A 115,343-nucleotide genomic window follows, 5' to 3' on the forward strand; every position below is an offset into this window, starting at 1 on the left:
GATGATGCATCCCGGCCCGATCCTCGCGTGCGCGCGGTTCGGCGGGTCGAGCTCGCTCAGGTTCTGGGCTACTGGGCGATCGCCCGCTGCGTGAACCTCGCGTTCCTGCTCTTCTGGTACCTGGTCTCGACGGCCGCAGGGTGGGGCTTCGGCGCGCAGGACCGGCCTGTCGTCACGTTCGCTGCCTTCCTGACGGGGTGGGACGCGGACAGGTACGGCCGTATCTCGCTGATCGGGTACCCGCCCGTCATCCCCATCGGTCCCAACGGCAACGTGCTCGAGAACGACTGGGCCTTCCTGCCGATCTACCCGTGGCTGGAACGCCTGGTGGGAGACCTCGTCGGCTCCGACTGGCGCGCGGCCGGCATCGGACTCAGCATCTTCTTCAGCGCCACGGCGACCGTGCTGCTGTTCCTGCTGCTGCGCGCGGTCACCTCGCCGCGTCAGGCGAAGTGGGCGGTGATCTTCTTCTCTTTCGCCCCGCTCTCGTTCGTATTCGTCATCGCCTACGCGGAATCGCTTGTGCTCACCCTGACCTTCGCCGCGCTGCTGCTGGCCGTGAAGCGCAAGTATGCGTGGATCACTCCGATCGCGCTGGTCGCGGCGTTCACGCGGCCCGGCGCGCTCGCGCTCGCTCTGGCGCTGGGCATCGTCTTCCTCGTGCGCTGGTGGCGCCGGAGAGTCGACCCGTTCCCGCGCCGCGAAGTGGTGGGGTTGCTTGTGGCCGGCGGTGTCACGGCGCTGGCCGGTCTCGCCTGGTCGTGGATCGCGGACGCCTGGACCGGAACCCCCCACGCCTACCTCCTCACGGAGACGGCCTGGTGGCGCCCGTTCGTCGGCAACGGTGAGTTCATGCCCCTCACCCCCTGGTTCCGTTTCATGGGCGAGTACCTGAGCGTGTTCGGGTGGCTGCTCGTGGTCGCGCTCATGGTGGGCTTCGCCATGCTGATCTGGTCGCGGCCGGTGCGCACGCTCGGCATCGTCGTCGCGGCATACGGGCTCAGCTACGGTCTCTACATCTTCGGTGTCTTCCTGCCGCAGGCCAGCACGTTCCGCCTGTTGATGCCGATGTCTCCGCTTCTCGCGCACGAGAGGCTCTCTGCCTCCACGCGCGCACGCAACGGCATCCTGATCGTGCTCGTCGTGCTGCAGTTCTTCGCCGTCTACGGGCTCTGGACCCGCGGCTACCCCTGACCCCTCGTCACGGGGGCGAAGCGGGCGGTGATAGTCTCGATCGGTACGCCTCCGTAGCTCAGGGGATAGAGCGCCGGTTTCCGGTACCGTAGGTCGGGGGTTCGAATCCCTCCGGGGGCACGGCGTACAAGAGGCCTCGATCCTTCCGCGGATCGGGGCCTTCTTCATGCCCGACGATGAACGGTGCGACCTGCGGTGATCTCTCAGCGGCGGCGGAGGATCCGCCGCGCGACCCAGACGGCGGCGAGACCACCGGCGAGCCAGGGGCCGGTGACCAGCAGGGGATCGATCCACGCGTGCCGCGTGTCCACGCGGCCCCTGCGCGACGCGAGCGGCGCGTGCCGAAGCTCTGCGGCGATGCCGGTCTCGGTGAGGGGGTTGTCGGGGCGCACGGTGACCACGGAGCGCAGATGGGCTCCGGCGGCCTCCACGCGGTCGGCGCCGATCAGGAGCAGCCAGTGCGCGGCGCGCGCCTCGCTGAAGCGGCCGTAGGCGTGACGCCGGATGGCTCCGGAGAGACCGTGCAGCGGCTGCGCCGTGCCGAAGACGGCGGGAAGGCGTTCGTGTTCGATCGAGCGCTCCCGCGGCATGTTCTCCTTCTGTCGTTCCGGCTCGTCCCACCAGGCTCCGCTCTCGGCGAGGGCATCGATCTCCTGCGGGACGGACGGGCGATCGGCGTGGTCGAGGTCGGCTCCCCACCCCGGGATGCGGTCGCGAAGCTCGTCGGAAGAGGGCACGGGAGGATGAGCGGCGCTATAAGGCATGGGTCGTCCTTTCACGATGCGGTCGGCAGGATGACGGCCTTGATGAGACCGTCGAGCTTCGCGGAAACCATGTGGTAGCCCTCGGCGATGTGCTCGAGGGGGATGCGGTGCGTGATCATGTCGCGCGGCGAGATCCGTCCCGCCTGGATGTGCTCGATCAGACGCGGCCACTGACGCCTCACGGGTGCCTGGTTCGTGCGGATGGTCACGCCCTTGTTCATCGCGTCGCCGAACTTCACCGCGCTGAACATCGGACCATAAGCCCCCATGACGGAGATCCGGCCCCCCTTTCGGACGCTGTCGATAGCCCAGTTCAATGCGATGGGGGAGCCCCCTTGCAGCTTCAGCTTGGCCGAGGTCACGTGCTGCACGAGATGCCCGTCCGCCTCGGCGCCGACGGCGTCGATGACCACGTCGGCGCCGAGGCCGTCGGTGAGCTTCTTCAGGGCGACGACGACATCCCTGTGCTCGCGGAAGTCCACGGTCTCGGCGAAGGCGAACTCCTTCGCCTTCTCGAGTCGGAAGGGAAGGTGGTCGACCACGATCACCCGACCCGCGCCCATGAGCCAGGACGAACGCGCCGCTGCGAGCCCGATGGGACCCGCGCCGAAGACCACGACGACGTCACCCTCGGAGATGTCGCCGAGTTGGGCGCCGAAGTAGCCGGTGGCGAACGCATCCGTGAGCAGGAGCGCGTCCTCGTCGTGCAGCCCGTCGGGGATCACCGCGGGGCCGACGTCGGCGAAGGGCACGCGGACGAGCTCCGCCTGGCCCCCGTCGAAGCCTCCCGCGGTGTGCGAGTAGCCGTAGATCCCGCCGACTGCCGTCGCGTTCGGATTCACGTTGTGACAGTTGGAGAAGAGGCCGCGTGCGCAGAAGAAACAGGTGCCGCAGAAGATGTTGAACGGCACCATGACCCGGTCTCCGACCGAGATGTTGCGTACCGACGGGCCCACCTCTTCGACACGTCCGATGAACTCGTGTCCGAACGTGTGCCCGATACGTGTGTCGGGGAGCATGCCGTGGAACAGATGCAGGTCCGACCCGCAGATCGCGGCGCGTTCCACCCGGACGATCGCATCATTGGGGTGTTCGATCTGCGGATCGGGCTTCTCTTCGACGCGCACCTTGTAGGGGCCTCGGTAGGTCATCGCTCGCATGCGCCCACCCTGCGACCGGGCGTGCCCGAGGCCGACGGGGTTGTCGCCCGGCGCGGGTGCTGGTACACCCGGGCGCGAGTCGAGCGTGCACGGCGCCGTCAAGGCCCCTCCGCGGTTCGCGGCGACTGCCTACGGTCGGGGGATGCCTCTCCCCGAGTTCGCCCTGCGTCGCCGGCTGTCCGAACTCGTGGATCCGCCGCGTCTGCTCCTCGCGGCGAAGGTGGCGGGCGCGGCCACCATCGCCTGGACGCTGGCTCCCTTCGTGCCGTTCACCGACAGCGAGTACTCCTACTACGCCCCGTTGGGCGTGCTCATCAGCATGTACTCCACGCTGGCGGGCTCCGTGCGCGCGGGTCTTGAGACGCTGGCGGGACTCGCCGTGGGAATCGCGTGGGGCTTCGTCGGCATCGCTCTGCTGATCGCCGGAGCGCCGAGCCTCGTGGCGGTCGCACTCGTGACCGGTGTGGGAACGATCTGCGCCGGGCTGAGCGTGCTCGGCAACGGCCGGGACTGGATCCCGATCGCCGCACTGTTCGTCCTGCTCGTGGGAAACGCCGACGTCCAGAGCTACTCGTCGTCGTACCTCATCACCACGGCCTTCGGTGTCGTCGTCGGTCTCGTGGTCAATCTCGTGGTCGTGCCGCCGCTCTACATCGGGCGAGCCACGGCACGCCTGAACGCGTTGCGCGACGAGATCGGTGAGGTGCTCCGAGACGCGGCGAACGCGTTGGGCGAGCGTACGGTCGACGCCGAGCGACTGCGGCGTCGGATCGTCGAGCTGACGGCGACGGCCGATGCCGTGGCCGCCGAGGTCGCGGAGGCCGTGAGATCGCAACGCGGTAACCCCCGGGCGCGGCATGCCCGCGAGGATGTGGAGACGGGCCGACGGCGCCTCGACGCGTTGCGCGCCGTCGCCGCGGCGACAGGCGAGTTGGCGGAGAGTCTCGCCCGGCTCACCCTGGACGCCGAACTCGGGCGTGTGCAACGCCGCGCGCTCGCCGAGGCCGTCGCGGCGTGCGCAGAGCACGCGGCGACACCCATCGAGGACGCGGCGTTCGCCGAACGCCTGCGCGCGGCGGATGCGGCGCTCGCCGCCTATCGCCGCCGCATCCGTCGTTCGTCGGGAGTGCCTGCGCTCGATCGGTGGGAGGCGGCGGTGTCGCTGCGGCGCATCATCGATGCCTCGCGACCGTTCGCGCGGGCCGACTGACCGCTCGTGAGGTGCCGGGTCCGGGCGACGGGATCACCGCACGAGCGCGAGCAGGGCGCGCTCGCCACCGGCGATGCGGCCGCTGAGCGCACGTCGTGTCTCGGCCGAGGCAGGCCCGCATCGGTCTGAGCCTCGATCGTGGAGGGGCGGTGGGACCACGTCGGAATGCGGCGTTCCTGCGCCCTCAGGGCTTCTCTCCGTTTCCGGGCCCGTTGCCGTTGCCGTTGTTGTTGCCGGGGCCGCGATTCGATCCGTTGTCGGATGCCGGCCCCGGTTGCGGATCGGTGACCGGCGCAGGGTCGGTGTCGGCGGGTTGCACGTTCTGGTCCTCGGACTCGACCGTCTCCGGGGCCGTCTGATCCGATCCGTCGTCTGCCGGGACGGTGTTCAGCTGGACGGGAACGACGGAATCTTCGGTCACCGGCGCCGGTACGAGAACGGCCGTGATGCCCACCGCGACGGCGACGACGATGAGAGCACCGGCGGCCGCGGTGACGGCGATCGCCCCGCGGCGGCGTCGGCGGGGCAGCGGAACCGGAAGCGGGTCGAGGACCGGCTCGGCGATGTGCGGGGGAGCATCGGAGACCGCGATCGGTGACGTCGCGACCAGCAGCGGGTCATCGAGGGGGACGGTCGCGACCGTCGCCGTGGAGGAGGCAAGCGCGCGGAACCGCTCGAGGACCTCGCTCGCGCTCGGGCGGGAAGCGGGATCGTGCACCGTCATCGCGGTGAGCAGGGAACGCCACGCGTAGCCGATGCCCGCGGGAACGTCGGGCTGACGGGTGAGTCGGGCCAGCAGCATGCTGGCCGCCGGCGCACCCGCGAAGGGATGTCGGCCCGTGATGGCCTCGATCATGAGGAGCCCGAGCGAGTAGACGTCGGATGCGGGAACCGGCGCGTGGCCGCGAACCTGCTCCGGTGCGAGGTATGCGGCCGTGCCGATGACATCGCCGGGAGCCGTGAGCCTCGTGGAGTCCACGAGATGCGCGACGCCGAAATCGGCGAGCACGGCCTGATAGCCGTTGCGGCCGGCTCTCAGTCCGCGGGGGCGGAGCATGACGTTGGAGGGCTTCACGTCGCGGTGCACGATCCCCGCCGCGTGCACGGCCTCCAGCGCCGCGGCGAGATCGCTCGCCATGGCGGCGGCCTCCGCGAGCTCGAGCGGGCCCTCCACGAGACGCTGACGCAGGGTCGGCCCGGCGATGTACTCCATGACCAGGTAGCTCGGAGCCTCGCCCCCGATGCACGCGTCGAACAGGGTGACCAGGCACGGATGCGACAGGGAGGCGAGCATCGTCGCCTCGCCGACGTTCCGGCGGTCCTCGACGCCGTCCGCCTGCTCGGAGTGGAAGAGCTTGACCGCGACATCACGGCCGAGCAGTTCGTCCCGAGCGCGGTAGACCGTGCCCATGCCGCCGCTGCCGACGCGTTCGATCAGGCGGTAGCGACCGGCGAGAAGTGAGCCGGTTCCGGCGGGAACGGCGTCGAGGATGTCGGACACGTATTCAGGCGAGGGGCTCGCCGTTGTCCGTGCTGCGACGTGTCGTGACCCGCTCGCCGCTGGCGGGGTCGACGGCTGTGCGCGAGGTGGACACGCTCGAACGACGACGCATCACGAGGATGAGACTGATCAGGAAGACCAGGACCCCCGCGCCCATCAGGATGTAACCGATGAGACTCAGGTTGACGTAACCGCCGAGGTCGACGTTGACGGCGAACGCCAAGATCGCACCGATCACGAAAAGCGCGATTCCGCTTCCAATACCCATGTTCACGACTCCTGCCCCGGGACCAGCCCGATAGGTGGGTTCCCGGACGGCGACGGTGGGGCCGGCGCTCGGGCACGGGCGCGGCGGGTCGCCGTGCCCCCGGCGTTCACGTTAGCCAGCGGACGGGCATGCGGGGTTCCGGTGGTCCTGCCCCGCGAAAGGGTGCATAATGCCCGCCGGCACCGGACGTTCAGTCGGCCCGGAGACTCTCGAGCGCTGCGGTGAGTCGTTCTGCGAGGTACGCGTGGCCCTCGGTGGTGGGGTGATTGCGCCCGACCGGTCCGCTGTCGATGACCCACGGGTAGTTCCCCGGGGTGATCCACTGCTCGCCGATGGGAGAGATGTACGGCCAGCCGCGCGTCGCCGCCGCCCGACTCAGCCGTTCGTCGATCTCGGCGGTCGCCGCCTCCACGGGGAGGATCTGGGGCGCTGGCCCGAGGATCACGATCTGCGCGTCGGGGTACAGCGCGCTGAGCGCGTCCCAGGCGCCGCGCACGGCCTCGTCGTAGTCGTCGAGGGAGACTTTCCGATCGTTGATCGAGCCCTGAACGACGATGAGGTCGGGCTGGTCGGACGCATCCAACCGGGCGATGCGGTCGGAGAAGGTTCCGCCGTCGATGCCGGGAACGAGGTAGCCGCTGCCTCGTGAACCGTTCACGCTCGTCTCGCCGCCCATGAGCGCGCCGAGGAGATAGGCGTAGCCCAGGGTGGGTGTGGCGGCCGCGGAACCGTAGGTCCAGGAGTCGCCGAGTACGAGGATCCGGGGGTGCTCGGGCAGCGAGATGGCCGCCACCGGAGCGGGCGCGGCGCCACCCGCATCCGCTCGACTGACCGGCAGCGCTCCGGCTGCCCAGGGGCGTGTCAACGCGAGGGCGCAGATGCACGCGATCGCCGCCGCCAGCGCCGCCAGCACGGCGATCGTGCGGCGCGGCGAAAGCCGGGCGGAACGGGTCATGCCACGAGCGTACGGCGCGATGGCACCGAGCGGGTGCGCGAGAGGGATGCGGCGGGCCTCCGCGCCCCATCCGCGTGCGAGGATGGGCCGGTGCAGCGCCAAGTGAGAGCCGAACTCGACCTCGAATTGGGCTCCTCCGTCGACCTCATCCTGCAGATCGCGGTGGCGCGATCTGCGGGGGTCGTGAGCGAGCGGCTGAGGCTGGTGCAGGACGGGCGCGAGCTCCTGGCGAAGGAGCTCGTGGATGCGGCCGGCAACCGCCTGCACCGTCTGACGGGTGAGGCGGGGCTCCTTCAGGTGCGCTATGAGGCGGTCGTGGGCCCGGGCACCGGGCCTGAGACGACGGAGATCGACACGATCGCGTCCCTCCGTCCGAGCCGCTACGCCCAGTCCGACGAGGTCTTCGCCACCGCGCGGCGCCTCTTCCGGGGGTTGAGCGGTCGCGCGCTCGCGGAGGCTGTCTCCGAGTTCGTGGCCACGAGCGTCACCTACACGCCGGGCATGAGCCTCGGAACCGATAGCGCGGTCACGACTCTCGCCAGCGGACAAGGCGTCTGCCGCGACTACGCGCATCTCGTCATCGCGCTGCTGCGCGCGATGGATATGCCCGCGCGGTATGTCGCGTGCTACGCGCCCCAGCTCGAACCGATGGACTTCCACGCCGTGGCCGAGGTGCTCGTCGACGGCGAATGGAATGTCATCGACGCCACCCGGCTCGCCCCGCGTTCCTCGCTCGTGCGGATCGGAACGGGGAGGGATGCGGCGGACTGCGCATTCCTGAGCTATCACGGCGGATACGTGGGACTGGAACGGCTCGAGGTGGACGCGACAGTGCAGGGTGCGCCCGGACCCGTCGACGACCACGCGGCGCTCGTGCCGATGGCCTGAGCGGCGTGCCCCGCGCGGGCCGGGGCGTCACGGCGGACGAACGTAGAATGGGACGCCTATGGATCCCGAACAGCTCTCCGCCGCCCTGCACGCCGTCGTCGCACCGATCGTCGAGGCGCGACGCCCCGGTGTCGAGGTCGCGGTGTCGGACATCGTCCTCGAGCGTCCGAAGAATCGTGACCACGGCGACTGGGCATCGAACATCGCCCTGAAGCTCGCCAAGCAGGTGGGGGCGAGCCCGCGGGAGCTCGCCGCGGAGATCGCGGGCCCTCTCGGCGAGATCCCCGGCGTCGCCTCCGTCGAGATCGCCGGTCCCGGGTTCATCAACATCCGTCTGGATGCGGCGGCCGCCGGTGCCCTCGCGCGCGTGATCGTCGAGGCGGGGGCGGCGTTCGGCTCCAACACCAGCCAGCGCGGCAACTCGATCAATCTGGAGTTCGTCAGCGCGAACCCGACCGGACCGCTCCACATCGGCCACACCCGCTGGGCGGCTCTCGGCGATGCCATCGCTCGCCTGCTTCTGGCCAGCGGGGCCACACTCGTGCGCGAGTTCTACATCAATGACGCGGGCGCCCAGATGGAGCGCTTCGGCCGCTCCGTGCTCGCCGCGGTGAAGGGCGAGCCGGCCCCGGAGGACGGCTACGTCGGCGCCTACATCCAGGACCTGGCCGAGCGCGTGCGCGCGGCGGACTTCCACGGAGAGCCCGGCGGCGTGCTGCTCGCCTCGGCCGAGGAGCAGCTGGCGTTCACCACCGAGCTCGCGTACGCGCTGCAGCTGGGCGAGATCCAGGCCTCTCTCGAACAGTTCAACGTGCACTTCGACGTCTGGTACTCCGAGCGCGTCCTGCACGCGGGATCCCCGAGTCTCGTCGACGAGGCCGTCGAACGCCTGCGGGAGCAGGGCCATGTCTTCGAGCAGGACGACGCCGTCTGGGTGCGCACGACCGACTTCGGCGACGACAAGGACCGCGTCATCCGTCGCTCGAACGGCGAGTACACCTACTTCGCGGCGGATGCGGCCTACTACCTGAACAAGGGGGATCGCGGTTTCGCGCACAAGATCTACCTGCTCGGCGCCGACCACCACGGCTACGTCCACCGGCTCAAGGCGCTCGCCGGCGCGGCGGGCGACGATCCCGACAAGGACATCGAGGTGCTGATCGGCCAGCTCGTCTCGATCAACGGCGCCCGCCTCTCCAAGCGCGCGGGGAACATCATCGAGCTCGACGACCTGCGCGCCTGGCTCGGCACCGACGCCCTGCGGTACTCGCTGGCGCGGTACCCCGCCGACTCGCCGCTCACGCTCGACCCCGAGATCCTGCAGAAGCGCACGAACGACAACCCCGTCTTCTACGTGCAGTACGCCCACGCCCGCACCCACAACGTGGCGCGCAACGCCGCCGCATCCGGGGTGGAGCGCACGGCATTCTCCCCGGAGCTGCTCACCCACGAGACCGAGTCGGCGCTGCTCGGTGCGCTGCAGGAGTTCCCGCGCCTGGTCGCCTTCGCCGCCGACCTGCGCGAGCCGCATCGCATCGCCCGATACCTGGAGGAGCTCGCGGGGCTCTATCACCGCTGGTACGACAACTGCCGCGTGATCCCACTCGGCGACGACGAGGTGACCGACCTGCACCGCACGCGGCTGTGGCTCAACGACGCGACCGGCCAGGTCCTGCGCAACGGGCTGGACCTGTTGGGCGTCAGCGCACCCGAGCGGATGTGACATGAGCGAGGTGATGGGGCTGTTCGACGACCAGGACGACGCGCCCCGCACCGTGCGCCGGCGCCGCCGGTGGCCGTGGCTCGTCGCGGTGCTGGTGGTGCTTCTCCTCATCGTCGCCGCGTTCTTCGCGGGGGAATGGGTGGCGCGAGACCTCGTGACGAAGGCCGTCAAGCAGCAGCTCGTTTCGCGGCTCGATCTCGCCGCCGACCAGCAGATCGATGTGGACATCGCCGATCCCTCGCTGCTGCTGGATCTGGCACGGGGCGAGGTGGGCGAAGTGCGCATCTCGGCGGACGACGTGACGATCGGGGACTTCACGGGCAATGTCTCGGTCACCCTGCGTGACCTGGGCATCCGGGCTCCGTTCACTCTCGGCTCCGGCGAGGCGACGGTGTCGCTGAATGCCGAGCAGCTCCGCCCGCTGCTGGCCGAAGCCGCACCGGTGTCCGTCGACGGTCTGACGATCGCTCAACCCGACGTCAGTGCGTCGACACAGCTGTCTGTGTTCGGCCTCGCGGTGCCGGTCGACGTCGCGCTCACCCCATCCTCGGAGCAGGGGCAGCTCGTGCTCACTCCGGTGTCGTTGAGCGTCGCCGGCGCCGAGGTGACCGCGGACGGCCTGCGCGCGCAGTTCGGCTCCGTCGCCGACCCTCTGCTCGCCGGATATCGGGTGTGCGTCGCGCAGTACCTGCCTCGCGGCCTGACCCTCAGCCAGGTCGCGGTGCACGGCGATCGGCTCGCGGCCGACTTCGACATCGCGGGCGAGCTGCTCACGGATGCCGCTGCGCGGGAGAAGGGCACCTGCGCCTGACGCATGGCGGGAGCGGCATAGGCGGTGCCCTAGACTTCAAGGGACTCGCGTCGGGGTGTCGTGACGGCTCCGCCGCCGCTGAGAATCCCGCCGCCCTTCACCACCGATTGGGTCTCGTAGTGTCCTCCTCGCACGACCTCGCTGCCGCCGAAGAGTGGCTCCTCGTGCCGGACGACGCGAACGATCTCGCGCCTGTCGTGTGGCCCGGATCCGCCTCGCGGCGCGACGGCCGTCTGCAGATCGGCGGCGTGGATGCGGGACAGCTCGCCGCACGCTTCGGCACTCCGCTCTACATCCTCGACGAAGACGAGGTGCGAGGTCGCGCCCGTCGAATCCTCGCCGCCTTCCAGCGCGCCGCTGCCCGGCACAGTGCCGAAGCGCGCGTCTATTACGCGGGCAAGGCGTTCCTCTCCGCGGCCGTGGCGGGGTGGGTTCTCGAAGAGGGGCTGCGCATCGACGTCGCGAGCCCGGGTGAACTGGCGGTGGCGTTGGCCGCGGGCGCTGATCCGTCGCTGCTGGGCCTGCACGGCAACAACAAGTCCACGAGCCAGCTGGCGCGGGCCGTCGAGATCGGGATCGGGACGATCATCGTGGACAGCGTCGACGAGATCGTGCGCCTCGCATCCGTGACCGACGGCGCTTCTCGCCGCCAGCCCGTGATGATCCGCGTGAACACCGGGATCCACGCCGAGACCCACGACTTCCTCGCGACAGCGCACGAGGACCAGAAGTTCGGCCTCTCCCTCGACGGTGCACGGGAGGCGGCGGCGCTGCTGCGCGCCATCCCCGGCGTCGAGCTCATCGGCCTGCACTGCCACATCGGCTCCCAGATCTTCGGGTCGGACGGCTTCGCCGCATCCGCCGAGCGGCTCGTGGCCCTCCACGCGGAGCTGGGCGGTCTCGACGTGCTCAACCTCGGCGGCGGCTTCGGCATCGCCTACACGCGCGACCAGCAGCCTGCGGTGATCGAGGAACTCGCGGATGCCATCGTGGATGCCGTCGCCGCCACCTGCGCGCGCCTCGACGTGCCGGTGCCCACGCTGGCGTTCGAGCCGGGGCGCGCCATCGTCGGAACCGCCGGGGTGACGCTGTACGAGGTCGGCACGGTCAAACCCGTCTCGCTCGGCGACGGGCTCGTGCGCACCTACGTCAGCGTCGACGGCGGGATGAGCGACAACGCCCGCCCGGCGCTCTACGGCGCCGACTATTCGGCCCGCATCGCCTCCCGCGTCAGTGACGCGGCTCCCACCCTCGTGCGCGTGGTCGGCTCGCACTGCGAGTCGGGCGACATCGTCGTCAACGCCGAGTACCTCCCCGCCGACGTCGCCCCCGGCGACCTGCTCGCGGTGCCGGCGACCGGCGCCTACTGCTTCTCGCTGTCGAGCAACTACAACTACGTACCGCGGCCCCCGGTGGTCGCGGTGCGTGACGCCGAGGCCCGTGTCATCGTGCACGGCGAGACGGTCGACGACCTCCTCGCCCGCGATGCGGTCCTCACGCAGAAAGGTGATTCATGATCGACCACCGCCACCTCCGCGTCGCTCTGCTGGGAGCCGGCGCCGTCGGGTCGCAGGTCGCAGCTCTCCTGCTCAAACACGGCGATGAGCTCGCGGACCGCGCGGGAGCGAGCCTCCAGCTCGCCGGTATCGCCGTGCGCGACGTCGACGCCCCGCGCGACGTCGACCTTCCGCAGGAGCTCTTCACGACCGACGCCGAGTCGCTCATCGTCGGGGCCGACATCGTGATCGAGCTCATCGGTGGCATCGAGCCGGCGAGGACCCACCTGCTGCAGGCGATCAACTCCGGCGCCGACGTCGTGACGGCCAACAAGGCACTGCTGGCGACGCACGGCTCCGAGATCTTCGACGCCGCCGACCAGGTCGGCGCGCAGGTGTACTACGAGGCGGCCGCGGCCGGCGCCATCCCGATCATCCGCCCGTTGCGCGACTCCCTCGCCGGTGACCGCGTTCAGCGCATCATGGGCATCGTCAACGGGACGACGAACTACATCCTCGACCGGATGGACACCGAAGGTGCGGAGTTCTCCGACGTCCTGGCGCAGGCGCAGGCCCTCGGATATGCCGAGGCCGACCCGACCGCAGACGTGGAAGGCTACGACGCGGCGCAGAAGGCGGCCATCCTCGCCTCGCTCGCCTTCCACACGGCCGTGCCGCTCGAGTCCGTCCACCGCGAGGGCATCACCACGATCACGACGCAGATGATGGATGCGGCTCGTCACGCGGGCTACGTCATCAAGCTGCTCGCCGTCTGCGAACGGTTGACCGGTCAGGACTCGCCGACCGGCGAGGCCATCTCGGTGCGGGTCTATCCGGCGCTGGTTCCACGCTCGCATCCGCTCGCCAGCGTCCACGGCGCCAACAACGCGGTCTTCGTCGAGGCGGAGGCGGCGGGTTCGCTCATGTTCTACGGTGCCGGGGCCGGCGGCGTGCAGACCGCGTCCGCCGTGCTGGGCGACGTCGTCTCCGCGGCCCGCCGGCACATCGCGGGCGGCGTGGGCGTGGGGGAGTCCACGCGCGCGAACCTGCCGGTCCTGCCGATCGGGCACGCGCAGACGCGGTACCAGATCACGCTCGAGGTCAGCGACCAGGCGGGCGTGCTCGCCCACATCGCCGGCACCCTGAGCGAGGGGCACGTCTCGATCGCGACGGTCGAACAGACGGTCATCGCCGAGGACGGCGCAGACTCGGGCCGGGCACGCCTGGTCATCGGAACGCACAAAGCACGCGAGCAGGATCTCAGCGACACGGTCGATCGACTCGCGGACAGCGACGTCGTCGAGCGGGTCGTCTCGGTCCTGCGGGTAGAAGGAGACTGACATGGCACACCTCTGGCGCGGAGTCCTCCGCGAGTACGCCGACCGCCTCGGCGTGACCGACGCCTCCACGGTGGTCACCCTCGGCGAGGGCGGCACCCCCCTCATCCCGGCACCGGCCCTGTCGCACCGCACCGGTGCCGAGGTCTGGGTCAAGTTCGAGGGCATGAACCCGACCGGCTCGTTCAAGGACCGCGGCATGACGGTGGCGCTCTCGCGCGCCGTCGAGCACGGGGCCAAGGCCGTCATCTGCGCCTCCACGGGCAACACCTCGGCGTCGGCCGCCGCCTACGCCGCGCACGCCGGCATCACCGCGGCCGTGCTCGTGCCCGAGGGCAAGATCGCGATGGGCAAGCTGAGCCAGGCCGTGGCGCACGGCGGCAGGCTCATCCAGATCCGCGGCAACTTCGACGACTGCCTGGAGATCGCGCGCGAACTCGCCGCGAACTACCCGGTGCACCTCGTGAACTCGGTCAACCCCGACCGCATCGACGGTCAGAAGACGGCCGCGTACGAAGTCGTCTCCCAGCTGGGCGACGCCCCCGACTTCCACATCGTGCCCGTCGGCAACGCGGGCAACTACACGGCCTACACGCGCGGCTACACCGAAGAGGCCGAACGCGGCGCCTCCACCAAGGTGCCCCGGATGTTCGGACTCCAGGCCGCCGGCTCTGCACCGCTCGTGCGCGGTGAGGTCGTCAAGAACCCCGAGACGGTGGCCAGCGCCATCCGCATCGGCAACCCCGCATCCTGGCAGTTCGCACTCCAGGCGCGCGACGCCACGGACGGCTGGTTCGGCGCCATCGAGGATGACCGCATCCTCGCCGCGCAGAAGCTGCTGAGCGAGACGGTCGGTGTCTTCGTCGAGCCCGCCTCCGCGATCTCCGTCGCGGGTCTGCTCGACCGCGCCGAGGCCGGAGTGATCCCCGCGGGCGCCCGCGTGGTACTCACCGTCACCGGCCACGGTCTCAAGGACCCGCAGTGGGCCCTGCGCGACGCAGCCGGCGGCGAGGTCGCCCCCACCGTCGTCGACAACTCCGTCTCGGAGGTCGCCTCGGTGCTGGAGCTCGCCCCGCAGGGCTCTCAATGACGGTCGCCGTGGGCCGCGCGGTGACAGTGCGCGTGCCCGCCACGAGCGCCAACCTCGGGCCCGGCTTCGACACGCTCGGCCTGGCACTCAGCGTCTACGACGAGCTCGAGGTCGAAGTCCTCGAACCGGGCCTGCTCGAGATCGAGGTCGACGGCGCCGGCGCCGACCAGGTCCCGCGTGATGCCTCGCACCTCGTCGTGCGCGCCATCGCCTACGCCTTCGCGGATGCGGGTCTGCCCATGCCGGGCCTACGCCTGCGCGCGCGCAACGTCATTCCGCACGGGAGGGGCATGGGCTCCTCCGGTGCGGCCGTCGTGTCGGGGCTCCTGGCTGCAAAGGGACTGCTCGAGGATGAGGTGGATCTCGACGCCGACACACTGCTGAGGCTTGCCACGGAGCTCGAGGGCCATCCCGACAACGTCGCGCCCGCCCTCTTCGGCGGTCTCACGATCGCCTGGGTCGACGAGAACGGTCCGCAGCACAAGAAGCTCCTCGTGCACCGTGGTGTGTCTCCCATCGTCTTCGTGCCCGAGTTCACGATGTCGACCTCGGTCGCGCGCGGCCTGCAGCCCGACCAGTTCTCGCGTGCGGACGCTGTCTTCAACGTGTCGCGCTCGGCCTTGCTGATCGCGGCGCTGACGCAGAGCCCCGAACTGCTCATGGCCGCCACCGAAGACAAACTGCATCAGAGCTATCGCGCAGCGGCCATGCCCGAGACGGATCGCCTCGTGCAGGCGCTGCGGCGGGAGGGGTTCGCGGCTGTCGTCTCGGGGGCGGGGCCGTCGGTCCTCGTACTCGCCGACGGTCCCGGACGCCGCCTGGAAGCCGCTCAGCTTGTCGCCTCGCACGCGGACACTCCGTGGGAGGCGCTCATGCTCGCGGTCGACTTCAAGGGTGGTACAGTGAGGGACAACGCGGAGGGTGCCACGTCACTGACGTGAATCTGGCCTCCGTCGCAATCTGCGAACCGGCCGCGTGACCCCTGCACTCATACTCGCGACACATCCCCGCGATGTCGTCGCGCGTATCCCGAGCATGCGCTGGGTGTGGACGAATGCCTGTCTGTTGGGCCTTCTGTGCGGTCACGCGCTGACACACGTTTCATCAAGGGAGTACTCGTGGAGTCCATCTCCGAGATCCAGTCCACCGACGCCAACGTCGACGACACCGTCGCCGAGGCCGTCCCCGCCGCCGAGGCGCCCGCATCCGAGGCGGCCGCCGCGGATGCCGCCGTCGCCGAAGCCCCGGTGAAGGCACCGCGCAAGCGCGCGCCCCGCCGCGCGAAGAGCGCCGAGGCCCCCGCCGCGGAGGCCGCTGCTGCTGTCGAGGTCGCCGAGGAGGCGCCCGCCGCTGCCGAAGCTCCGGCCATCGAGGCACCTGCCGCCGCCCCCGCCACGGACGACGCAGCAGCCGAAGAGGCGCCCGCGGCCAAGGCTCCGGCCAAGAAGGCCCCGCGCCGGGCGCGCAAGACTGCAGCCGCTCCCGAGGAGGCGCCCGCCGAGGTCGCCGCAGAGGCGACGGCTCCGGAAGCCGCCACCGAGGCCCCGTCGACGGATGCCGCGACGGCCGGGTCCGGGTCCGAGACCGCGCCCGCCGAGACGGCCGACGCGGCACCGGCTGCCGACGCCTCCGGTGAGAACAGCTCGGGCGAGGATGCCTCCGGCGCCGAGGGCGAGCAGAACGCCGAGGGTGAGCAGGGCGGCCGCAGCCGAAGCCGCAGCCGGAGCCGCAACCGCAACCGACGCGAGAACGCTCAGGGCGCAGCCGGCCAGAACAGCCAGAACGGCCAGCAGAACCAGGGGCAGAACGCCGCGCCCGCCGCCGCAGAGGACGACGAGCAGCAGTCCGGTCGGGGCCGCCAGCGCAACAAGCGTCGCGGCCAGGGCCAGGGCGATGAGTTCGAGACCGAGATCGGCGAGGACGACATCCTCATCCCGATCGCAGGTGTGCTCGACGTGCTCGACAACTACGCATTCGTGCGCACGTCCGGCTACCTGCCGGGCGCGAGTGACGTATATGTCTCGCTCGGCCAGGTCAAGAAGTACAACCTCCGCAAGGGCGACGCGGTCGTCGGCGCGATCAAGCAGCCCCGCGAGGGCGAGCAGTCGGGTCGCCAGAAGTACAACGCGCTCGTCAAGGTCGATGCGATCAACGGTCTCTCCGTCGAGGATGCGGCTGATCGCGTCGAGTTCGGCAAGCTCACCCCGCTCTACCCGCAGGAGCGTCTGCGTCTGGAGACCGCGCCCGAGAAGCTGACGCAGCGCATCATCGATCTCGTCGCTCCCATCGGCAAGGGCCAGCGCGGCCTCATCGTCGCACCGCCCAAGGCCGGCAAGACCATCGTTCTGCAGCAGATCGCCAACGCGATCGCGCACAACAACCCCGAGGTCCACCTCATGGTCGTGCTCGTCGACGAGCGCCCCGAAGAGGTCACCGACATGCAGCGCACGGTGAAGGGCGAGGTCATCGCGTCCACCTTCGACCGTCCCGCCGAAGACCACACCACGGTCGCCGAGCTCGCCATCGAGCGTGCCAAGCGCCTCGTGGAGCTCGGTCGCGACGTCGTCGTGCTGCTCGACTCGATCACCCGCCTCGGTCGCGCGTACAACGTGTCGGCGCCCACGAGCGGTCGTGTGCTCTCCGGCGGTGTCGACGCTGCGGCCCTCTACCCGCCCAAGCGCTTCTTCGGCGCTGCGCGCAACATCGAGAACGGCGGCTCGCTGACGATCCTCGCGACCGCGTTGGTCGAGACCGGCTCCAAGATGGATGACGTCATCTTCGAGGAGTTCAAGGGCACCGGCAACAGCGAGCTGCGGCTCAGCCGTCAGCTCGCCGACAAGCGCATCTTCCCCGCGGTCGACGTGAACGCGTCGAGCACGCGTCGCGAAGAGATGCTGCTCTCGGCGGACGAGGTCAAGATCACCTGGAAGCTGCGGCGCGCGCTGGCGGGTCTCGACCCGCAGCAGGCCCTCGAGGTCGTGCTCGGCAAGCTCAAGGAGACCTCGTCGAACGTCGAGTTCCTCGTGCAGATGCAGAAGTCCATCCCGGCTCCGGCCTCGGGCGGGCATTCGCACGGTCACGAGAACAACATCCGCTGACCCCGTCGGCCGTGTCCGATTCCGGCATGTTCGAGTCCGTTCGCGGACTCCTCGACGAGCACAAGGCGGTCCAGGAGGAGCTCTCCGACCCCGCCGTGCACGCCGACGCGGCCCGCGCGAAGCGGGTGAACCGACGCTACGCCGAGCTCTCCCGCATCGTGCACGCGTACGAGGCGTGGCAGGGGTCCGTGGAAGACCTCGCAGCAGCCCGTGAACTCGCGGGCGAGGATGCGGCGTTCGCCGATGAGGTTCCCGCGCTCGAGGAGCAGCGCGACGCCGCCCAGGAGCGGCTGCGGCGCCTGCTCATCCCGCGCGATCCCGACGACGCGCGTGACGTGATCATGGAGATCAAGGCCGGCGAGGGCGGTGCCGAGAGCGCGCTGTTCGCGGCGGACCTGCTGCGCATGTACGTGCAGTACGCGGCGTCTCAGGGGTGGAAGACCGAACTGCTCGAGCGCAACGAATCGGACCTGGGCGGCTACAAGGACGTCCAGGTGGCGATCAAGGGCTCCAGCACCGACCCCGCCGCCGGGGTGTGGGCCCACCTCAAGTACGAGGGCGGCGTTCATCGCGTGCAGCGGGTACCGGCGACCGAGTCGCAGGGCCGCATCCACACCTCCACCACCGGTGTCCTCGTCTTCCCCGAGGTCGATGAGCCGGAGGAGATCCAGATCGATCAGAACGATCTGAAGATCGATGTCTTCCGTTCGTCCGGCCCTGGCGGTCAGTCGGTCAACACCACGGACTCGGCCGTGCGCATCACCCACGTGCCCACGGGCATCGTCGTGTCGATGCAGAACGAGAAGAGCCAGCTGCAGAACCGTGAGGCGGCGATGCGCGTGCTGCGCGCCCGCCTGCTCGCCAAGCAGCAGGAGGAGCGGGACGCCGCCGCATCCGACGCCCGACGCTCGCAGATCCGGGGCATGGACCGCTCCGAGCGCATCCGCACGTACAACTTCCCCGAGAACCGCATCGCCGACCACCGCACCGGCTACAAGGCATACAACCTCGATCAGGTCATGGACGGGGCCCTGGGGCCCATCATCGACTCCGCCATCGCCGCGGACGAAGAAGCTCGGCTGGCGGCGCTCGCGGGGGAGTGAGCGCGTTCCGTCACCAGACGGGCGGATGCGCCAGCGCGCCGCGGTGATCTTCCAGCTGCGCCGCGAGCGACAGGATGGCGGCCTCGCCGCCGGGTCTGCCCACCAGCTGGACGGACACGGGGTGTCCGGATCTCGCAACCGTCACGGGCAGCGTCACCGCCGGCAGCCCCGCGACGTTGACGAAGCTGGAGTACGGCGCGTACTCCACCTGGAGGGCGAACGTGCGAAGCGGATCGTGTCCGTCGTACCAGCCCACCGGGCGCGGCGTCTGCGCGAGGGCGGGCATCAGGACAGCGTCGTAGGGCGCGAAGGCGGCGACGGTCTGACGCTCGAACGCCCGCGCGGCGCTCAATGCGTCCAGCGCCTCGATGCCCGACAGCGCGCGTCCCTGCTGCACAAGCCACGCGGTCAGGGGTTCGACCAGGTCCATGTCCGTGTCGGAGAGGGGGATGCGCGCGGCGCTGACCCGCCACAGCCGGCGGAACATGTCCGGATATCCGCGCGGGTGCCAGGCCGCGTCCTCGACCTCGTGCCCGTCGCCGGCGAGCCAGGATGCGGCTCGCGCGACCGCCTCGCGAGCGTCGGGATCCAGGCGGATGTCCTCGTCGTCGTCCCACGGGGACACGGTGGTGACGCCGATCCGGGCGGGCTGCGGCATCCGTCGCAGGGCATCGGTGGTGCTGCCCGGTCCGGGCGCCGCGGTCGCGTAGGGGTAGGGGGCGAGTCCGACCAGGGTGTCGAACAGGTAGGCGGCATCGGTGACACTGCGTGCGAGCGGTCCGGTCACGGCGAGCTGGTCGGGGGAGTCCAGCCCCGAGCCGATGGGCAGGCGTCCCCGTGACGGCTTGAGCCCTACGACGCCGACGGTCGCGGCGGGGATGCGGATCGAGCCGCCGCCGTCCGAACCCACGGCCGCCGGGAGCAGGCCCGCCGCGACCGCGACCGCCGCGCCGCCGCTCGACCCGCCCGCGCCGTTCGCCGGATCCCAGGGATCGCGCGCCGGTGAGTTGGTCCGCGGCTCCGTGTAGCCGGTGAGGCCGAACTCGCTCGTCGCCGTCTTGCCCACGTTCACGACGCCCGCGGCATCGAGGGCGAGCGTCAACGGATCGGACACGGCCGGGACGTGATCCGCGCGGGCGCGCGAGCCGTATCGCGTGGGTACGCCCGCCCGCGCGACCAGATCCTTGTCGGCATGGGGGATGCCGTAGAGGGGGCCGCGCGCCGTCCCCCGCGGGAGCCGCTGCGCGCGCTCGAGCGCGGCGTCAGCGGTGACCTCGGCGAATGCGCCCAGCTCCGCCCGTGCCGCGATGCGCGCCAGGTAATGCCGCGTGACCTGAACCGGATCCAGATCGCCGCCCTGCAGCATCCGCGCCAGCTCGACGAGGGACGACTCGTGCAGCTCGCTCATCCTCCGAGCGTACGGCGCCGCGACGTGTGCACGACCGGTGGTGCGTGAGTGCCACGGAGGGGCGGATGCGGCGCCGATGCTCCCGCGCACCGTGCAGACGTCGCGGCTAGATCGAGTACTCGGGCGCGGCGAGCAGCGCTCGGGTGTCCTCGTTGCGCCCGCGCGGCCGAGCCTTCGCCGGCACGCCCACCAGCACGCTATCGGCGGGGGCATCGCGGGTGACCACGGCGTTGGCCCCGACGACGCTGTGCGCGCCGATGTGTACGGGCCCCAGGATCTTGGCGCCGGCGCCAACCGCGACACCGTCGCCGAGCGTCGGGTGCCGCTTGCCCCCTTCGCGCTGACGGCCGCCCAGGGTGACACCGTGGTAGAGCATGACGTCGTCGCCGACCTCCGCCGTCTCACCGATGACGACGCCCATGCCGTGATCGATGAAGAAGCGGCGGCCGATCCGCGCGCCGGGATGGATCTCGATGCCCGTGAGCCACCGCGTCAGCTGGGATCCCGCCCGGGCGACGAAGCGCAGACGCCGACGCCACAGCGCGTGCCAGACGCGATGCGCCCAGATCGCGTGGAGCCCCGGGTACAACAGGGCGATCTCCACGCCACCGCGGGCGGCGGGATCGCGCAACCTGGCGGCGGCGATGTCTTCCCGGACGCGGCGAATCACAGCGACCGGCATCAGTCCTCGCGGAGGTCTTCGAACAGTGCAGTGGTGAGGTAGCGCTCGCCCGCCGACGGGATGATGACGACGATGTTCTTGCCCGCGGCCTCGGGGCGTGCGGCGATCTGGAGGGCCGCCCAGATCGCGGCGCCGCTGGACATGCCCACGAGCACGCCGTCCTTCGCAGCGGTCTCCCGAGCGACGCGGATCGCGTCGTCGAACTCGACATCGATGACCTCGTCGATGATGTCCCGGTTGAGGATGGCAGGGACGAAGTTGGGCCCGATGCCCTGGATCTTGTGCGGTCCCGGGTGTCCCTTGGTGAGGATGGGGGAGTCGGCGGGCTCGACGGCGACGATCTTCACGCCCGGCACGCGCTCCTTCAGCACCTCGCCGACACCTGTGATCGTGCCTCCCGTACCGATGCCCGCGACGAAGTAGTCGACCTTGCCGTCGGTGTCGCGCAGGATCTCCTCAGCCGTGGTGCGGCGGTGGATGGCGGGATTCGCCTCGTTCTCGAACTGGCGGGCCCAGACGGCGCCGGGCGTCTCGGCGACGATGCGCTTGGCCTCGTCGACCGCGAACGACATGCCCTTCGTCGGGTCGGTGAGCACGAGCTCCGCACCGAAGGCCTTCAGCAGGATGCGGCGCTCCTTCGACATCGACGCCGGCATGGTGAGGATGACGCGGTAACCGCGGGCGGCGCCGACCATCGCGAGGGCGATGCCGGTGTTGCCGCTCGTGGACTCCACGATCGTTCCGCCGGGCTTCAGCTCACCGGACGCCTCCGCAGCATCGACGATCGCGATCCCAAGGCGGTCCTTCACGCTGGAGGCGGGGTTGTAGAACTCGAGCTTGGCCAGGACGACGCCGTCGACGCCCTCCGTCACGCGGTTCAGACGCACGAGAGGCGTCTCGCCGAACGCGGAGGTGATGTCGGAGTGGATGCCGGGCATGACGCGACCTTTCGAGTCGGGGACGAGGTGCGCCCAGCCTAGGGGAGCAATCCCGGCGGAGGTCGAGTATGACGCAGCGGGTAGGCTGGGCGGGCTCATGTGTCCCTCCACGCCCTCCGATCAGTACGTCCGCGCGTCCGCGACATCGCGGATCGACGTCGTCCTCGGCGACGTCTCGGCCCGCTTCGCCCGCGCCGGCATCGTCGATCCGCGCGTCGATGCGGAGCTGCTCCTGGGGCACGTGCTGGGGATCGGTCGCGGCGAGGTGCAGGCTGCCGCCATCCGCGCGGCCGAGCTGGACTCCGACGCGCTCCAGCGCCTCCTACGCCTCGTGGAGCGCCGCGCGGCGCGCGAGCCGCTGCAGCACCTGACGGGCGTGGCGCCGTTCCGGCACCTGGAGCTCTCCGTCGGCCCGGGCGTGTTCGTGCCGCGCCCAGAAACCGAGATGGTCGCCCAGCTGGCCATCGATGCCCTGCGCGCGAGTGCATCGCCCGAGCCCGTCGCCGTCGATCTCGGAACAGGCTCCGGCGCGATCGCGCTCGCGATGGCGACCGAGGTCCCGCACGCGAGGGTGCACGCTGTGGAGAACTCCGTCGACGCTTTCATCTGGGCCAAAGAGAACTTCGCCCGCGTGAACGCCTCGAACGCGCGGCTCGTCTTCGCCGACCTGGCGGACGCGTTCGGCGATCTCGACGGGAAGGTCTCCGTCCTGGTGTCGAACCCGCCGTACGTTCCCGCGGAGGCGATCCCACGAGATCCTGAGGTGCGTCTCTACGATCCGCCGCAGGCACTGTACGGCGGCGATGACGGCCTCGACGTCGTGCGGGTGCTCGCGCGCGTCGGCCTGCGGCTGGTGCATTCCGGCGGCGCGATCATCATCGAACACGCCGAGGTGCAGGGAGCGTCGGTTCGCGAGGTCCTGACCGCGGCGGGGTGGCGATCGGCCGCCACGCACCCCGATCTCACGCTGCGCGACCGCGCCACCACTGCGATCCGCCCCTGATCCCGTGACGTGAGCGTCGCCGTGCTCCTGGGCCAGCGTTCGCCTCGTACGTAGAATGGAGCCGACATGTCCTCTCTCTACGACTGCCGCGATGAGTCGCAGCTTCTGGCCGGTATGCGTGCTGCCCGCCAGGCGATCGCGCGCGGCGAACTTGTCGTCCTGCCCACCGACACCGTCTACGGTGTCGCCGCCGACGCGTTCAGCCCCTCCGCGGTCGCTGCGCTGCTCGCGGCGAAGGGCCGCGGGCGCCAGCAGCCTCCGCCTGTGCTCGTCGCGGGCCTGTCGACCGTGCGTGCGCTCGTGAGTGACCTGCCCGAGCCCATCGAACGGCTCGTCGAGGCGCATTGGCCGGGTGGGCTCACTGTTGTCCTGCCCGCTCAACCCTCATTGTCCTGGGACCTGGGGGAGACTCGCGGTACGGTCGCCGTGCGGATGCCGGCGCACCGACTCGCCCTGGAACTCCTCGAGGAGACCGGTCCGCTGGCCGTCTCGAGCGCGAATCTCACCGGCAAACCCGCCGCCATCGACGCGCACTCCGCGCTGGTGATGCTCGGCGACAGCGTCTCGGTGTACCTCGACGACGGCGCGAGCGATCGCGGCGTGCCCTCGACGATCATCGACGCGACGCCGCTCGCGTTCGGCGGTACGGGACACGCCCGCATCCTTCGCTACGGCGCCGTCGACCGCTCCGAGATCCTGGAGGTCCTGGGCGATCGGCTTGAGCCGGAGCCGGATGAGGACGCGGGCGACTCCGCGTGACGCAGTACCTGCTGATCGCCGTCGTCACGGCGCTCATCACGGCGGCGCTGTCGTGGACGGTCTGGCGCGTCGCCATCCGGTACAAACTCCACCCGGCGATCCGTGAACGCGACGTCCACACCCGCCCGACGCCGCGTCTGGGCGGGATCGCGATGTTCCTCGGGGTGGTCGCGGCCTTCGCCATCTCTTCCACGAACCCGTTCTTCTCCATCTTCTGGATCGATCCGTGGCCCATCCTCTCGATCCTCGCTGCGACCCTGTTGATCGTGCTCGTCGGCATCGCGGACGACCTCTGGGATCTGGACTGGATGATCAAGCTGGGTGCCCAGTTCGTCGCGGCGGGCATCATCGCCTGGTTCGGGCACATCCAGATCTACGCGCTGCCGATCGGCGGGGTCACCGTGGGTTCGAGCTGGATGAGCATCGTGCTCACGGTGTTCTCGATCGTCATCGTGATGAACGCGGTCAACTTCATCGACGGACTGGACGGTCTTGTGGCGGGGGTGTGTCTGATCGCCAACGGCATCTTCTTCGTCTACGCGTACATCCTCACGCGCGATGTCGGTGCCAGCACCTACTTCAACCTGTCGTCCTTCATCGCCGTGGTCCTCGTCGGCGCGTGCGCGGGGTTCCTGCCCTTCAACTGGCACCGCGCGAAGATGTTCATGGGCGACTCGGGAGCCCTGATGCTCGGACTGCTGATGGCGACCTCCGCCGTGTCGATCACCGGCAACCTGCCGCCGGCGGCGTTGGATCCCGAACAGCTCGGCCGCTCGCAGCTGCTGGGTGCCTTCATCCCGATCCTGCTGCCCATCGCCGTCGTCATCCTGCCGCTGCTCGATTTCGGGTCCGCGGTGTTCCGTCGGATGCGTGCGGGGAAGTCGCCGTTCTCGCCTGACCGCAAGCACCTGCACCACCGGATGCTCGATATGGGCCATTCCGACCGCGATGCCGTGCTCATCTTCTACGCGTGGACGGCGATCATCGGGATCACCTTCCTGCTGATGTACATCGCCACCCGCGAGGACTGGTTCGGCCAGTACTGGATCGGTGTGGCCTTCGGCGTGGTCGGCGTTGCCGCCTGCCTCGTCGTCACCTTCTTGCCCGCCCGCCGTTCGAGATCCACCACAGCCCCCGACGAGATCGCCGAGGAAACACCATGAGTGCCCCCACCCCCGTCTCCAGCACGCCCTTCCTGCGCACCGCCCTGCTGTGGTTCGCCGCCGTGATCGGCGTGCTGCTGGTCGCCGGCGCCGTCGGCGGACTGCTCGTCGCCGGCGTCGAGGGGCTGGTCAGCGCGCTGGTCGGCGTGCTGATCTCCGCCGTCTTCCTCGGAATCACCGCCGGCAGCATCCTCATCGCCAACCGCTGGTTCGGCGACCCCCTGTACGTCCCGATCTTCTTCGGCATCGTCCTGGGCGGCTGGATCCTCAAGCTCGTCGTGTTCGTTCTGGTCATGCTCGCGCTGCGCGGAGCGCCCTGGATCGTGCCGGGCGTCTTCTTCGTGGCCCTCGTCGTGAGCGTCATCGCCTCGCTCGTGGTCGACGTCGTCGTGCTCATGCGCCGCCGACTCCCGCACGTGTCGGACACCACGCTGCCCACCGACCCCGAAGAGGGGGAGCGCACCGACGACCGACGACCGTCCGGGTCGGTGTGACTCGCCACCCTGGGAGTTTGATAGGCTGTTCCGGCACCCGACCACGAGCGCCAGAGTGCCCGAGCGCGGTGTACATCATCCATCGTCGCAACGGTTTAGACCGGTGCCCCGAAGTTGGAGCAAGCGCTGTTTAGTCAAGCTGCGACCCTGATCGTTTCCGCCGAGGAATCCGGCCCCGAGTTCCATGCGCCGTCTATCTGGGAATTCTTCCCGGATGCGATTCTCTTCGAGGGCACGCCCTTCGCGATCACGCGGATCAACCTGATCCAGATCCTGGCGACCGTCGTTCTCGTCGTTCTCTTCCTCGTCGGAACGCGGCGGATGCGGCTGGTTCCCACCCGCTTCCAGAGCGTGGTGGAGATGGGGCTGGACTTCGTCCGGGTCAACATCGCGCACGACCTGCTGGGCCGCAAGGACGGCAACCGCTTCCTCCCGATTCTCACGACCATCTTCTTCATGGTGCTGTTCATGAACATCACGGGCATCATCCCGGGTCTGAACATCGCCGGCACGAGCGTCATCGCCGTTCCGCTGCTTCTCGCGATCGTCGCCTACGTGACCTTCATCTACGCGGGTGTGAAGAAGAGCCCGGGCAAGTTCTTCAAGAACTCCCTGATGCCCTCCGGCGTGCCGTGGCCGCTGTACATCATCATCATCCCGCTCGAGTTCCTCTCGACGTTCATCATCCGGCCCGTGACGCTCACCCTGCGTCTGCTGATGAACATGATCGTCGGGCACCTCATGCTCGTCCTGTTCTTCGCGGCCACGCAGTTCTTCGTCTTCGGGCTCAGCGGATTCTGGACCCTGCTCGGTGCGGGAACGCTCGCTTTCGGCTTCGCCTTCACCCTCTTCGAGATCCTGGTGGCCTTCCTCCAGGCATACGTCTTCACCATCCTGACTGCGGTCTACATCCAGCTCGCCGTCGCTGAAGAGCACTGATCGGGACGGCACCCGCCGCCCACAACGAAAGGAAACATCCGTGGACGCAACTACGGTTCTCGCCCAGGTGACCGGATCTGTCGCGACGATCGGCTACGGCCTCGCCGCCATCGGCCCCGCGATCGGCGTGGGCATCGTCGTCGGCAAGACGATCGAGGGCGTCGCTCGCCAGCCCGAGCTCGCCGGCCGCCTGCAGGTCCTCATGTTCATCGGTATCGCCTTCACCGAGGCGCTCGCCTTCATCGGTATCGCGACCGGCTTCATCTTCGGTTTCTGAGCCCGATCGAACAAAGTAAGGAGACAGGATGCTGAACGCTCTTGTCGCCCGCGCCGCCGAGGAAGGTGGCGCGGCAGCCCCGAGCCCCCTCATCCCGGCGGTGTACGACATCGTCTGGTCGGCGGTGTGCTTCGTCGTCATCCTGTTCGTCTTCTGGCGCGTCGTGCTTCCTCGGATGCAGGAGCTCCTCGACAAGCGGGCCACTGCGATCGAGGGCAACATCGCCAAGGCCGACGAGGCCCAGCGCCAGGCCGAGGCCGCGCTCGAGGAGTACACCGCTCAGCTCGCCGAGGCGCGCAAGGAGGCCGGTGAGATCCGTGAGGTCGCCCGTGAGGACGGCAAGAAGATCGTCGCCGAGGCACGTGAGGCCGCGTCGACCGAAGCCGCCCGTGTGAGTGCCCAGGCGCGTGCGCAGATCGAGGCCGAGCGTCAGACCGCCCTGGTCACGCTGCGTGCCGAAGTCGGTACGCTCGCGCTCGATCTCGCCGGCGGCGTGATCGGCGAGAAGCTCAACGACGACAAGGCCGCTCAGGGTGTCGTCGACCGCTTCCTCGCAGAGCTCGAGGCCTCCGAGAAGGCGGCCAAGTAATGGGAAGCGCCACCACGCACGCTCTCGCGGTGACCAACGCCGCCCTGGGCGACGCATCCGGTGTGGATCTCGAGGTCGCGGGCCAGCTGTTCCAGGCCGCCCGCGTCCTCGGCTCCTCGCCCGCGCTCGCGGGTGCGGTGTCCGATTCCGCCGCGGCCGGCGACGCGCGCCGCAAGGTCATCGCGGACGTGTTCGGTCCGAGGTTCTCCTCGGTCGCCGTGCAGCTGTTGGAGACCGTGGTGGTGCAGCGCTGGTCCTCCGCCGACGAGCTGGTGGACGGCGTCGAGGAGCTCGCGGTGCGGGCCGCGTCCGTCGCCTCCTCCGGCACGGACCTGGAAGGCGAGCTGTTCGCCTTCTCCCGTACCGTGGCCGAGAATCCCGAGCTCGAACTCGCACTGGGCTCGCGCATGGGCGACAACGCCGCGAAGGGCGCTCTCGTCGAGAAACTGCTCGACGGACGCGTGAGCGCCGCGACCGTGCTGGTCGTCTCGAGCCTCGTGCAGCAGCCCCGTGAGCGTCGTGTCCGCCAGGCGCTCGCTCGTGCCCTGTCATTGGTCGCATCGCAGCGTGGTCGGGTCGTGGCCACCGTCACGGTGGCGGTGCCGCTCAGCGCCGCGCAGAGCGAACGCCTGCGCGACAGCCTGTCGGCACGTTACGGCACCGATGTGTCGCTGAGCACGGTCATCGACCCGTCGATCGTGGGCGGACTGCGCGTGCAGATCGCCGACGACGTCATCGACGCGAGCGTCTCCGCGCGCCTCGCCGACCTCCGTCAGCGGCTCGCCGGCTGACAAGACTTCCCGCCGCACCGGCGGAGACTTCGGGGCCGAGGCCCCATGAACCGAAGGAAGACAATGGCAGACATCTCCATCAGCCCCGACGTCATCCGTGACGCCCTGAAGGACTTCGTCGCAGCATACGAGCCGACCGGCGCCGCGACGGCAGAGGTCGGGACCGTCATCGACGCCGGTGACGGCATCGCGCACGTCGAGGGCCTCCCCGGCCTCATGGCCAACGAGCTCGTCGTGTTCGAAGACGGCACCCAGGGCCTTGCGCTGAACCTCGACGAGAAGGAAGCCGGTGTGGTCGTCCTCGGCGACTTCGCCGGCATCGAGGCCGGTCACCCGGTCACGCGCACCGGCGAGGTCCTCTCCGCGCCCGTCGGCGACGGCTTCCTCGGCCGGGTCGTCGACCCGCTCGGAAACCCGATCGACGGTCTCGGAGCCATCGAGGCTGAGGGCCGTCGCGCCCTCGAGCTGCAGGCGCCCGGCGTCATGCAGCGCAAGAGCGTTCACGAGCCCCTGCAGACCGGCATCAAGGCGATCGACGCCATGATCCCCGTCGGCCGCGGCCAGCGCCAGCTCATCATCGGTGACCGCCAGACCGGTAAGACGGCCATCGCGATCGACACGATCATCAACCAGAAGGCCAACTGGGAGTCGGGCGACGTCAACAAGCAGGTGCGCTGCATCTACGTCGCCATCGGACAGAAGGGCTCCACGATCGCCTCCGTGAAGGGCGCGCTCGAGGACGCCGGAGCGATGGAGTACACGACGATCGTCGCTGCTCCCGCCTCCGACCCCGCCGGCTTCAAGTACCTCGCCCCCTACACCGGCTCGGCCATCGGCCAGCACTGGATGTACGGCGGCAAGCACGTGCTCATCATCTTCGACGACCTGTCGAAGCAGGCCGAGGCCTACCGGGCCGTCTCGCTGCTGCTGCGCCGCCCGCCGGGCCGCGAAGCCTACCCGGGTGACGTGTTCTACCTGCACTCGCGTCTGCTCGAGCGTTGCGCCAAGCTGAGCGACGAGCTGGGTGCCGGCTCGATGACGGGTCTTCCCATCATCGAGACCAAGGCCAACGACGTGTCGGCCTACATCCCGACCAACGTGATCTCCATCACCGACGGCCAGATCTTCCTGCAGTCCGACCTGTTCAACGCCAACCAGCGTCCCGCGGTCGACGTGGGCATCTCGGTCTCGCGTGTCGGTGGTGACGCACAGGTCAAGTCGATCAAGAAGGTCTCGGGAACGCTGAAGCTGGAGCTCGCGCAGTACCGCTCCCTCGAGGCGTTCGCGATGTTCGCGTCCGACCTGGATGCGGCCTCGCGTCGCCAGCTCGAGCGTGGTGCTCGCCTGACCGAGCTGCTGAAGCAGCCGCAGTACTCGCCGTACCCGGTGGAGGAGCAGGTCGTCTCGATCTGGGCCGGCACCAACGGCAAGCTCGACGCGATCGCTGTCGAAGACGTGCTGAAGTTCGAGCGCGAGCTGCTGGATCACCTGCGTCGCAACACGCAGGTCCTCGACACCCTCCGCGACACCAACGTGCTCGACGACGCGACCGTCGCCGAGCTCGAGAAGGTCACTGACGAGTTCATCCTGGAATTCACCTCCGGTGGCGCCAAGGCCATCGGCGCTCCCGGCAACGAGCAGTTCGCTGCCGCCGAGGTCGAGGACATCAACCAGGAGAAGATCGTCAAGGGCCGTCGCGGCTGACGTACGGAACCGTAAATCATGGGCGCTCAACTCAGGGTCTACAAGCAGAAGATCGCTTCTGCTCAGACGACCAAGAAGATCACGAAGGCGATGGAGCTCATCGCGGCTTCGCGCATTCAGAAGGCGATGACGCGCGTGCGCGCATCCTCGCCCTTCGCGCAGGCCGTGACGCGGGCCGTCTCGGCCGTCGCGACGTACTCGAACGTCGACCACCCGCTCACGCGTGAGCCCGAGGTGATCCGCCGCTCCGCCGTCGTGATCTTCTCGTCCGACCGCGGATTGGCGGGGGCGTTCAACTCGCAGATCATCCGCGCGGGCCTGGAACAGGGCGAGCTGCTGCGCAGCGAGGGCCGCGAGCCGGTGTTCTACCTCGTCGGTCGCAAGGCGGTCGGGTTCTTCCAGTTCCGTAAGCTCGTGGCGGCCGCGGAATGGACGGGGGACACGGACACACCGCACTTCTCGACCGCCGAGGAGATCGCGGACACGCTGCTCGAGGCGTTCCGCCGCGGCGGCGAGGCGGGCGGAGTGGACGAGATCCACCTCGTGTACAACCGTTTCGTCAGCATGATGACCCAGAGTCCGGAGACTGTGCGTCTCCTCCCGCTCGAGGTCGTCGAGGCGGCCGAAGAGACGCCGTCCTCCGCGGCGGCGGTCTACCCGCTGTACGAGTTCGAGCCGGATGCCGAGGCCGTTCTGGACTCCTTGCTCCCGGTGTACATCCAGAGCCGGGTCTTCAACGCCCTCCTGCAGTCCTCGGCGGCCAAGCACGCCGCCACGCAGAAAGCGATGAAGTCGGCCAGCGACAACGCCGACAAGCTCATCACCGACTACACCCGCCTGCGCAACAACGCGCGTCAGGCCGAGATCACGCAGCAGATCGCCGAGATCGTCGGCGGCGCCGACGCCCTGGCGTCCGGCAAGTAGAAAACGAGGAAGACACCATGACCACCACCGCAACGGCCGATCAGGCGTCCGTCGCCGTCGTCGGGCGCGTCGCGCGCGTGACCGGCCCCGTCGTCGACATCGAGTTCCCGCACGACTCGATCCCCGACATCTACAACGCGCTCAAGACGACCATCACCATCGGCGAGGAGTCGACGGAGATCACGCTCGAGGTCGCCCAGCACCTGGGTGACGACCTCGTGCGCGCCATCGCCCTGAAGCCCACGGACGGCATCGTCCGCGGCCAGGAGGTGCGCGACACCGGCGGCCCGATCACGGTTCCGGTCGGTGACGTCACCAAGGGCAAGGTCTTCAACGTGACCGGCGACGTCCTCAACGCTGCTCCCGGCGAGCAGGTCGAGGTCACCGAGCGGTGGGGCATCCACCGCCAGGCGCCGAGCTTCGACCAGCTCGAGTCGAAGACCGAGATGTTCGAGACCGGTATCAAGAGCATCGACCTGCTCACCCCGTACGTGCAGGGCGGCAAGATCGGCCTGTTCGGCGGCGCCGGCGTCGGCAAGACCGTCCTGATCCAGGAGATGATCCAGCGCGTCGCGCAGGATCACGGTGGTGTGTCGGTGTTCGCCGGTGTCGGTGAGCGCACCCGTGAGGGCAACGACCTCATCGGCGAGATGGAGGAGGCGGGCGTCTTCGACAAGACCGCCCTCGTGTTCGGCCAGATGGACGAGCCGCCGGGGACGCGTCTTCGCGTCGCGCTGTCGGCTCTGACGATGGCGGAGTACTTCCGCGACGTGCAGAAGCAGGACGTGCTGCTGTTCATCGACAACATCTTCCGCTTCACGCAGGCCGGTTCCGAGGTCTCCACGCTGCTGGGCCGTATGCCCTCTGCCGTGGGTTACCAGCCGAACCTCGCCGACGAGATGGGCGTGCTCCAGGAGCGCATCACGTCGACCCGTGGACACTCGATCACCTCGCTGCAGGCGATCTACGTGCCCGCCGACGACTACACCGACCCGGCTCCCGCGACAACGTTCGCCCACCTCGACGCGACCACCGAGCTCTCGCGCGAGATCGCGTCGAAGGGTCTGTATCCCGCGATCGACCCGCTGACCTCGACCAGCCGCATCCTGGACCCGCGCTACATCGGTGAGGACCACTACCGGGTGGCCACCTCGGTGAAGCAGATCCTGCAGAAGAACAAGGAACTGCAGGAGATCATCGCGATCCTCGGTGTCGACGAGCTCTCCGAAGAGGACAAGATCGTCGTGTCGCGTGCACGTCGCATCCAGCAGTTCCTCTCGCAGAACACCTACATGGCGAAGAAGTTCACCGGTGTCGAGGGCTCCACCGTCCCGATCAAGGAGACCATCGAGTCGTTCGACGCGATCGTCAAGGGCGAGTTCGACCACGTGGCCGAGCAGGCCTTCTTCAACGTCGGCGGCATCTCCGACGTCGAGGCCAAGTGGGCGCAGATCCAGAAGGAGAACGGCTGATCATGCCGCTCAAGGTGAGTCTGGTCTCCGCGGATGCCGAGGTGTGGTCCGGTGAGGCCGACCTGGTTATCGCGAAGACCATCGAGGGCGAGATCGGTTTCATGACCGGTCACGAGCCGGTGCTGGCGATCCTCGCCGAAGGACAGGTGCGCATCACCGAGCCCGGCGGCAACAAGATCGTCGCCAACGCGCACGACGGCTTCATCTCCGTCGAGCACGACCAGGTCACGATCGTGGCCGGCAACGCGGCACTCGTTTCCTGACCCGCATCCCGCACACACGCCGTCCGCTCGCGCGGGCGGCGTGTGTCGTTCTCCTGGAGTGACCATGCTCGTGCTGCTGCCACCCTCCGAGACCAAGCGCGCCGGTGGCCTCGGTGCACCGTGGAGCGCAGCGGGTCTTCGGCTGCCGGAGCTGGCGCCGCAGCGAGAGGCCGTCGTGTCGGCGCTCGTGGAGCTCTCGCGCGACGAGGATGCGGCGGCGAAGGTCCTCAAGCTGAGCGCGCGCCAGCGGGGGGAGGTCGCGGTCAACGCGGCGCTGCGGTCATCTCCCACGATGCCGGCGATCGACCGCTACACCGGGGTGCTGTTCGATGCCCTCGACGCCTCATCTCTCGATCCGCGTGCGCGACGGTGGCTCGGAGAGCATGTGCTCATCCACTCGGCGCCCTTCGGCCCTGTCGGCGCCCTCGATCCGATCCCGGGCTATCGGCTGGGGGCCGGCGCGTCGTTGCCGGGACTCGCTCCGCTGCGCCGCCACTGGTCCGCGCCCGTCACGTCGGCGCTCGGCGATACGGGCTCGCCCTTCATTCTGGACCTCCGCTCCGAGGCCTACGTCGCGCTCGGCCCGGTTCCGGCGGGGTCCGCATCCGCCTACGTCCGTGTCGTCACCACGGGCGCGGACGGCGAGGTGCGGGCACTCAACCACTTCAACAAGCACGCCAAAGGCTCCCTCGTGCGTCGGCTCGCCGAGGAGCGTCCGCGGATCGCGTCCCGCAGCGCGTTCTTGCATTGGACGGAGGGCGCCGGGATCGCGGTCACCGACGGTGAGAACGGCGAACTTCACCTCACCGTATGAGGGTTCATCCCCAACTTCACGCAAGGCCCTGTCAGGCAACACTCAGGCTCGCTACGATGTGAGCCGCGGGACGGGTAGTTCCGCGAGGCGAGCATGCCTCTGACCCGAGAGGATTCCCCGTGAACCCTTATGCGTACGACTATGACTACGGCTATTCCGGAGCCGCATTTCTGGGATTCATCGCCGTCTTCTTCGGCGTCTTCCTTCTGATCGGCATCGCGGCCTATGTCGTCTCGTCGATCTTCTACAACAAGCTCTTCGAGAAGGCCGGCGTCGAGGGCAAGTGGCGCGGCTGGGTGCCCGTGTACCGCGAGATGGTGTTCGTGAAGCTCGGTGACCTCAACCCCTGGTGGCTCCTCGTGCTCTTCGGTGCGACCTTCGTCCTGAGCCTGATCCCCTACATCGGCACCTTCTTCGCTCTCCTTCCCTCGCTGGCATCGACCGTGTACGTGGTGATGGCTGCGTACCGCGTCGGACAGAAGCTGCAGAAGGAAGGCGCGTGGGTCGTGCTCTACTTCTTCCTCAGCATCGTCTGGCTCGGCATCGTGGCCTACGACAAGTCGCGTTGGAACCCGCAGATCCCTCCGGCGCCGTGGAGCCGCAGCTTCCTCGGGGACAACGTCGTGTGGTCGGGCGTTCCGGTACAGCCCGGTGCTCCCGCTCCGCAGGGCGCCTACGGCGCGCCCGGCGCGTACCCGCCCCCCGCCGGCTACGGCCAGCCCGGCGGCTACCCGCAGCAGCCCGGTGCGTACGCGCCCCCGGCGCAGCAGGGCGGCTATGCCGCGCCCGGTGCGTACCCGCCTCCCGCGGCCCCGCAGCCGGGTGCGTACCCGCCCGCAGCGGCCCCCCAGCCGGGCGCGTACCCGCCGCCGGCGTACACCCCTCCGCCCGCCGACGGCGCGGCCGCGCCGAGCGACCCGGCAGTCCCGCCCACGGCGCCGCCGGTGCCGCCGACGACGCCCGGTTCGGATGAGGCCGAGCCCCCGCGCGGCTGACGGAATCCCTCGGCGAGCCTCCGTTCTCCGCGAACGGAGGCTCGCCGCATCCGGCCGGCCGGGTCCGATCCGCCGGACGCAGTCGTTAGGATGTGAGGACCGCGTCGACATCGACGTGCCATATCCCCGATGGAAGGACACCGCGTGCCCGAGGCTGCGACCCGGCGGCGCACTGTGCCGCTGCCGCAGGGATCGATCGAGCTCGCCTGGGCGGCTCTGACGGATGTCGGCCGCCGCCGCGAGGTGAACCAGGACGCCGTGTTCGCCGAGTATCCGCTGTTCGTCGTCGCCGACGGCATGGGCGGGCACATCGGAGGAGAGATCGCCAGCTCGAGCACCGTGAACCGCCTCGAGGCGATCGTCGGTTCGGGATCCGTAACGCCCAAGACGATCGAAAAGGCGCTCGCCAAGGCCGTCAAGGACATCGCATCGCACCCCGATGCCACCGATGACGGCACGGGCACCACGGTGACGGGTGTCTTCCTCGAGCTCACCGGCAACGAGCCGCACTGGGTCAGCCTGAACATCGGTGACTCGCGGGTGTATCTGCTCCGCGACGACACCCTCGTGCAGATCACGACAGATCACTCCGTCGTCCAGGAGCTCGTCGCTGCCGGCCGACTCAGCCCAGAGGAAGCCGAGCATCACCCCTACGGAAACGTGATCACGCGTGCCGTGGGTCCCAGCGACAGCGTGCGGCCGGATTACATCCGCCTCGACGTGCTCGACGGCGATCGTTTCGTCGTGTGCTCGGATGGGCTGACCAAGGAACTCACGGACTACGGCATCCAGCACTTCCTGCGCGAGCACGAGGACCCGGCAGAAGCTGCGGCCGCCATGATGGATGCCGCGCTCGAGAACGGCGGACGCGACAACGTCACCGTGATCGTTCTGAACGTCACACGCACCGACTGATCCTCCACAGGCGTACCCCGCCGCGATACGTGCCACCGCGGCGACCGGGCAGGTGTACGTCCGCCACCGGCGTTCCACACTGAGGTGGTGTTCACTCCTCAGCCCGCCACCGGTCGTGCCGCTGCGCCGCCGGCGCACCTGACCCTGCCGCCGCCGGATCCGCCCCGACGCCGTCCGCGGATCCCGTGGCTGGCCTCGCTGGCCCCGGTTCTGGGAGCGTTCGTGCTCTGGCAGGTGACAGGCTATGCGGGGGTGCTGTGGTTCGCGCTGCTCGGACCGGTGATCGCCGTCGCCGGGGTGCTGGACGGCTCGCGGGGCGCCCGCCGCGACGCGAGGGAGCAGCAGCGCGTTCGCGCGGCGCTGGTGCAGCGCATCCGCGAGGAGATCGACCGGCGCCACACCCTGGAGCGCTCGGAGGCGTTGCGCGCGACGCCCACGCTCGACGGCTACCTCGATGAACCGGGGGAGCTGTGGCGACCGCATCCGTCGCGCGGCGGGGTGCTCGTCGTGGGTCGTGGCGACGTCGTCAGCGACGTCAGCGTCAGCGCCGCGGACGACGAACTCTCTCGCGAGCTCATCGCGCGCGCCGGAACTGTCTCGGACGCGCCTGTGACGGTTCCGATCAGTGCGGGGATCGCCGTGCGCGGTCCTCGGGTCATCGCCGCAGCAGTGGCTCGCGGGCTCGTGCTGCAGCTGTGCTGCACGCATCCACCCGGCTCGCTCCGGGTCGTGACCGACGCAGTCGACCCGTGGATCGCCGCACTGCCCCATCGCGTCGCGTCGGGGGTGCCGTGTCACCTCGACGTCGACGCGGCGCAGGCGCGGGGTCGGGAGGATGCGGCGGTGCTCGTCGTCGAACCGCACGAGCCGGTCCCGACCCGGTGCGCGGCGGTGCTCACTCTCGACGACGTGCACCGCGCCCGCCTCGAGTACGCCGGGCGCGCGGTCGACGTATGCGTCGACGTTCTCTCGGCCGCTCAGGCCGCGCGGCTCGCGTCCGCGCTGGGGGAGCGGTATCGGGCGTTGCCCGGTCGGCGCGAGCTGCCGTCAGCCGTCGCGGCGCGAGAGCTGGAGCACCCCCCGGCGGCGGGGCGTGGTCTCGCCATCGCGATCGGCGCCGACGGGAGCGGACCGGCGATCGTCGACCTCGTCGCCGACGGTCCGCATGCTCTGGTGGCCGGGATGACCGGCTCCGGCAAGAGCGAACTCCTGGTCACGTGGGTCGCGCAGCTGGCGGCGACGCGCAGCACGCGGGAGGTCACGTTCCTGCTGGCGGATTTCAAGGGCGGGACCGCGTTCGACGCTCTGGCGGCGCTGCCGCACGTCGCGGGCGTGTTGACCGATCTCGACCCGTACGCGACGCAGCGGGCGCTGGAGAGCCTGCGGGCGGAGATCCGGCACCGCGAACGTGCTCTCGCCGCAGCGGGCGCGCGCGATGTCGCCGACGCCGGTGTCGACCTGGCGCGCCTCGTGGTGGTGGTCGACGAGTTCGCCGCTCTCCTCGATGCGCACCGCGAACTCGGAACGCTGTTCGCCGACCTGGCCGCGCGTGGGCGAGCCCTTGGCATCCATCTGATCCTCGGCACGCAACGCGCTGCGGGCGTCGTGCGCGAGTCGCTGCTGGCGAACTGTCCGCTGCGTGTGAGCCTGCGGGTCGTCGACGATGCCGACAGTCGTTTCGTCATCGGCACTCACGCCGCCGCCGAGATCCCGGGAGACCCCGCATCCCGCGGCACCGCCTTCGTGCGGCGCGCCGGTGATGCGGAGCCGCATGCGCTGCGCGTGGCGAGGACCACTCCCGCGGACGTGTCGACGATCTGCGACCGTCGCCGTGCGGAGCCCGAGCCGCGGCGTCCCTGGCAGCCCCCGCTTCCGCAGCGCTGGCCGTTGTCCGAGGCGCCGGTGAGCGCCGCGCGACCCGTCGTCGGGCTCGTGGACGAACCGGACCATCAGCGTCAGCGCGCTGCGCGGCTCGAGCAGGGCGACGCAGGCGTCCTCGTTCTCGGCGGTCCCGGAAGCGGGCGCACCACGGCACTCGCAGCCCTCGCCGCGCAGACTCCCGCTCGGTGGCTTCCGGGCGACCCGGAGGGCCTCTGGGACGCGTTGTGCGCGCTCGAGGGGGCGGACGACGCTCTCGTGGTGCTGGATGATCTGGATGCGGCGCTGGCGGGCCTCCCACCCGACTACGCGGCCGCCGCTCTGGCCATGATCGAACGGTCCTGCCGATCCGCGCGCGCCCAGGGGCGGCGCTTCGCGATCTCCAGCGGGCGTGCCATGGGTCCGCTCGCACGCATCGCCGACCTCCTCCCGAGGCGGGTGCTGTTGCGGATGCCGAGCAAGATCGACCACCTCGGTGCGGGAGGCGCGCCCGAGCTCTTCGATGCGCAGGCTCCGGCAGGCCGAGGCTTGCTCGACGGCCGTCTGATCCAGGTCCCGTGGGTCGAGACCCCGCAGCGGGTGGCTGCCGCGGAGCCTTTCCCCTACCCGGGCGGGGCGGGTTCGGTGGGCGTGGTCATCCGCGACGGGATGCAGGCACGACGGGTCGCGGCGGCTCTCGCCGAAAGGGGGTGCGACATCGTCGCGATCGCGGACGCGGACCGCGCTGCCCCCGGCGCCGCGCGAGCGATCGTCGCTGATCCCGAACTGTGGCAGCGATCCTGGCCCGTTCTGCAGGCGATCCGGGCGCGCGGCGATCTGCTCGTGGATGCAGACTGCGCCGCGGAGTATCGGATGCTCACCGGAGATCGAGCATTGCCGCCGTTCTGCGCTCCCGGGCGGGGGCGCGCGTGGCTCGTGCGCGAGGGGTCCCTGCCTGTGCGTGTGCAGCTGCCGGGCGTCGATCCGGTCCGTGTGCGGCGGATCGCTTGACCGCCGATGGATCCGACCCCTAACGTCTGGGCATGACAACCACCCCCATCCACCTGCAGCGCCCGGACGGGAAGGGGCTCGCGGCGGGAACGCTGGGGCTCTGGGGTTCGACCGTCATCGGGCTCGCGTCCACAGCGCCGGTGTACTCGCTCGTGGCCACGCTCGGTTTCGTCGTGCTCGCGGTGGGGGCCCAAGCGCCCATCGCCTTCATCATCGCCTTCATCCCGATGCTGTTCATCGCCTTCGCCTACCGCGAGCTGAACCGGGCGGTCCCCGACTGCGGGACGACCTTCACCTGGGGCACCAAGGCGTTCGGGCCGTGGGTGGGCTGGATGGGTGGATGGGGCGTCGCGGTGGCCGGAATGGTGGTGCTCGCCAACCTCGCCCAGATCGCCTCGATCTACTTCTGGGCGCTGTTCGGTCTCGAGTTCGAGAACAACGACTGGCGCATCCTGCTGGTCGCGGTGGCGTTCATCGCCGCGATGACGTGGGTGAGTTGGCGCGGCGTCGAGATCGGCGAACGCATCCAGAACATCCTGCTCGCCATTCAGTACCTCGCCCTCGCGATCTTCGTGGTGGCGGCGCTGTGGCAGTTCTTCGCGGGCACAGCCCCTCACCCGACGCCGTTCGATATCTCTTGGCTCAATCCGTTCGGGTTCGCCGACTGGAGCGGCTTCACCGAGGCGGTGCTGTTGGCCCTGTTCATCTACTGGGGTTGGGACACCTGTCTCGCCCTGAACGAGGAGACGAAGGACCCCAAACGCACACCCGGGCGCGCGGCGCTGTTGACCACGGTCATCCTGCTCGTGACCTACGTGTCGGTGACGATCGCTGCCATGATGTACGCGGGCCTCGGCGAAGACGGCGTGGGACTGGGCAACGAGAGCAACGCCGACGACTTCTTCCTCGCCATCAAAGACGGACTGCTCGGCCCCTTCGGATGGGTCCTCGTCGTCGCCGTTCTCATCTCCGCCGTCTCGTCGACCCAGACCACCATCCTGCCGACCGCGCGCGGAACCCTTGCGATGGGCGTCTACCGTGCGCTTCCCGCGCGGTTCAAGGACGTGCACCCGGCCTATCGCACGCCGTCGTTCTCGACGCTCGTGATGGGGGTGGTCGCGGTCGTGTACTACGTGGGGATGTCGCTCATCAGCGACCACATCCTGCAGGACTCGATCCTCTCCCTCGGGCTCGCGATCGCGTTCTACTACGCCATCACCGGATTTGCCTGCGTCTGGTACTTCCGGGGTGAGCTCTTCCGTTCGGCGGGTGCGTTCGTGGTGAAAGGGCTCCTCCCGCTGCTGGGCGCCCTCATGCTGACCTACGCGTTCATCCAGTCGGCGATCGACATGTGGGACGTCGACTACGGCTACACGGTCTTGTTCGGGATCGGCGGCACCTTCGTCATCGGGATCGGCGCGCTCGCCGTCGGCGTGGTGCTGATGTTCGTGTGGTTCCTCTTCCCGCGCTCGAAGAGGTTCTTCCGGGGCGAGAGCCTCAACCGCGATACCGAGGTCCTCGTCCCGGATGAAGGCGATTACGGGCGCTCGGTCGACGGCGGCTTGATCTGAGACAGGAGAACAGCATGCGCATCCTCATCATCGGCGCCGGAGGCGTCGGCTCCGCGGCGGCCCGGATCGCCGTCCGTCGCGACTTCTTCGACGCCGTGGTGATCGCCGACTACGACCCGGCCAGACCGGAGGCGCTCGTCGCCGAGCTCGCCGACCCCCGTTTCAGCGCCGCTCAGGTGGATGCATCGGATGCGGCGTCCGTCGCGGCCCTCGTGCGCGACAGCGGAGCCACGCACGTGCTCAACGCGGTGGACCCCCGCTTCGTGATGCCGATCTTCACCGGCGTCTTCGATGCCGGTGCCACCTACCTCGATATGGCGATGAGCCTGTCGAAGCCGCATCCGCAGAAGCCGTACGAGCTCCCGGGGGTGAAGCTCGGCGACGAGCAGTTCGCCGCCGGCGAGAAGTGGCGCGAGGCGGGGCGGCTGGCGCTCGTGGGCATCGGGGTCGAACCCGGGCTGTCGGACGTGTTCGCTCGCTATGCGCAGGACGAACTTTTCGATGAGATCGACGAACTCGGCGTGCGCGACGGCGCGAACCTCGTCGTCGAGGGTTACGACTTCGCTCCCTCGTTCTCGATATGGACCACGATCGAGGAGTGTTTGAACCCGCCCGTGATCTACGAGAAGGATCGCGGGTGGTACACGACCGCTCCGTTCTCCGAGCCGGAGGTCTTCGACTTCCCCGACGGGATCGGACCGGTGGAGTGCGTGAACGTGGAGCACGAGGAAGTCCTCCTCATGCCGCGCTGGACGAACGCGAAACGCGTCACGTTCAAGTACGGCCTGGGTGACGAGTTCATCCAGGTGCTGCAGGTGCTGCACAAGACGGGGCTCGACCGCACGGACCCCGTGACCGTGAAAGGTGTTGAGGTGTCTCCGCGCGATGTCGTGGCGGCGGCGCTTCCTGACCCGGCGACGCTCGGCGACCGCATGACGGGCAAGACCTGTGCGGGTGTGTGGGTGCGCGGCACCGGCAAGGACGGCACGCCGCGATCGACGTACCTCTACCATGTGGCGGACAACGAGCAGACGATGCGCCAGGACAACTCGCAGGCCGTCGTCTGGCAGACCGCGATCAATCCCGTCATCGCCCTCGAACTCCTGGCGCGGGGGGATTGGGCGGGGGAGGGCGTGCTCGGCCCGGAGGCTTTCGACGCGAGGCCGTTCCTCGATCTGCTGGCCGAGCCTGCGCCCGCGGGCTACGGCTCCCCGTGGGGGATGGTGGAGAAGGAGATCACACCGTCGGACGGATGACGCCGACGATCGCGTCGCCGCCGTGAACGGCGAGCGAGAGGTCGCGGCGCGCCGCATCCGCGTCCGATGTCGCGAGCGCACCGGAGCGCTCGAGCAGACGCAGACCCACCGTCGCCGTGGCGCGCGAGGAGCCGTCGAGCATCTTGACGGCCGCCGTGGTGCCGTCCGGGGCCACCATCACGACGAGTCCTTCGGCGCCGGTCTTCGTGAACACGCCGGTGCGCTCGATGATCACGGTGTCCGGTCGGCCCGGACCGTCGATCGTCCACGGGTTCTCCCGCACCGCGGCCATGAGCGTCGCGGCGCTGCGGTGCAGGGCGAACGGTGACCGCTCCGATGACGTCCCCATGCGATGCAGGGCGCGCGCCAGGCCCGTGAGGGTCAGAGCCGGCACGGGAGCACCGCATCCATCGACCGCCACCGCGACCGGACGCTCGCCTGTCAGGCGTTCCACGACCTCGCGGATGTGCTGCTGCAACGGGTGCGCGGGTTCCAGGTAACCTTCGGTGTCCCAGCCCGTGGTGCGGCAGGCGAGCAGCATCGCCGCGTGTTTGCCGGAGCAGTTCATCCGGATGCGGGACCGCGTCGCGTGATCGCGCACCATCTCGTCCCGTGTGGCCGTGTCGCCGGGCCAGGCCGGCGGGCAGCCGAGGTCGTCCTCCGTGCAGCCGGCGTCCTCGAGGATGGAGCGCACCACCGCGACGTGCCGCTCGGTTCCGGCGTGGCTGGCGGTGGCGAGGCCCAGCCTCTCGCCCTCCAACGCAGCCCCGGCGGTCACACAGGCCAGGGCCTGGAGCGGCTTGAGGGTGGAGCGCGGCAGCACGGCGGATGCGGGGTCGCCGTGCGCGGCGAGCACGGTGCCGTCGGGCGCGAGAACCACGGCGGAGCCGGTGTGACGGGACTCGACGAAGCCGCTGCGTTCCACGACGGCGAGCTCGACGGCGGCGGTGGCGGAGAACGTCTCGGGCATCCTCTCAGCGTAGTCGGCACCCGCATCCGCCATGACAGACTGTGCCCCATGCCTGGCACCCACCACTATCGTCTGAACGCGCTCTGGACCGGCAACCGCGGCACCGGGACGAGCGGATACCGCGACTACGACCGCGACGTCACTCTGACGGTCGACGGCAAGCCCGAGCTGCGGGGATCCGCCGACAAGCCGTTCCGGGGCGACCCCGAGCGATGGAATCCCGAGGACATGCTCCTCGCCGCCCTCAGCCAGTGCCACCTGCTGTCGTACCTGCACGCCTGCGTCGTGGCGGGAGTCGTCGTGGTCTCCTACGAAGACGCCGCCGAGGGCACGATGACCGACGACGGATCGGGAGCGGGCCGCTTCACGGACGTGCTGCTGACGCCCCGCGTCGTCGTGGCGGAGGCGTCGATGATCCCGGTCGCGGAGGCCGCGCACGCCACGGCCCACGAATGGTGCTTCATCGCGAACTCGGTCAACTTCCCGGTGCGACACCAGGCGCAGGTCACCGCAGCCGACTGAGCGCCGTTGTGAACGACGAGACGCCCCGCGGATTCGGAACCCGCGGGGCGTCTCGTCGTTCAGATCTCAGCGCACGTCGTCGTCGACCCAGTCCATGGACTTCGTCACGGCCTTCTTCCACAGGCGCAGCTGACGGTCGCGCTCCTCGGGATCCATGTTGGGCTCCCAGCGCTTGTCCTCCTGCCAGTTGGCGCGCAGGTCGTCGAGGTTGTCCCAGAAACCGACGGCCAGGCCCGCGGCGTACGCAGCGCCGAGAGCCGTGGTCTCGGCGACGACGGGGCGCACGACCGGGACGCCCAGGATGTCGGCCTGGAACTGCATGAGCGCGTCGTTGGCGGTCATGCCGCCGTCGACCTTCAGCTCGGTGAGGTCGACGCCGGAGTCGGCGTTGACCGCATCGAGCACCTCGCGCGACTGGAAGGCCGTTGCCTCCAGCGCCGCGCGGGCGATGTGGCCCTTGTTCACATAACGGGTCATGCCGACGATCGCGCCACGGGCGTCCGGGCGCCAGTACGGAGCGAACAGGCCCGAGAACGCCGGCACGAAGTACACGCCGCCGTTGTCGTCGACGCTCTCGGCGAGCGTCTCGACCTCGGGAGCGGACGAGATGATCCCGAGCTGGTCGCGCAGCCACTGGATGAGGGAACCGGTGACAGCGATCGAGCCTTCGAGGGCGTAGTGCGCCGGACCGTCGCCGAGCTTGTAGCCCAGGGTCGTCAGCAGCCCGTTCTTGGAGCGGACGATCTCCTCGCCGGTCTGGAAGATCAGGAAGTTGCCGGTGCCGTAGGTGTTCTTGCTCTCGCCCGGGTCGTATGCGGCCTGACCGAAGGTGGCGGCCTGCTGGTCGCCCAGGATGCCGGCCACCGGGGTCTCGCGCAGCAGCGACGAGGACTCGGCGTTGCCATAGACCTCGGACGAGGACCGGATCTCCGGCATCATCGACCGCGGCACGCCGAAGTCGGCGAGGATGTCGTCGCGCCACTGCAGCGTCTCGAGGTCCATGAACAGTGTCCGGCTCGCGTTGGTGACGTCCGTGGCGTGCACGCCGCCCTCGGTGCCGCCGGTGAGGTTCCACAGCACCCACGTGTCGGTCGTGCCGAAGATCAGGTCGCCGGCCTCCGCCTTCTCGCGCGCACCTTCGACGTTCTCGAGGATCCACACGATCTTGGTTCCGGAGAAGTAGGTCGCCAGCGGCAGGCCCACGATGTCCTTATAGCGGTCGGTGTCGCCGTCGGCGAGACGATCGACGATCGACTGCGTGCGGGTGTCCTGCCAGACGATCGCGTTGTAGACGGGCTTTCCGGTGTTCTTGTCCCAGACCACCGCGGTCTCTCGCTGGTTGGTGATGCCGATCGCGGCGATGTCGTGGCGCGTGATGTCGGCACGGCTCAGCGCGAGGCCGATGACCTCCTGGGTGTTGCGCCAGATCTCGGCGGGGTCGTGCTCGACCCAGCCCGCCTTCGGGAAGATCTGCTCGTGCTCCTTCTGCCCGACGGAGATCACGCTTCCCTTGCGGTCGAAGATCATCGCGCGCGTCGAGGTGGTTCCCTGGTCGATGGCGAGGACGTAGTCAGCCATTGGATGGACTTCCTTGTCTATTGGTTCGGATGGTGGGGAGGATGGGCGGCCCGTGAATGGGCCGCCCACCCGGGAGTGGGTCGGATCAGGCGACGACGAAGCCCAGCAGGGAGGGTGCGAGCAGGCCGGCGAGCGTGCCACCGATGAGCGGACCGATGACCGGCACCCACGAGTAGGACCAGTCGCTGGAGCCCTTGCCCTTGATCGGCAGGATGGCGTGTGCGATGCGCGGGCCCAGGTCACGTGCGGGGTTGATCGCGTATCCGGTCGGGCCACCGAGGGAGGCGCCGATGCCGACAACGAGCAGGGCCACCGGCACGGCCGCGAGGCCGCCGAGGCCACCGGGGACGCCGATGTCAGCGACGCCGTAGTTGCGGAATCCGAAGATGACGAACACGAGCACGAAGGTCGCGATGATCTCCGTCATGAGGTTCCAGCCGTACGAGCGGATCGCCGGCCCCGTGGAGAACACGCCGAGCTTGTTCGCCGGGTCGGGTTCCTCGTCGAAGTGCTGCTTGTAGGCGACCCAGCACAGGACGGCGCCGATGATGGCCCCCAGCATCTGGGCGAGCACCGCGATCCCGAACTGCGCGACGCTGATGTCCCCGTGCACGAGAAGACCGATGGACACGGCCGGGTTGAGCTGTGCGCCGGAGTACGCCGAGACGATGACACCGGCGAAGACCGCGAGGCCCCAGCCCCAGTTGACGAGGAGGAATCCGCCGCTGTTGCCCTTCGTCTTCGTCAGAGCGACGTTCGCGACCACACCGCAACCGAGCAACAGCAGCATCGCCGTTCCCACGGTTTCGGAGAGGAAGTACAAACCGAGATTGACTTCGTTCATGTCTACATTGACCTTTCAGTGATGCCCGCCTGTCGCCCCTTCGTGCGGCGGGATATCGGGTTGCTCCGAAACTAGAGCGGTGTGCGGGCGCGCACCAGAGGGCGCGCCCGCACGTTCTCTCAGGAAGCCAGTCGTCCGCCCTTCGCGAGGTCGATACGGTGGTCCTCCCGAAGGACCTGGGTGGCGTGAGCGACCTCTTCGCTCACGCGTGCGTCGTCCCACCCGAGCGGCTCGGCGATCGCCTCGGCGGCTTCTTGCAGGGTGGCCGAGCTCAGCCCGCCGACGAAGGCGATATCCGTGCGGCGCAGCAGCAGGTCGATGAGGTGCACCACCTGCTCGGTGCGCGCCAGGTAGGCGAGCTCCTCGCGGAAGTAGCCGTGTGCGTGGGCGAGCTCGGTCGGCTGTGCCGGCAGATCGGCGAGGACAGCCTCGGCGCGCGTGCCGTACCGGTCCAGCAGGCTGAGCACGAGGGATGCGGAGTGGCGTCCGCTGCGCTCGGCGACCCACGCGCGGCGGGCTTCCGGAGTCATCGGGTAGCCCTTGCCGCCGCCGATCGCCAGGCCCTGCGTGCTCACGCGGTGCGTACGTCCGAGCTTTTCGAGTGCACGGGTGCTGAGGTGCTCCGCCAGGGCGCGGAAGGTCGTCCACTTTCCGCCGACAAGGCTGAGGGTCGGGGTCTTGCCCAGCGTGCCGTCGACGATCCGGTAGTCGCGCGAGACGAAACCGGGAGCCGTGTCGTCGTGCCGCGGCAGCGGGCGGATGCCGGAGAAGGTGTACACGATCTGCGACCGGTCGACCTCGATCGTCGGGAAGACGTGGCGCACGAGATCGAAGAAGTACTGGATCTCGTCGTCGGTGCAGGTGACCTTCTTGGAGGGGTCGGCGTCGATGTCGGTGGTGCCGACGAGGACGCGGCCCTTGAGCGGGTAGATCAGCACGATGCGCCCGTCCGAGTGCTCGAAGAAGATCTCGCGACCGCGGGTGGCCGCCAGCAGCTCCGGGTTGTCGAGCACGATGTGCGAGCCCTTGGTCCCGCCCATGTAGCGGGTCGGGGTGCCGAGGGCGGCGTTGGTGAGGTCCGTCCACGGGCCCGACGTGTTGAGCACGACCTTGGCCGCCACGGTGAACTCGGTGCCGGTGACCTCGTCGCGCAGGAGGACGCCGTTCTCGTCCGCGCCGATCGCCGTGACGTAGTTCGCGGCCATCGCTGAGCCGTCCTCGAGCCCGTCCGAGAGCACATCCAGCGCGAGGCGCTCGGGGTCGTGCATCGAGGCGTCGTAGTAGGTCGCCGTGTAGGCGAGCCCCTCGTTCATCTGGGGGAAGTCGGCGAGCGACTTCTTCTTGCCCACGAACCGGTGCCGCGGGACGGAGCCGCCGTCACGCGAGAAGGTGTCGTAGATCACGAGGCCGATCTTGATCAGCAGCGCACCGCGCTCGTTGGGCTTTCCGCGTCCGTGGGTGACCAGCAGCCGGAAGGGCGCGGACAGGATCCCCGAGAAGGTCTTGAAGATCGGGATCGTCGTCGGTAGCGGCCGGACGTAGTGCGGGGCCGTCTTCAGGAGGGCGTTGCGTTCGGTGACCGCCTCCTTCACGAGGCGGAACTCGCCGTTCTCGAGGTAGCGCACGCCACCGTGCACCATGTGGCTGGACGCGCTCGACGCGCCGGAGACGAAGTCCCCGCGCTCGACCAGGGCAGCCTTGACGCCCTGGAGCGAGAGGTCGCGGAGCGTGGCGATGCCGTTGATCCCGCCGCCCACGATGAGAACGTCGAGATCCTGAGCGTCGCGGATCTGTGCGACCTGAGGCCGCAGCGAGGGAGAGAGCGACATGTCGTCGTCGACCTTTCGTATCGATGGAACCTTGGCAGGTTGCATGGAAATGGGAACTCGTCGCAAGTTCTCTGCACAAACGTGCAGAATGGTGTGACGGGCGAAGGGATGGTCATGGCGGAGGCCGGGTCGATGAAGGTGCGCGACGCGCTGCGCGCAGCACAGCTGTACTACTTGCAGGACCTCACGATGGAGGCGATCGCGCGCGAGATGCACACCTCGCGCTCCTCGGTCTCCCGGCTGATCTCCCACGCGCGCGACACCGGCCTGGTGTCTATCTCGGTGCACTCCCCGCTCGCGGCGCGCAGTCAGATCGAAGAGCGGCTGGCGGAGAGGTTCGGCATCACGGTCCACATCGTGCCCACCACGAGTCACATCGGCGAGGCCGAACGTCTCGACCGCACCGCGTTGTCGGCGGCGCGGATCCTGAGCGAGCACGTCGACTCCTCGATGACCGTCGGCATCGCGTGGGGCTCGACGCTGTCGGCCATCGCCCGTCACCTCCCGACCAAGCGCACCCACGACACCCACGTGGTGCAGATGAACGGAGCGGCCAACGGACACACCTTCGGCGTCCCGTACGCGGGCGAGATCCTCTCGCGGTTCGGTGCCGCCTGGTCGGCCTCCGTGCACCATTTCCCGGTGCCCGCGCTCTTCGACGAGGCGGCGACGAAGGAGGCGATGTGGCGCGAGAGGTCGGTGCGCGCCGTCCTGCAGATGCAGCGTCGCGTCGGCCTGTTCGTGTTCGGACTCGGATCGCCCCGCGCCGCTGTCCCCTCCCATGTGTACTCCGGTGACTACTTCGATCAGCGCGATCTGGCGCTGATCGAGCAGGAAGGCGTCGTCGGGGACTGCGCGACGATGTTCTACCGCATCGACGGGTCTTCCGACATCCCGTCGCTGAATCTGCGCTCCAGCGGCCCCGACCTCGACGACGTCCGCCGCATACCGCGCCGCTTCTGCGTCATGTCGGGTCTTTCGAAGATCGACGCGCTGCAGGGCGCCCTGGCCGCAGGGCTCATCACCGACCTCGTGCTCGAGGAGACCGTCGCCCGCCGGCTTATGAGCCTCTCGCGCGTCAGCCCTCGGGCGGTTCAGACCTCGCCGAAGCCGTCCTCGACGAGGGCGCGCAGTGCGTCGATCGCCGGCTGAGCCTCGCGCCCCCGAGCGCGGACCCGGATGCGGGCTCCGCGTCCGATGCCCAGGGCGATGAGCGCGAGCAGGCTCGCCGCGGAGACCGGCCCCGCCCCCGCGTCGGCGTTCTCGATCTCCACGAGGGCGTCGAACTTCGCCGCCGTCTTCACGAACGTCGACGCCGGCCGCGCGTGCAACCCCGACGGATTGATGACGACCGCCTCGAAGGACGCCTCCTCCTCGGTGGCCGAGGTGGGTTCGGGCGCAGGGGGCGCCGGGGCCGACTCGTCGGACGCTGTCTCCAGGTGACGCGCCTTCTGCGCGTATGCGCCGCCGAGCTCTGCCCGGATGCTCGTCCAGTCGGCCCCCGTCGCCGCGAGCACGACGGCCGCGACGAGTCCCTCGACGAAGGGCGCGGAGCTCAGATGCACGCGGTCCGGCTGCTCCACGAACTCGAGCGCCATCTCGGCGCTCAGCACGGCGGAGCCGAGATCCATCAGTACGACGACGTCTTCGGATGCGTCGAGCCGGTCGATGGATGCGGCGATGGCTGCGGCGTCGGTGCCGAACCCGCCGTCTGCGGAGCCTGCGGCGATCTCGATCGGGGGCGGACCCTCCGCGACCATCTGCGTGGCGAGAGCCACGGCGGCCTCGGCGAGCGGGCGGCTGTGCGAGACGACGACGAAGCCGATCATGCGGCCGCCACCGCATCCCGGAGCGTCGTGAACAGCAGTGCGGTGGAGGTCGCCCCCGGATCCTGATGACCGGCGCTGCGTTCGCCGAGATAGCTCGCGCGGCCCTTGCGCGCCACAAGGGGGATCGTCGCGTCACGGCCGGCGTCGGCCGCATCGGCTGCGGCGGAGGCGGTGGCCGCGAGATCCGATCCCGCGGACACCGCCTCGTCCCATGCATCGACGGCAGGAAGCATCGCATCCAGCATCGTCTTGTCGCCGGGCTCCGCCTTGCCGCGCGTGCGAACGCCCTCGGCGCCGGCGCGCAGCGCCGCGCCGAGAGCGGCGGCATCCAGCTCGGCGGTGGTGCCCGCGGCGCCCCCGAGGCGGAGGAAGAACGTGCCGTACAGCGGCCCGCTCGCCCCGCCGACGGTCGAGACCAGGGTCATCCCGACGGTCTTGAACAGCGCCGCCGCATCCGACGGCGGCGTCGCCCGCACCGCCGCCACGACCGCCTCCATGCCGCGCGCCATGTTGGAGCCGTGGTCGGCGTCGCCGATGACGGAGTCGAGCTCGGTGAGCTCGGCCTGGTGCTGGACGATCTGGTCGCGGAAGCCGGAGATCCACGCAGTGAGCGTCTCGAGGGTGGCTGTGGTCATTGCGTGCTCACGCTCCCCAGCGCAGGCCCGGCGTGACCACCGGCGCATCCCACAGGCGCACCAACTCGTCGTCGGCACGCACGACCGTCAGGGAGGCGCCGGCCATGTCGAGGCTCGTGATGTAGTCGCCGACCAGCACGCGGCGCACGTCGAAGCCCGCGTCCGCCAGGAGGGGCGCGATCTCGCCGTACAGGAGGTACTGCTCGATCAGGGGAGTGGCGCCGAGGCCGGAGAGCAGCACGATGGCATCGCCGCGCGCGTCGCCGAAGTCGTGCACGATCGGGTCGACGAGCATGCGGGCGATCTCGTGAGCGCTGGCGAGCGGCACGCGCGAACGTCCCGGCTCACCGTGGATGCCGACGCCCACCTCCATCTCGTCCTCTGGGAGGTCGAACGTCGGCTTGCCCGCCGCAGGCACTGTGCAACTGGTCAGCGCGACGCCCATGGAGCGTCCGCTCTCGCTGACGCGGGTGGCGAGAGCCGCGAGAGCGTCGAGGTCCATGCCCTCCTCGGCCGCGGCGCCCACGATCTTCTCGAGCACGACCGTCGTGCCCACGCCCCGTCGCCCCGCCGTCCAGGTGGAATCCTGCACCGCGACGTCGTCGGCGACGACGACGGATTCGACGCGCACACCCTCGGCGGCGGCGAGTTCGGCCGCCATCTCGAAGTTGAGGACGTCGCCGGTGTAGTTCTTCACGATGTGCAGAACGCCGGCTCCCGAGTCTGCGCCGACAGTGGCGGCGAGGATCTGGTCGGGAGTGGGGGAGGTGAACACCTCGCCCGCACAGGCCGCATCGAGCATCCCCGTCCCCACGAATCCGCCATGCATGGGTTCGTGGCCGGAGCCGCCGCCCGAGACGAGCGCGACCTTGCCGGGGCGTGTCGCCTCGCCACGGAAGATGACGCGGTTGGCGGTGTCGACGCGCAGTTCGGGATGGGCGAGTCGGATGCCGGTCAGAGCATCGGAGAGTACTTGGGCCGGGTCGTTGATGAACTTCTTCACGGATGCCTCCTCATTGTGGCTTCGCAGACGCTCTGAATCTCCACCCGGTGGGGCCGAGCGTCAAGTGTCGGAAGCCGTGAATGAGAAAGTGTGCCGTCAGAGGCGCTCGTGAGGAAGGACCCGCTTGATGCGTTCGATGGCGCCGTGCGCGGGCACCTCGTTGTACGTCCCGGCCAGCTCCTGCTCCGAGAGGGCGTGGATCGCCGCCATGAGCTCGTCTGTCGCCGCGCGACGCGCGCGCCCGGAGCTGGCGGGACCGTGCGCCGAGAGATCGAGCGGCTCGCCGAAGCGGATCGTGACGCGAGGCTTTGTGCGCGGGAACTTCGCCCCCACGGGCATGGCCTCGTTCGTGCCGATGAGGCCGACGGGCACCACGGGTGCGCCGGTCTGGAGGGCGAGGAAGGCGACGCCGGTGCGTCCCTTGTAGAGCCTGCCGTCGAGTGAGCGCGTGCCCTCGGGATACAGCGCGATGGCTTTGCCGGCCTCCAGCATCCGCTTCTGCTGGTCGAGCGCGTCGAGCGCCGCCTGGCCGGCGCCGCGTTCGACGGGGTTCGCCCCGAGTCCGAGGAAGATCTGCCGCGAGAGCCAGCCCTTGAGCCCCGGGCCGTCGAAGTAGCTCGACTTTGCGAGGAACTGGACCGGGCGAGGAGCTGCCATGGGAATGGCGAAGGAGTCGATGAAGGAGAGGTGGTTCGCGGCGAAGATGACGGGCCCCGTGCGGGGCACGTTCTGGCGTCCCTCGATGCGCGGCCGGTATGCGACGCGTGCCAGAGGGGCCAGCACGCGGCGACCGAGGAAGTACGCGAAGCCGACATCCGTCACCGGCTTGGATTCGGATGCGCGGGGATCGGGGACGTTCTCCGCGTCGCGGCTCTGCGCATCTGTCACCGTAAGAGGCTACTGCGGATTCCATTCCCTCCGGCGCATGAGGCCTCGCCGGGCCCTCTGAGCGAGGGCATGGGCGGATGCGGGATGATGGGTCAGCCCCGCACCGATTCTGGAGGTTCCCGTGCGCCGTCCGCTCTCCATTCTGTCCGCGCTCGCGGTCAGCGCCCTCGCGCTCGCCGGATGCTCCGCCGCATCCTCGCCCGACGCGACCTCCGCCCCTTCCGCGAGCGCCGCAGCAGATCTCTGCGCCGACGTCGCCGCCTCGGGCGCCGCCTCCGACGCGGTCAGCGTGTCGGGCGAGATCGGCCAGCAGCCGACCGCGACCTTCACTGCTCCGTTGGACATCTCCGACGTGGAGCGCACGGTGGTCACCGAGGGCACCGGCACCCCCATCGCCGCGGGCGATTACGTCACCTACGCCCTCTCCGCCTTCGACGCGGCCACCGGGCAGCTGCAGGGCTCCGTGGGCTACGACGGCACACCCGTGCAGCCGCAGCCCGTCGCCGCCGAGAGCGTGCTCGGCAAGGTCCTCGGCTGCGCCACTCCCGGAACCCGCGTGGTCGCGACCCTGCCCGCGAGCAGCAACAGCGCGGCGCAGGTTTTCGTCGTGGATCTCATCTCGTCGACGCCCGAGGCGCAGTGGTGCCAGGTCGAGCCGTTCTCGGGCGAGGCGCCCACCGTGACCTTCGCCGACGACAAGCCCACGATCACCATTCCCGCGTCGGCTCCTGAGGACGGCGTACGTGTCGAGGTGCTCAAGGAGGGCGACGGCGACACCGTCGGCGCCGGCGACACGGTCGAGGTCAACTACGCGGGTGTGAAGTGGTCGGACGGCTCGACGTTCGATTCGAGCTACGACCGCGGCCAGACCGCGAGCTTCTCGACCGATGGTGTCGTGGTCGGCTTCAAGCGAGCGCTGGAGGGACAGAAGGCCGGCTCGCAGGTGCTGGTGTCGATGTCGCCCGCGTGCGGTTACGGCGAGGCCGGATCGTCGCAGCAGCAGCTGGCGGGGGAGACGCTCGTCTTCGTCATCGATATCGTCTCCACGAAGCCCACCGAGGGCTGATCCCATGCGGCGCGTCGTCGTCCTCGGCTCCACCGGGTCGATCGGCACCCAGGCGTTGGAGGTGATCCGGAACAACCCGGATCGCTTCCGCGTCGTCGGTCTGGCCGCGGGCACCGACCGCGCGGGCCTCGAGGCGCAGGCGGCGGAGTTCGGCGTCGCCGACACGGCGCTCGGAGCAGCCGAGGCGGAGGCACTCGTCCGAGGCGTCGACTGTGATGTCGTCCTCAACGGCATCACAGGCTCTGTCGGGCTCGGTCCGACCCTGGCCGCCCTCGAGGAGGGGCGCACGCTGGCACTCGCGAACAAGGAGTCGCTCATCGTCGGCGGTGAGCTGGTGACCGCGCTGGCCGAGCCGGGGCAGATCGTCCCCGTGGACTCCGAGCACTCTGCGATCGCGCAGGCCCTGCGCTCGGGCAGGCCTTCCGAGGTGCGCCGGCTCGTGCTCACCGCATCCGGCGGACCGTTCCGAGGACGCACGCGCGCGCAACTCGCCGCGGCCACGCCGGCCGAGGCTCTCGCCCACCCGACGTGGGACATGGGCCGAGTGGTGACCACCAACTCGGCGAGCCTCGTGAACAAGGGGCTCGAGGTCATCGAGGCGCATCTGCTGTTCGGTGTCGCCTACGCGCAGATCGACGTGGTGGTGCATCCGCAGTCGATCGTCCACTCCATGGTCGAGTTCGTGGACGGATCGACGATCGCTCAGGCGTCGCCGCCGGACATGCGCCTGCCGATCTCGCTCGGTCTCGACTGGCCGCACCGGGTGAGCGGTGTCGGAGCACCCCTCGACTTCACCCGCGCGTCGACCTGGTCGTTCGAGCCGCTCGACGAGGACGCGTTCCCGGCGGTCGCGCTCGCCAAGAGCGTGGGCGAGGCGGGGCGCACGTATCCCGCGGTGTTCAATGCGGCCAACGAGCAGGCGGTCGATGCATTCCACGAGCGACGGATCGGTTTCCTCGACATCGTCGACATCGTTCGCCGCGTCGTCGACGCGCACGAGGCCCCCGCGACACTGAGTCGCGAGGGCCTGGCCGATGCCGAGAGCTGGGCGCGCCGTGCGGCGGATGCGGCTGTGGCCGCGTCCGGTCAGTAGACCGTCAGCCCTTCTGCCGCGAACTGTCCGCGTACCCGTTCGATGAGCTCCTTCTCGGGTGCGGGCGTGTCCTCCAGGGGATAAGTGCGTCCCAGTTCGTGCCACTTGTCGCGACCCATCTGGTGGAAGGGTAGGACCTCCACACGGGTGACGGTGCCGGGGTGGATCTCGTTCAGGGATGCGGCGTAGCGGGCGACCGCGGCGACGTTCTCGACGTCGTCGGTCAGGCCGGGGACGAGGACGAACCGGACCCACACCTCGACGTCGCCGCGGCGCGCCAGGCGCTCGCCGAACTCGAGGGTCGGCTCGAGCTCCCGGCCCGTGACACGGCGATACGTGTCGGGATCGCCGGACTTCACGTCCAGCAGGACCAGGTCGGTGTCGGCGAGAAGCTCGTCGCTGGCGTGCGCTCCCAGATAGCCGGACGTGTCGAGGGCCGTGTGAATGCCCATCGCCTTGGCGCCGCGGACCAGCCGGGCCGCGAAGGCGGGCTGCATGAGTACCTCGCCTCCGGAGATCGTGAGACCCCCACCGGTGGCGCGGAAGACGCCGAGATACCGGCGGAGGCGCTCCAGGACCGCATCCGCCGTCACCGGAACCCCGTCCTTCATGGCGAACGTGTCCGGGTTCTGGCAGTACAGGCACCGCAGAGGGCAGCCGTTGAGGAAGAGGGTCAGGCGCGTTCCGGGGCCGTCGACCGCCGTGACCAGCTCCCACGAGTGCACGGAGCCGAGCTCGCCGGTGCGCATCGCGGCGAGGCGTCCGGCGCGCTCGATATCGGCGACGTCGAGGCCGTGGAGGCCGGCGCCACCGCGGCGGGTGGCGCCGGCCTCCAGAGCCGGAGCATCGAGCTGCACCGCATCCCGGGGGAGCGGCGTGCCCAGCAGCACGGTCATGAGAGTCTCACATCCCCCCGTGGAACGTGCGGGACAGCACGTCGAGCTGCTGCTCACGCGTCAGCCGCACGAAGTTCACGGCGTAGCCGGACACGCGGATCGTCAGCTGCGGGTAGGCATCGGGGTTCTCCATGGCGTCCAGAAGCGTCTCGCGGTTCAGCACATTGACGTTCATGTGGTACCCGTTGGAGCTGAAGTACGCGTCCAGCAGGCCCGCCAGGTTGCGCGAACGCTCGTCCGCCGTGCGACCGAGGCCGGCCGGCACGATCGTGTTGGTCAGCGAGATTCCGTCCTGGGCCTCGGTGTACGGCACCTTCGCGACCGAGAGGGCCGAGGCCAGCATCCCGTGGGTGTCGCGTCCGTTCATCGGGTTGGCGCCCGGTGCGAACGGCTCGCCGGCACGGCGTCCGTCGGGGGTGTTGCCCGTGGCCTTGCCGTAGACCACGTTCGAGGTGATCGTCAGCACGGACTGCGTCGGCAGCGCGTTGCGGTACATCGGGTGGCGGCGAAGCTTCGCCATGAACCGTTCGACGAGCTCGACGGCGATCGCGTCGGCCCGGTCGTCGTCGTTGCCGTAGGCGGGGAAGACCCCTTCGGTGCGGTAGTCGACGACGATGCCGCGCTCGTCGCGGATCGGAGTGACGGTGGCGTACTTGATGGCGGAGAGGGAGTCCGCGGCGACCGAGAGCCCGGCGATGCCGAAGGCCATCGTGCGCAGCACGTCCTTGTCGTGAAGCGCCATCTCGAGACGTTCGTACGCGTACTTGTCGTGCGACCAGTGGATGCAGTTCAGTGCTTCCACGTAGGTTGCGGCGAGCCAGTCCATCATCCGGTCGAAGCGAGCGTCCACGTCGGCGTAGTCGAGGGGGCCGTCGCCGACGGGCGTCTCCTCGGGCGCGATCTGCTCTCCCGTGACCTCGTCGCGTCCGCCGTTGATGGCGTACAGGAGGGTCTTGGCGAGGTTCACGCGGGCGCCGAAGAACTGCATCTGCTTGCCGACCCGCATCGGGGACACGCAGCAGGCGATCGCTGCGTCGTCACCCCACTGGGCGCGGATGAGGTCATCCGACTCGTACTGGACGGCCGAGGTGTCGATCGAGACCTGCGCGCAGAAGTTCTTGAAGCCCTCAGGCAGCTGCTCGCTCCAGAACACGGTCATGTTCGGCTCGGGTGCGGGCCCCAGGTTGTAGAGCGTCTGCAGGTAGCGGAACGAGGTGCGCGTGACCAGCGGACGACCGTCCTCGCCGACGCCGCCGATCGTCTCGGTCACCCACGTCGGGTCGCCGGAGAACAGCTGGTCGTACTCCGGGGTGCGAAGGAACCGCACGATCCGCAGCTTGATGACGAAGTCGTCGATGATCTCCTGCGCTTCGCTCTCGGTGAGCACTCCGCGTTCGAGGTCGCGCTGGACGAACACGTCGAGGAACGTCGAGGTGCGACCGAGCGACATCGCGGCACCGTTCTGCTCCTTCACCGAACCGAGGTAGGCGAAGTAGAGCCACTGGACGGCCTCGCGGGCGTTCGTGGCGGGTCCGGAGATGTCGTAGCCGTAGGAGGCGGCCATCTGCTTCAGCTCGCCCAGCGCACGGATCTGCTCGGCGTGCTCTTCGCGAGCGCGCACGATGTCCTCCGTGAACGGCGTCGTGTCGAGGCCCAGCTTGTCGATCTTCTTCGCGGCGATGAGCGCGTCGACGCCGTAGAGCGCCACGCGGCGGTAGTCGCCGATGATGCGGCCGCGACCGTAGGCGTCGGGCAGGCCCGTGATGATGTGCGACCGGCGGGCGGCGCGCACCGAGGGGGAGTACACGTCGAAGACGCCCTCGTTGTGGGTCTTGCGGTACTGCGTGTAGATCGCCTTGAGGGTCTCGTCGACCTCGTAGCCGTAGGTCTTGAGGGCGCCCTCGACCATCCGCCATCCGCCGTTCGGCATGATGGCGCGCTTGAGAGGCGCATCGGTCTGCAGGCCGACGATCAGCTCGTCGTCCTTTGCGATGTAGCCCGGCTGGTGGGCGGTGATGGCGGCGGGCGTGTAGGGGTCGATGTCGTAGACGCCGCGTTCGCGCTCCTCGGGGAACATGGCGGCCAGTGTGTTCCACACTCGCGTCGTGCGCTCGGTGGGACCGGCGAGGAACGAGCCGTCGCCGGTGTACGGGGTGTAGTTGCGCTGGATGAAGTCGCGCACGTCCACGCCGTCCTGCCACGGGCCGGCCGTGAAGCCGTCCCAGGCCTGGGGCTGGGCGTCCTGTGCGTCGCGGGATACTCCTGCGGGGGTGACGATGCTCATGATGTCGCTTCCTTGTCCTCGTGGGGCCGGTCGCGTCGGGGTGGTGCTCGTCGTCGGGCGCCCGCCCGGCGGGCCTGTTGTCACGCTAGACCCGGGTCGCGGCGGTGTTCTGAGCGTGCACGCCGTGAATAATCAGAGAGGTCAGACCACTGACTTCCTTGTGTGGGAACAACAAGGTTCTCGGCGCACCAGGGACCAAGGTCCTGCGCACGGCGCGGGTCGCCGCAGAGGGGACGAAGACGGGTCAGTCCTCGTAGGGAACGGGCCAGCGCGGCTCGGGCACGGGCCACCCTGCGTCCCGCAGCGCGCGACGAGCGAGCTCGCGGGCCGAGTAGGGTGTGCGCTGCCCGCGGATGTCGCGGTAATCCTGGTGACCGGGTCCGGCCCAGAGGATCGCGTCGCCCTCGCCGACCAGAGCGACGGCTTCGACGATCGCGCGCTCGGGCGGCGAGAACTCGTGGATCTGGGCATCCGGACGCGCGCGGCGAGCCCCCTCGATGAGGGTCGCCCGGATCGAGGTCGGTTCCTCGAAGCGCGGATGGTGGTCGGTGATGACGAGGATGTCGCTACCCTCGACGCCGGTGCGTCCCATGTCGTGGCGCTTTGTCGCATCGCGGTCGCCGTCGGCGCCGAACAGCATCAGCACGCGGCCGGGGGTGACGCGACGCACCGCCGCGAGGGTCTTCTCGAAGGCATCGGGCGAATGTCCGAAGTCGACGTACACCGCAGGCCCCGCATCGCCCGATACTCGCTCGGTGCGACCCGGCAGGTAGGCGTCGATGCGTGAGCCGTCCAACGCGTCCACAAGACGCTGCCACGGATAGCCGCCCTCGTACATCATGACGATCGCGAGCGCCGCGTTGGCCGCCATGTGGCGACCGATGACGGGAACCACCGTCTCGAGGTGCTCGCCGGCAGGACCGTGCAGCGCGAACCGCGTGCCTTCCTGGCGCTCGTCGATGATCTCGACGCGCCACTGGGCGGTCGCGGCGAGCTCGGCATCCGCCGCGATGTCGGGTGTCGCGATGGTCGTGAAGGGGATCTCGCACCGTGCCACGACCTCGGCCGCCGCGGCCGAGTCGAGCGAGATGACGGCGCGGCGGGCGCGGTCGGGGCGGAACAACGGGAGCTTCGCCTCGAGGTACTCCTGCATGTCGGCGTAGTCGTCGAGGTGGTCGTGCGTGAGGTTCGTGAAAGCGGCGATGTCGAAGACGATCCCGTCGACACGATGGCGGCTGAGCGCCTGCGCGCTCACCTCTACGGCGACCGCCTCGACGCCCCGCTCGCGCATGAGCGCGAGAAGGGCATGGAACTCGGATGCCTCGGGAGTGGTCAGGCGGGAGACGATCACCTGCCCCGCGATGTGACGCTCGGCGGTGGACGAGAGCCCGGTGACGACGCCGAGCTGCGACAGCATGCCTTCCAGGAGGTGGGAGACGCTCGTCTTGCCGTTGGTCCCCGTGGTGGCGAACAGCAGCGGAAGGTCGTCGTCGACGCCCGTGCCGTAGACCCACGCGGACAGCTCGCCCATCCGTGCTCGCGGATTCTCGAGGACGAGCACCGGGACAGCGGGCGTGCCGATGAGGTCGGCGCCCGCCGCATCCGTGATGATCGCGACCGCGCCGCGTTCGATCGCCTGGGCCGCGAACTCGGCGCCGTGACGGTTCACGCCCCGGAGGGCGACGAAGGCCTCACCCGGGCGGAGATCGGCGGTCGCGAGCGTGATCCCGTGCAGCGAGACGCCCTGCGCGTCGCCGCGGACCTCTGCTCCGAAGCGGCTCGCGAGGTCGCCCAGCGCCCGCGTCGGAGGGTTCTCGGGGCGCAGGACCGGGGGCAGATTCGCGGGCGATGACATGGCCCTCCATTCAATCAGACGTGGTCCGTGCTCGTCGTTCGCCGCGGCCGTGCACGGCTCGTTCAAAGACGTCGCCGCTACGGTGGTGCGGTGACGATCCTCGCCTTCGTGATCGGTGTCGTGGTGCTCATCGTCGGCCTCGCCGTCTCGATCGCCCTCCACGAAATCGGTCATCTCGTGCCCGCCAAAGCGTTCGGTGTGCGCGTCGGCCAGTACATGATCGGGTTCGGCCCGACGCTGTTCTCGCGGCGCCGCGGCGAAACGGAGTACGGCGTCAAGCTGCTGCCGCTGGGCGGCTACATCTCGATGGCGGGCATGTACCCGCCCGCGCCTGCGATGGATGAGGATGCGGGAACGCATGGCCGCGCGGCTCGTCGGCGGGTCTCGTCCCGCTTCTTCCGCACGCTCGTGCAGGACGCGCGCGAGGCCAACGCGGAGACGTTGATCGGCGCCGAGGAGCGCACCTTCTATCGCCTCCCCGTCTACAAGCGAGTCATCATCATGCTGGGCGGACCCCTCATGAACCTGATCCTGGCGATCGTGCTCTTCACGATCCTCTTCAGTGGGTTCGGCGTGCAGACGGCGACGACGACCGTCTCCTCGCTCAGCGAGTGCGTGCCGGTCTCGTCCACGTCTCAGGACTGCGCGTCCGCCTCCGCGCCGGCCGAGCAGGCCGGTCTCGAGCCGGGGGACACCATCGTGTCGATCGACGGCCAGACGGTGGCCGACTTCACCGAGGCGACCGCGCTCATCCAGGCGTCGCCGGGGCGGGCGATGAACTTCGTCATCGACCGGGACGGCACGCAGCGCACTGTGACGATCACTCCGGCAGCCGTCCCCACGGCGGACGACGCGAGCACGGAGATCGGCTTCATCGGGGTGCGACCCACCGGCGCGTTGGTCGCTCAGCCGCTGTGGGCGGGCCCCCAGGCGGCGATCGAGAACGTGGGTGCCGTCGCCGGCATCATCGTCAAGCTGCCGGTGATGGTGGCCGAGACGGCATCGACGCTCGTCACGGGCGCCGAACGCGATCCGAACGGTCCGCTGAGCGTGGTGGGCGCGGGCGTGATCGCCGGGGAGATGGCGTCGTCATCCTCTCCGATCGTCAATCGCGTCGCGGGAATCATCGGCCTGCTGGGATCGCTCAACATCGCGCTGTTCGTCTTCAACCTCGTGCCTCTGCTGCCGCTCGACGGCGGTCACGTCGTCGTCGCGCTCTGGGACGGCATCAAGAGGTGGTGGGCGCGCATCGCGCATCGCCCCGCACCCCGCCCCGTCGATGCCACGAAGCTCGTTCCGCTGACGTTCGTCGTCGTGGCGGCGCTCGCGGTCATGGGCGGCGTGCTGATCCTGGCGGACCTGATCAACCCGCTGTCGCTGATCTGAGCCTCAGGCGACCGGTGCTCCCAGGGCGGCGGAGATGAGGCGCTCGAGGGTCCGCATTCCGTCGCGGGACAGGATGGATTCGAGGTGCCCCTGCACCGAGGCGAACCCGTCTCCGCGGAGCGCATAGACGTCGCCGGACACCGGATCGGCCGACACCTCGACACCGTCGATGACCGAGGTGCCCGGCGCGACGCGTGCGGTGAAGGTGTTGTAGAAGCCGATGGATGCGGGTTCCCCGAACACGTCCACCTCGAGCTGCAGCCCCTGGTGCGGGCGCGCCAGCGGTGCGAGCACGATGCCGAGGCGGTCTGCGAGGATCTGGTGGCTCAGGCACACGGCGAGAAGCGGGCGGTGGGCGTCCAGTCGGGCGCCGACGATCTCACGCATCCGACGGATGCGGTGGCTGTCGTCGTCGCGCGGATCGCCGGGGCCGGGGCCCGCGATCACGAGGTCGGCCGCATCGAGCGCGGCGGCGTCGGCGGCACTCCAGTCGACGATCGACGTCTCGAGACCGAGGTGGCGCAACTGGTGCGCGAGCATCGTCGTGAAACGGTCTTCCGCGTCCACGACGACCGCCGTTCGACCCGCGAACGTGCCGTCGGCGGAGCCACCCTGCGGGTTCAACCAGAACGCCGCGAGGCGGGCGTTGCGCGAGGCGAGGAGAGCGGCGATGTCCGGATCGTCCGCGAGCGGGCGGGCAGCGGCGGGTGCGTCGGGGTCCGCGACGCGCGTGCGGGGGACGGCGCCGATGGCGCCCAGCACCCCAGCGGCCTTGCCGTGCGTCTCGCCGACTTCGCCGTCCGGGTCCGAGTGGCGCACGAGCGTGGCGCCGACCGGCACCCGCAGGCGACCGTCGACGAGATAGGCGGTGCGGATGAGGATGGGGGCGTCGAGGTCGTGGCCGGTGCCCTCCGCATCCGTCGTGGGGGTGAAGAGTGCCGCGACGCCCGAGTAGTAGCCGCGTGGTTCGGTCTCGTGTCGCGCGATCACGGTGCAGGCGTTCTGTATGGGCGAGCCGGTGACCGTCGGGGCGAACATCGTCTCGCGCAGAATCGTACGAGGGTCGAGTCGCGACGAGCCACGCAGCATGTACTCCGTGTGCGTGAGCCGCGACATCTCCTTGAGGTGCGGGCCTGTGATGCGTCCGCCGTCGGAGCACACGGCGCTCATCATCTTGAGTTCCTCGTCGACGACCATGAAGAGTTCTTCGGTCTCCTTGGTGGACTCCAGGAACTCGGCCAGCGTCTCGACCGTCGCGCCGGTCTCGGGGTGGCGGAAGGTGCCGGAGATGGGGTTCATCGTGACGATGCCGCCCTGTGCGCTCACGTGCGCCTCGGGGCTCGCGCCGACCGCGACGTGTCCGTCGGTGACCACCGCGAAGGTCCAGTACGCACCACGCTCGTGCTCGAGCAGCGCGCGGAACCAGGTGAGCGCGGTGATGCGCGGATCGGCCGCCACGGACGCGGTGAAGTCCCGCCGGATGACGAAGTTGGCGCCCTCGCCGCGACCGATCTCGTCGGCGATCACGGTGCGGACGATGTCCGCGTACGTCTCGTCCGACATGTCGAAGCCCGCATCCTCCAGGGGAATCGGGGCCGTGGGGAGGGCCGCGAGCACCTCGTCGCGAGGGAGCGAGCGGTGGTCGGTGACGACGAGACAGCGCAACGGCGCGCCGTCGTCGTGGCAGACGAAACCGCGCTCGCGTACCTGCCGGTACGGCACCAGCGCCAGCACCTCGCGGGGCGTGCCGTCTGCGTCGTGCAGCGGGATGTCGGCGAGCAGCTCGACGTCCACGACGTCGCCGGTGAGTACCTCGACGGTGTGCGTGTCGCGCGCGATGAGCGCGAAGGGCACAGCGGATGCGGCCAGGTCGCTGAGCAGGGAGGCGGCGTTGTCCATCTTGGTCGTTCCTTCGTCCAGAAAGCGGCCGCCTCATGAAGAAGGACCGCCCGGGGGCGGTCCGTGTCGCACACGCACACCGCCTACGCGGTGTGCCACCAGGTGCGGTTCGTGTGCATGGCGAGAAAGTACCACATCCGCCCATGGCCGCTCGCTGCGGTACGGGTGATGCAGGTGGCAAGCCTCGGTCCGCACACAGCAGCGGGCGCGTAGGCTGATCGCGTGCCAGCCGTGAACCTCGGGATGCCGCGCGTCCCGGAAATCCTCGCCCCGCGCCGCAAGAGCCGTCAGATCCGGGTCGGCAAGGTGCTCGTCGGTGGAGACGCCCCCATCAGCGTGCAGTCGATGACGACGACCAAGACGACAGACATCAACGCGACGCTGCAGCAGATCGCGGAGCTGACCGCCTCCGGGTGCGAGATCGTGCGTGTGGCGGTTCCGAGTCAGGACGACGCGGACGTGCTGCACATCATCGCCAAGAAGAGCCAGATCCCCGTCATCGCCGACATCCACTTCCAGCCGAAGTACGTGTTCCAGGCGATCGATGCCGGATGCGCCGCGGTCCGGGTCAATCCGGGCAACATCCGCCAGTTCGACGACAAGGTGGGCGAGATCGCCAAGGCGGCGTCGGCGGCGGGCGTCTCGCTTCGGATCGGCGTGAACGCGGGTTCGCTCGACAAGCGTCTGCTGGAGAAGTACGGCAAGGCCACCCCTGAAGCGCTCATGGAGAGCGCGGTCTGGGAGGCATCACTGTTCGAGGAGCACGACTTCCACGACTTCAAGATCTCGGTCAAGCACAACGACCCGGTCGTGATGGTCAAGGCGTACCGTCTGCTCGCCGAGCGGGGCGACTGGCCACTGCACCTGGGTGTCACCGAGGCGGGTCCTGCCTTCCAGGGCACCATCAAGTCGGCGACCGCATTCGGCATCCTCCTCTCAGAGGGCATCGGCGACACCATCCGGGTTTCGCTCTCCGCGCCGCCGGCCGAGGAGGTCAAGGTCGGCCACCAGATCCTGCAGTCGCTGAACCTGCGCGAGCGCAAGCTCGAGATCGTCTCGTGCCCCTCGTGCGGCCGCGCGCAGGTCGACGTCTACACCCTTGCCGACGACGTCACCGAAGGGCTGAAGGACATGACCGTGCCGCTGCGCGTGGCCGTCATGGGTTGTGTCGTCAACGGACCCGGTGAGGCGCGCGACGCCGACCTCGGTGTGGCCAGCGGCAACGGCAAGGGGCAGATCTTCGTGAAGGGCGAGGTCGTGAAGACCGTGCCCGAGAGCGAGATCGTCGCGACCCTGATCGCCGAGGCGAATCGCATCGCCGCCGAGATGGGCCCCGACGCCCCCCTCGGCACCGCGCAGGTCGTCACCGCCTGACCCGCCCGCATCCGCTCGCGGGGTCGTCCCGCCCGCTGTTGCCCGAGTTGCGTCGCATGTGCGCAGGCCACGCCACGCGCAAGAACGCCCCGCATCCATCCGAGCGACAGATGCGGGGCGTTCTCGCTGTCGTGGTCAGCTCCAGAGGGAGTGGTAGGCGTTGATGGCGGGCTGACCGCCGAGGTGCGCGTAGAGCACGGTGGAATCCTTGGGGATGTCGCCGGAGCCGACGAGGTCGATGAGCCCGGCGAGCGACTTGCCCTCGTAGACGGGGTCGGTGATCATCGCCTCGAGCTGAGCGCCGAGGGCGATCGCCTCCATGGTCGAATCGACCGGGATGCCGTAGAGCTCACCCGCCCAGCCTTCGAGTACCTGGACCTCATCGTCGCGCAGGTCGCGCCCGAGTTCGATGAGCTCGGCCGTCGCACGCGCGATGCGGCCGACCTGGTCACGCGTCTTGGCGAGTGTCGCGGATGCGTCGATGCCGAGCACCCGGCGCTTCACCCCGGTGAGGTCCTCCAGCGCGGCGAAACCCGCGATTATGCCGGCGTGCGTGGAGCCGGTCACCGTGCACACGACGATCGTGTCGAAGAACACGCCGAGTTGCTTCTCCTGCTCAGCCACCTCGAACGCCCAGTTGGCGAAGCCGAGGCCGCCCAGCGGGTGCTCCGACGCGCCGGCGGGGATCGGATACGGCGTGCCGCCGGCATCCTCCACCTCTGCCAGAGCCTGCCGCCACGAGTCGCGGATGCCGATGTCGAAGCCCGCGTCGTCGAGCCGCGAGTCGGCGCCCATCATGCGGGAGAGCAGGATGTTGCCGACCTTGTCGTTGGTGGGGTCGTCCCAGGGCACCCACTTCTCCTGCACCAGGCGGGCCTTCAGTCCCAGGTGGGCGGCGACGGCGGCGACCGCGCGGGTGTGGTTCGACTGGTAGCCGCCGATAGAGACGAGGGTGTCCGCTCCCGAAGCGAGCACGTCGGGAACGATGTACTCGAGCTTGCGGACCTTGTTGCCGCCGAAGGCGAGTCCGCTGGAGACGTCTTCGCGTTTCGCCCACACCTGGGCGCCGCCGAGGTGCTGGCTCATGCGCTTCAGGTGCTGCAACGGGCTGGGCCCGAAGGTGAGCGGGTGGCGGGGGAACTGGTCGAGCTTCATGCGGAATGCTCCTCGGGTGTCGGGGTGTCAGGGGTCTGCGGCTGTTCGATGGCGAGGCTCTGCCAGGTCTGTTCGGCGAGGGCAGCGGCGCCGGCGACATCTCCTGCCGCGCACAGTTCGATCAGTCGCGCGTGGCGTGCGGCCGAGACGTGCCCCTCGGTCGAGCCGAAGCGCAGGCGCTCGGCGCGCTGAAGGACAGGCTCGTACTGCGCCAGAACGGTGCGAACCGCGGCGTTTCCGGATGCGGCGAGCGCGATGTCGTGGAACGCGTGGTCGGCGGCGAGGGCGGTCTCGACGTCGCCGGCCGCGTGCGCGGCGGTGAAGGCGGCGTTCGCCTCCCGCATCCGCTCGAGGTCATCTGTGGTCAGGCGGGGGATCGCCGTCTCGACCGCCAGTCGGTGCATGGCCGCGACGACCGCCTGCGCGTCGCGGACGCTCTGCGGGTCGATCGGCGCGACGACGGTGGAGCGACCCGGGAGCGCTCTTACGAGCCCGGATCGACCGAGCTCGAGCAGTGCTTCTCGGACCGGCGTCCGGCTCACTCCGAGCCACGCGGCGATCTCGGTGTCGCGCAGTTGCTCGTCGGGCGCGAGGGTGCCGTCAACGATCGCGTCGCGCAGCCGCACGTAGACCTCGTCGCGCAACAAGGGTCGCGGGGGAAGCGTCTGCGTGGGGATCGGCATGCAATATATTGCGCACTATGACAGGGTGCCGGTCAAATCGGCGCGCCGTCCCGCGACATCTGCACGGCCCTCGGTGCGGACGTGAACGTGAGGGGGCGGGGAGGCGCGCGAGAGACGCTTCGCCGTGCGTACGCCGTCGGGTTCGGATGAATCTGCGCAGTTCGGGAACCGAACGAGCGATGCCGGACACTTCAGAGTGTGAGAGATGCTGAAGCCGCGTTGTGGCAACGGGTGCGTGCCGGCGATGAGTCGGCGTTGGGGGATGTGTTCGATCTGCATCAGGGGCGGGTGTTCCGGCATGCGTTCCGGTTGTTGGGGGATCACGAGGATGCGAAGGATGCGGTGGCGGTGGCGTTCTTCGAGCTGTGGCGCAAGCGGGCGTCGGTGCGTGTGGTGGATGGCTCCGTGCTGCCGTGGCTGTTGGTGACGGTGGCGAATGCGGCGCGGAATCTGGAGCGTTCGGCCAGGCGGTATCGGGCGTTGCTGGCGAAGACGCCGGCGGAGCGTCATGTCGATGCGCCGGCGGCGTCGGATGAGACCGGGGTGCTCGCCGCTTTGCGGAGGTTGCCGGAGCGGGAGCGGGCAGTTGTCGTGCTGGCGGTGCTGGAGGGCTATTCGGAGCGGGAGGTCGCCGAGACGTTGGGTGTCGCTGCGGGAACCGTGAAGTCGAGGTTGGCGCGGGCGAAAGCGAAGCTCCGCGACGAGATGGCGGAGGTGGAGGCGTCATGGGCGTGAACGATGACCGGCTGTCCGCCGGTGAGCAGAACGAGCTGCGCGCGCTGGTGACGGCGGGCGCGGGACGGATGCGTGCCGCCCGGCGGCGTCGGATGCAGGCGATCACCGGTGGCGCGGCGGTCGTGCTGGTCGCGGCGGTCGTGGGAGCGGTCGCGTTGACCGCGATGGGCAGCCCGGACCGGGTCGCGACCCCGATCGAGACCACCGCGCCGACGCCGACGCCGACGCCGACGCCTACGGAGGCACCTGCCAGCGCGCGCGGGGTCCAGCCCTTCGGCGGAGTCTGCGCGAACGCGATCACGACGGACGAGGTCGGGGAGTTCTTCGGCGTGACGATGAAGCCGATGGCGGGGGCGTGGGCGGACGGCTCTCTCGCCGCTCAAGGGGGTTTGAGCTGCACGTGGAGCAACGACCCCGGATACGGCGAGCAGAAGTTGACCATGTGGGCATACCCGCTGAGTGTTGTGGAGCCGTTCCTCGGGGGTCTCGAGGAGGCCTCCCGTTGCGACGCGGCCTCCAACAGCTGCACGCTCACCGGGGTCCGCGACGGTGTGTGGATGTCGGTCTCTGCCGTCGCGGTGGGACAGAGCGGTCCGGACCCGGCGGGTCTGATGGATACGGCGTTCCAGCGCGCCACGCAGTGGCCGAGCCCGGCACCTGCCGAGCCGGTCGATGAGTGGTGGCCGGCGGTGAGCTGCGATGACGTGACCGCGTCTGTCGACGTGGCGGGCGTCCTGGGGGCGCCGGTGACGGTCGCGGTCGTCTCCCCACCTCAGGGACAATCGCCGTCTCAGATCTATCCCGGGGAGATTCCTTCTCGGCGGGGAGCTGTGGGCGGCTGCACCTTCACGGTGGGTGCCGGCGGGAACGTGTCCGTCAGGACGATCTCCGGTGGTGCGACCAACGCGAGTGACTTCGCGTCTGTCAGCGGGGCATCGCCTCTCGCCGTGCGTGGGAGCTACTCGGCGTGGACGCTGCCCGACGACGATCCGTGGGAGGGCCACAACAAGTACGTCGTCGTGTCCGACGGGGTCAACCTGGTTCGGGTCGGGGCGCCGGTCGACGGCGCGAGCCCGAGCGATGATGCCCTGGGCGAGCTCGGAGTGCGCATCATCGACGCCTTGGAAGAGGCGGTCGGCTGAGCCCGGGGCGCCGTGACCCTCGCGCTCACGGCGGGCCGCCGCATCCGTAGACTGGGAATCGTGGTCACACGTCTGTCAACGTTCTTTCTCCGCACGCTCCGCGAGGACCCCTCCGACGCCGAGGTCGCCAGCCACAAGCTGCTGATCCGCGCCGGCTACATCCGCCCGCAGGCGGCCGGCATCTTCGCGTGGCTCCCGCTGGGGCTGCGTGTGAAGGCGAAGATCGAGACGGTCGTGCGTGAGGAGATGGCGGCGGCCGGTGCGCAGGAGGTGCACTTCCCGGCGCTCATGCCCCGCGGTGCGTATGAGGCCACGGGTCGTTGGGAAGAGTACGGCGACCTGCTGTTCCGCCTCCAGGACCGCAAGGGCGGCGACTACCTGCTCGCCCCGACGCACGAGGAGGCCTTCACTCTGCTCGTGAAGGACCTCTACTCGTCCTACAAGGATCTCCCGCTGACGATCTATCAGATCCAGGACAAGTACCGCGACGAGGCGCGTCCCCGCGCCGGTCTGCTGCGCGGTCGCGAGTTCACGATGAAGGACGCCTACTCCTTCGACGCGACGGATGCGGGGCTCGATGCCTCCTACCAGGCGCAGCGCGACGCCTACGAGCGCATCTTCCAGCGGCTCGGTCTCGAGTACGTCATCGTGCAGGCGGATGCGGGCGCGATGGGCGGATCGCGCTCCGAGGAGTTCCTGCACCCCACGCCCGTCGGTGAAGACACCTTCGTGCGCTCCGCCGGTGGGTACGCGGCCAACGTCGAGGCCTACACGACCGCGGCACCGGAGGCCGGGCCGATCGCGGGTCTGCCGGAGCCCGTCGTCTTCGACTCGCCGAACACCCCGACGATCGCCACGCTCGTGGACCACATGAACGCGGTGCTCGAGGGCGAGTACACCGCCGCCGACACGCTCAAGAACGTCGTGCTGGCGCTCACACACCTCGACGGTTCACGCGAGCTCGTCGTCATCGGTCTCCCCGGCGACCGCGAGGTCGACGACAAGCGCGTCGAGGTCGCCTTCGCACCGGCCGAGGTCGCGCCCGCCGCCGAGGCGGACTTCGCGGCCCACCCGCTGCTGGTCAAGGGCTACATCGGGCCCTGGTCGCCCGAGGGCGCCGTGCTGGGCGAAGAGTCCGCCACCGGCATCAGGTACCTGCTCGACCCGCGTGTCGTCGACGGCACGAGCTGGGTCACCGGCGCCAACATCGACCAGAAGCACGTGCACTCGCTCGTCGCCGGACGTGACTTCTTCGCCGACGGCACCGTCGACGTCGCGAACGTGCGCGAGGGCGATCCTGCCCCCGACGGCTCGGGCCCTGTCACGCTCGCGCGTGGCATGGAGATCGGGCACGTGTTCCAGCTCGGGCGCAAGTACGCGGAGGCGCTGGGGCTCAAGGTGCTCGACGAGAACGGCAAGCTCGTCACCGTCACGATGGGCTCCTACGGCATCGGCGTGACCCGCATCCTGGCGATCATCGCCGAACTGAACAACGACGAGAAGGGCCTCATCTGGCCCGCTTCCGTCGCGCCGTTCGACGTGCACGTCGTGGCTGCGGGTCGGGATGCCGCGGTCTTCGAGCTGGCGGAGCAGATCAGCGCCGAGCTCGAGTCCCGAGGCATGGACGTGCTCTACGACGACCGGCCCAAGGTCTCGCCCGGCGTCAAGTTCGGCGACGCCGAGCTGGTCGGCATCCCGCGCGTCGTCGTCGTCGGCCGTGATGCGGCCGAGGGGCTCGTCGAGGTATGGGACCGCCGTACGGGCTCACGCGAAAAGGTCGCGCTCGAGGCGGCGTACCGGCTCCTGCAGGAGAGCTGAGCCTCAGCTCTCGGACGCGGGTTCGCTCCGCAGCCACGGGCGGCCGAGCGGCAGCAGGCGGCGGTGCATCGTGCGCCACAGGAACTTCTCGACAAGCATGTAGAGCGCCAGCGCGGATGCGGCCAGCAGAAGCACCGATCCGACGGATCCCAGCACAGGCGCGTCGGCGAAGGCTCCGGCGGACTGCAGGCCGAGTCCTCCGGCGACGCAGATCAGAGTCATGGGCAGAACCCTGTTGTGCAGGGCCCCGGGCACGGCGAACAGAAGCGCCAGCACGGCGAAGATCAACGAGAAGAGTCCGCGCGCCTGCGCGGTGACCTCGAAGAAGCCGAGCTCCTCGCCCAGGAGGAAGCCGGGGACGACGATCCAGTACCAGCCGAAGGCGTTGTAGACGATGAAGTGGAAGTCGTCTCCGATGAAGTAGGAGAGCATTCCGGCCGTCACCTGCACAACGCCGCCGAAGGCGGCCCCGATCCAGAACACGGGGTTCTCGTCCTGCAGTCCGAGATGCGCGAGCTGCGCGGTCAGTGTCGCGATCACGAAACCGAGCAGCCCGATGAGTCCCGGATCTGCCGGTTGGAACGGGTAGCCGCGGAAAGCGGGGGAGGACGTCATCTCGCTCCTTGGTCGACGGGTATCGTGCCAGCTTGCCGTTCCCGCACGGACATCGGCAACACCGCGGGCGGACCGGGACGCCTCAGAGACGGGCGTATCGCGCCCGGAACAGGCAGAACAGTCCGTAGGCGATCAGCCCGCCGCCCACCGCGATCGCGATGACCGGGCCCGCGGGCAGTGCGAGAAGGGATCGCACCGCGCCGTCCAGGCCACCCGCTTCCTGCGGATCGACGCGGACCGCGGCCACGCCCAGCAGCACGCCCACTGTCGCGAGCGACACGCCCTTGGCCACATAGCCGACGACGCCCAGCGTCACCACGAGAGTCCCCATCGTCCCGACCGGAACCGATAGCTCCTTCCGGAAACCTCGTCGCACGCCGATCACCCCGAACGCGATGCCCGCGACGAGCACCCCGACGCCCACCGCGCCGAGGATGAACGGCCCGCCCGGGATCGAGAGGACTCCGCTGCTGGTCTGCTTGACGCTCGCGTCTCCATCCGATCGGCCACCGACGGCCACCGAGATCGCGATGGTGCCGAGCGCGGCGAATGCGACGGCCTGACCCGCCTCGGATAGACGTCGAGACCACGAGCTCTTCTCGCCCGCCCCTGCGAACGCGGCCACCGCGTGCCACAGCGCCAGAGCGAGGAGCGCGAGCGCCACCGCCCACAGCGCGACGAGACCCGCGGGCGAGGCCGCCAGTGCTTGGAACGCCCCGGACTGGTCGGCATCGCCGTCCGCACCGAACGCGACGGCGAGCACGATGCCGCCCAGCATCACGTGGACGACGCCGGTCGCCGCGTACCCCGCCTTCGCGAGCGTGCGCAGACGCGGGTTGCGCTCGAGACGCCGGGCGGTCTTCTTCGGGGTGCTCATCGGGGCAGAATACGATCTCGCGCGCGCGGAGCCGAGGGGTTGCGGCGCGTGCGGGTCCGGGGGAGCTGCGCGCCTACAATGTCCCGATGCCCGAACACGTTCCGCTGCGCCGTCGACTGCGGGTCAGCGCTCTGCCGGGTCTGCTGGATGCGTCCCCGGCGCGTGTCGTGCTGCTCATCGGTGTCGTCGTCGTCGTGCTCGGCCTGCTCATCGTCATCCGCCCGCTCGCCTCCCTCGTGCTGCTGGGGCTGTACGTCGGGCTGAGCGTCATCGTCTCCGGCGTGCTCGAGCTGGTCTCGCGCCGCGCGGGGCCCACCTGGTGGACCCGTCTGGTCGCGCTGCTGTGGATCGCGGGCGGGATCTTCATCCTCGTCTGGCTCGGGCGCAGCATCGAGCTGCTGCCTCCGACGCTCGCGGTGCTGCTCGTCGTCGGCGGTCTGGCCTCCGTCGGTGACGCGCTTGCCCGCGGCGTGGTCAGCGTCCGCGTGCTCTCGGCTGTGTGGGGCGGTGCTCAGGTCGCGTTCGGTGTCCTCTCGCTGACCTGGCCCGATGTCACGCTGCTCGTCGTCGCGGTCGTCTTCGGTGTGCGCACCATCGTCTTCGGCATCGGGCTCATCGCCCGCGGCATCCGGACGCGGAAAGGACGCGTGCAGGAGGACGACCGGGTCCGGGCAACTCCCTCGCGTCGACGCCGGGTCCTTCGTGCGGCGGGCCGCTACGCGTTGTCGTTCGTGCTCGTTCTCAGCACGGTGGGTGGCTTCGGTCTGAACGACTGGCTCCGCGAGGGCGCGCCCGTCGTCGACGCCTTCTACGACCCTCCCGCGCACGTTCCCGAGGGGCACGGGCAGCTGATCCGCGTGGGCGAATACGGCGGGCGTGAGCCCGATCGCGGCGCGGTGCAGCGCATCCTGTACACGACGCGCTCGTCCACCGGCGCGCCCGCTGTCGGCAGCGGGATGGTGATCGTCCCCGACGACCCGCCGCCCGGTCCCAGGCCGGTGCTGCTGTGGAACCACGGCACGACGGGCGTGGCGCGCGGCTGCGCACCGAGTCTCGCCGACGGCACGGCGACGAAGTGGGCGATCCCCGCCCTCGAGCGCATGCTGGCCCGCGGCTGGGTCATCGTCGCCCCCGACTACAGCGGCCAGGGCGCGCCCGGGGACTTTCCGTACCTGATCGGCACGGGCGAGGCGCGCTCGGCGCTGGATGCGGTGCTGGCGGCGGGCGAGATCGAGGATCTCGTGCTCTCGCCTGAGACCGTCGTGTGGGGACACTCGCAAGGTGGTCACGCGGCGCTGTGGGCGACCATGCTCGCACCGGAATACACGCCGGGCATCGATGTCCTCGGAACGGCCGCCTTCGCTCCTGCCGCCGACCCCGTCGCTCTGGCGCGCGAGCTGACCGGGGGCGACGCGGGCGCGATGCTGACGGTGCTCGTCTCCTGGGTGATCGTGCCGTACGCCGACACGTACTCGGATGTGCGGCTGGAGGACTACGTGACGACGGGCGCGCGCTCCATCATCCGAGAGATGACGCAGCGCTGCCTGAGTGAGCCGGGCGTCATGGTCTCGGCGCTGACGGCACTGGGGCTCAGCGAAGACACCCCATTCGACACCGCCGAACTCACGCGCGGCGCGCTCGGCCGACGCCTGGCGGAGAACGTTCCGACGGGGCCTTGGGGCACGCCGCTGTTCATCGCGTGGGGGACCAACGACGAGGTCCTGCCCACGAAGACGCAACGCGACCTGGTGGCGAGGCTGTGCGATGCGGGGGAGCGGGTGCGGGCCGTGCCGGTGGCGGGGCGCGGGCATCAGGACATCCTGCAGCCGCGTTCCGGAATGCTCACCTCACTGGTGCGCTGGACGAACTCGCTGCGCGCCGACGTGGTGCCTGAGAGCGTCTTCGACGACTGCGGCGGATGAGGCCGGATCGGGTAACGTAGGGGGGATGCGGCGGCGTCGCCCGCCGCGAAGAGCTGAATATAGGAGGTCACCGTGGATATCGATCTCGGACTGCTGCGTACCGTCGAGCGCGAGAGGGAGATCCCCTTCGACGAACTCGTCGCCATCATCGAGCAGGCGATCCTGACCGCCTACGCGAAGCACACCTCGCCGACGGGCGAGCTGCCCGAGGGTGCACGCTCTCACCTCGACCGCAAGACCGGCCACGTCGGAGTGTTCATCCCCGTGCGCGACGAAGAGGGCGTCATCGTCGGCGAAGAGGAGAGCACGCCGGAGGACTTCGGCCGCATCGCCGCTTTCGCCGCCAAGCAGGTCATCAACCAGCGGCTGCGCGACATCGCTGACGACGCCGTGCTGGGAGAGTTCCGCGGCAAGGAGGGCGACATCGTCGCCGGCGTCATTCAGCAGGGTCCGAACCCTCGGATGGTCCACGTCGACCTCGGCGCCGTCGAGGCGATCCTGCCGCCTGAGGAGCAGGTGCCCGGCGAGGAGTACCGTCACGGTTCCCGCATCCGCGTCTACGTGACCTCCGTCGCCAAGGGCACGAAGGGGCCGGCGATCACGGTTTCGCGGACGCACCCCGGTCTCGTCCGCAAACTCTTCGCACTCGAGGTGCCCGAGATCGCTGCCGGCGTGGTCGAGATCGTCGCGCTCGCGCGCGAGGCGGGCCACCGCACCAAGATGGCCGTGCGCACCGACGATCCGTCGATCAACGCGAAAGGCGCCTGCATCGGCGAGCTTGGTCGTCGCGTGCGCGCCGTCACAGAGGAGCTGAACGGCGAGAAGATCGACATCGTCGACTACCACGCTGATCTCGCGACCTTCGTGGCCAACGCTCTCTCGCCCGCCAAAGTGACGTCTGCGTTCGTCCTCGATCAGAGCACGAAGGCCGTCCGCGCGCTCGTTCCGGACTATCAGCTCTCGCTGGCGATCGGCAAAGAGGGGCAGAACGCCCGGCTCGCCGCGAAGCTCACCGGCGCGAAGATCGATATCCAGCCCGACAGCATCCTGGAGAGCTGACGCGTCCCTGACCCCCTCGGTCGACAGGTGTAAGATGGAACCCGTACGAACGTGCGTCGGATGTCGCACGCGTGCTCCCCGGAAAGACCTCCTGCGGGTGGTCTGCGTGGATTCCGCGCTCGTCATCGACGAGCGCGGGGCACTGCCGGGCAGAGGCGCGTGGGTCCACGAGACGCCCGAATGCATGGATGCCGCCCTGAGGCGCCGTGCGTTCGTGCGGGCATTGCGTGTGTCAGGCCCGCTTGACACGCAGACCATCGAGAAACGGCTGAACGGCTATGGACACAAAGTGAACGGCTCGAAATGAGACCCGTCCGCGACTAACGGTCTGCCCTGTCCTGGGTAGGCCCCCAAGACAGGAGAATTGTGGCAAAACCACGCGTGCACGAGATCGCTTCCGAGCTCGGCGTCGACAGCAAGGTCGCGCTTGCGAAGCTGAAGGAGCTCGGCGAGTTCGTCAAGAGCCCCTCATCCACCATCGAGCCCCCGGTGGCTCGTAAGCTCCGTGCTGCCCTCGAGGCAGACGGGGTCGCGGCGCCCGCCGCCGCACCCAAGCCCACGAGCGGTGCCCGTCCGGGCCCGGCTCGTCCCGCGGCACCGCGCCCGCAGGCTCCGGCCCCCGCGGCTCCGGCTGCTCCGGCCGCCGAGACGCCTGCTCCGGCACCGGCGGAGTCCGCGCCGTCCGCCGCACCCGCTGCTGCCGCGGCTCCGGCCGCACCCGCCTCGGGTGCCACGCCCGCCGCAGCGACCCCGGGCGCCCCCAAGCCCGGTGCTGCTCCCAAGCCCGGCGGCGCAACCCCGCCGCGTCCTGGCGGCGCGCCGCGCCCCGGTAACAACCCGTTCGCGAGCGCGCAGGGCATGGGTCAGCGCCCCGCGGGCCCCCGTCCCGGAAACAACCCGTTCGCGAGCGCGCAGGGCATGGGCCAGCGCCCCTCGCCCGGCAACATCCCGCGTCCGCAGGCACCTCGTCCCGGTGCTCCTCGTCCCGGCGCTCCGCGCCCGGGCGGTGCCGGTCGTCCTGGCGGCGGCGGTCGTCCCGGCGCACCGTTCCAGCAGCGCCCCGGCGGTCCCGGTCGTCCCGGCGGCGCCGGTGGCTTCCAGCGTCCCGGTGCTCCCGCGGGCGGCGGCTTCGCCGGTCGTCCCGGTGGCGGCGGTGGTCGCGGTCGCGGTCCCGGCGGTGGCACCGCAGGTGCCTTCGGCAAGGGCGGCGGCAAGTCGCGTCAGCGCAAGTCGCGTCGGGCGAAGCGGCAAGAATTCGAGATGCGGTCGGCGCCGGTCGTCGGCGGCGTCAACGTCCAGAAGGGCAACGGCGAGATCATCCGCCTGCGTCGCGGTGCCTCCATCGCCGACTTCGCGGACAAGCTCGAGGCGCTGCGCGGGTACACCGTGCAGCCCGGCACGCTCGTGACCATCCTGTTCAACCTGGGTGAGATGGCGACGGCGACCGAGTCGCTCGACGAGGCCACCTTCGAGGTGCTCGGTGAGGAGCTCGGCTACAAGATCCAGATGGTCTCGCCCGAGGACGAGGACAAGGAGCTCCTCGAGGGCTTCGGTCTCGACCTCGAGGCCGAGTTGGAGGCGGAGAGCGAGGACGACCTCGAGATCCGTCCTCCGGTGGTGACCGTCATGGGTCACGTCGATCACGGTAAGACCCGACTGCTCGACGCGATCCGCCAGACGAACGTCGTGGCGGGCGAGGCCGGTGGCATCACCCAGCACATCGGTGCGTACCAGGTGTGGACCGAGCACGAGGGCATCGAGCGCGCGATCACCTTCATCGACACCCCGGGTCACGAGGCGTTCACCGCCATGCGTGCCCGCGGTGCGCAGGTGACCGACATCGCGATCCTCGTGGTCGCCGCCGACGACGGCATCATGCCGCAGACGGTGGAGGCCCTCAACCACGCGCAGGCCGCTCAGGTGCCGATCGTCGTGGCCGTCAACAAGGTCGACAAGCCCGACGCCAACCCGGCCAAGGTGCGTCAGCAGCTCACCGAGTACGGGCTGGTCGCCGAGGAGTACGGCGGCGACGTCATGTTCGTCGACGTCTCGGCTCGCCAGGGGACCAACATCCAGGAGCTGCTGGACGCCGTCCTGCTGACCGCGGATGCCGGCCTCGACCTCACGGCGAACCCGAACAAGGCTGCGCGCGGTGTCGCGATCGAAGCGAAGCTCGACAAGGGCCGCGGATCGGTGGCGACCGTGCTCATCCAGTCCGGAACGCTGCGCATCGGTGACGCGATCGTCGCGGGAACGGCCTACGGCCGCGTGCGCGCCATGATCGACGAGAACGGCGACCCGGTGGAGGAAGCCTGGCCTTCTCGCCCGGTGCAGGTGCAGGGTCTGAACTCCGTGCCGCGCGCCGGCGACGTCTTCATCGTCACCGAAGAAGACCGCCTGGCCCGTCAGATCGCCGAGAAGCGCGAGGCCGCCGAGCGCAACGCCCAGCTGGCCAAGGCCCGCAAGCGCATCTCGCTCGAGGACTTCACCCGTGCGCTCGAAGAGGGCAAGGTCGAGTCGCTCAACCTCATCATCAAGGGCGACGTGTCCGGTGCCGTCGAGGCGCTGGAGGAGTCGCTGCTCAAGATCGAGGTCGACGACTCCGTGCAGCTGCGCATCATCCACCGCGGTGTGGGTGCCATCACCGAGTCGGACATCAACCTGGCGACGATCGACAACGCGATCGTCATCGGCTTCAACGTCCGTCCCGACACGAAGGCCCGCGAGCGCGCCGCGCGCGAGGGCGTCGACGTCCGCTTCTACTCCGTCATCTACAACGCGATCGATGACGTCGAACAGTCCCTCAAGGGTCTGCTCAAGCCGGAGTACGAAGAGGTTCAGTCGGGTGTCGCCGAGATCCGGGAGGTGTTCCGCTCCTCGAAGTTCGGCAACATCGCCGGTGTCATCGTGCGATCGGGAACCATCACCCGCAACGCGAAGGCCCGCGTCATCCGCGACGGCGTCGTCATCGCCGACGGTCTGGCGATCGAGTCGCTGCGCCGCTTCAAGGACGACGTCACCGAGGTGCGTACGGACTACGAAGCCGGTATCGGCCTCGGCAAGTACAACGACATCCAGATCGGTGACGAGATCGAGACGACCGAGATGGTGGAGAAGCCACGCGGCTGATCCTCTGGTTGCTACGGACTCGGATGTCCGTCCTCGGCAAGAACGGGGCCTGTACCCCGATTGCCTCGGACGGACATCCGAGTCCTCCGCAGTTTCCGAGTCCACGTCGGTGGGTTGAGAGAGGGAGAAGAAGGACATGGCCAGTGAACGGCAGGCGAGGCTCGCCGACCGCATCCGCGTGCTCATCGCCGAGCGGCTCGAGAAAGGGCTGCGCGACCCGCGCCTCGGCTTCGTGACGATCACGGACGTGCGCGTGACGGGAGACCTGCAGCACGCGTCCGTGTTCTACACGGTGCTGGGTAGCGAGCAGGAGCGTCTGGACTCCGCTGCGGCTCTGACCGCCGCGACGGGCATGCTGCGCAGCGAGGTGGGGCGCAAGCTCGGTGTGCGGTTGACCCCAACGCTGGAGTTCATCCCCGACGGTGTTCCCGAGAACGCCGGTCACATCGAAGACCTGCTGCGCGAGGCGCGCGAGCGTGACAGCGCTGTGGCGGGTCTTGCGGCATCGGCTCAGTACGCCGGTGACGCCGACCCCTACGTCTCCCGTGAGGACGACGAGGACTGATCCCTCACCGGGGCGCGGTCAACGAGCGTCCCCACGCGAAGGCCCGTTCGAGCTCTCCCTGCTCGAGCGGGCCTTCGCGCGATGTCACCACGAAGTGGGTGGTTGCGGAGACGACGAGCGCCCGGCGCCTGGCCGCGCGCGCAATGGACTTCGCTGCCGAGCCGACGAGGAACGATCGCCCTTGCCGGGTGTCGAAGGCCGCGGCGAAGGGCGGTGGTGTCTTCACCGTGAGCCCCGCGAGCCATTCTCGGATTCCTGGCGTGTGCGGGACACCCGCGCCTTCGGAGCGCGCCTCAGCGCGACTCGACGAGGTCGGCAGGGAGAACGCGTGAGTCGGGGCGCCGATGACGAGCAGCGTGAGCGAGGGGGCGAGTGACGACGGCGCATCCGCGACCGCGCACAGCGTGAGCGCGTCGGAGTCTTCCCGTGCGCCGCGGGCGACCTCCTCCGCAACTCTGCGGGTGTTGCCCCAGAGCGATTCGTAGACGATCAGCGTCTCCACGCCCGCACCGTACATCTTGCGAGACGCGAAGCGCCCGCCCGCGAGCCGGGATTAACCGACCCAGCCGAGCCGCTACCGTGGCGGCATGACCTCCGCCACACGATCAGGGCCGCGTGCGAAGCCGTCCGCCGGAGATGTTCGGATCGCAGCCGTGGCCGTTCCCGTGTGGTTCGGGTTCTTCGCTCTGACGCCGGGGCTGTTCGCGAACGGTCCCGGCGCCCTCCTGTCGGACGACATCGATCTCCGACTGATTGCGGAGACGGTACTCGTCGTGGTGCTGACCGTCGCTCTCACGCTCGTCTTTCGCCGGGAGAGTCGAAACCTGTTCGCCCGGGGCCGCATGATGTGGTGTTTCGCGCTGCCAGCGGCGGCGCTCGTGGCGCTGCCCTTCCATTACGCGCTCCCGCGCCCGCTTCTGCTCTACGTCGTGTGGATGGCGGCATCCGTGCTCTGGCAGGACTACCTGACATTCGGCCTTCTGCAGACGTTTCTGCGCCGGATCCTGCCGGGCTGGGGGAGCGTGCTCGGGGTGGGCGTGCTCTTCATGTGCGTCCACCTGGTCTACTTGCCCGAACGCTTCTTCTCACCGCTGCCGGCGCTGGCGATGCTGATACTCGGAGCGGTGCTCGCGCTGCTTCGGTCGTGGACGGGAACCCTTCACGTGGTGCTGGCATTGCACCTGAGCTTCTACTACCTCTTCGCGTGACCGCCCGCGAGAGGTCAGCGTGGGAGGCGGAGCTCGCCATCGACGGCCTCCGCGAGCCCGTCCGCGACCAAGGAATCGATGGCGCGATCGCGCTGCAGCGGGTCGGGCCAGCCCGCGACCACCTCCTCGATGGCGACCGCATGGTCAGATGCCTCGCGCAGCTGCTTGAGGACCGCCCCGCGCGCCTGTCGGTCGCTGCCCTCGTAGCGCGCCTGCCGACGGCGGGTGTCGCCCGTGTCGGGGTAGCCCGCTGCGCGCCATGCGCACATCGCGCGCAGCGGACATTCGGCGCACCGCGGATTGCGCGCCGTGCACACGAGTGCGCCGAGTTCCATGGCAGCGGCGTTCACCACGGCCGCCGTGGCCGCATCCCGGGGCAGGAGCGCGTCCATCGCCGCGAGGTCGCGCCGGGAAGGAGGTCCCGGCTGCGCCCGACCGTCGATCGCGCGAGCGATGACACGTCGCGTATTGGTGTCGACGACAGGGTGGTGGTCCCCGTACGCGAAGACGGCGACCGCACGAGCCGTGTAGTCGCCGATCCCCGTGAGAGCGAGGAGCTGATCGACCTCCCGTGGCACCACGCCGTCGTGTCGATCGCGGATCTCGACAGCCGCGCGGTGCAGCCAGAGCGCGCGCCGGGGGTAGCCCAGATTCGCCCACTGGCGAACGGCGTCGGCCGGCGCCGCCTCCGAGAGCGCCGTAGGAGTCGGCCACAGGGCGAGCCAGGCCTCCAGGTGGGGGATCACGCGGTTCACAGGGGTCTGCTGGAGCATGAACTCGCTCACGAGGACACCCCAGGCGCCGTATCCGGGCGCGCGCCAGGGAAGATCGCGCGCGTTGTCGCGGTACCAGGCAACGAGCGCGGGGGCGGGATCCGGCATCCCTCCAGCCTAGGCTGGAGACATGCGCCCACCGATCTCACAAGAACAGGAAACGCTGCTCGGTGAGCTGCGTGCGGAGCTGCGTCAGCACCACCGTCGGGGTCGGCTGCTGGTCGCGGTGGACGGGCGGGACGGCGCGGGCAAGAGCCTTTTCGCCGATGGGCTCGCGGATGCCTTGCGCGAAGACGGCTCGACGGTGTTCCGCGCATCCGCGGACGACTTCCACCGCCCGCGCGCCGCGCGCTACGCGCGGGGCCGTACGTCCGCGGAGGGCCACTACCTCGACTCCTACGACACTGACGCGCTGCTCGACCGGCTGCTGCGTCCGTTCCGCGCGGGCGCACCCTTCGTGAGGGCGACGCACGACCTCGACGAGGATCGTGCCGTAGACCCCGAGGCCGAGACAGCGCCCGCCGATGCGGTCCTCGTCGTCGACGGCCTCTTCCTCCTGCGTCCGGAGCTCCGCGACGTTTGGAACTGGTCGGTGTGGCTCGATGTGCCACTCGATGTGGCGTTCGGGCGCATGGCGCGACGCGACGGGAGCGACCCCGACCCACTTGTCGCCTCGAATGCGCGCTATCGCGCAGGCTTCGACCTGTATCTCCAGGACGGCGACCCGCGTGGCCGCGCGAGCGTGATCCTCGACAACACCGACCCGCGGCAGCCGGTCCGCGTCTTCCGGGACTTCTGCTGATGGCCGGTGAGTCCGCGCCCACCGGCGTGCTCCTGGTCGACAAGCCCGGAGGGCTGACGAGTCACGACGTGGTCTCGCGCACCCGTCGTGCGCTGAACACGCGCAAGGTGGGCCACGCGGGCACCCTCGATCCGATGGCGACCGGGCTCCTTGTGCTGGGTGTCGGTGCTGCGACACGACTGCTCACCTACGTCGTCGGGCTGGACAAGACCTACGAGACCACCATCCTGCTCGGAGCGAGCACGGACACCGATGACGCCGACGGCACGGTCGTGAGTCGTGCTGATGCGTCGACGCTCGCCGCGGTCACGGACGAGGAGATCCGTGCGCGCATCGCGGATCTCACGGGGGACATCGAGCAGGTTCCGAGCACGGTGTCGGCCATCAAAGTCGCGGGAAAGCGCGCCTACGACCTCGCCCGGGCGGGCGAGGAGGTGGTGCTGGCCTCGCGCGCCGTGACCGTGTCGCGTTTCGAGGTGCTCGCCATCCGTCGCACTGAGGCGGCGATCGAGCTGGATGCGGTGGTCGACTGCTCCAGCGGCACGTACATCCGCGCGTTGGCGCGTGATCTGGGAATCGCGCTTGCCGTCGGTGGACACCTGACGGCGCTGCGGCGGACCCGCATCGGCTCGTTCGATGTTGCGCGCGCGCTCGACCTCGACCGCATCGATCCCGACGCCCTGCTGCGACCCGCGGCCGCTGCGGCCCTCGCGCTGCCCACGCTCGCCGTCAGCGGTGAGGAGGCGCGCGATCTGCGCCACGGCAAGCGACTCACCGGAGCCGCCCCGAGAGTCGCCGCCACCCCGGCGGCGGCGATCGGTCCGGACGGCGCCTTGATCGGTGTGTTGGAGCGTCGAGGCGCCGATCTCAAGAGCGCGATGAACATGCCGGAGGAGCCCGTATGATCCTCTGGTTCGCGCTGATGCAGGTCGCCGTCGCAGGCGTCGCTGCGCTCGTGTGCGTCATCCTCGGACTCGCCGGTCGGCGCCCGAGCGATGTCAGCGTCGGAGCGCTCGCTCTCGTGGAGCTCTTGCTGATCGCGCAGGTCGTCGTGGCGATCGTCGCACCGTTCGCGGGCAACCCCATCTCCGGCAGCGCTCTCGAGTTCTGGGTGTACCTCGTCTCCGCGGCGCTGCTTCCCCCGGCGGGTGTCTTCTGGGCGCTGCTCGAGCGCAGCCGCTGGAGCACGGTTGTGATGGGCGTGGCGGCGGGGTCCGTGGCGGTCATGGTCTGGCGGATGCAGGTGATCTGGAGCGGGATCGGCGCCTGAGGCGGGCGCCCCGTGCCTCGATCTAGGATTGTCAGGTCATGGCACCAGCGAACCGCCCCCGCATCACCGGCCTCGGCCGCGTGCTGGTCGCGGTGTACGCGGTGCTCGCCCTCGCCGCGACGGGTCGATCGCTCGTGCAGATCGTGGAGCGCTTCGATGCGGCACCGCTGGCGTTCACGCTGTCGGCGATCTCCGCGGCGGTCTACATCCTCGCGACGGCGGCCCTCATCTTCTCGCACTCGCGCTTCTGGTACGCGCTCGCGTGGGTCGCGATCGTCTTCGAGATGATCGGGGTGCTGGTCGTCGGATCCATCAGCCTGTTCCGGCACGATCTGTTCCCGGAGGAGACGGTCTGGAGCTGGTTCGGCTCGGGCTACGTCTTCGTGCCGCTGATCCTTCCGTTCGTCGGTGTCTGGTGGCTGTTCACCCACCGGCCCGGCCACGCGGTGGCTGCGCCCGCTCCTGCTCGCGTCGAGAGGTCTGTCTGGTGATCGTGTTCCACGGACCCCAGGAGGTCCCCGCGGGCTTCGGTCCATCCGTCGTCGCGATCGGAAAATTCGACGGTGTGCATGCGGGGCATCGCGTCCTCCTCGAGCGCGCCAAGGTGGAGGCTGCGGCGCGCGGTGCGAAGGTCGTCGCCGTCACCTTCGACCGCAATCCGCTCGCCCTGCTGCGGCCGGATCGCTGTCCGCAGAACCTCGTGGGCGTGACGCAGAAGCTTCGGCTGCTTGCCGAGACCGGTATCGATGCGGCGATGGTGCTGACCTTCGATGCTGCGCTGGCGGAGCTGGAGCCGCGGGAGTTCGTCCGGGGCATCCTCGTGGAGCCGCTCGACACGTGCGCCGTCCTTGTCGGCAACGACTTCCGCTTCGGTCGCGGGGGAGCAGGAGACCCCGGGACGCTCGGACGGCTCGGCGAGGAGTTCGGCTTCAGTGTCGGCGTCGTCGACGACGTCAGCGCGATCGACGGCGGTCGCCGGGTGTCCTCCACCTGGGTGCGGGAGCTGCTGGCCGCCGGTGACGTGGAGGGCGCTGCGAAGCTGCTCGGTCGTCCCGCATCCGTGCGCGGTGAGGTCGTGCACGGCCTCAAGAGGGGGCGCGAGATGGGCTTCCCGACCGCGAACCTCAGCCCTTCGCTGGAGGGGTTCGTGCCCGCTGACGGCGTGTACGCCGGATGGCTCGTCGATGAGGCGACGGGACTGCGTTCGGGGACGCGCTATCCCGCCGCGATCTCGGTGGGGACGAACCCCACCTTCGGCGACGTGCCGACGCGCCAGGTGGAAGCGCACGTGCTGGACGAGCAGGGGATCGACCTCTACGGCCACGAGGTCGACGTTCAGTTCGTGCAGCGCGTGCGAGGGATGGTGGCGTTCGAGGGGATCGCGGCGCTGATCGACCAGATGAACGACGACGTCACGCAGGTGCGTCGGATGCTCGGCGCGTAGCCGAGTCCGTGCCGCCTCGGATCCCGAGCGCGGACGCGACGGCGCCGACGATCATGAGCGCGGCGACGAAGACCATCGCGGTATGAAGACCCGTCAGATCCAGCGCGTCGCCGACGAGCACCCCGATGGCCGCGACGGCGAGGAGTCCCGCCACGCGTGCGACGGCGTTGTTGACCGCGGACGCGATGCCGGAGCGCTCGGAGGTCACGGAGCCCAGCACCGCTGCGGTGAGCGGTGCGACGGTGAGCGTCAGGCCGATCCCGAACAGCACCATGCCCGGCAGCACCTGCGTGAGGTAGTCGAAGGGTTGACCGACGCTCAGAAGGAGGAGGGACCCCGCCGCCATGACCGCGGGACCGATCGTCATGAACCACCGGGGCCCGAGCTTGCCTGCCCAGGCTCCGGCACGTGAGCTGAACGCGATCATCAGGAGCGTCGGAGGCAGGGATGCGAGTCCCGCGACCGTCGCGGAGAGGCCTGCCGTCTGCTGGAGGTAGATGGTGAGCACGAGTCCGTTGAGCGAGAGGCCCGCGTAGACGAAGAACGTCGTCAGGTTGCCGGTCCAGAAATTGCGTGCCCGGAACAACGACAGCGGCATGACGGGGGAGGGCGCGACGCGCTGCCGCCAGATGAACCCGGCGAGCAGAAGGAGCCCGCCGATCGCGCCAGCCCACACCCAGGGCGAGTCCGCCCCCAGCCGGGGCTGCTCGATGAGGGCGAACACCAGTGCCCCGAGACCCGCCGTGCTGAGCACGGCGCCCAGCGCGTCGATCCGCGCGCCGGGCGTGCGCAGCTCCGGGATGCGGGTGAGCAGCAGGAGTGTGGGCAGGACGGGCAGAACGGTCACCGCGAAGACCCAGCGCCAGGAGAGGAGATCGACGAGGAGGCCGCCGGCGAGAGGGCCGATGAGGGTGGCGACCGTGGTCGCCCCTGTCCAGATCCCGATCGCGCGGGAGCGCTCCGCGCCCTCGAAGCGCGCGGTCAGCAGCGCGAGCGAGCTGGGAACGAGGAGCGCCCCACCGACACCCTGGACCGCCCTGAGCGCAATGAGCCAGCCCGCGCTGGGCACGAAGGCCAAGGCAAGCGACGCCGTGCCGAAGACGAGGAGTCCGATGCGCAGGATCCGGACTCGGCCGAAGGCGTCGCTCAGGGAGCCGGCGACGAGGATGAACGCGCCGAGCGTCACGAGGTACGCATCCACCACCCACTGCTGCGTGGCCAGGCCGCCGCCGAGCTCGTGTGCGATGGCGGGCAGGGCCACGTTGACGATGGTGCCGTCGAGGAAGGACACGAACGAGGCGAGGACCGCGACGCCGATGACGACGGCGGCGCTCGCCGGACTGCTCGGAGGGGTCGCCATGCTGCACACGCTACGCCCTCCCGCGGGCGTCGGGGGTGCTTCCCGGAATACCCTAGGGGGGTATATCGTTGCGGGGGACGAGGAGGATGTCATCATGCACGACCACGACGGAACCACCCGCGAGGCGGTCCTGGACATCGACGGCATGACCTGCGCCAGCTGCGTCGCGCGCGTCGAGAAGCGACTGGGGGCCGTCGAGGGCGTTGCTGCCTCGGTCAACCTCGCTACGGAGTCCGCGCACGTGAGCTACCCCGCCGATCTGCCAGAGGAGAGGCTCGTGCAAGCGGTCGCTCAGGCCGGCTACACCGCCCGCATCCGACCCGTGCACACGCACGGCGACCATGGGGGTCACGTGCACGAGGTGGAGGATGCGCCCGGTGCCACCACGCTGCGCACGCGCCTGATCGTCAGCACCGTTCTCGCGATCCCGGTCGTCGCGCTCGGAATGGTTCCGGCGTGGCAGTTCCCCGGATGGCAGTGGCTGTCGCTCGTGCTCACGGCACCGGTGGTGCTGTGGGGAGGGTGGCCGTTCCACCGCGCGACGTTCGCGAACCTCCGTCACGGCGCGCTGACGATGGACACGCTGATCACGATCGGCACCTTCGCCGCTTTTGGATGGAGCGTGTGGGCACTGCTGTTCGGGTCCGCCGGACGCTGGGGTATCCGCCACGAGGTCGTCCTGATCGGTCCGGTGCACGACGCAACGTCGCTCGTCTACTTCGAGGTGGCCGCCGCCGTGACGGTCTTCCTGCTGATCGGTCGTTACATCGAGCAGCGGTCACGCCGCGCGGCCGGTGCGGCGCTTCGTGCGCTCGGCGAGCTGACCGTGCCCGAGGTGGAACTCGCCGACGGGCGCACGGTGCCGCTGGAGGCACTGCGTCCGGGAGAGGTGTTCGTGACGCGGCCGGGTGCGACGCTGCCCACCGACGGCACGGTCGTCGACGGGCGGGCGGATGTGGACGAGAGCATGCTCACCGGCGAGGCGGTTCCGGTGTCCGTCGCGCCGGGATCATCCGTGACCGGCGGCACGATCGTGCACGGCGGCGCGCTGAGCGTGCGCGCGGACGCTGTGGGCGCTGACACGCGCCTGGCCCGCATCGCTCAACTCGTCGAGAACGCACAGATGGGCAAGAGTCGCGTCCAGCGCCTGGCGGACCGGATCTCCGCCGTCTTCGTGCCGATCGTCATCGGGCTCGCCGTGCTGACCCTCATCGGATGGATGGTGGCGGGCGGATCGGCCGCCGAGGGATTCGTCGCGGCCGTGGCCGTGCTCATCATCGCGTGCCCGTGCGCCCTGGGGCTCGCCACCCCCGTCGCGATTCTCGTCGGCACCGGTCGCGGTGCGCAGCTCGGCATTCTCGTGACCGGCCCCGACGCCCTCGAGAACGCGCAGCGCATCGACACGGTCGTGCTCGACAAGACCGGTACCGTCACCACCGGGCAGATGCGCGTGCGCCGCGCGGTCGTCGCAGCAGGCGTCGACGAAGCGCAGGCACGTCGTGTCGCCGGCGCCCTCGAGGCGGGGTCGGAGCACCCTGTCGCCCGAGCGCTCGCTGCCGCGGACGCGCCCGCCGTCGCCGATTTCGAGGCCGTCCCGGGACGCGGCGTGGTCGGCGACGTCGAGGGGGTCCGTGCCTTTGCGGGGAACGCTGCGCTCGCCGCGGATGAGGGTGCCCGCCTGCCGGCCGACCTCGCCGTCGCGCTCGGGGACAGCGTCGGAACCAACGTCGTCGTGGGCTGGGCCGACGGTGACGGACGCATGCACGCCGCTGCCGTCTTCGAGCTCGAGGACGCCGTTCGCGAGGATGCGGCCCAGGCTGTCGCCGAGCTCTCCGAGAGCGGCATGCGTGTGATCCTGCTCACCGGCGACGCCGAACCCGTGGCCCGTCGGGTCGCGGCGGAGGTCGGGATCGGCGAGGTCAGAGCCCAGGTCACCCCCGAGGGCAAGCTCGCCGCCGTCTCGCAGCTGCGGGGGCAGGGGTGCCGGGTCGCCATGGTCGGCGACGGTGTGAACGACGCCGCGGCGCTCGCCGCGTCCGATCTGGGGATCGCGATGGGGGGCGGGACGGATGCCGCCCGCCACGCCGGAGACATCACGCTGACCGGATCGCGGCTCGGCCAGGTCGGAACGGCTCTGTCGCTCAGCCGCCGGGTGATGTCCGTCATCCGCGGAAATCTGTTCTGGGCCTTCGCATACAACATTGCCGCGCTGCCGCTGGCCGCTTCGGGGCTGTTGAACCCGATGATCGCCGGAGCAGCGATGGCCTTCTCCAGCCTGTTCGTCGTGCTCAACAGCCTTCGCCTGCGCCGAGCCGGCTGACGACGGCGCGGCTGCGGGGCAGGCCGGCCCGCCGCGAGTCGCTGCGCCGCGCGCCGGGATGCTCTAAACTGTCAGCGTCGGCCCGGATCCCTGCATCCACGTCAGGCCCAGTCGACTCTCTCGCGTACGAGCCGGCACCGAGCCGCCCGCGAGACTCGAAACACCGGTCGACGGTCCATTGCGGACCCGACGCTCAGGAGGAGCATGCCGACCACGGCACCGGCGGCGCAACGCCGTAGAAAGTCCTCGTCCGCCAAGCGCGACGACGAGGCCCCCGTCATCCCGATCCTCGCGCGCAAGGTGCGCGAGGTCGAGGCGAAGGCCCAGCGCGGCAAGCTGGGCCCCACCAACCGCGTCAAGTTCCAGGTCATCGCCTTCCTGGTGCGCGAGGAACGCGCCCGCGTGAAGTCCGACACCACGCTCACCGACGCGTCGCGCGCCGAGCTGCTCAAGCGGCTCGACGGGGTGGCGACCATCCTCGCCAAGACCGCCGCGCGGGACACGTCCCTCATCCAGCTGCTCGAAGTGGACCAGGCGACCTCGCCGGTCGCGAAGCGGATGCGGCGCGACTGGCTGCTGGAGTCCGGTGCCGAGCTCGCACCCGACGAGCTGATCATCACGGACGCCGCGCCGGCCACGCCCGTCGCGGTGATTCCCGCCGCGGCCGCATCGCGGCAGGTCGTGCCGCCGCAGGTCGAGGCCCGCCAGATGGCGAACCCCTTCCTCGCGCCCGACCTGACTCCGCGCTCCACCGGCAGCACGCCGCGTCGTCGCCTGGACGACTGGGAGCTCATGGGACCGCTCTACAAGGCGTTCGAGACGGGCGCCGGCGGCGGAGCGGCCTCCATGGACCTGCCTCCCGTTCCGGAGTTCGACCGCCTCTCGCCCAAGGGACTCGAGGTCATGGCGCACCAGTCGCGCTTCCTCGAGGCGGTCCGCGAGGGGCACCGCAGCTTCCTCCTCGCCGACGAGCCCGGCCTCGGCAAGACGGCGCAGTCGGTGCTCGCCGCATCCGTCGCGAACGCCTATCCGCTGCTGGTCGTCGTGCCCAACGTCGTCAAGATGAACTGGGCGCGCGAGGTGCACCGGTGGACGCCGCAGCGGCGCGCCACCGTGATCCAGGGCGACGGCGAGAACATCGACGCGTTCGCCGACGTCTTCATCGTCAACTACGAGGTCCTCGACCGTCATCTGTCCTGGCTCAGCACGATCGGCCTGGGCGGCATGGTGGTCGACGAGGCGCACTTCATCAAGAACCTCACCTCCCAGCGCTCCCGGAATGTGCTGGCACTGGCCGGCCGCATCCGCGAGGCGCGACGCGACCCGCTCATGCTCGCGCTGACGGGCACGCCGCTGATCAACGACGTCGAGGACTTCGATGCGATCTGGCGCTTCCTGGGCTGGACGAACGGCGAGAAGCCAGGTCCCGAGCTCATGGCGAAGCTCGATGAGACCGGACTGACGCCCGCCGACAAAGCCTTCTATCCGCAGGCGCGCAGCGCGGTCATCTCCATGGGCATCGTCCGTCGGCGCAAGACCGACGTGGCGGCGGACCTTCCCGACAAGCTCGTCGCCGACCTGCCCGTCGAACTGGACGACGAGTACGGCCGTTCGATCCGTCACGCCGAACGCGAGCTGGGCGAGCGTCTCGCCGCGCGGTACCGCCGCATCATCGAGGCGCGTGGCGAGCGTGGCCTGGCGGTCGGCGAGATCGACGAGGACATCGTCCGCCTCGTCGCCCAGCACGAGCTCGACGAGTCGAAGGCCGCCGCATCCGGCAGCGAAAACGTCTTCACGATGGTGCGCCGCATCGGCCAGGCCAAGGCCCTGCTGGCGGCCGATTACACTGTGCAGCTGCAGCGCTCCGTGGGCAAGGTGGTCTTCTTCGCAAAGCACATCGACGTCATGGATGCAGCCGAGGCGCACTTCGCCGCGGCAGGCCTCAAGACGGTCTCGCTGCGCGGTGACCAGACGGCCATCGCGCGCCAGGCGGCCATCGACGCGTTCAACTCCGACCCGGACGTCGCCGTCGCGGTCTGCTCCCTGACGGCCGCCGGTGTCGGCGTCAACCTGCAGGCAGCCTCCAACGTCGTGCTGGCGGAGCTGAGCTGGACCGCGGCCGAGCAGACGCAGGCGATCGACCGCGTGCACCGCATCGGACAGGACGAGCCGGTCACGGCGTGGCGCATCATCGCCGCCCACACGATCGACACGAAGATCGCCGAGCTCATCGACGCCAAGCAGGGTCTCTCCCTCCGCGCGCTCGACGGCCACGCGGTCGAGCCCGGTTCGAGCGACTCCGTGCAGCTGTCCGCGCTCATGCATCTGACGCGGTCCGCGCTCGGCGGCTGACCCGCATCCAAATGCACGGCCCCGGGCGTGCGCCCGGGGGCTCCGGGGCGATAGTGTCGGTGAGGCAGCGTCGCCCCATTCCCCGGAGCACCATCACCCGGAAAGCAGGGACTCCAGCATGAAGATCGGTATTCTCACCAGCGGCGGCGATTGCCCCGGACTGAACGCGGTGATCCGCGGCGTCGTGCTCAAGGGCACCACGACCTACGACCTCGAGTTCGTCGGCATCCGCGACGGATGGCGCGGCGTCGTCGACGGCGACTTCTTCCCGTTGACGCGGCACGAGGTCAAAGGCCTGTCGAAGGTGGGCGGCACGATCCTCGGCACCAGCCGGACGAATCCCTACGAGGGTCCCCGCGGCGGAGCCGAGAACATCGCCAAGACGCTGTACGGCCACCGCATCGACGGGATCATCGCGATCGGCGGCGAAGGTACGCTCGCGGCGGCCAACCGCCTCGCGAACGACGGCATCAACGTGCTCGGCGTCCCGAAGACGATCGACAACGACCTGCGGGCGACCGATTACTCGTTCGGCTTCGACACGGCCGTCAACATCGCCACCGACGCCATGGATCGCCTGCGCACCACCGGCGATTCGCACCAGCGTTGCATGGTCGCCGAGGTCATGGGCCGCCACGTGGGCTGGATCGCGCTGCACGCGGGTATCGCCGCGGGTGCGCACGTGATCTGCATCCCCGAGGTTCCGATGTCGATCGATGAGATCGTCGACCAGGTCAGCCGTGCACACGACCGCGGACGCGCGCCGCTCGTCGTCGTCTCCGAGGGCTTCAAGCTCACGGGCATGGACGAGGCCTTCAGCGACAAGGGCCTCGACGCCTTCAACCGCCCGCGTCTCGGCGGCATCAGCGAGGTCCTCGCCCCCGAGATCGAGCGCATCACCGGTATCGAGACCCGCGCAACGGTGCTCGGCCACATCCAGCGCGGTGGATCGCCCTCCGCCTTCGACCGCGTGCTCGCGACCCGCCTGGGCCTGCACGCCGCCGACGCGATCGTCGACGGCGCATGGGGTCAGATGGTCGCCATGCGCGGAACCGACATCGTGCGCGTGCCGTTCGCGGAGGCGCTCGGCGAGCTGAACACCGTTCCCCAGTACCGCTACGAAGAGGCCGCCGCGCTCTTCGGCTGAGCCGCCGCTCGCCCCATCACCAGGAGATCTCCGTCCCGCAGCACGATCCGCCTCCGGATCATCCCGTCGGGCGGAGATCTCCTGCGTTGCGGTGCCATCTCCAACTCAGTTGCCTCGGCATGTCCCACTTGCCGCAGAGCATGTCCCACTTGCGGCAGTTTCGGCAGCCGAATCCTGCGGAAAATGGGACATGGATGGCGGGTCATTGCCGCCAGCCGGCGCGCGCGAGGGCCTGCCGGACCTTGTCGACCGCCACACGGCCGTCGCCACGCATGTGGTGATTCAGGATGCGGACGAGCTCCCAGCCCTCGGCGCGGATCGCATCCCACCGATCGGCGTCCTTTGCGAACTGGCGCGCATCCTGCGCGCGCACACGCCCGTCGTACTCCACGCCGATTCGCCAGCGCCGATACGCGAGGTCGAGCTCCGCGACATGCCGACCGCGTGGGTCGTAGAGCGTCCAGTTGATGTCGGGCTCGGGGAGACCGCCTCGCTGGAGCAGCAGACGCAGCCGCGTCTCTCGTGGCGAGCGGGCGCCGGAGCGCACATCACGTAGGGCTGCGGAGAGGCGGCCTCGCACGTCGCCCATCGCTTCGATCTCGTCCCTCAACTCAGCCGCGCTCGAGAGTGGCCGCGATCCCGATACGAGAAACTCCGCCGCGCAGATGAGGTCGTCGACCCGCCACGTGGTGGCGGCCTGGCGCCATGCACGTGCCGGGTGCTCGACGGCGAGTCCCGCGTGCTCGCGTGTCGCCGGTTCGCGGTGCTGAAGACGGTGACCGGTGACGCCGGCGATGCGCGGCTCTCTCGCAGGCCTGTGCGCGCAGACGTGTATGCCCGTGGCATGGGGCCATTCGGGGAGAGGCGCCCCGTAGAGCGCGAGCGCCGTCTCTCCTCCGAAGAACTGCCACGGCCGCATCCGCGGCGCGTACTCCTCGCACCGCCCACGGATGTCATCTCTCGCAGCCGCATCCGCAACAGAACGCACGCCGCGATAGGGGACGCGCAACGCTGACCGGCGAAGCCGGTGAGGCGAGTGCCCGAGCGCCACCGCGTCGGCGACGGCGAAGTGAGGCGGAAGGTCGGGGGGAAGGGGATCGGCCGGCGGCATACCCCCGAGCATCCGGCGCGCGGACGGGCGAGCAGGCGCTGTGCACAGCGGTCGCGGCTCTCACCCAGCCTGTGGAGGAACCTCCCGGCAAGCATGTCCCACTTGCCGCAACTTTCGGTGCCGAGAAGTGCGGGAAGTGGGACATGCGCTGCGGGAAGGGGGACATGCCGGCGGTCGGGCCCCGGGACAGGCCGCGGCGTCTCCTGTCGGTCGCGGCGGCGGGTCAGGCGAGGCCGAGGACGTCCAGCATCCAGGCCTGCTCGTACGCGCGCTCGCGCCAGGCGTTGTAGCGCCCGCTGACGCCGCCGTGGCCGGCGACCATCTCGCACTTGAGCAGCGCATCGGCGCCGACCTCGCGCAGCCTCGCCACCCACTTCGCCGGCTCCACGTACAGCACGCGGGTGTCGTTGAACGAGGTGACGGCCAGGATGCGGGGATACGCCACGCCCTCGCGCACGTTCTCGTACGGCGAGTACGTCTTCATGTAGGCGTATACCTCGGGGTCGTGCAGGGGGTCGCCCCACTCGTCCCATTCGATGACCGTCAGCGGAAGCGAGGGGTCCAGGATCGTCGTCAGCGCGTCCACGAACGGCACGTCGGCGAGGATGCCGGCGAACAGCTCCGGTGCGAGGTTCGCGACGGCGCCCATCAGCAATCCGCCGGCCGAACCGCCCTCGGCGACAAGGAGTTTCGGCGACGTGTAGCCGTGATCGATCAGGTGCAGGGCGCAGTCGACGAAGTCGGTGAAGGTGTTGCGCTTGGCCAGCAGCTTTCCGTCCTCGTACCACTCCCGGCCCATCTCGCCGCCGCCGCGCACGTGGGCGACCGCGAAGATCACCCCGCGATCGAGCTCCGACAGACGTGCGACCGAGAACGCCGGCTCGATGGAATGCTCGTACGAGCCGTAGCCGTACAGATGCACGGGGCGAGGCGCGGCTCCCGCATCGCCGAACGACCGCTTCCACACGAGCGACACCGGGACCTCGGTGCCGTCCTGCGCGGTGGCCCACACGCGGGCCTGGGCGTAGTCGGCGCTGTCGTAGCCGCCCAGCACCGGCTGCTGCTTGCGCACGATGCGCTCGCCGCTGGCGGGATCGTAGTCGAAGACCGTCGACGGCGTCACGAACGAGCCGTAGCCCAGGCGGATGAGGGGAGGGGCCCACTCGGGGTTGCCGGCTGTGCCGACGGAGTAGAGCGGCTCGTCGAACTCGAGCTCGGCCACCGCGCCGTCGGCGTAGTCCAGCATGCCGAGTCGCGCGAGTCCCTCGCGCCGGTAGGCCAGGACGGCCCAGTCGCGGAACGTGGACTGCCCCAGCAGTCGGCGGCCGCGCCGGTGCGGCACGACGACATCGCGCGCGCCCTGCGGATCGGATGCGGACACCCGCACGAGCTCGAAGTCCACGGCCTGGTCGTTGTGCAGGATGTAGAGCACATCCTCGCCGTCGACCACGGCGTGGTCGCTGTCGTACTCCACGCCCTCCCGACGCGGCCAGATCACGCGGGGCTCGCCGCGCAGGTCGTCGGCCGGAAGCAGCCATTCCTCGGAGGTGATGGAGGAGCCGACGCCGATGACAAGGAAGCGGTCGCTGCGGGTGAAGCCGGCGCCGACCCAGAAACGGTCGTCGCTCTCGTGGAAGAGCAGGGCGTCGTCGGTGACCGGGGTACCCAGCTCGTGAAGCCAGACCTTGTCGGGCCGCCACGCGTCGTCGACAGTCGAGTAGACGATGAAGCGCCCGTCGGGAGACAGCGAGGCGCCCGCGAACGTGCCCTCGATGACGTCGGGCAGCGTCATGCCCGTCTCCAGGTCGCGCACGCGCAACGTGTATCGCTCGTCTCCGGACGTGTCGACGCCGTACAGGAGCAGACGGCCGTCCGTGGAGACCTCGAAGGTGCCGAGGGAGAAGAACTCCTCCCCGTCCGCCTCCGCGTTGCCGTCGAGCAGCACCTGCTCGCCCTCCAGAGGGCCGTCGGGAACCGGAGGCGTCCAGTCGTCGGGGGAGGTGAGCGGCGCGCGACAGTGGATGCCGTACTGCTTGCCCTCCTCGGTGCGGGAGAAATACCACCACTGGCCGCGGCGCGTCGGCACGGAGAGATCGGTCTCGAGCGTGCGTCCCTTGATCTCCTGGAAGATCTGCTCGCGCAGGCCCGCGAGATGCGCGGTGCGTGCGTCGGTGTACGCGTTCTCGGCCTCGATGTGCGCGACGACGCTCGCGTCGTCCTTGTCGCGGAGCCATTCGTACGGGTCGTCGAACACGTCGCCGTGGTGCGCGCGGGAGCGGACCTTTCGGGCGGCGTGCGGGGCTGCGGGGATGGCGGAGTCGGTCACCGTTCCACGCTAGTCGGATGCGGCCGCCTCGGGCCGCGAAGCGACTCAGCCCTCGAGCCCGCGCACGATCGCGCGCGCCGCGCGCACGGCCGTGATGGTGCCGGCCGCCGTGATGTTCGCGGCGACCGCCCCCGGCAGGACACCGTTCCCCGCGACGAAGAGACCCGCGACACCCCACACGGCGCCGTCGCGGTCCACGACACCGGTGCCGTCATCCGTCTCGCTCATGCGCACCGTCCCCGAGTAGTGCAGGGACGAGCCGGGCGGAAGCAGGAGCGTGTTGCCGACGGCATCCGGCCCCGCGACAGCCTCGAAGGCCACCCGTTGCTCGCGGGTCGCGCGTTCGATGAGGGCCAGGTCGGTGTCGCTGTAGCCGTAATGGATGCGGGCGCGCGGCATGCCGAGCGCGTCCGTCTCGGTATCGGAGAACTCGATGCGCGATGTCTCCCTGACCTCGGTGGGGACATAGACGCTGATGCCGACGGCCATGGCCACGGCTTCCTGAAGATCGTCGGAGAAGAGCGGGCCCACGCTGATCTGCCAGTGGAAGGGCTGGGCGTCGTCGCTGTGCGGCAGCCAGAGCGAGTCCGACATCCATTCGCCCTCGCCGAGCGGCGGTACCTCATCGATGCCGAGGTGGTGCGGTTCCGCGAAGACCCTTCCGGTGATGAACGCGTGTTCATTGAGATAGCGACCGAGAGCGTGCGGTCGCACCCCGGAGGCGAACAGGAGCTGCGGACTGCGCAGGGCATCCGCGGCGACGACGACGTGGTCCGCGCGGAGTTCGCCGCGCTCGCCGGTGCTCAGATCCTCGACCTCGAGCCCCAGGACGCGTTGTCCGTCGAGAAGGATGCGCCGCACGAGCGTGCCGGAGAGGAGGGCCACGGTCGCCGACGATCCGTCGAGCTCCGGAAGGATGACCCCGGGGTCGGTGCGCCGACGCTCGACCCCGTCGGCGCGGAAGACTCCCATGGGCATGATCTGCGGCCCGCGTCCGGGAGCGCTGACGTCGCCGAACGCCCGCGTGAGCGCGTCCAGGACGGCGGCGCCGGCGGGTGTCGGGCCGAACCGGTCGGAGCCGATCCGCAGAATGCTGCGTACGCGCGCGTAGTCGGCATCCCATTCGGATGCGAACGCCGCGGGGATCTCGCGGCCCCACGGCGTCGGACACGCGGCGGTCCAATGGGACCCCATCCCGCCGACGTTCCACGCGCTCGCGGCCGCGGGCATCTCGGTCGCGTCGTGCCCGAGTGCCGCGAAGTCGTAGAGCCCGAACGCCGTCGCGCTACGGGCGTCGAAGGCACCTGCCGTCGCGGCACCGACGTACATGGACTGCACGCCGGCCGCGACGTGGGCGTGATACGCGTCTCGTGTCTCCGCATCCGCCGAGTCGTGCAGGTGGCGTGCCGGCGCGCCCTCGCCCGCGGGACCGGCCTCGACGATGGTGATCCGCGTTCCCGGGCGCAGCCGGCCCACTTCAGCGGCTACTGCGGCGCCCATGATGCCGCTGCCCACGATGAGTACGTCCGCGTCCACGGATCCTCCAGATATGTCGATGATCGGTATAAGACGACTATTACGAAACAAAAGACGCCTGATGCATGGAGAAAGTTTCGCGCTCGTAACGAAATCTGACGCGCTGTGACGCCGGTGTTAATTCTGTCAACATCGGCCGGATCGGCTTCCGATGTGCCCATAGCCTGGCCGCGGCTCGGCATCTGCCGCCGGCGCCCCACCCGCTCCACGGGCGCACCCACCCGCATCCCGAAAGGCCGTTCCACCATGTCTGCACTGCCTTCACGTCCACTCCGGCGCACGCTCCTGGTCTCAGGTGTCGCCCTCACCGCCGCCATCGTTCTCGCCGGGTGCGGCCGGGCGTCCGGCGACTCCGAGGCGGCTGCCGACACCGTCGTCGGCGACGACGCCGCGACCGGAACCATCGAGTTCTGGGCGGCCGGCGCGGAGGGGGAGGCGCTGCCCGCCTTCTTCGAGGAGTTCGAGAAGGAGAACCCCGATGTCACCGTCAACGTGACTTCGATCCCCGAGTCGGAGTTCGCCACCAAGGTCGCAGCCGCTGTCGCGGCGGGCAATGTCCCCGACGCGACGTTCCTGCTGTCGCAGTCGCAGGCGAGCCTGCTCGCCACCGACGCGTTCGCCACCGTTCCCGACGGCCTCGTCGACGGCGACGACTTCTTCGACAACATGTGGGACGCCGCCCAGTACGACGGCGCCGCACACGCCGTGCCCTGGTACACCTACGCCCAGGCGTTCTACTACCGCAAGGACCTGGCCGACGCCGCCGGCGTCGAGGCGCCCGCGACGTGGGAGGACTACCCCGCGTTCGCCAAGGCCATGCAGGCCCAGGGAGTGAAGTTCCCGATCGGTCTCTCGGTGGAATGGAACGAGTACACCGCACAGCAGTTCAATGACTTCAGCATCCAGGCCGGCGGATCGCTCATCTCCGACGACCACACGGAGTGGACCATCGACACCCCAGAGAACCTCGCGGCGCTGGAGACCTTCACGAACCTGATCCTCGACGGGTACGCATCGCCCGACGGCCCGACCTTCCTCGACACCGTGCCGTGGTTCACGTCGGGGCAGATCGGGGCCTACGTCAACGGGCCGTGGTTCCCGTCGTGGCTCGACGAGGCCAACGGAGAGGGCTGGTCGAGCAAGAACCTGGGTGTCGCGCTCAACGCCGCCGGCCCCGGTGGCAGCACCTCGGCGATCGGAGGCGGAAGCCTCGCCGTCTTCGAGGACGCCAAGAACGCGGATGCGGCATGGAAGCTGGTGCGCTGGATGTCGCAGCCCGAGAACCAGGTCGCCTGGTACGAGCGCTTCGGCAACCTGCCGGCCGTCGAGGCGGCATGGGACGAGCCGGTGATCGCCGACGACCCGTTCCTGGCCGTCATCAAGGAGGCCATCCCGATGGCGAGCGCGGTGCCCGCCGTCCAGGGTTGGCTGGAGGTCTCCGCAATGCTGGGTTCCGAGATGGAGCGCGCCGCACGGGGCCAGGCCACGCCCGCTGACGTGCTCGCCGCCGCACAGGCCAAGGCCGACGCGATCGGCACCGGCGTCGAGTGAGCGCCGGTCGACCATGACGAGTTCCACACTCACCCGCGGGGAGACGCGCACGAGCCGTCTCCCCGCGGAAGGCGCGCGCCCGCGCGGCCGCCGCGGTGCGCGCCCGCGTCAGAGCCTCGTCGCCTGGATCTTCCTGGTGCCCACGCTCATCGTCGTCGGTCTGTTCACGGTCGTTCCGGGTCTGTTCGCGCTGGCGTTCAGCTTCACCGACATCAGACTGCGCGACATCCGAGACCCGCTCCAGGTCGAGTTCATCGGCACCGAGAACTTCACGGCGCTGCTCGCCAACCCGGACTTCCTGCGCTCGATCGGCAACACGGTCCTCTTCGTCGTCATCGGTGTCCCGCTCACGATCGGCATCGGGCTCGCCCTCGCGATCCTGCTGGGCAGTGGCATCCGGCGTCTGCGCCCGGTCTTCCGGGCAGCCATCTACCTCCCGGTCATCGCGAACATCGTCGCCGCATCCGTGATCTGGAAGTACGCCCTCACCTACGAGGGTCCGGTCAACGAGGCGCTCGCCGCGATCGGCATCGCGGGGCCCAACTGGCTCGGAGATCCGGCGTGGGGTGTCACCTCGGTGATCCTGCTCACCGTCTGGCGCAACGTCGGAACGGCGATGGTGCTGTTCCTCGCGGGGCTGCAGGCTGTGCCGGAAGAGGTCTACGAGGCCGCAGCCATCGACGGCGCGGGCCCCTGGCGACGGATCGTGCACATGACGCTGCCGCTGCTGCGTCCGACGACGCTGCTGGTGACCGTGCTCATCACGGTCATGTACATGAACATCTTCGAGGAGCCCTATCTGCTCACCGGCGGCGGCCCCTTGGACTCGACGAGATCGATCTCCCTCTGGGTCTACCAACAGTTCGGATACGGGAACATCGCCGCCTCCATGGCGGGCTCCTTCGTGCTGATCCTGTTAGTGGCCGTCGTGAGTGTCGTGCAGTTCCGGATGCTGAGGCCCAAACACTGATGCGTACCTCTCGACTGAGCAGCGCGCTGCTCTATCTGCTCATCACCGTCGTGTGCGTGGCGATGCTGATCCCGTTCGTCCTGGTGTTCTTCGGCGCCTTCAAGACGCAAGGGGAGTTCACCGCCAACCCGGGCGCGTGGCTCCCCGAGTCCTTCGGCAACCTCGCCAACTTCGCGACCCTCTTCGATCGCGGCTTCGGACAGTACTTCCTCAACGGCGTCATCGTCTCCGCGCTCGTCGTCGCCGGCAACCTCGTGTTCAGCTCGCTCGCCGGATACACGCTCGCCAAGCTGCACTTCCGCGGTCGCGGGTTCGTCTTCGCGCTGGTGCTGGCCACCATGATGGTTCCGATCGTCGCGATCTTCGTGCCGCAGTTCATGGTCGCCGTCCAGCTCGGGCTGGTCGACACGCTGTTCGGAATCGCGCTTCCCATGCTCGTCCTGCCGATCGCCGTGTTCGTGGTCCGGCAGTTCGCCCATTCGATCCCGGAGGACCTCATGGAGGCGGCCAGGCTCGACGGCGCGGGCGAGCTGCGCATCTTCGGGCAGATCTTCCTCCCGCTGCTCGCGCCCGCGCTCGCGACGGTGAGCGTGCTCACCTTCCTCGCTTCGTGGAACGCCTTCATCTGGCCGCTTGTCATGGCGCAGTCGCAGAGCACCTACACCTTGCCCGTCGGCCTGGCCGTCGCCGCCCAGGCCAATCGCACCACCGAGTTCGGGGTGCTCCTGGCGGGCGCGGTCGTGGTGTTGCTTCCCGTCCTGATCCTGTTCCTGTTCCTGCAGAAGTACTTCGTGCAGGGCATCGCCGCCACCGGTCTCAAATGAGCCCGCGCTCTCTGCTTCGAAAGGTCCCCGCATGACGATCCGTCGGTCACAGGTCGCCCTCAACCCCATCCAATGGACCAACCTCCCGCCCGATCCTGCCGTCCCCGGAAGCACCGGGCGCTGGCGTTACGGCGAACCGTCGTTCGTGGCCGACTACCCCGAGGTGCTCGCCGCCGTGGCGGCATCCGGGTTCGACGCCACGATGATGGAGGTCCTGGATACACAGACCCTCCAGAGCTATGCGGCGATGATCGAACGCTCCGGTCTGCGCGTCGCGCCGGGCTACGCCTCCATCGGGTTGCCCGAGGACGAGGGGCTGGAGATCGCACCCGGCAGCGCCGAGTGGGCGCGCTGGTTCAACCCCGTGCGTCGCAAGGCCGAGGAATCGCTCTACTTCGGTCTGGACACGGTCTTCCTCGCGCCGATGGTCGACTACCGGCTGCCGCGCTGGTCCGAGCGCGCGGCCGTCGGATACCTCGCCGATCGCGACCGGCTCCTGCGGCAGGCCGACATGCTGGCCGAGGCGGGCCGCATCCTGCGCGCGGAGGGTGTCCGCGCGGGGCTGCACAACCACGTCGGTACCTGGGTCGAGACCGAGGAGGAGATCGAGACGGTGCTCGCCGAGGTCGACCCCGAGGTGCTCGGTGCGTCGTTCGATCTGGGGCACCTCGCGTGGGCGGGTATCGACCCGGTGGCGATGATCGCGCGACACCGTGATCGCGTGATCGACCTGCACATCAAGGACCACTCCGCGGTTCTCATCGCCGAGAACCGGGCGAACCCGGGGCCGTACGAGCGCGTGGCGTCGCAGCCGTTCTTCCTCGAGCCCGGCAGCGGCGACATCGACATCGCCGGTGTGCTCGCGCAGCTCGGGGACGACTTCGACGGTTGGCTGGTCATCGAGGTCGACCAGCTGCACGGCGACCCGGACGCGAGTGCGCGGCGCAGTCGCGGGTGGGTCGAGCAGACGTTCGCCGCGTGAACGCACTGCGCGTCGCGATCATCGGGACCGGGATGATCGCGGAGGTCCATGCGCGCGCCGTCCGCACAGTCGGGGGTCGGCTGACGGGTGTTCTCGGCTCCCGCCCGGAGCGGGGCGCGCAGGCCGCCGGGCGCTGGGGCGGCCGGGGCTATCTCGATCTCGCGGAGCTGCTGGCCGATACCCCGGACATCGTGCACGTGTGCACTCCCAACGCGACCCATGCGCCCTACGTGCGGGCGCTTCTGGCGGCCGGCGTCGCGGTGGTGTGCGAGAAGCCCTTGGGGCTCGATGGGGCCGAGGCTCACGAGTTGGCGGACCTCGCCCGGCATGCGGGGGTCGTCGCGACCGTCCCCTTCGTCTACCGCTACCACCCGCTCGTGCGCGAGATCCGATCCCGAGTGTCGCAGGGCCGACTGGGACGAGTGCTGCTCATGCACGGCACCTATCTGCAGGACTGGATGCTGGACGCCCGCACCGCGAACTGGCGCGTAGACCCCGCGCTCGGCGGCGGATCGCGCGCCTTCGCGGACATCGGTTCGCACTGGTGCGATCTGGTCGAGTTCGTCAGCGGGGAACGCTTCGACGCCGCATCCGCGCAGTTCGCGCTCGCGCACCCCGAGCGTCCCGTCGGCAGCGATCACGCCTTCGGCGGCGCCGCGACGGCCGAACGGCCGAGCGCCCCGGTCGAGACCGAGGATGCGGCGATCGTCGCGCTGCGCACGCGGTCGGGGATTCCCGCCAGCGTCGTGGTGTCGCAGGTTTCCGCGGGGCGCAAGAACCGGCTGTGGTTCGAGATCGACGGCACCTCGGCCAGCGCCGTCTTCGACCAGGAGACGCCCGAGACGGTGTGGTTCGGCACGACGAAGGGGGCGAGCATCCTGCGGCGAGCCGAGGCGGAGCCCTCGTCGGAACAGGCCCGCTTGAACGCGTTCCCCGCCGGTCACGCGCAGGGATGGGGCGATGCGTTCGCGGCGTTCGTCGCCGACACCTACGCCGCTGTGCACGGTGACGCGCCGGAGGGTCTTCCCACGTTCGATGACGGCGCCCGCGCCGCCGACATCGTCGACGCGGTGCGCGCCTCGGCGCTCTCCGCCTCGTGGGAGACCGTCGCCGCACCCTGAGCGTGCGTGCGCGACGACCGGTTCACAACCCATCGACGCGGGTAACCGGTTACGCCCGGCGCCCTGAGTTGACCGGGAGGGCGGGCGATGTAAGGATTCCGTGTGGTCGGGTTAACGAATGCCGACTTCACGGTGAACTGTTCGTTCGCGCCGCCGTTCGCTCGGCTCTCCCTCCTTCTCCCTCTCCCCGAAAGCGAACGGTGGAAACCGCAGCACTGATCGTCGTCCTGATCATCGGACTCGCGCTCTTCTTCGACTTCACCAACGGCTTCCACGACACCGCCAACGCGATGGCCACGCCCATCGCGACGGGTGCCCTGAAGCCGAAGGTCGCCGTCCTGCTCGCGGCGGGACTCAACCTCGTCGGCGCGTTCTTGTCGACCGAGGTCTCCAAGACCATCTCGCACGGCATCGTGCGTGAGGACCAGATCTCACCCGGGGCCTTCCTTCCGCTGATCTTCGCCGGCCTCATCGGCGCGATCACCTGGAACATGCTGACGTGGTTGCTGGGTCTTCCCTCCAGCTCGTCGCACGCGTTGTTCGGGGGATTGATCGGCGCGACGCTCGTGGGGATCGGCGCCTATGCGATCGACTTCGGCGTCGTGCTCAGCAAAGTCATCCTCCCGGCCCTGATCGCCCCGGTGACCGCGGGCGTGATCGCTTTCGCCGCGACCAAGCTCGCCTACGCCATGACCCGCCGCTACGACGGCAAGCCGGACGGCCGCGACGGGTTCCGCTGGGGGCAGATCTTCTCGTCCTCCCTCGTCGCCCTCGCCCACGGCACCAACGACGCGCAGAAGACGATGGGCGTCATCACCCTTGCGCTGATCATGGCCGGGTGGCAGGACTCGGCCCACGCGGATCCCCAGCTCTGGGTCATCTTCGCCTGCGCCTTCACGATCGCCCTCGGCACGTACATGGGCGGCTGGCGCATCATCCGCACGCTCGGCAAGGGCCTCACCGACGTGAAGCCCGCCCAGGGATTCTCGGCGGAGAGCTCCACCGCCGCCACGATCCTCGCCTCCAGCGCCCTCGGCTTCGCCCTGTCGACCACGCAGGTGGCATCCGGCTCGGTCATCGGGTCGGGGCTCGGTCGCCGCGGCGCGAAGGTGCGCTGGCGGACGGTCGGTCGGATCACGATCGGATGGCTCCTCACGCTTCCTGCCGCGGGCATCGTCGGCGCTGCGGCGGCCCTCATCGTGGCCTGGCTCGGCCCGTGGGGCATCGCGATCGACGCGGTCCTGGCCGTGATCATCGTGCTCCTGCTCTTCCTGCGTTCGCGCCGCGACGAGGTCACCGCCGCCAACGCAATGAGCGAGGTCGCCGACTCCGGGCGCGCCGTCAAGGTCAAGCGCAACCCGCCGCCCACGCGCCGCCAGCGTCGCTTGGAGCGCGAGCGGGCCCGTCAGGAGAAGGGACAGCGCTGATGGACGTCCAGATCGATTGGCTCGCCTTCGTACAGGTCTTCTTCGCCGCCCTCGTCGCTGCGGTCGCGGTGGTGGGAAGCTACGCGCTCGGACTCCGGATGCTGGTGCGCGCCGGTCGTGCGCCGGTGGTCGCCCCGGCGGAGTTCACCGATGCGATCACCGTCATGACCGACAAGCAGCGTGCCAAGGCGGAGAAGGCCGCGGCCAAGGCGGCCAAGCGCTCGCCGCTGACCGACGCGCAGAAGCGGATGGCGTTCGCCGTCGCGTGCGCGGCCTTCGGTTTCTGCGCGCTGGCGGTGCTGTCGGGACTCCTGCTCATCGTCATCGGCCACTGATCACAGCGTCGGTGGCGGGTCATAGGGTGGCGGTATGAGTGCCGCACCCGCCGCTGTGCAGTTCGGGCAGCATCCGCCCGCTCTGCGTTCGATCGTCCACCTGAGCGACACGCACTTCCTCGCCGGCAACGCGGCGCTGGGTGGGCGCTACGACACGCTGGCGAACCTGCGGCGTACCGTCGCCGCGATCGATCGCACCCGCATCCGCCCCGATGCGGTGGTGTGCACGGGCGACCTCACCGACCTGGGCGAGCCGGAGGCCTACCGCGCGCTGCGTGAGGTGCTCGAGCCCGCGGCCGAACGGTGGGGCGCGCCGCTGATCTGGGTGGCCGGTAACCACGACGAACGCGCGCCGCTGCGCGCCGAACTGCTGGGCGGTGCGCCGAGCGACGAGCCGGTCACTGCCGTCCACGACCTCGACGGCCTGCGTCTGATCGTTCTCGATTCCACCGTGCCGGGGTGGCACCACGGCGAGATCGACGATGGGCAGCTGGCATGGCTCGCCGATGTGCTGGCGACGCCCGCGCCACTGGGGACGCTCCTGGCACTGCATCATCCGCCGCTTCCCAGCCACATCCCGTTCTTCGACATCCTCGAACTCCGAGACCAGCACCGACTGGCCGATGTCGTCCGCGACAGCGATGTGCGCGGTATCCTCGCCGGACACCTCCACCACTCGACCTCCGGCACCTTCGCCGGGGTGCCCGTGAGCGTCGCGGCCGCGACGTGCTACACGATGGATCTCGCTCGCCCCGCGGACGAGGTCAACGGGATGGATGCGGGGCAGTCGTTCCACCTCGTGCACGTCTACGACGACACGGTCACGCACGCCGTCGTGCCGGTCGTCGATGCCGAGACAGCGGACTTCTTCACGCCGGAGTGGGTTGCGGACATGGTCGCTCTCAGCCCGGCTGCGCGGCTCGACGCCTTCTCACGTAAGCGTCCCCGCTGACGCTCGCCGCCCGGGAGGGTACCGGGTCCGGGGTGTACGCCGTGTCCGGTGATACGCGTGAGTGCGGCGATTAGGCTCGGTCACGCAACCGGCCGACGACCCACAAGGACAACGCATGCCAGAGCACGCAACGACGCGTACCCGTATCGAGACCGACTCCCTCGGGACCCTCGAGATCCCCGCCGATGCCTATTGGGGCATCCACACGGCACGAGCCCTCGAGAACTTCGACATCTCCAAGCGTCCGATCTCCGTCTACCCCGACCTCGTGGTCGCGCTCGCGATGGTCAAGCAGGCCTCTGCCCGAGCGAACCGCGAGATCGGGGTGCTCGATGCGGAACGCGCGTCGCTCATCGATCGCGCCGCGCAGGAAGTCATCTCGGGTCGGCATCACGACCAGTTCGTGGTCGGCGTCATCCAGGGCGGTGCCGGCACCTCGACCAACATGAACGCCAACGAGGTCATCACCAACGTGGCGCTCGAGCTCGCCGGTCGCGAGAAGGGCGACTACGCGTTCCTCTCGCCGATCGATCACACCAACCGCAGCCAGTCGACGAACGACGTGTACCCGACCGCGATCAAGGTCGGTCTCTCGCTCACCCTGCAGAGCCTCCTGGTCGAGCTCGACCTGCTGCGCCAGGCGTTCCTCGACAAGGCGCGCGAGTTCCACGACGTGCTCAAGGTCGGCCGGACGCAGTTGCAGGATGCGGTGCCGATGACGCTCGGGCAGGAGTTCCACGGCTTCGCCACGACGCTGGGGGAGGACCTGCACCGGTTGCGGGAGAACGCCTGGCTGCTGCACGAGGTCAACATGGGTGCGACCGCCATCGGCACGGGGATCACGACGCATCCGGACTACGCTCCCGCCGTGCTCCGCCACCTTCGCGAGGTCACCGGGCTGGATCTCGCGACGGCTGACGACCTGGTCGAGTCCACGAGCGACACCGGCTCGTTCATGTCGTTCTCGTCCTCGCTCAAGCGCAACGCGATCAAGCTCTCCAAGATCTGCAACGATCTGCGGCTGCTCTCCAGCGGTCCGCAGGCGGGTCTGGGTGAGATCAACCTGCCCGCGCGGCAGGCGGGTTCCAGCATCATGCCCGGCAAGGTCAATCCCGTCATCCCCGAGGTCGTCAACCAGGTGGCGTTCGCCGTCGTCGGCGCGGACATGACGGTCACGATGGCGGTCGAGGGCGGCCAGCTGCAGCTGAACGCCTTCGAGCCGGTGATCGCGCACTCGATCTTCCAGTCGATCACCTGGATGCGCCAGGCCATGTGGACGCTGCGGGTGAACTGCGTCGAGGGCATCACCGCGAATCACGACCGCCTGGGCGCCATGGTCGGCTCCTCCGTGGGGGCGATCACCGCTCTGACGCCCTTCATCGGATACGCGGCCGCGGCGGCTCTCGCGAAGACGGCGCTGCTCACCGGCCGCAACGTCGCCGATCTCGTGGTCGAGGCCGGACTCATGCCGCGCGACGAGGTGCTCAAGCAGCTCTCGCCCGCGCGATTGTCGGGGCTCGAGGCCATCACGGCCGCCATCCCGATCATCGATACGAGCCTCACTCCGACGCAGGACTGAGTGTCGTCCGCGCGACCACGCGGCGCAGCCGATAACGTCGGAGCGCGCACCGTGCCCGCGCCGAATCAGGAGGAATCATGACCGACCCGACCGGATCGCCCGAGAACACCCCGCCGGTCCCGCCGGCCTACCCCGCCGCGCCCCCGGCGTATCCCACGGCGCCCCCGGCCTACGAGACGGCGCCGCCCGCTGCCGGCCAGGTTCCCGGTCCGCCGACTCCCGGCGCACCGGTGCCCGGCAAGACGCTCGGCATCGTGGCTCTCATCGTTGCCTTCTTCGCGCAGCTGATCGGTCTCATCCTCGGCATCGTCGCGCTCGTGCAGAGCCGCAAGGCCGGCGTGCGCAACCTTCCCGCGGTGTGGGCCATCATCGTCAGCGCCGTCCTCATGGTGATCGGGATCATCGTGGGGATCATCCTCATCGTGAGCTTCGCGAGCGTCTTCGACCAGGCCATGCGGTACTGCCTGGAGAACCCCAATGGCTCGTACCAGATCAACGGGGTGACGCAGTCCTGCACCTCTCGCTGAGTCGATCCGCGACCATGGCCTCCACCGGCGCGGTGGGGGCCATGGTCGTTTCAGTCGAGGATGCGGCAGTGCGTCGTGAGTGCGCCGATGCCGTCGATGCCGACCGTCACCGTCGACCGGTCGCGCAGGAAGATCTGCGGATCCCGGGAGTAGCCGGCGCCGCCCGGGCTGCCCGTCGAGATGAGCGTGCCCGGCAACAGCGTCACCGACTGGGAGAGGTGGGACACCAGCGTCGCCACGGGCCGGATCATCTGCCCGGTCGATGCATCCTGCACGGTGTGGCCGTCGACGATCGTCCAGATGTGGAGGTCTTGCGGGTCGGGCACCTCGTCGGCTGTGACCACGAAAGGACCGGTGGGAGTGAACCCGTCGAACGACTTGCAGCGCGACCACTGCGCCTCCGAGAACTGGATGTCGCGCGCCGTGACGTCGTTGACGACCGTGTAGCCCCACACGTGCTCCAGTGCGCTCTCCGGAGGGACGTTCTTCGCGGGGCGACCGATGATCACACCGAGCTCCGCCTCGTAGTCGACGGATTCGCTGAGGCTGCGCGGCCAGCTCGTGGTCTGCTCGTGCCCCGTGAGCGAGTTCGGCCACAGCACGAAGACCGTCGGGGTCTGGTCGGTCTTGAGCCCCAGCTCGCCCGAGTGCGCGGCGTAGTTGAGACCAACCGCGAGGATGACGGGTGGCGCGAGCACCGCCGACGCGAACGCGGTGCCCGCGAGCCCGAAGCGTTCGACCTCCGGCGATGCCGCGGCCTCCCGCACGCGCGCCAGCAGGTCATCTCCGCCGAGGATGAGCTGCTCGAGCGTTCTCGGGGCGTCGGGGAAGAGGGCGTCGACGAAGGCGGCGGAGTCCTCGTCGACGACGACGAGTCTCGGCTCCGGATTCGCAGCGGTGCGGAGGTGGGCGAAGCGCATGCCCTCCACGCTACCGGCGGCGACCGTAGGCTGAGGGAATGACGACCCCCGACGGCCGCCCGACTCTCATCCCACCGGCCTTCGATTCCGCGCTGGCGCAGCCGGTGCACGCCGCTCCGGCGCCGATCGCGCCGCCCGCGACGTCACAGCCACCGGTCGGCACACCGGTCCGCCGCGCGTGGGGGCTCTACGTCTGGGCGGGTGCGCTGCTCGTCGTCCTGCTGGTGGTGCTGGTCGGCTACTTCCTGGAGGCGATCGGTCCGGTCGCCTCGCTCCTGGGGGCGATCCTCGCGCTGCTGCCGCTGGCGGGTGTGCTGTGGGCCCTGCGCATCGTGGACCGTTGGGAGCCGGAGCCGAAGGGGCTCGTCATCCTCGCGCTCGGTTGGGGAGCCATCGCCGCCGTGGCGCTGGCGCTCGGTGTGGATCTCCTTCTGCTGCTGACGTTCGGCCGCGGCGATTCGCAACTCGCCCTCCTGCTGCAGTCGGTCGTGCAGGCGCCGATCGTCGAAGAGATCGGCAAGGGTCTCGGCGTGCTCCTGATCTTCGCGGCGGCGCGACGGTTCTTCGACGGACCGGTGGACGGCATCGTGTACGGCGGGCTGATCGGTGCGGGATTCGCCTTCACCGAGAACATCCAGTACTTCGCGAGCGCCTTCATCGAGGGCGGGTTCGCGCAGGCCTCGGCCACGTTCTTCGTGCGGGGCATCCTCTCGCCCTTCGCCCATGTCATGTTCACCGCGGTCACCGGTTTCGCGCTGGGCCTCGCCGCCCGCCGCGGCGTCCGACTCGGCGGCGCGCTCGGACCCTGGCTCCTGGGGCTCATGGGCGCCATCGCCCTCCACGCGCTGTGGAACGGCTCCGCGCTCCTGGGTGACTTCTTCGCCCTGTACGCCGCGCTCCAGGTTCCTCTCTTCGTGATCTTCGTCGTCGCGATCGTGCTCCTTCGGCGCGAGGAGGCGCGCCTGACGCGGGCGCGGCTGGGGGAGTACGCCGCCGTCGGCTGGTTCACCCCGGAGGAGGTCGACATGCTCGCGACCGCTGCCGGGCGCCGTGCGGCTCTCGCCTGGGCGCGTACGCTCACGGGCAACCGCGTGCCGATCATGCGCACCTTCATCGCCGATGCGACCGCGTTGGCGGCGGCGCGACAGCGCGCGATCAGCGGGCGAGACCCGCGCGCGAGCGCGGAGGAGAGCGCGCTGCTGCAACGCACGGTCGCCGCCCGTGCGGCTCTGTTCGCGCTCTGACCTCGGGCGTCATCTGAGCGAAACACCGCGTCGCTATCGTGAACCGACCAGTTCACTCGACGTCAGGAGCGTCCATGGCCGACTCGGCCCTTCGCGATCTCGCCGCCCTTCCCAAGGGGCATCTCCACGTCCATCTCGAGGCAGCCATGAGGCCCGCGACGCTCGCCGAGCTCGCCGAGGAGATGTCGGTCGAGATCCCGCCGGTGTCCGGCTTCTCCGGCTTCACGGCGTTCGCCGACATGTACCAGGGGCTGCTCGCCGTCCTGGCACGCCCGGAGAACCTCGTGCGGTTGATCGACGAGGCCGTGGCGGATGCGGCATCCGACGGTGCGGTGTACGTCGAGTTCGGCGTGAGCCCGCAGTTCTACGTCGCGGCTTTCGGGACCGTCGTGGCGGCGCTGGACGCCCATCTCGATGCCGTCCGTATCGCCGGTGAACGCCACGGCGTCGAGGTGGGGCTCATGGTCACGGTCGATCGCACCGAACCCCTCGCCGAGGCGATCGCCCTCGCAGAGGCGGCAGCGGCACGCGCGGGTCGGGGCGTCGTATCGCTCGGGCTCGCGAACGAGGAGCGGGGCTATCCCGCCGCGGACTTCGCACCCGCGTTCGAGATCGCCCGCGCCGCAGGTCTCCAGTCCGCGCCCCACGCGGGCGAGCTGGTGGGCCCCGAATCGGTGTGGCAAGCCATCGATGACCTGGGTGCCGCGCGTGTGCTGCACGGCGTGCGGGCGATCGAGGATCCGGCGCTCGTGGCCGAGCTGGCACGGCGCGGGATCTGCCTCGACACCTGCCCCACCTCCAATCTGCTGCTGGATGTCGTCGATGATCTCGCCCGCCATCCGCTTCCGCAGCTGCTGGATGCGGGAGTGCGGTGCTCGATCAACGCGGACGATCCGATCCTGTTCGGTCCCGGCATCCTCGACGAGTACGTCGTCGCACGCGAGCAGATCGGCTTGACCGACCGGCAGCTCGCCGCGTGCGCGTGGAGCTCCATCGAGACCACGCTCGCCGGCGAGGCACTCAAGGCGCGCGCGAAGGCCGACATCGAGGCATGGTTGGGGGAGGAGCTGTGACGAACCTCCACTTCGGCGTCTTCGAGGTCTACGCGCCGCAGGTCGGCGGCACGTACAGCTGGGCGCACCCGCTCTGCGACGCGGCGGACTACCTCGACCCCGAGCGCTGGGTGCGCATGGCGAAGATCATGGACCGTACCGGGTACGACTTCCTCTTCTTCGCCGACGGCTTCGGCTACCCGATGCAGAACGGCGACATCAGTGCGGCCTGTCTGTCTGCCGCCATCAACTTCTCCGGCCTCGATCCGTCGACGATCATCCCGATCCTCGCTCGCGAGACGGAGAAGCTGGGCTTCGTCGTGACCGCGACGACGGGAATGGATCACCCGCTGCCGCTGTCGCGCCGTTTCAGCACCCTCGATCACCTCACCCGCGGGCGTATCGGCTGGAACGTGGTGACGGGCGCCTCCCAGAACGCCGTCGCCGAGCTCTTCGGGCACCCGGAGATGGTCGCGCACGATACGCGATACGAGATGGCCGAGGAGTACGTGTCGCTCGCCCGCAGCTACTGGGAGCAGTCCTGGGACGACGACGCGCTCGTGGCGGATTCCGCCTCCGGGGTCTACATCGACCCGTCCCGCATCCATCGCACCGAGTTCGACGGTGCCCACTACCGCTCGCACGGATACTTCGGCGCTCCGCCGTCACCGCAGCGCACCCCGGTGATCTTCCAGGCCGGTACCTCTCCGAAGGGTCGCGCGCTCGCGGCCTCCCACGCCGAGGGTGTGTTCGTCCAGGCCACGACGCCCGCCCACACGGCGGCGGCCGTCGCCGACATCCGCCGCCGCGCCGCCGAAGCGGGACGCGATCCCGACGAGATCCGCATCATGGCCGGGCTGACGGCGATCGTCGACGAGACGCAGGAAGGTGCCGAGAAGCTCTGGCGGGAGTTCCACGGCATGCAGTCCGACGAGGTCGTGGCGGCGCTGTACGCCGGAAACACCGGCATCGATCTGCTCACGCTCGACCCCGACAAGACCCTCGCGGAGGTCGTGGCCGCCGGCGGCGTCGTCGGTCAGATGGGCACGAGCAACATCGAGCGATTCCTCGGTCGCGACGGCGCCCCGGCGCCGACCGTGCGGCAGATCCTCGACGACCTGCGTGGCAAGGGCACGCGCGGGTTCCGGATCGTGGGCGATGGGGAGTACGTCGCCGATCGCGTCGAGGAACTCGCCGATCAGACGGGCCTCGACGGGTTCCTGTTCGAGCCGGTCTTCGGAACGCGCGACGTCGAGGCGTTCGGGGAGCTGGTGCTTCCACGCCTTCGCGAACGAGGCCGACTGGCAGCGCCTGCCGGTCCGACGCTGCGCGAGCGGATGCGGGAGCACCCCGGAGCTCGTCTGGGGTGAGGCGGAAAAGACTCAGCGCCCGGTGCCGCGGCGATGCCTGCGTGACTCCCGAGCGCTGAGTTGTTCTGATGTCAGGATCCACCTCTCGCCGGGTGCTGTCAAGAGGACCGGCCGCGCCTCGCAGGCGGCACCGACGTGCTTGGATGGAGACATGACTGACAACCGCACGAAGCCCGAGTTCGACGCTCCCGCAGGACCCGCTCCCACTGAGCTCGTCATCCGCGACATCATCGTCGGAGACGGCGAAGAGGCGAAGCCGGGCGACAACGTCACGGTGCACTACGCCGGCGTCGAGTACGAGTCCGGCGAAGAGTTCGACTCCTCCTGGGGTCGTGGCGAGAGCATCCAGTTCCCGCTGCGCGGCCTCATCCAGGGCTGGCAGGACGGCATCCCTGGCATGAAGGTCGGCGGTCGCCGCGAGCTCGTGATCCCGCCCCACCTCGCGTACGGCCCCGCCGGCGGTCACTTCCTCGGAGGCAAGACGCTCATCTTCATCATCGACCTGCTGCAGGTCGGCTGACACGACCTCTCGAAGGGCCCCGGGCACCCGGGGCCCTTCGTCGTGTGTCCACCGGAAGTTCCTAAGACTCTCGTCAGAATTTTGCATTCAAGGGAATACGTTCCCGTGGGATGCGGTTGACTGGACTCGATGCCGCGAAACGCGCGGCCCTGGTTTTGGAGCGAACATGACCGACACGAACGCAATCGAGATCCCCGGATACAAGGCCGGCACCTGGACGCTGGACGCCTCGCACAGCGAGGTCACCTTCGCGGTGCGCCACATGATGATCTCGAAGGTGCGCGGCACCTTCGGTGTGAAGAGCGCCACGATCATCGCCCCGGAGAACCCGCTCGAGGCGAAGGTCGAGGCCACGGTGGACGTCGCCTCCATCGACACCAAGGACGAGGGCCGCGACGGCCACCTGCGTTCGGCCGACTTCTTCGACGTCGAGAACTACCCCACGATGACCTTCGTCTCGACGGGTGTGCGTTACGAGAAGGGTGACTTCCTCGTGGACGGCGACCTGACCATCAAGGACGTCACCAAGCCCGTCACGTTCGAGCTCGAGTTCGGTGGCTTCGGCACCGACCCCTGGGGCAACTACAAGGCCGGCGCCACGGCCAAGACCGTCATCAACCGCGAGGAGTTCGGCCTGACCTGGAACGCCGCGCTCGAGACCGGCGGCGTGCTCGTCGGCAAGGACGTCACGATCGAGCTCGACCTGCAGGGCACGGTCGCGGCCTGATCGCACGAGGGGGACGGATGCAGCCGCATCCGTCCCCTTCGTCATGTCCGGGATCGGCGCCGCAGCCTGTCCTGCGCGAGCAGGATGCCGAGGAAGACGACGAGCGCTCCGACGGGCTCGTTCCACGACACCGTCTCGCCGAGCACGATGGCGCCGAGGAGCACGCCCACGACGGGCGTGATGTACGTGACGGTCGAGGCGCGTGTGGGACCCCAGGTGCGGAGGACGTTCTGATTCCAGATGTAGGCGACACCGGTGCCGAGGCAGCCGAGGAGCACGAGGCAGATGACGATCGCCGCATCCAGTCTTACGGGCGTCAGCGCGATCAACGGCGTCAGAGCGAGCATGATCGCCGCCGCGATTCCGATGTTCAAGAATGAGAAGACCAGGGGGCTCATTCCGCTGTCGGACGTGAAACGGCGCATGTAGGCGAGGCTGAAGCCGTAGCAGGCCGTGGCGCCGAGGATGGCGAGCTGGGCGATGAGGCTCTGATCGGGGGCGAGGCCCTGCCACGGGGCGATGATGACCATCACCCCGAGGATGCCGATGAGGATTCCCGCGATCTGGACGATGCGCAGCTTCTCGACGCGGAACACGGCCCACGCCATCACGGCGGTCATGATCGGGGTCGTCGCGTTGTAGATGCTCGCCAACCCGGAGGTGACGTGCTGCTGCGCCCAGGAGAACAGCAGGAACGGAACGACGCAGAACGAGAGTGCCAGCACGAACATGTGCGCCCACACCACGAGTCGTCGGGGCAGGGTCTCCCGGCGCACGGCCACGAAGATCCCGAGCGTCACAGCCCCCAGTACGAGCCGTGACCAGGCGACCTGGGCGGGGGAGAGCCCGCCCAGCGCGACCTTCATGAACAGGAAGCTGGAGCCCCAGATGATGCCGGTGAGCACGAACTGCACGGCGATGACCGCCTGGCGGGGCGGAGCGGCGGGGCGCGCGACGGGAAGCACGCACCGACTCTAGTGACGGCTGCGGACGCAGTGACGCTCTCGCGGATGCGATGTCCGAAAGCCGCCGCACAACGGCAGCGAGCCGTCGCTCAGGGCACCGGGTGGTGTGCGTCGTACGCACGGAAGCCGGGACTGAGACGCACGAGCACCCCGACGAGCGCGATGATGACGATGCCGCCCAGCAGGGGCGGGAACCACAGCGTCGTGAGGGTCGCGAGGCTCCCGGCGTAGAGCGCTCCGATGCGAGGGCCGCCCGCGACGACCACGACGAAGATCCCCTGCAGGCGCCCGCGCATCGCGTCAGGCACAGCGGACTGCATCATGGTCGAACGGAAGATCGCGCTGACATTGTCGGCGGCGCCCGAGACGGCAAGGACGACGCAGGCGGCGGCGATCAGGACGACATTGAGGTCACCTCCCGCGAACCAACCGAGGGCTGCCGCCACCAGCACGAGCCCGAACACGGCGATCGCGCCGCCGTAGACCTGGATGGCACGCTCGATGCCGACGCCGTGGCGGCGCACCCGGCCGATCGGACCCGAGAACAGGCTGGACAGGAACGCCCCCGCCGCGACCGCCGCGGTGAGGATGCCGGTCGTGACCGGCCCCCCGCCGAGCAGCACGGCGCCGATGCCCGGGAACAGGGCGAGCGGTTGCCCGAACGTCATCGCGATGATGTCCAGGAGGTACTGCATCCGGATGTTGCGTGCCCGGCGCAGGAACGCCCAGCCGTCGCGGAGCGAGTCCAGACCCGGTCTGACGATCGCACCCTCGGGCCGGAGCCGCGGCAGGGTCCACAGGCCGAGGAACAACGAGGTCATGAGCACGACGTCGATCGAGTAGGTCCAGGCGTACCCGGCGGTCGCCACCAGCACGCCGGCGAGTGCGGGGCCGGCCATCACCATGATGCCGACGGTGACGCCGTTCAGGGCGGCCGCGGCCGGCAGCAGTTCGCGCGGGAGCAGTCGCGGCGTGATCGCCGACTTCGTCGCCATCACGACGGAGTTCGCGGCGGAGTTGACGATGCTCAGCGCGTAGAGCCACCAGACGGTCTCGTCGCCGGACCAGGCGAGAGCCGCCAGCAGCGCGGTGGAAGCGAAGGTGATGCAGGCCGCGACCAGGGCGACCATGCGCCGGTCGAACGCGTCGGCGAGCATCCCTCCGTAGAGTCCGGCGAGGACCATCGGGACCAGACCCGCCACCGCGACCATCGCCACCGCGAAGTCGGAGCCGGTGAGCGCGTAGACGTGAAGCATGACCGCGACGATCGTCAGCTGCCCGCCGAGGCCCGCGAGCGTGGAGCCGATCCACATCCGCGCGTACGGTGCGCTGGTGGTGAGCGGGCGCACATCGATCAGGTGGCGCGCGAGCCGCATCCGCCTCACTCCGCGACCTCGATGCGCTTGATGCGAGCGGCGTGACCCGTGCGGATCGTGACGTCCGCGCGGCGGACGCCGAGGTGCGCGGCCAGCGCTGCGATGACGCCGGCGTTGGCTGCGCCGTCGACCGCTCGCTCGCGCACGTGCACGGTCAGGGTGCCGTCCGCATCCGACTCGACGAGGGGGCCGCGTCGCGAGCCGGGCCTGACGCGGATGGTGAACTGCACGGGTGCGAGCGTACCGCGGCGGGAGCGGTCGGAGCCCGCGTCGAACGCTGGTAGACTTTCGAGGTTGCCGTTCGATCGGCCGCGGATAAAGAGAGCCCCCGGATCAGCCGGAGGGCGCCGCGCAACGAGGAGAAAGGGGATCCCATCTATGGCACTCGAGAACGACGTCAAGAAGGCGATCATCGAAGAGTACGCGACGCACCCCGGTGACACCGGATCCCCCGAGGTGCAGGTCGCGATGCTGACGCAGCGCATCAAGGACCTCACCGAGCACCTCAAGGAGCACAAGCACGACCACCACTCGCGTCGTGGTCTGTTCCTCATGGTCGGTCAGCGTCGTCGTCTGCTGGGCTACCTGCAGGACATCGACATCAACCGCTACCGATCGCTCATCGAGCGTCTCGGTCTGCGCCGCTGATCGCAGCGCGATCGCGTATATCGCTTTCTTCGAAGGCCGCCCCACGGTGTGGGGCGGCCTTCGCTTTTGTGTGCCCACCCGCCGCGCCAACAGACGGCAGCGGCTGCCGCGCGACCATCGCTCGCACACTTTCGCATCCGCGATGCTTCTAGACGCGTCGAGTGTGGCGCCGGGTGCGGCCCGTTTCGTGTATCCGTCGTAGAGCCTGGGCGCCGGCGTGCCGGTCGGGCGCCGGGGTGCCGATGGGGTCTTGCCGAGTGTTGTCGCAGGGAGCGGAGTGCCACTGTCAATCGTATCGAACAGACCTATAAGCTCGTTGTCACACCGAACGATCGGAGAACGATGGCTTACGAGGGTCGTCTTCACACCGATGCGAAGCCCGTCGATGACCTCGTTGAGGACGTGCACCAGGGACTCATTCGTATCCCATCATTCCAGCGTGGCCTGCGTTGGCAACGAAGCGATGTAATTCGGTTGTTCGATTCGATCGTGCGGGGTTATCCGATCGGGAACCTTCTTCTTTGGCGGCGCCACGGCGATGAATTCAAAAATATGCCAATCGGAGCGCTGCGCATTGATGCGCCTTCGACCGATTCGGCCCTGTTCGTTGTGGACGGACAGCAGCGGCTGACGTCTCTCGCAAACGCTCTTAGCGATGAAGGTCAAAAGGATCCTCGTTTCGCTCTTGCTTACGATGTTGAGCGGGAGCGGTTCGTGCAGAACCGCAATGTAACGGTGACGGAGATACCGTTACCGATCATCTTCGATCTGACTCGACTGCTGAGCTACTTTAACGAAAATCCGGAGTTGTTATCGCAGCCCGAGTTCATCCAGCGCGCGAATCGGACAGCGAAAGCGATTCGTGAGTTTAGAGTGCCCGTGTACATCGTAGAGCAAAGCGATGAATCGGTGCTTCGCGACATCTTCGACCGGATGAACAACTACGGTCGGAAGCTCACTCGAGCCGAGGTCTTTAGTGCTCTTCACGAGGCTGGCGATGATAACGGAGATTCGAAGGGTGTTGCGCACGATCTTAATGTGATCGCAGATCAGGTCCATGCGCAGACCGGTTTCGGGGTGGTGGACGAGAACACGGTGCTTCTCGCGGTCCTCGCGCGCCGAAAGGCTGATATATCGAGAGACATCCGGCGCGAGTTTGACCCCCCTTCAACCGTTGCCGATCGTCAGGCCTCCGATTTTCCCGGTGAAACACCCGCGGAAGCGAGGAGAGCTGTTGTCGAGGCAATGGTGGCTGCGGTTGAGTTCTTGCAGAACGCTGCAGGTGCTCCGCACTTGGCTATGCTCCCTTACCGATACTTGTTAGTCGTCCTGACTCGATTCTTCTCACACTTTCCAGATCCCGGGTCCGGATCTATCAGAAATCTCCGGCGGTGGTTCTGGCGCGCCGCAGTGCTCGGACCGCAAGTGACGAAGGGGAACATTACATTCGCCACGCGTTCGATGTGCGAGCGGATCCGTCCCGGTGACGAGTTAGGTTCTATTGAAGGATTGCTTGACATTGTCTCTGGACCTTCTCGCACCGATCTCGAAGTTGTCGATTTTCGCACCAATTACGCTACAACCCGAATCATGGTTGCATGTTTATGGGATCTTCGTCCTGCGCGCTTGAACCTCGGTGAGAATGGGGAGGTCGCCAGGTACGGGGTCAATGACCTGTTGGGAGCGCTCGGAGAGCAGAACACTGCATTGGGTGTTACCCCGGCTGTATACAGCGTAGGAGTGGCCGGCAAGGACCGGCGTTCATTGCCGGGCAACAGGATTCTTCTTGCTGATTCCCCAGAGGCACAGATTGAATCACCGTTTGACGCTCTCTGGAGGCTGGCTAGAGATGGTGGAGATAGTGCATCGGCCGCCCTTCTCTCGCACGGAGTGACGGCGGACGCATCCGAACGCATGCTGGCGGGTGATGCCGAAGGGTTCATTGACGTCAGGCAGGAGACTCTTACAGAGGCGCTCCGATCCTTCATTGCTCGTAATGCTGAGTGGAGCTTCGAAGACACGCCTTCGTTGGACTTGTTGGTTGTCGATGACGATCCCGAAGAGCGTGACGACGCCATGATCGCGCCTGCAGGCTACTGACGTGCACCTCGATGTTCGTCTACATGGAGAGAGCGTTGGCACTCTTGAAGCGCGGGGAGCTTTTGTGCGCTTCTACTTCAACGATAACTACCTAGAATCGCGGGACCGAAGTGTTCTAGGACTGAAGTTCGAGGAAGATGTTACGCGCGAGTATACGAGCCAGGATCGACTCCCTTCCTGGTTCGAGAACCTGCTCCCTGAGGGGTCGCTCAAGCAGTTAGTGGAGGCGGAGCTCAGGACGATTTTGGGGAGGACGCCCAGCCAGATGGAAGTGCTCCTGCAGGTCGGCAGTGACCTACCTGGGGCTGTTACGGTCGAGCCCTATGAAGGGGCGGTCGGGGTTCGCCAACGATTCCCTCTCTCTGAGCAAACTGTTGCACAGCGGGAACTCGGGCCATGGCTGACATCCGCTGTCGCGGGCGTAGGACTC

The 115,343-nt window shown here is 69.3% G+C and carries 104 protein-coding genes and 1 tRNA gene (2 of these 105 running past the window's edge); 71 read left to right on the forward strand and 34 right to left on the reverse strand.

The features are described 5' to 3' along the window. A protein-coding gene (locus SK224_RS15045; RefSeq protein ID WP_320435460.1) for a hypothetical protein crosses the window boundary here: on the forward strand, positions 1-1,194 show its 3' portion. It extends 87 nt beyond the left edge of the window; the window shows 1,194 of its 1,281 coding nt (coding positions 88-1,281); the start codon falls outside the window, past its left edge; its stop codon occupies positions 1,192-1,194. A 47-nt stretch (positions 1,195-1,241) separates the two neighbouring features. After that, a tRNA-Arg gene (locus tag SK224_RS15050) sits at positions 1,242-1,314 on the forward strand. A gap of 83 nt (positions 1,315-1,397) precedes the next feature. Here the strand turns inward: SK224_RS15050 and SK224_RS15055 are convergent. Beyond that, positions 1,398-1,958 carry a hypothetical protein gene (locus SK224_RS15055; protein ID WP_320435461.1) on the reverse strand — a complete coding sequence of 187 codons (561 nt, stop codon included), beginning with the start codon at positions 1,956-1,958 and terminating at the stop codon, positions 1,398-1,400. Between the two features lie 11 nt (positions 1,959-1,969). Then, positions 1,970-3,118: a zinc-dependent alcohol dehydrogenase gene (locus SK224_RS15060; protein ID WP_320435462.1), complete on the reverse strand. Its 1,149-nt coding sequence runs from the start codon at positions 3,116-3,118 to the stop codon at positions 1,970-1,972. A 142-nt stretch (positions 3,119-3,260) separates the two neighbouring features. Between SK224_RS15060 and SK224_RS15065 the strand changes: the two genes are divergently transcribed. Continuing rightward, positions 3,261-4,328 carry an FUSC family protein gene (locus SK224_RS15065; protein ID WP_320435463.1) on the forward strand — a complete coding sequence of 356 codons (1,068 nt, stop codon included), beginning with the start codon at positions 3,261-3,263 and terminating at the stop codon, positions 4,326-4,328. A gap of 184 nt (positions 4,329-4,512) precedes the next feature. Here SK224_RS15065 and SK224_RS15070 read toward each other — a convergent pair whose 3' ends face one another. The 3 genes from SK224_RS15070 to SK224_RS15080 form a co-directional block, all read right to left on the reverse strand. After that, positions 4,513-5,829 (reverse strand): serine/threonine-protein kinase, encoded by a 1,317-nt coding sequence (locus SK224_RS15070; RefSeq protein ID WP_320435464.1) that lies wholly within the window; start codon positions 5,827-5,829, stop codon positions 4,513-4,515. 4 nt (positions 5,830-5,833) lie between these two features. Continuing rightward, the gene (locus SK224_RS15075; RefSeq protein ID WP_320435465.1) at positions 5,834-6,097 is read right to left on the reverse strand and encodes a DUF6458 family protein; all 264 of its coding nucleotides are present in this window, start codon (positions 6,095-6,097) and stop codon (positions 5,834-5,836) included. Positions 6,098-6,287: 190 nt separating this feature from the next. Continuing rightward, a complete protein-coding gene (locus SK224_RS15080) occupies positions 6,288-7,052 on the reverse strand; it encodes an SGNH/GDSL hydrolase family protein (protein ID WP_320435466.1) in 765 nt (254 codons plus the stop codon). A 90-nt stretch (positions 7,053-7,142) separates the two neighbouring features. Here SK224_RS15080 and SK224_RS15085 point away from each other — a divergent pair, with 90 nt between their 5' ends. The 9 genes from SK224_RS15085 (at position 7,143) to prfA (ending at position 18,598) form a co-directional block, all read left to right on the forward strand. Next, complete coding sequence (locus SK224_RS15085) at positions 7,143-7,940, forward strand: transglutaminase family protein (RefSeq protein WP_320435467.1); 798 nt, start codon at positions 7,143-7,145, stop codon at positions 7,938-7,940. Between the two features lie 58 nt (positions 7,941-7,998). Further along, positions 7,999-9,663 carry an arginine--tRNA ligase gene (locus SK224_RS15090; RefSeq protein WP_320435468.1) on the forward strand — a complete coding sequence of 555 codons (1,665 nt, stop codon included), beginning with the start codon at positions 7,999-8,001 and terminating at the stop codon, positions 9,661-9,663. 1 nt (position 9,664) lies between these two features. Continuing rightward, positions 9,665-10,474, forward strand: coding sequence for a DUF2993 domain-containing protein (locus SK224_RS15095; RefSeq protein WP_320435469.1), 810 nt, complete (start codon positions 9,665-9,667; stop codon positions 10,472-10,474). 119 nt (positions 10,475-10,593) lie between these two features. Continuing rightward, a complete protein-coding gene (gene lysA, locus SK224_RS15100) occupies positions 10,594-11,991 on the forward strand; it encodes a diaminopimelate decarboxylase (protein ID WP_320435470.1) in 1,398 nt (465 codons plus the stop codon). Then, entirely contained in the window at positions 11,988-13,310 is a 1,323-nt protein-coding gene (locus SK224_RS15105) for a homoserine dehydrogenase (protein WP_320435471.1), read from the forward strand. Before lysA ends, SK224_RS15105 begins: the two co-directional genes overlap by 4 nt. Before the next feature lies 1 nt (position 13,311). Continuing rightward, complete coding sequence (gene thrC, locus SK224_RS15110; protein WP_320435472.1) at positions 13,312-14,397, forward strand: threonine synthase; 1,086 nt, start codon at positions 13,312-13,314, stop codon at positions 14,395-14,397. Then, positions 14,394-15,338, forward strand: a complete 945-nt coding sequence (gene thrB / locus SK224_RS15115; RefSeq protein ID WP_320435473.1) for a homoserine kinase — start codon at positions 14,394-14,396, stop codon at positions 15,336-15,338. Before thrC ends, thrB begins: the two co-directional genes overlap by 4 nt. Before the next feature lie 177 nt (positions 15,339-15,515). Further along, positions 15,516-17,495, forward strand: a complete 1,980-nt coding sequence (rho, locus tag SK224_RS15120) for a transcription termination factor Rho (protein WP_320435474.1) — start codon at positions 15,516-15,518, stop codon at positions 17,493-17,495. A 26-nt stretch (positions 17,496-17,521) separates the two neighbouring features. After that, complete coding sequence (prfA, locus tag SK224_RS15125) at positions 17,522-18,598, forward strand: peptide chain release factor 1 (protein ID WP_320435475.1); 1,077 nt, start codon at positions 17,522-17,524, stop codon at positions 18,596-18,598. A gap of 10 nt (positions 18,599-18,608) precedes the next feature. Here prfA and SK224_RS15130 read toward each other — a convergent pair whose 3' ends face one another. The 3 genes from SK224_RS15130 to cysK all read right to left on the reverse strand — a co-directional run bounded on the left by SK224_RS15130 (position 18,609) and on the right by cysK (position 21,626). Then, entirely contained in the window at positions 18,609-20,006 is a 1,398-nt protein-coding gene (locus SK224_RS15130; RefSeq protein ID WP_320435476.1) for an amidase, read from the reverse strand. Between the two features lie 106 nt (positions 20,007-20,112). Beyond that, positions 20,113-20,688 (reverse strand): serine O-acetyltransferase EpsC, encoded by a 576-nt coding sequence (epsC, locus tag SK224_RS15135; protein ID WP_320435477.1) that lies wholly within the window; start codon positions 20,686-20,688, stop codon positions 20,113-20,115. Next, complete coding sequence (cysK, locus tag SK224_RS15140; protein WP_274287655.1) at positions 20,688-21,626, reverse strand: cysteine synthase A; 939 nt, start codon at positions 21,624-21,626, stop codon at positions 20,688-20,690. Before cysK ends, epsC begins: the two co-directional genes overlap by 1 nt. 97 nt (positions 21,627-21,723) lie before the next feature. Between cysK and prmC the strand changes: the two genes are divergently transcribed. The 18 genes from prmC (at position 21,724) to SK224_RS15230 (ending at position 40,423) form a co-directional block, all read left to right on the forward strand. Next, positions 21,724-22,629 carry a peptide chain release factor N(5)-glutamine methyltransferase gene (gene prmC / locus SK224_RS15145; RefSeq protein ID WP_320435478.1) on the forward strand — a complete coding sequence of 302 codons (906 nt, stop codon included), beginning with the start codon at positions 21,724-21,726 and terminating at the stop codon, positions 22,627-22,629. A 66-nt stretch (positions 22,630-22,695) separates the two neighbouring features. Further along, the gene (locus tag SK224_RS15150) at positions 22,696-23,388 is read left to right on the forward strand and encodes an L-threonylcarbamoyladenylate synthase (RefSeq protein ID WP_320435479.1); all 693 of its coding nucleotides are present in this window, start codon (positions 22,696-22,698) and stop codon (positions 23,386-23,388) included. Beyond that, entirely contained in the window at positions 23,385-24,551 is a 1,167-nt protein-coding gene (locus SK224_RS15155) for an MraY family glycosyltransferase (protein WP_320435480.1), read from the forward strand. The genes SK224_RS15150 and SK224_RS15155 overlap by 4 nt, the downstream gene beginning before the upstream one ends. Continuing rightward, positions 24,548-25,045: a hypothetical protein gene (locus SK224_RS15160; protein WP_320435481.1), complete on the forward strand. Its 498-nt coding sequence runs from the start codon at positions 24,548-24,550 to the stop codon at positions 25,043-25,045. Before SK224_RS15155 ends, SK224_RS15160 begins: the two co-directional genes overlap by 4 nt. A gap of 114 nt (positions 25,046-25,159) precedes the next feature. Then, complete coding sequence (atpB, locus tag SK224_RS15165; RefSeq protein ID WP_413816796.1) at positions 25,160-25,984, forward strand: F0F1 ATP synthase subunit A; 825 nt, start codon at positions 25,160-25,162, stop codon at positions 25,982-25,984. A gap of 40 nt (positions 25,985-26,024) precedes the next feature. Beyond that, positions 26,025-26,261 carry a F0F1 ATP synthase subunit C gene (atpE, locus tag SK224_RS15170; RefSeq protein ID WP_320435482.1) on the forward strand — a complete coding sequence of 79 codons (237 nt, stop codon included), beginning with the start codon at positions 26,025-26,027 and terminating at the stop codon, positions 26,259-26,261. 28 nt (positions 26,262-26,289) lie between these two features. Beyond that, positions 26,290-26,850 (forward strand): F0F1 ATP synthase subunit B, encoded by a 561-nt coding sequence (locus SK224_RS15175; protein ID WP_320435483.1) that lies wholly within the window; start codon positions 26,290-26,292, stop codon positions 26,848-26,850. Continuing rightward, the gene (locus SK224_RS15180; RefSeq protein WP_320435484.1) at positions 26,850-27,641 is read left to right on the forward strand and encodes a F0F1 ATP synthase subunit delta; all 792 of its coding nucleotides are present in this window, start codon (positions 26,850-26,852) and stop codon (positions 27,639-27,641) included. The genes SK224_RS15175 and SK224_RS15180 overlap by 1 nt, the downstream gene beginning before the upstream one ends. Positions 27,642-27,704: 63 nt before the next feature. Beyond that, the gene (gene atpA, locus SK224_RS15185; RefSeq protein WP_320435485.1) at positions 27,705-29,345 is read left to right on the forward strand and encodes a F0F1 ATP synthase subunit alpha; all 1,641 of its coding nucleotides are present in this window, start codon (positions 27,705-27,707) and stop codon (positions 29,343-29,345) included. Between the two features lie 18 nt (positions 29,346-29,363). Further along, positions 29,364-30,269, forward strand: coding sequence for a F0F1 ATP synthase subunit gamma (locus SK224_RS15190; RefSeq protein WP_320435486.1), 906 nt, complete (start codon positions 29,364-29,366; stop codon positions 30,267-30,269). Between the two features lie 17 nt (positions 30,270-30,286). Further along, entirely contained in the window at positions 30,287-31,741 is a 1,455-nt protein-coding gene (gene atpD / locus SK224_RS15195; RefSeq protein WP_320435487.1) for a F0F1 ATP synthase subunit beta, read from the forward strand. 2 nt (positions 31,742-31,743) lie between these two features. Beyond that, on the forward strand, positions 31,744-32,004 hold the full coding sequence (locus SK224_RS15200; protein WP_137416473.1) for a F0F1 ATP synthase subunit epsilon: 261 nt from the start codon (positions 31,744-31,746) through the stop codon (positions 32,002-32,004). A gap of 64 nt (positions 32,005-32,068) precedes the next feature. Beyond that, positions 32,069-32,818: a peroxide stress protein YaaA gene (locus tag SK224_RS15205; RefSeq protein ID WP_320435488.1), complete on the forward strand. Its 750-nt coding sequence runs from the start codon at positions 32,069-32,071 to the stop codon at positions 32,816-32,818. A 119-nt stretch (positions 32,819-32,937) separates the two neighbouring features. Then, positions 32,938-33,813 (forward strand): DUF5684 domain-containing protein, encoded by an 876-nt coding sequence (locus SK224_RS15210; protein ID WP_320435489.1) that lies wholly within the window; start codon positions 32,938-32,940, stop codon positions 33,811-33,813. 144 nt (positions 33,814-33,957) lie between these two features. Further along, positions 33,958-34,728 (forward strand): PP2C family protein-serine/threonine phosphatase, encoded by a 771-nt coding sequence (locus SK224_RS15215; RefSeq protein ID WP_192900673.1) that lies wholly within the window; start codon positions 33,958-33,960, stop codon positions 34,726-34,728. A gap of 87 nt (positions 34,729-34,815) precedes the next feature. Continuing rightward, the gene (locus SK224_RS15220; RefSeq protein ID WP_320435490.1) at positions 34,816-37,596 is read left to right on the forward strand and encodes an FtsK/SpoIIIE domain-containing protein; all 2,781 of its coding nucleotides are present in this window, start codon (positions 34,816-34,818) and stop codon (positions 37,594-37,596) included. 32 nt (positions 37,597-37,628) lie between these two features. Beyond that, positions 37,629-39,167, forward strand: coding sequence for an APC family permease (locus SK224_RS15225; protein ID WP_320435491.1), 1,539 nt, complete (start codon positions 37,629-37,631; stop codon positions 39,165-39,167). 14 nt (positions 39,168-39,181) lie between these two features. Further along, complete coding sequence (locus SK224_RS15230) at positions 39,182-40,423, forward strand: saccharopine dehydrogenase family protein (RefSeq protein ID WP_320435492.1); 1,242 nt, start codon at positions 39,182-39,184, stop codon at positions 40,421-40,423. Here the strand turns inward: SK224_RS15230 and SK224_RS15235 are convergent. Beyond that, positions 40,404-41,393 (reverse strand): asparaginase, encoded by a 990-nt coding sequence (locus SK224_RS15235; protein WP_320435493.1) that lies wholly within the window; start codon positions 41,391-41,393, stop codon positions 40,404-40,406. The two genes, SK224_RS15230 and SK224_RS15235, sit on opposite strands and share 20 nt — an antisense overlap. 48 nt (positions 41,394-41,441) lie before the next feature. On the opposite strand from SK224_RS15235, the gene SK224_RS15240 reads away from it, so the two are divergent. Beyond that, entirely contained in the window at positions 41,442-41,915 is a 474-nt protein-coding gene (locus SK224_RS15240; protein ID WP_320435494.1) for an OsmC family protein, read from the forward strand. Positions 41,916-41,981: 66 nt separating this feature from the next. Here the strand turns inward: SK224_RS15240 and glpK are convergent, their stop codons facing one another. The 3 genes from glpK to SK224_RS15255 form a co-directional block, all read right to left on the reverse strand. Next, positions 41,982-43,493 (reverse strand): glycerol kinase GlpK, encoded by a 1,512-nt coding sequence (glpK, locus tag SK224_RS15245; protein ID WP_320435495.1) that lies wholly within the window; start codon positions 43,491-43,493, stop codon positions 41,982-41,984. 85 nt (positions 43,494-43,578) lie between these two features. Next, positions 43,579-44,337, reverse strand: a complete 759-nt coding sequence (locus SK224_RS15250; RefSeq protein ID WP_320435496.1) for an MIP/aquaporin family protein — start codon at positions 44,335-44,337, stop codon at positions 43,579-43,581. A 119-nt stretch (positions 44,338-44,456) separates the two neighbouring features. Further along, positions 44,457-46,166, reverse strand: a complete 1,710-nt coding sequence (locus SK224_RS15255; RefSeq protein WP_320435497.1) for a glycerol-3-phosphate dehydrogenase/oxidase — start codon at positions 46,164-46,166, stop codon at positions 44,457-44,459. A 114-nt stretch (positions 46,167-46,280) separates the two neighbouring features. Between SK224_RS15255 and SK224_RS15260 the strand changes: the two genes are divergently transcribed. After that, entirely contained in the window at positions 46,281-47,318 is a 1,038-nt protein-coding gene (locus SK224_RS15260; RefSeq protein ID WP_320435653.1) for a sugar-binding transcriptional regulator, read from the forward strand. On the opposite strand, the gene dhaM is transcribed toward SK224_RS15260, so the two are convergent. From dhaM to SK224_RS15280, 4 genes are all read right to left on the reverse strand, one after another. Beyond that, on the reverse strand, positions 47,261-47,995 hold the full coding sequence (dhaM, locus tag SK224_RS15265; RefSeq protein WP_320435498.1) for a dihydroxyacetone kinase phosphoryl donor subunit DhaM: 735 nt from the start codon (positions 47,993-47,995) through the stop codon (positions 47,261-47,263). The genes SK224_RS15260 and dhaM overlap by 58 nt on opposite strands. Beyond that, on the reverse strand, positions 47,992-48,630 hold the full coding sequence (dhaL, locus tag SK224_RS15270; RefSeq protein WP_320435499.1) for a dihydroxyacetone kinase subunit DhaL: 639 nt from the start codon (positions 48,628-48,630) through the stop codon (positions 47,992-47,994). Before dhaL ends, dhaM begins: the two co-directional genes overlap by 4 nt. 7 nt (positions 48,631-48,637) lie before the next feature. Then, positions 48,638-49,633, reverse strand: a complete 996-nt coding sequence (gene dhaK, locus SK224_RS15275; protein ID WP_320435500.1) for a dihydroxyacetone kinase subunit DhaK — start codon at positions 49,631-49,633, stop codon at positions 48,638-48,640. Positions 49,634-49,729: 96 nt separating this feature from the next. Then, complete coding sequence (locus SK224_RS15280) at positions 49,730-50,455, reverse strand: lysophospholipid acyltransferase family protein (protein ID WP_238343862.1); 726 nt, start codon at positions 50,453-50,455, stop codon at positions 49,730-49,732. 187 nt (positions 50,456-50,642) lie between these two features. Here SK224_RS15280 and SK224_RS15285 point away from each other — a divergent pair, with 187 nt between their 5' ends. Continuing rightward, positions 50,643-51,587 carry an FKBP-type peptidyl-prolyl cis-trans isomerase gene (locus SK224_RS15285; RefSeq protein WP_320435501.1) on the forward strand — a complete coding sequence of 315 codons (945 nt, stop codon included), beginning with the start codon at positions 50,643-50,645 and terminating at the stop codon, positions 51,585-51,587. 4 nt (positions 51,588-51,591) lie between these two features. Beyond that, positions 51,592-52,680 carry a 1-deoxy-D-xylulose-5-phosphate reductoisomerase gene (gene dxr, locus SK224_RS15290; protein WP_320435502.1) on the forward strand — a complete coding sequence of 363 codons (1,089 nt, stop codon included), beginning with the start codon at positions 51,592-51,594 and terminating at the stop codon, positions 52,678-52,680. Here the strand turns inward: dxr and pflA are convergent. The 3 genes from pflA to SK224_RS15305 all read right to left on the reverse strand — a co-directional run bounded on the left by pflA (position 52,674) and on the right by SK224_RS15305 (position 57,715). Next, positions 52,674-53,576, reverse strand: coding sequence for a pyruvate formate-lyase-activating protein (gene pflA / locus SK224_RS15295; protein ID WP_320435503.1), 903 nt, complete (start codon positions 53,574-53,576; stop codon positions 52,674-52,676). The two genes, dxr and pflA, sit on opposite strands and share 7 nt — an antisense overlap. 7 nt (positions 53,577-53,583) lie before the next feature. Continuing rightward, positions 53,584-55,860: a formate C-acetyltransferase gene (gene pflB, locus SK224_RS15300; RefSeq protein WP_320435504.1), complete on the reverse strand. Its 2,277-nt coding sequence runs from the start codon at positions 55,858-55,860 to the stop codon at positions 53,584-53,586. Between the two features lie 244 nt (positions 55,861-56,104). Next, positions 56,105-57,715: a UDP-N-acetylmuramoyl-L-alanyl-D-glutamate--2,6-diaminopimelate ligase gene (locus tag SK224_RS15305; RefSeq protein ID WP_320435505.1), complete on the reverse strand. Its 1,611-nt coding sequence runs from the start codon at positions 57,713-57,715 to the stop codon at positions 56,105-56,107. 90 nt (positions 57,716-57,805) lie between these two features. Here SK224_RS15305 and SK224_RS15310 point away from each other — a divergent pair, with 90 nt between their 5' ends. Next, on the forward strand, positions 57,806-59,101 hold the full coding sequence (locus SK224_RS15310; protein ID WP_320435506.1) for a M50 family metallopeptidase: 1,296 nt from the start codon (positions 57,806-57,808) through the stop codon (positions 59,099-59,101). 3 nt (positions 59,102-59,104) lie between these two features. Here SK224_RS15310 and SK224_RS15315 read toward each other — a convergent pair whose 3' ends face one another. Beyond that, positions 59,105-61,000: an anthranilate synthase family protein gene (locus SK224_RS15315; RefSeq protein WP_320435507.1), complete on the reverse strand. Its 1,896-nt coding sequence runs from the start codon at positions 60,998-61,000 to the stop codon at positions 59,105-59,107. A gap of 243 nt (positions 61,001-61,243) precedes the next feature. Between SK224_RS15315 and ispG the strand changes: the two genes are divergently transcribed. Further along, positions 61,244-62,374 carry a flavodoxin-dependent (E)-4-hydroxy-3-methylbut-2-enyl-diphosphate synthase gene (gene ispG / locus SK224_RS15320; RefSeq protein WP_234075467.1) on the forward strand — a complete coding sequence of 377 codons (1,131 nt, stop codon included), beginning with the start codon at positions 61,244-61,246 and terminating at the stop codon, positions 62,372-62,374. Between the two features lie 135 nt (positions 62,375-62,509). Here ispG and SK224_RS15325 read toward each other — a convergent pair whose 3' ends face one another. Together SK224_RS15325 and SK224_RS15330 are read right to left on the reverse strand one after the other, a co-directional pair. Beyond that, positions 62,510-63,529 (reverse strand): 1-aminocyclopropane-1-carboxylate deaminase, encoded by a 1,020-nt coding sequence (locus SK224_RS15325; protein ID WP_320435508.1) that lies wholly within the window; start codon positions 63,527-63,529, stop codon positions 62,510-62,512. Beyond that, positions 63,526-64,212, reverse strand: a complete 687-nt coding sequence (locus SK224_RS15330) for a GntR family transcriptional regulator (RefSeq protein ID WP_320435509.1) — start codon at positions 64,210-64,212, stop codon at positions 63,526-63,528. The genes SK224_RS15325 and SK224_RS15330 overlap by 4 nt, the downstream gene beginning before the upstream one ends. A gap of 198 nt (positions 64,213-64,410) precedes the next feature. Between SK224_RS15330 and SK224_RS15335 the strand changes: the two genes are divergently transcribed. Genes SK224_RS15335 through SK224_RS15345 form a run of 3 tightly spaced genes read left to right on the forward strand, consistent with a single transcriptional unit; the run spans position 64,411 to position 67,907 of the window. Continuing rightward, positions 64,411-64,947 (forward strand): sigma-70 family RNA polymerase sigma factor, encoded by a 537-nt coding sequence (locus SK224_RS15335; protein WP_320435510.1) that lies wholly within the window; start codon positions 64,411-64,413, stop codon positions 64,945-64,947. After that, a complete protein-coding gene (locus SK224_RS15340) occupies positions 64,938-66,089 on the forward strand; it encodes a hypothetical protein (RefSeq protein WP_320435511.1) in 1,152 nt (383 codons plus the stop codon). Before SK224_RS15335 ends, SK224_RS15340 begins: the two co-directional genes overlap by 10 nt. A gap of 60 nt (positions 66,090-66,149) precedes the next feature. Next, on the forward strand, positions 66,150-67,907 hold the full coding sequence (locus SK224_RS15345) for a proline--tRNA ligase (RefSeq protein ID WP_320435512.1): 1,758 nt from the start codon (positions 66,150-66,152) through the stop codon (positions 67,905-67,907). A gap of 3 nt (positions 67,908-67,910) precedes the next feature. On the opposite strand, the gene SK224_RS15350 is transcribed toward SK224_RS15345, so the two are convergent. Both SK224_RS15350 and SK224_RS15355 read right to left on the reverse strand, forming a co-directional pair. Next, a complete protein-coding gene (locus SK224_RS15350; RefSeq protein WP_320435513.1) occupies positions 67,911-68,522 on the reverse strand; it encodes an acetate uptake transporter family protein in 612 nt (203 codons plus the stop codon). Positions 68,523-68,604: 82 nt separating this feature from the next. Further along, positions 68,605-69,399, reverse strand: coding sequence for a DUF1206 domain-containing protein (locus SK224_RS15355; protein WP_320435514.1), 795 nt, complete (start codon positions 69,397-69,399; stop codon positions 68,605-68,607). 86 nt (positions 69,400-69,485) lie between these two features. Between SK224_RS15355 and SK224_RS15360 the strand changes: the two genes are divergently transcribed. From SK224_RS15360 to rbfA, 5 genes are all read left to right on the forward strand, one after another. Then, positions 69,486-71,321, forward strand: coding sequence for a lipase family protein (locus tag SK224_RS15360; protein ID WP_320435515.1), 1,836 nt, complete (start codon positions 69,486-69,488; stop codon positions 71,319-71,321). Positions 71,322-71,393: 72 nt separating this feature from the next. Further along, complete coding sequence (gene nusA, locus SK224_RS15365) at positions 71,394-72,380, forward strand: transcription termination factor NusA (RefSeq protein ID WP_320435516.1); 987 nt, start codon at positions 71,394-71,396, stop codon at positions 72,378-72,380. 34 nt (positions 72,381-72,414) lie between these two features. Then, the gene (locus tag SK224_RS15370; protein ID WP_137416507.1) at positions 72,415-72,687 is read left to right on the forward strand and encodes a YlxR family protein; all 273 of its coding nucleotides are present in this window, start codon (positions 72,415-72,417) and stop codon (positions 72,685-72,687) included. A 59-nt stretch (positions 72,688-72,746) separates the two neighbouring features. Continuing rightward, positions 72,747-75,509, forward strand: coding sequence for a translation initiation factor IF-2 (gene infB, locus SK224_RS15375; protein WP_320435517.1), 2,763 nt, complete (start codon positions 72,747-72,749; stop codon positions 75,507-75,509). Between the two features lie 136 nt (positions 75,510-75,645). Beyond that, positions 75,646-76,074 (forward strand): 30S ribosome-binding factor RbfA, encoded by a 429-nt coding sequence (rbfA, locus tag SK224_RS15380; protein ID WP_243227146.1) that lies wholly within the window; start codon positions 75,646-75,648, stop codon positions 76,072-76,074. A gap of 4 nt (positions 76,075-76,078) precedes the next feature. On the opposite strand, the gene SK224_RS15385 is transcribed toward rbfA, so the two are convergent. Then, a complete protein-coding gene (locus SK224_RS15385) occupies positions 76,079-76,576 on the reverse strand; it encodes a flavodoxin/nitric oxide synthase (RefSeq protein ID WP_320435518.1) in 498 nt (165 codons plus the stop codon). 85 nt (positions 76,577-76,661) lie between these two features. Here SK224_RS15385 and SK224_RS15390 point away from each other — a divergent pair, with 85 nt between their 5' ends. Next, entirely contained in the window at positions 76,662-77,282 is a 621-nt protein-coding gene (locus tag SK224_RS15390) for a type II CAAX prenyl endopeptidase Rce1 family protein (protein ID WP_320435519.1), read from the forward strand. A gap of 14 nt (positions 77,283-77,296) precedes the next feature. Here the strand turns inward: SK224_RS15390 and SK224_RS15395 are convergent, their stop codons facing one another. Then, complete coding sequence (locus SK224_RS15395) at positions 77,297-78,163, reverse strand: A/G-specific adenine glycosylase (protein WP_320435520.1); 867 nt, start codon at positions 78,161-78,163, stop codon at positions 77,297-77,299. Positions 78,164-78,185: 22 nt separating this feature from the next. Here SK224_RS15395 and SK224_RS15400 point away from each other — a divergent pair, with 22 nt between their 5' ends. From SK224_RS15400 to SK224_RS15420, 5 genes are read left to right on the forward strand one after another with little or no spacing between them, the layout of a single operon-like run. Continuing rightward, positions 78,186-78,857 carry a uridine kinase gene (locus tag SK224_RS15400; RefSeq protein ID WP_320435521.1) on the forward strand — a complete coding sequence of 224 codons (672 nt, stop codon included), beginning with the start codon at positions 78,186-78,188 and terminating at the stop codon, positions 78,855-78,857. Next, entirely contained in the window at positions 78,857-79,762 is a 906-nt protein-coding gene (gene truB, locus SK224_RS15405; protein ID WP_320435522.1) for a tRNA pseudouridine(55) synthase TruB, read from the forward strand. The genes SK224_RS15400 and truB overlap by 1 nt, the downstream gene beginning before the upstream one ends. Beyond that, positions 79,759-80,127, forward strand: coding sequence for a hypothetical protein (locus tag SK224_RS15410; RefSeq protein WP_320435523.1), 369 nt, complete (start codon positions 79,759-79,761; stop codon positions 80,125-80,127). Before truB ends, SK224_RS15410 begins: the two co-directional genes overlap by 4 nt. A gap of 38 nt (positions 80,128-80,165) precedes the next feature. Further along, complete coding sequence (locus tag SK224_RS15415; RefSeq protein WP_320435524.1) at positions 80,166-80,618, forward strand: hypothetical protein; 453 nt, start codon at positions 80,166-80,168, stop codon at positions 80,616-80,618. Then, positions 80,615-81,571, forward strand: a complete 957-nt coding sequence (locus SK224_RS15420) for a bifunctional riboflavin kinase/FAD synthetase (RefSeq protein WP_320435525.1) — start codon at positions 80,615-80,617, stop codon at positions 81,569-81,571. Before SK224_RS15415 ends, SK224_RS15420 begins: the two co-directional genes overlap by 4 nt. On the opposite strand, the gene SK224_RS15425 is transcribed toward SK224_RS15420, so the two are convergent. Next, on the reverse strand, positions 81,540-82,931 hold the full coding sequence (locus SK224_RS15425; protein ID WP_320435526.1) for an MFS transporter: 1,392 nt from the start codon (positions 82,929-82,931) through the stop codon (positions 81,540-81,542). The two genes, SK224_RS15420 and SK224_RS15425, sit on opposite strands and share 32 nt — an antisense overlap. 94 nt (positions 82,932-83,025) lie before the next feature. Here SK224_RS15425 and SK224_RS15430 point away from each other — a divergent pair, with 94 nt between their 5' ends. The 3 genes from SK224_RS15430 (at position 83,026) to SK224_RS15440 (ending at position 88,750) form a co-directional block, all read left to right on the forward strand. Next, the gene (locus SK224_RS15430; RefSeq protein WP_320435527.1) at positions 83,026-85,251 is read left to right on the forward strand and encodes a heavy metal translocating P-type ATPase; all 2,226 of its coding nucleotides are present in this window, start codon (positions 83,026-83,028) and stop codon (positions 85,249-85,251) included. Positions 85,252-85,455: 204 nt separating this feature from the next. Then, positions 85,456-87,603, forward strand: coding sequence for a DEAD/DEAH box helicase (locus SK224_RS15435; RefSeq protein ID WP_320435528.1), 2,148 nt, complete (start codon positions 85,456-85,458; stop codon positions 87,601-87,603). A gap of 118 nt (positions 87,604-87,721) precedes the next feature. Beyond that, positions 87,722-88,750 carry a 6-phosphofructokinase gene (locus SK224_RS15440; protein ID WP_137416521.1) on the forward strand — a complete coding sequence of 343 codons (1,029 nt, stop codon included), beginning with the start codon at positions 87,722-87,724 and terminating at the stop codon, positions 88,748-88,750. Positions 88,751-88,952: 202 nt separating this feature from the next. Here the strand turns inward: SK224_RS15440 and SK224_RS15445 are convergent, their stop codons facing one another. The 3 genes from SK224_RS15445 to SK224_RS15455 all read right to left on the reverse strand — a co-directional run bounded on the left by SK224_RS15445 (position 88,953) and on the right by SK224_RS15455 (position 93,723). Then, positions 88,953-89,738, reverse strand: a complete 786-nt coding sequence (locus tag SK224_RS15445) for a hypothetical protein (protein ID WP_320435529.1) — start codon at positions 89,736-89,738, stop codon at positions 88,953-88,955. Positions 89,739-90,084: 346 nt separating this feature from the next. Then, positions 90,085-92,187 (reverse strand): S9 family peptidase, encoded by a 2,103-nt coding sequence (locus SK224_RS15450; RefSeq protein ID WP_320435530.1) that lies wholly within the window; start codon positions 92,185-92,187, stop codon positions 90,085-90,087. Between the two features lie 45 nt (positions 92,188-92,232). Then, positions 92,233-93,723, reverse strand: a complete 1,491-nt coding sequence (locus tag SK224_RS15455; RefSeq protein ID WP_320435531.1) for a GMC oxidoreductase — start codon at positions 93,721-93,723, stop codon at positions 92,233-92,235. A gap of 246 nt (positions 93,724-93,969) precedes the next feature. Here SK224_RS15455 and SK224_RS15460 point away from each other — a divergent pair, with 246 nt between their 5' ends. From SK224_RS15460 to SK224_RS15505, 10 genes are all read left to right on the forward strand, one after another. Continuing rightward, positions 93,970-95,274, forward strand: coding sequence for an extracellular solute-binding protein (locus SK224_RS15460; protein ID WP_320435532.1), 1,305 nt, complete (start codon positions 93,970-93,972; stop codon positions 95,272-95,274). 13 nt (positions 95,275-95,287) lie between these two features. After that, complete coding sequence (locus SK224_RS15465) at positions 95,288-96,244, forward strand: sugar ABC transporter permease (RefSeq protein WP_320435533.1); 957 nt, start codon at positions 95,288-95,290, stop codon at positions 96,242-96,244. Further along, positions 96,244-97,068 (forward strand): carbohydrate ABC transporter permease, encoded by an 825-nt coding sequence (locus SK224_RS15470; RefSeq protein ID WP_320435534.1) that lies wholly within the window; start codon positions 96,244-96,246, stop codon positions 97,066-97,068. Before SK224_RS15465 ends, SK224_RS15470 begins: the two co-directional genes overlap by 1 nt. A 31-nt stretch (positions 97,069-97,099) precedes the next feature. Beyond that, positions 97,100-98,050, forward strand: coding sequence for a sugar phosphate isomerase/epimerase (locus tag SK224_RS15475; protein ID WP_320435535.1), 951 nt, complete (start codon positions 97,100-97,102; stop codon positions 98,048-98,050). Then, the gene (locus SK224_RS15480) at positions 98,047-99,171 is read left to right on the forward strand and encodes a Gfo/Idh/MocA family oxidoreductase (RefSeq protein WP_320435536.1); all 1,125 of its coding nucleotides are present in this window, start codon (positions 98,047-98,049) and stop codon (positions 99,169-99,171) included. The genes SK224_RS15475 and SK224_RS15480 overlap by 4 nt, the downstream gene beginning before the upstream one ends. A 200-nt stretch (positions 99,172-99,371) precedes the next feature. Further along, positions 99,372-100,598 carry an inorganic phosphate transporter gene (locus SK224_RS15485; protein WP_137416529.1) on the forward strand — a complete coding sequence of 409 codons (1,227 nt, stop codon included), beginning with the start codon at positions 99,372-99,374 and terminating at the stop codon, positions 100,596-100,598. Beyond that, entirely contained in the window at positions 100,598-100,933 is a 336-nt protein-coding gene (locus SK224_RS15490) for a peptidase (RefSeq protein ID WP_320435537.1), read from the forward strand. The genes SK224_RS15485 and SK224_RS15490 overlap by 1 nt, the downstream gene beginning before the upstream one ends. Positions 100,934-100,967: 34 nt before the next feature. Next, a complete protein-coding gene (locus SK224_RS15495) occupies positions 100,968-101,885 on the forward strand; it encodes a phosphodiesterase (RefSeq protein WP_320435538.1) in 918 nt (305 codons plus the stop codon). A gap of 115 nt (positions 101,886-102,000) precedes the next feature. Next, positions 102,001-103,464, forward strand: a complete 1,464-nt coding sequence (locus SK224_RS15500; RefSeq protein ID WP_320435539.1) for an aspartate ammonia-lyase — start codon at positions 102,001-102,003, stop codon at positions 103,462-103,464. Between the two features lie 77 nt (positions 103,465-103,541). Further along, on the forward strand, positions 103,542-103,991 hold the full coding sequence (locus SK224_RS15505; RefSeq protein WP_320435540.1) for a DUF4190 domain-containing protein: 450 nt from the start codon (positions 103,542-103,544) through the stop codon (positions 103,989-103,991). Between the two features lie 50 nt (positions 103,992-104,041). On the opposite strand, the gene SK224_RS15510 is transcribed toward SK224_RS15505, so the two are convergent. Beyond that, positions 104,042-104,911, reverse strand: coding sequence for a fumarylacetoacetate hydrolase family protein (locus SK224_RS15510; protein ID WP_320435541.1), 870 nt, complete (start codon positions 104,909-104,911; stop codon positions 104,042-104,044). A gap of 38 nt (positions 104,912-104,949) precedes the next feature. Here SK224_RS15510 and SK224_RS15515 point away from each other — a divergent pair, with 38 nt between their 5' ends. From SK224_RS15515 to SK224_RS15535, 5 genes are all read left to right on the forward strand, one after another. Then, a complete protein-coding gene (locus tag SK224_RS15515; RefSeq protein ID WP_320435542.1) occupies positions 104,950-106,155 on the forward strand; it encodes a PrsW family intramembrane metalloprotease in 1,206 nt (401 codons plus the stop codon). 74 nt (positions 106,156-106,229) lie between these two features. Next, complete coding sequence (gene add, locus SK224_RS15520) at positions 106,230-107,228, forward strand: adenosine deaminase (RefSeq protein ID WP_320435543.1); 999 nt, start codon at positions 106,230-106,232, stop codon at positions 107,226-107,228. Next, the gene (locus SK224_RS15525; RefSeq protein ID WP_320435544.1) at positions 107,225-108,577 is read left to right on the forward strand and encodes an NtaA/DmoA family FMN-dependent monooxygenase; all 1,353 of its coding nucleotides are present in this window, start codon (positions 107,225-107,227) and stop codon (positions 108,575-108,577) included. The genes add and SK224_RS15525 overlap by 4 nt, the downstream gene beginning before the upstream one ends. A gap of 151 nt (positions 108,578-108,728) precedes the next feature. After that, on the forward strand, positions 108,729-109,097 hold the full coding sequence (locus tag SK224_RS15530; RefSeq protein ID WP_320435545.1) for an FKBP-type peptidyl-prolyl cis-trans isomerase: 369 nt from the start codon (positions 108,729-108,731) through the stop codon (positions 109,095-109,097). A gap of 166 nt (positions 109,098-109,263) precedes the next feature. Further along, positions 109,264-109,824: a YceI family protein gene (locus tag SK224_RS15535; RefSeq protein ID WP_243227171.1), complete on the forward strand. Its 561-nt coding sequence runs from the start codon at positions 109,264-109,266 to the stop codon at positions 109,822-109,824. A gap of 41 nt (positions 109,825-109,865) precedes the next feature. Here the strand turns inward: SK224_RS15535 and SK224_RS15540 are convergent, their stop codons facing one another. The 3 genes from SK224_RS15540 to SK224_RS15550 form a co-directional block, all read right to left on the reverse strand. Further along, positions 109,866-110,789, reverse strand: coding sequence for a DMT family transporter (locus tag SK224_RS15540; RefSeq protein WP_320435546.1), 924 nt, complete (start codon positions 110,787-110,789; stop codon positions 109,866-109,868). Positions 110,790-110,878: 89 nt separating this feature from the next. Beyond that, entirely contained in the window at positions 110,879-112,165 is a 1,287-nt protein-coding gene (locus SK224_RS15545; RefSeq protein WP_320435547.1) for an MFS transporter, read from the reverse strand. A 5-nt stretch (positions 112,166-112,170) separates the two neighbouring features. Then, on the reverse strand, positions 112,171-112,395 hold the full coding sequence (locus SK224_RS15550) for a DUF167 domain-containing protein (RefSeq protein ID WP_320435548.1): 225 nt from the start codon (positions 112,393-112,395) through the stop codon (positions 112,171-112,173). Positions 112,396-112,543: 148 nt separating this feature from the next. On the opposite strand from SK224_RS15550, the gene rpsO reads away from it, so the two are divergent. From rpsO to SK224_RS15565, 3 genes are all read left to right on the forward strand, one after another. After that, on the forward strand, positions 112,544-112,813 hold the full coding sequence (gene rpsO / locus SK224_RS15555) for a 30S ribosomal protein S15 (protein WP_137416542.1): 270 nt from the start codon (positions 112,544-112,546) through the stop codon (positions 112,811-112,813). 342 nt (positions 112,814-113,155) lie between these two features. After that, entirely contained in the window at positions 113,156-114,913 is a 1,758-nt protein-coding gene (locus tag SK224_RS15560) for a DUF262 domain-containing protein (protein WP_320435549.1), read from the forward strand. 1 nt (position 114,914) lies between these two features. Next, positions 114,915-115,343, forward strand: partial view of a type II toxin-antitoxin system HipA family toxin gene (locus tag SK224_RS15565; RefSeq protein WP_320435550.1) — the 5' portion only. Its footprint extends 780 nt past the window's final position; 429 of the gene's 1,209 nt are visible here — the first part of the coding sequence; the start codon lies at positions 114,915-114,917; its stop codon lies beyond the right edge, outside the window.

It is taken from the genome of Microbacterium sp. BG28, assembly GCF_034044005.1.
Taxonomy (GTDB): domain Bacteria; phylum Actinomycetota; class Actinomycetes; order Actinomycetales; family Microbacteriaceae; genus Microbacterium.

Bases quoted from the DNA above. Each gene is read 5' to 3' on its own strand.
- SK224_RS15055 (WP_320435461.1), bottom strand. From the start codon at position 1,958: ATGCCTTATAGCGCCGCTCATCCTCCCGTGCCCTCTTCCGACGAGCTT.
- SK224_RS15060 (WP_320435462.1), bottom strand. From the start codon at position 3,118: ATGCGAGCGATGACCTACCGAGGCCCCTACAAGGTGCGCGTCGAAGAG.
- SK224_RS15065 (WP_320435463.1), top strand. From the start codon at position 3,261: ATGCCTCTCCCCGAGTTCGCCCTGCGTCGCCGGCTGTCCGAACTCGTG.
- SK224_RS15075 (WP_320435465.1), bottom strand. From the start codon at position 6,097: ATGGGTATTGGAAGCGGAATCGCGCTTTTCGTGATCGGTGCGATCTTG.
- SK224_RS15080 (WP_320435466.1), bottom strand. From the start codon at position 7,052: ATGACCCGTTCCGCCCGGCTTTCGCCGCGCCGCACGATCGCCGTGCTG.
- SK224_RS15090 (WP_320435468.1), top strand. From the start codon at position 7,999: ATGGATCCCGAACAGCTCTCCGCCGCCCTGCACGCCGTCGTCGCACCG.
- SK224_RS15095 (WP_320435469.1), top strand. From the start codon at position 9,665: ATGAGCGAGGTGATGGGGCTGTTCGACGACCAGGACGACGCGCCCCGC.
- SK224_RS15105 (WP_320435471.1), top strand. From the start codon at position 11,988: ATGATCGACCACCGCCACCTCCGCGTCGCTCTGCTGGGAGCCGGCGCC.
- thrC (WP_320435472.1), top strand. From the start codon at position 13,312: ATGGCACACCTCTGGCGCGGAGTCCTCCGCGAGTACGCCGACCGCCTC.
- thrB (WP_320435473.1), top strand. From the start codon at position 14,394: ATGACGGTCGCCGTGGGCCGCGCGGTGACAGTGCGCGTGCCCGCCACG.
- prfA (WP_320435475.1), top strand. From the start codon at position 17,522: ATGTTCGAGTCCGTTCGCGGACTCCTCGACGAGCACAAGGCGGTCCAG.
- SK224_RS15130 (WP_320435476.1), bottom strand. From the start codon at position 20,006: ATGAGCGAGCTGCACGAGTCGTCCCTCGTCGAGCTGGCGCGGATGCTG.
- epsC (WP_320435477.1), bottom strand. From the start codon at position 20,688: ATGCCGGTCGCTGTGATTCGCCGCGTCCGGGAAGACATCGCCGCCGCC.
- cysK (WP_274287655.1), bottom strand. From the start codon at position 21,626: ATGCCCGGCATCCACTCCGACATCACCTCCGCGTTCGGCGAGACGCCT.
- prmC (WP_320435478.1), top strand. From the start codon at position 21,724: ATGTGTCCCTCCACGCCCTCCGATCAGTACGTCCGCGCGTCCGCGACA.
- SK224_RS15150 (WP_320435479.1), top strand. From the start codon at position 22,696: ATGTCCTCTCTCTACGACTGCCGCGATGAGTCGCAGCTTCTGGCCGGT.
- SK224_RS15160 (WP_320435481.1), top strand. From the start codon at position 24,548: ATGAGTGCCCCCACCCCCGTCTCCAGCACGCCCTTCCTGCGCACCGCC.
- SK224_RS15175 (WP_320435483.1), top strand. From the start codon at position 26,290: ATGCTGAACGCTCTTGTCGCCCGCGCCGCCGAGGAAGGTGGCGCGGCA.
- SK224_RS15180 (WP_320435484.1), top strand. From the start codon at position 26,850: ATGGGAAGCGCCACCACGCACGCTCTCGCGGTGACCAACGCCGCCCTG.
- atpA (WP_320435485.1), top strand. From the start codon at position 27,705: ATGGCAGACATCTCCATCAGCCCCGACGTCATCCGTGACGCCCTGAAG.
- SK224_RS15190 (WP_320435486.1), top strand. From the start codon at position 29,364: ATGGGCGCTCAACTCAGGGTCTACAAGCAGAAGATCGCTTCTGCTCAG.
- atpD (WP_320435487.1), top strand. From the start codon at position 30,287: ATGACCACCACCGCAACGGCCGATCAGGCGTCCGTCGCCGTCGTCGGG.
- SK224_RS15200 (WP_137416473.1), top strand. From the start codon at position 31,744: ATGCCGCTCAAGGTGAGTCTGGTCTCCGCGGATGCCGAGGTGTGGTCC.
- SK224_RS15205 (WP_320435488.1), top strand. From the start codon at position 32,069: ATGCTCGTGCTGCTGCCACCCTCCGAGACCAAGCGCGCCGGTGGCCTC.
- SK224_RS15225 (WP_320435491.1), top strand. From the start codon at position 37,629: ATGACAACCACCCCCATCCACCTGCAGCGCCCGGACGGGAAGGGGCTC.
- SK224_RS15230 (WP_320435492.1), top strand. From the start codon at position 39,182: ATGCGCATCCTCATCATCGGCGCCGGAGGCGTCGGCTCCGCGGCGGCC.
- SK224_RS15235 (WP_320435493.1), bottom strand. From the start codon at position 41,393: ATGCCCGAGACGTTCTCCGCCACCGCCGCCGTCGAGCTCGCCGTCGTG.
- SK224_RS15240 (WP_320435494.1), top strand. From the start codon at position 41,442: ATGCCTGGCACCCACCACTATCGTCTGAACGCGCTCTGGACCGGCAAC.
- glpK (WP_320435495.1), bottom strand. From the start codon at position 43,493: ATGGCTGACTACGTCCTCGCCATCGACCAGGGAACCACCTCGACGCGC.
- SK224_RS15250 (WP_320435496.1), bottom strand. From the start codon at position 44,337: ATGAACGAAGTCAATCTCGGTTTGTACTTCCTCTCCGAAACCGTGGGA.
- SK224_RS15255 (WP_320435497.1), bottom strand. From the start codon at position 46,166: ATGTCGCTCTCTCCCTCGCTGCGGCCTCAGGTCGCACAGATCCGCGAC.
- SK224_RS15260 (WP_320435653.1), top strand. From the start codon at position 46,281: ATGGCGGAGGCCGGGTCGATGAAGGTGCGCGACGCGCTGCGCGCAGCA.
- dhaM (WP_320435498.1), bottom strand. From the start codon at position 47,995: ATGATCGGCTTCGTCGTCGTCTCGCACAGCCGCCCGCTCGCCGAGGCC.
- dhaL (WP_320435499.1), bottom strand. From the start codon at position 48,630: ATGACCACAGCCACCCTCGAGACGCTCACTGCGTGGATCTCCGGCTTC.
- dxr (WP_320435502.1), top strand. From the start codon at position 51,592: ATGCGGCGCGTCGTCGTCCTCGGCTCCACCGGGTCGATCGGCACCCAG.
- pflA (WP_320435503.1), bottom strand. From the start codon at position 53,576: ATGACCGTGCTGCTGGGCACGCCGCTCCCCCGGGATGCGGTGCAGCTC.
- pflB (WP_320435504.1), bottom strand. From the start codon at position 55,860: ATGAGCATCGTCACCCCCGCAGGAGTATCCCGCGACGCACAGGACGCC.
- SK224_RS15305 (WP_320435505.1), bottom strand. From the start codon at position 57,715: ATGTCATCGCCCGCGAATCTGCCCCCGGTCCTGCGCCCCGAGAACCCT.
- SK224_RS15315 (WP_320435507.1), bottom strand. From the start codon at position 61,000: ATGGACAACGCCGCCTCCCTGCTCAGCGACCTGGCCGCATCCGCTGTG.
- ispG (WP_234075467.1), top strand. From the start codon at position 61,244: ATGCCGCGCGTCCCGGAAATCCTCGCCCCGCGCCGCAAGAGCCGTCAG.
- SK224_RS15325 (WP_320435508.1), bottom strand. From the start codon at position 63,529: ATGAAGCTCGACCAGTTCCCCCGCCACCCGCTCACCTTCGGGCCCAGC.
- SK224_RS15330 (WP_320435509.1), bottom strand. From the start codon at position 64,212: ATGCCGATCCCCACGCAGACGCTTCCCCCGCGACCCTTGTTGCGCGAC.
- SK224_RS15340 (WP_320435511.1), top strand. From the start codon at position 64,938: ATGGGCGTGAACGATGACCGGCTGTCCGCCGGTGAGCAGAACGAGCTG.
- SK224_RS15350 (WP_320435513.1), bottom strand. From the start codon at position 68,522: ATGACGTCCTCCCCCGCTTTCCGCGGCTACCCGTTCCAACCGGCAGAT.
- SK224_RS15355 (WP_320435514.1), bottom strand. From the start codon at position 69,399: ATGAGCACCCCGAAGAAGACCGCCCGGCGTCTCGAGCGCAACCCGCGT.
- SK224_RS15360 (WP_320435515.1), top strand. From the start codon at position 69,486: ATGCCCGAACACGTTCCGCTGCGCCGTCGACTGCGGGTCAGCGCTCTG.
- SK224_RS15370 (WP_137416507.1), top strand. From the start codon at position 72,415: ATGGAACCCGTACGAACGTGCGTCGGATGTCGCACGCGTGCTCCCCGG.
- rbfA (WP_243227146.1), top strand. From the start codon at position 75,646: ATGGCCAGTGAACGGCAGGCGAGGCTCGCCGACCGCATCCGCGTGCTC.
- SK224_RS15390 (WP_320435519.1), top strand. From the start codon at position 76,662: ATGACCTCCGCCACACGATCAGGGCCGCGTGCGAAGCCGTCCGCCGGA.
- SK224_RS15395 (WP_320435520.1), bottom strand. From the start codon at position 78,163: ATGCCGGATCCCGCCCCCGCGCTCGTTGCCTGGTACCGCGACAACGCG.
- SK224_RS15400 (WP_320435521.1), top strand. From the start codon at position 78,186: ATGCGCCCACCGATCTCACAAGAACAGGAAACGCTGCTCGGTGAGCTG.
- truB (WP_320435522.1), top strand. From the start codon at position 78,857: ATGGCCGGTGAGTCCGCGCCCACCGGCGTGCTCCTGGTCGACAAGCCC.
- SK224_RS15410 (WP_320435523.1), top strand. From the start codon at position 79,759: ATGATCCTCTGGTTCGCGCTGATGCAGGTCGCCGTCGCAGGCGTCGCT.
- SK224_RS15415 (WP_320435524.1), top strand. From the start codon at position 80,166: ATGGCACCAGCGAACCGCCCCCGCATCACCGGCCTCGGCCGCGTGCTG.
- SK224_RS15425 (WP_320435526.1), bottom strand. From the start codon at position 82,931: ATGGCGACCCCTCCGAGCAGTCCGGCGAGCGCCGCCGTCGTCATCGGC.
- SK224_RS15430 (WP_320435527.1), top strand. From the start codon at position 83,026: ATGCACGACCACGACGGAACCACCCGCGAGGCGGTCCTGGACATCGAC.
- SK224_RS15435 (WP_320435528.1), top strand. From the start codon at position 85,456: ATGCCGACCACGGCACCGGCGGCGCAACGCCGTAGAAAGTCCTCGTCC.
- SK224_RS15440 (WP_137416521.1), top strand. From the start codon at position 87,722: ATGAAGATCGGTATTCTCACCAGCGGCGGCGATTGCCCCGGACTGAAC.
- SK224_RS15460 (WP_320435532.1), top strand. From the start codon at position 93,970: ATGTCTGCACTGCCTTCACGTCCACTCCGGCGCACGCTCCTGGTCTCA.
- SK224_RS15465 (WP_320435533.1), top strand. From the start codon at position 95,288: ATGACGAGTTCCACACTCACCCGCGGGGAGACGCGCACGAGCCGTCTC.
- SK224_RS15470 (WP_320435534.1), top strand. From the start codon at position 96,244: ATGCGTACCTCTCGACTGAGCAGCGCGCTGCTCTATCTGCTCATCACC.
- SK224_RS15475 (WP_320435535.1), top strand. From the start codon at position 97,100: ATGACGATCCGTCGGTCACAGGTCGCCCTCAACCCCATCCAATGGACC.
- SK224_RS15490 (WP_320435537.1), top strand. From the start codon at position 100,598: ATGGACGTCCAGATCGATTGGCTCGCCTTCGTACAGGTCTTCTTCGCC.
- SK224_RS15495 (WP_320435538.1), top strand. From the start codon at position 100,968: ATGAGTGCCGCACCCGCCGCTGTGCAGTTCGGGCAGCATCCGCCCGCT.
- SK224_RS15500 (WP_320435539.1), top strand. From the start codon at position 102,001: ATGCCAGAGCACGCAACGACGCGTACCCGTATCGAGACCGACTCCCTC.
- SK224_RS15505 (WP_320435540.1), top strand. From the start codon at position 103,542: ATGACCGACCCGACCGGATCGCCCGAGAACACCCCGCCGGTCCCGCCG.
- SK224_RS15510 (WP_320435541.1), bottom strand. From the start codon at position 104,911: ATGCGCTTCGCCCACCTCCGCACCGCTGCGAATCCGGAGCCGAGACTC.
- SK224_RS15515 (WP_320435542.1), top strand. From the start codon at position 104,950: ATGACGACCCCCGACGGCCGCCCGACTCTCATCCCACCGGCCTTCGAT.
- add (WP_320435543.1), top strand. From the start codon at position 106,230: ATGGCCGACTCGGCCCTTCGCGATCTCGCCGCCCTTCCCAAGGGGCAT.
- SK224_RS15530 (WP_320435545.1), top strand. From the start codon at position 108,729: ATGACTGACAACCGCACGAAGCCCGAGTTCGACGCTCCCGCAGGACCC.
- SK224_RS15535 (WP_243227171.1), top strand. From the start codon at position 109,264: ATGACCGACACGAACGCAATCGAGATCCCCGGATACAAGGCCGGCACC.
- SK224_RS15545 (WP_320435547.1), bottom strand. From the start codon at position 112,165: ATGCGGCTCGCGCGCCACCTGATCGATGTGCGCCCGCTCACCACCAGC.
- rpsO (WP_137416542.1), top strand. From the start codon at position 112,544: ATGGCACTCGAGAACGACGTCAAGAAGGCGATCATCGAAGAGTACGCG.
- SK224_RS15560 (WP_320435549.1), top strand. From the start codon at position 113,156: ATGGCTTACGAGGGTCGTCTTCACACCGATGCGAAGCCCGTCGATGAC.